This is a genomic window from Polymorphospora sp. NPDC050346, from assembly GCF_040655695.1.
GTDB lineage: Bacteria > Actinomycetota > Actinomycetes > Mycobacteriales > Micromonosporaceae > Polymorphospora > Polymorphospora lycopeni.
This window is the reverse complement of the sequence record NZ_JBFAKM010000008.1, coordinates 56,329-169,428: the sequence shown is the minus strand read 5'-3', so window position 1 is coordinate 169,428 and position 113,100 is coordinate 56,329. Positions and strand designations below refer to the sequence as shown.

The following is a 113,100-nucleotide window of genomic DNA, read 5'->3' as shown; positions in this document are numbered from 1 at the left end:
GCTGAAGATCCGCCCGCCGCTCATCCTCACCCTCGACGAGGCGGACCTGATCTGCGACCGCCTCGACGCCCTGCTGCGCGAGGTCGCCACATGAGGGCGCTGCTCACCGGCACCGCACGGGCGGTGCGCGACGCGCTCGCCGGGATCGTTCCGGCCGGCGGGCGGGCGGTCCTCGGCGACGCGCCGGGCGGCGACGCCCAGTTCGACATCGACAAGGTCGCCGAGCGGGCGGTGTGGGAATACGTGTGCCGGCACGCGCACGTCCCGGTCGCGCTGCACACCGAGGACGAGGGAACCCGGACCACCGGCTCCGGCCCCCGCTACGTCCTCGTCGTCGACCCGATCGACGGCACCCGGCCGGCGTCGGCCGGGCTGGAGATGGGCACCGTCTCGATCGCGGCGGCACCGATCGGCGACGGCCGGCCGACGCTGCGCGACGTGACCGCCGCCCACGTGCTGGAGCTGAAGACCGGTGCGTGGCTGTACGCCGACGACACCACCGGGGTCGAGGCGGCCGGCTACCCGTGGCCGGTGCCCCGGCTCAGCCCGAACACCGACCTGACCCGGATGTTCTGGTCGCTGGAGTTCAACGGGCACCCGATGCGCCTGATGTGCGAGGCGTACGAGCACCTGGTGGACGCGTCGGCGAACACCGGCGGGGTGTTCGTGTTCAACAGCGCCTCGTACTCGATCACCCGGATCGTCACCGGCCAGCTCGACGCGTTCGTCGACGTCGGCAACCGGATCCTGCGCGACCACCCGGGCACCGAGGCCGCGTTCCGCCGGGCCGGCCGGGGCAACATCCTGCACCTCTTCCCGTACGACATCGCCGCCGCCGTCTACCTGGCCCGGCGAGCCGGGGTCACGGTGACCGACGGCTACGGCGCCCCGCTGGACGACATGCCGCTGTTCGCCATCGACCCGGCCGGTCAGCGGTCGTGCGTCGCGGCGGCCAACCCGGCGCTGCACCGCGCCCTGCTCGACAACATCCGCTGGCATTCCGGAGGATTCGCGTGAAGGCCCTCGTCCTGCAACCGGACCGCACCCTGCGGCTGGTCCACCGTCCACGGCCGCGGGTCACCGCCCCCGACGACGTCGTCGTACGCGTCGTGCAGACCGGCTTCTGCGGCACCGACCGCGGGGTGCTGCTGGGGAAGTTCCCGGCCGTGCCCGGTGTGGTCATGGGACACGAGGCGGTCGGCGAGGTCGTCGAGGTCGGTGCCGGCGTGACCACGCTCGCGCCCGGCGACCGGGTGGTGGCGAACCCGACTCTCTACTGTGGCCTGTGCCGGTGGTGCCGGCGCGGCGCCCTGAACTTCTGCCTGCACAAGGCCGGCAACGAGATCGGCATCGACCGCGACGGTGCCTTCGCCGAACACCTGCGGCTGGAGGAGCGGTTCCTCCACCGGCTGCCGGACGGCATGTCCTACGACCGCGCCGTACTGGTCGAACCGCTCGCCTGCGTCATGAACAACCTGGCGGCGGGCCGGCTGCGGACCGGTGACGACGTCGTCGTCCTCGGCGGCGGGCCGATCGGCGTCCTGGTCGCCCTGCTCGCCGACCACGCCGGCGCCCGGGCCCGGCTCGCCGAACCCGACCCCTACCGCCGGGCCGCCGCGCGGACCTACTTCGCCGGCATCCCCGGCAGCGCGGTCACCGTCACCGAACCCGACCTGGTCGCCGCCCGGTCGGCGGCCCTCGTCGTCGACACCGTCGGCCCGCTGCTCGAGCGGGCCTGCGAGATCGCCGACGACGCCGGCCGGATCGTCGTCATGGGCTTCCACGAGCGGGCGGCCGCCACCCTGCGCCCCCTCGACCTGCTAAGGCGCGGGCTGAGCGTCATCGGGGCCGGCGACTACAACAGCCACATCTTCGTCCGCGCCGTCGAACTGGCCCGGGACCTGCCGCTGGAGGGGCTCGTCAGCCACCACGTACGGCTGGACGACTTCGCCGACGCGCTCGACACCCTCGGCATCGCCCCGGGCACGGCCGCGCAGTACAGCGGCATGAAGGTCGTCATCACCACCGGCGGTGGCCGATGAGCCCCCGACCGGTCGTCTACGGCGAGTACCCGTACTACCGCGCCGACCCCGACCGCTGGGGGCCGAACCTGGCGGCGCTGGCCGACGCCGGCATCGACGTCGTCACCTGCTACCTGCCGTGGCGCTTCCACGAGGTCGCCCCGCGCCGGTACGACTTCACCGGCGCCCGCGAACCGCAGCGGGACCTGCTGCGGCTGATCGCCCTCGCGCAGAGCGCCGGCCTGGGCGTGCTGCTCAAGCCGGGGCCGTTCATCCACGCCGAGGTGCAGTTGGGCGGCCTGCCCGACCGGGTCAGCCCCGCCGCCGACCCGGCGTACACCGCCGTCCTCGACGTGACCGGCCGGCCGGTCACGTCGCAGGGGCTGCCGCTGCCGAGCCTGTCCTGCCCCCGGTTCCGGGCCGAGGTCCGGCACTGGCTGGCCGCGGTCGACCGGCAGGTCCTGGCGCGTACGCTCGCCCCGCACGGGCCGGTCGTCGCCGTCCAGATCGGCAACGAGGGCATCTACAGCGACGCGAACCGGCCGGCGACCGCGCACGACTTCGCGGCCCCCGTGCTCGCCGCCTTCGCGCAGCGGCTGCGGGCCGCCGGCTCCGCGCTCGCCGCCACGGTACGCGACACCCGGCCCGCCGACTGGCCACCGCCGCTGCGGGCGGCCTGGGCCTGGTACGGCGGCGAACTGCTGCGCGAGCGGTACCTCGACCTCGCCGCCGACCTGTCCCCGGAAACCCGCCGGGTGGCGACGGTCAACCTGCCCCTGCCGGCGCTGGACGGCCCGGCCGGCGGCGCCGCGGCGTGGCTGCTGCGTACCGCCCGGCTGGACGAGACCGGCCTGCGCGAGGGCTACACCGCCTGGGTCGGCAACCCGGCGAGGTCCCGGGCCGCGTTCGCGTCGCACTGGTTCGGCGTACGGACCCGCCGGTCCAGCAACGTCGAGGACAACTGGGGATTCACCTGGACCGACCCCGCCTTCGCCCGCCCCGGCAACGCGCTGTTCCAGTCGCTGCTGGCACTGGCGCTCGGCTCGCGCAGCTGCAGCGTCTACACCGCCTGCGCCACCGGGCACTGGGGTCCGCTGATCGACCTCGCCCCCGACGGCGTACGCGCCGACGGCCTGGACCCGCTGGACTACGCGCCGCCGTACTGCCCGGGTGCCCCGCTGCGCGAGGACGGCACCGCCGGCGCCAACCTGCACGCCCTGCACGCGCTGCGCGACCTGGTCCGCGCCCCGCACGCCGGACTGGCCGGCGCCCGGTTCGCCGCCGACGCCGTCCTGCTGGTCCCCGAGGCCGTCGCCCGCGCCGAGGCGTGGCCCGGCGACGGCGTCCCGGCCGCGCCCGCGCTGCGGACCGTGGCCGGGCTCGCCGTCGACCTGATGGAGCGGCACCAGTTCCAGCTCGACGTGGTCACCGAGACGAACGCGGCCGACGCCGCTGCCGGTGTGCCCTGGCTCGTACCGGTCGGGCCGGCCGGCCCGGACCCGAGGCTGGCGGAACTGATCCGCGACCACCGCGCCGCCGGCCACCCGGTGGTGCTGCTCGCCGGGGCGGCCGGCGGCCCGCCCGGCCCGCTGCCGGTGTTCCGGCCGGACGCGCCGGACCGCACGCCGCTGCTGCGGCTGCTCCCGCCGCCCCGGCACGCCCACCCCGACACCGACCCGGCCGTGGCGTTCGTCCACGTCGACGCCGCCGGGCAGCCGCTGGCCATGTTCGTGTTCAACCTCGGCCCGCGGCCGGTCACCGTCCGCCGCACGCTGCGCGGCGCCGCCGTCGCCGTCGAGGTGCCGCCGCACGGCGCGGTCTGCCTGCGGCACACCGGCACCGGTTTCACCCCGGCCGCGGTCAGCGCCGACCTGGACCCGGTCACCACCGCATCCGGCCCGACCACCACCCTGGAGGAGACAGCATGACCACCGGCATCACGTTCGACCAGACCGTGCCCCGCGCCCTGGTCGACCGGGGCGACACCACGACCGTACTGATCACCAGCTGGACCAGGACCGCGACGACGGTGACCGCCGGCGCGGTCTGGCCCCGCCTCGGCGGCTACTACAGCCTGCTCGACCCGGCCCGGCACGACCCGCTGCTGGTCCTGGAGACCCTCCGGCAGGGCTCGCTGCTGCTCGCCCACGTCCTCGACGACGTACCGCTGGCCACCATGCAGATCATGCGCTCGGTGCACTACACCGCCGAGCCGGACGGGCTCACGATCACCGACGAGCCGACCGAACTCGTCGTCACCGTCGAGTGCGACCACGAGGAACCCGACGGCCACACGATCATGCAGACGCAGGTGTCGTGCCGGATGTACCGCGACGGCCGCCTGGTCGGCAGCGGCGGCGGACAGGCGGTCGTGCCGCCCGCCGACCGCTACCTCAAGGTCCGTGGCCGCGACCCGCTGGAGGTCGTGGTCGCCGACGTCGTCCCCGGCCCGGCCGTCGCGGCGCGCACCGTCGGCCGGGCCCTCGAACGCGACGTCGTCCTCTCCCCCGGTGACGTCGTCCTCTCCCCCGGCGAGGAGGCCCCCGACGGCACGGCCTACCGGCTGCGGATCGACCCGGGGCACGCCAACTTCTTCGACAACCCCACCGACCACACCCCGGGCATGCTGCTGACCGAGGCGATGCGGCAGGCGGTCGTCGCCGAGTCCGGCGACCCGTACTTCACCCCGATGTCGATGTCGGCCCGGTTCCTCCGGTTCGTCGAACTCGACCACCCGGCGGACGTACTCGTCCGGCGCGTCCCGGCCGGCTTCCGGACCGAGGTGCACCAGTTCGGTCGCCGGGCCGCCCACGCGAAGTGGCCGCTTCCCGGTGGCGGCAATGGATGATCTGCTGCGCCTGAGCGCCGTACGGGTCGTCGAGGCGCTCCGCGACCGGCAGGTGAGCCCGCTCGAACTGCTCGACGCGGTCGAGGTCCGCCTCGCCGAGGCCGAACCGGTCGTCAACGCCCTCACCACCGCCTGCCTGGCCCGCGCCCGGGCCCGGGCGCACCGGCTCTGCGCGGACGCCGCCGAGGCCGGGCACCCGGCCTGGCTCGCCGGCCTGCCGGTGCTGGTGAAGGACGTCGTCGACGTCGCCGGGGTGCCGACGACGTACGGCTCCCCCGCCTACCGCGACAACGTGCCGACCCGCTGCGACCCGCTGGTGGAACGGATCGAGCGGCGCGGCGGGATCGTCGTCGGCAAGACCGCGCTGCCGGAGTTCTGCGCCGGCGCCGACACCGTCAACGAACTGTCCGGGCGTACCGCCAACCCGGTCGACGCCACTGTCTCCTGTGGAGCGTCGAGCGGCGGGGCGGCGGCCGCGGTCGCCGCCGGCGAGATCTGGTGCGGGCACGGCACCGACACCGCCGGCTCGATCCGGATACCGGCCGCCTTCTGCGGCGTCGTCGGCCTGCGCCCCACGCCCGGGCTCGTACCCGCCGGCACCACCGACCCGGTCGGGTTCGAGGTCCACGGCCCGCTGGCCCGCACCGCCGCCGACGCCGGGCTGCTGTTCGCGGCCATGGTCGCCGAACCCGTTCGGGCTCCCACCTGGTCCCGCGAACCACGGGTCGCGTTCAGTGCCGACCTCGGCGGCACCGTCCCCGTCGACCCCGAGGTACGGCGGCTGTGCACCCGCGCCGCCGAGCGGCTGCCCGACGCCGGCTACCGGGTCGAGCCGGACGCGCCGGGCGTCGACGGCGTACACGACGCGTGCCTGACCCTGCTGGCGCACCGGGCCGCGCTGCTGCACGGCGACCGGGTCGACCGGCACCGCACCGCCGTCGGCCCGGTGCTGCGGGCCGAGGTGGCCGCCGGCCGGGGCGTCAGCGCCGACCGCCTCGCCGCCGCCCGGCGGACCCGGGCCGGGTTCCGGCGGACGGCGGCGGCCTTCCTCGGCCGCTACGACATCCTCGCCATCCCCACGTTCGGCGTACCGCCGTGGCCGGTCCCCGACCGCCCGAGCCCGTACCCGGACCGGCCGCACCTGGACCGGGCCGCCGCGGTCTGGCCGCTCGCCACCCTCGCCCCGATGGCCGGCTGCCCGGCCGTCACGGTGCCGTGCGGCCGGACCGCCGCCGGCCATCCCGTCGGCCTGCAACTCGTCGGTGCCCCGGGCAGCGACCACCACCTGCTGCGGGCCGCCGCCGACGTGGAGGCCCTCACCGGAGCCGCCGCATGAACCGCTATCCCGCCGAGCGGTCCTGCCCGCTGCGGCCACCACCGGAGTACGCGCGGTGGCGCGAGGAGGCACCGGTCACCCCGGTCGTGCTCCCCGGCGGCCGCCCCGCCTGGCTCGTCACCCGCTACGACGACGTACGGCGCCTGCTGCGGCACCCCGCGCTCAGCTCCGACTCCACCCACCCCGGCTATCCGGCCTTCGGGTCGGCGGTCGAGGTGCCGCCGCTGAGCCGTTCGCTGATCGGGCTGGACGGCGCCGCGCACGAACGGCTCCGCCGCGTCCTCGGCGCCGAGTTCTCCGTCCCGGCCGTGGCGCGCATGCAACCGGAACTGGACCGCATCGTCGACCGGGCCGTCGACGGCCTGCTGGCCGGGCCGGTACCGGCCGACCTCGTCGAACGGTTCGCGCTGCCGGTCGCCTCGCGCACCATCTGCCACGTGATCGGCCTCGGCTACGAGTCGCACGAGGTCTTCGAACACAACACCCACGTGCTCACCGACGGCACCCGCTCGGCCGGGCAGAAGGCGGCGGCCAGCGCGGCGATCACCGCCCTGGTCGCCGACCTGGTCGGGGACCGGCGCCGCCGGGCCCGCGACGACCTCGCCAGCCGGCTCGTCACCACCGGCGGGCTCACCGACGAGGAGGTGGTGGACAACCTCGTGCTGCTGGTCGCCGCCGGCCACGACACCTCCGCGAACATGCTCGCGCTGAGCGCGTGGACCCTGCTGGACGATCCGGCGGCCGGCGCGGACTTCCTCGCCGCCGGCCCGCAGGGGCAGCAGAACGCGGTCGAGGAACTGCTGCGCTTCCACAGCATCATCCAGCTCGGGCTGGCCCGGGTCGCGACCGCCGACATCGAGGTCGGCGACCGGATCGTCCGGGCCGGCGAGGGCGTCGTCCTGGGCCTACCGGCCGCGAACGCCGACCCGCGGCGGTTCACCGAACCGGACACCCTCGACCTGGCCCGCGCCGACGCCCGCCGGCACCTGGCGTTCGGGTTCGGCCCGCACCAGTGCCTCGGGCACTACCTCGCCCGCACCACGCTGCGTACGGCCCTCGCCGGCCTCCTGGGCAGGCTGCCCGGCCTGCGTCTCGCCGACGAGGCGCGGGCGCCGCAGATCAAGGACTCAATGGACTTCCACGGCCTGCACCGGCTGCCGGTCCACTGGGAAACCCCCGTCGAAGGAAGGAACACCGCATGACCACGCCCGAACACAACAAGGAACTCGTCCGGCGCCTCTACGAGCAGTTCTTCGTCCACCGCGACCTCGACGCCGTCACCGAACTCATCCACGAGCGGTTCCGGCAGCACAGCCCCGACGCGCCGTCGGGCCGCGACGCCTACGTCGACCACCTGCGCGAGGCCGCCTTCGCCGGCGGCAGCTCCGACATCAAGCGGATCCTCGCCGACGGCGACCTGGTCGCCGTACACCACCACATGCGGCTGCGCGACGACGCCGGTCCCGGCCTGGCCGTCGTCGACCTGTGGCGGATCGAGGACGGGCGGCTGATCGAGCACTGGGACGTGGAACAGCCCGTACCGGAAACGGCCCGCGTCCCCAACGGAATGTTCTGACCGCACGGCACGGGCGGCGTGGCCGGCCGCCGTCGCGGCCGGCCACGCGCCCACTCAACACATCAGTACGTAAGGAGAACGTCAGCGTGACGATGGGCCTAGATTTCGCACGAACCTCAAACGACCGGGTCTTCGAGCTTCTCGATGCCCTGGAGTCGCTCGGCCCCGGGCCGCACCGGCTGCGTGACGTGGCCGCCCAGGCCCGGCTGGGCCCGTCGACCGCCCATCGCATCCTCCAGGCGGGCATCCGCGCCGGGACCGTGACCAAGGCCCAGCGCGGCCGGTACGCCCTGATCAGGTGGCGCGACCAGGGCGCCGCGACACAGGAGCCGACCGTGCCGGTGAGCCTGCCGCTCGCCGTCTCCCGCCGGATCCGGCTCGGCCTGGCCGCACTCCAGGAGAGCACCGGCCAGTCCGTCCTGCTCTACGTTCCCCTCGTCCTCGACCCGCCGATGCGGTACTGCCTGGCGTACTTCGCCCCCGAGCACGACGAACTGCTCAGCGACGCCGAACGGCTGCTCGCCACCGACATGGTGTTCTGCGCCCCGCTCACCGTCGACGCGCCCGGCCGGCTGATCCTGGCGCACATGGCGGCCGGCGGCCCGGCCGGCAACGGCCGGCGCGGCGGGGCGGACACCGGGGGGCGGGGCCGGGCCGGCACCGGCCACACCTACGGCCCGTCGCCGGTCGCCGGCTGGAACACCCTCGCCGTGCCGTTGCGTCGCTACGGCCAGATCGCCGGCGCCATCTGTGTGACCGCCCGCGCCGGCTGGCTGGACCAGCACCGGGACCAGACCCTCGACCGGCTGTCGCGGCTGACCGCCGAACTCGGCGACGAGACCCCGGCGTACGGCGACCCGAACCGACCAGTCCTCGAACGGAGATGAGCCATGGCAACCACACCCGCCGTCGTACTCGGCGCCGGGATCGCCGGTCTGCTCGCCGCCGCCGTACTCGCCCGGCACCCGCACATCGGCGAGGTCACCGTCGTCGAACGGGACCGGCTCGAACCCGGACCACGGCCCCGGCGCGGCCTGCCCCAGGGCCAGCACGCCCACGTCCTGATGTCGAGCGGCGCCCGGATCATCGAGTCTCTCCTGCCCGGCACCACCGACCGGTGGCTCGCCGCCGGCGCGCACCGGATCGGGCTGCCGGACGGCTACGTCATGCTGCTTCCCGGCGGCTGGCTGCCCCGCTGGACCAGCGACCACTTCGTGATCAGTTGCAGCCGCGGGCTGCTGGACTGGGTCGTCCGCGAGCAGGTGCTCGCCCTGCCCGGGGTACGCCTGGTGGACCGTACGGAGGCGACCGGGCTGCGCGGCGACCACCGCCGGGTCACCGGCGTACGCGTCGAGGACCTGGCCGACGACACCGGGCGGACGCTGGACGCCGGGCTGGTCGTCGACGCGACCGGCCGGGGTTCCCGCGCCCCGCACTGGCTGCGGTCGCTCGGCGTGCCCGAGGTCGCCGAGGACGTCGTCGACTCCGGACTGCGGTACGCGACCCGCGTCTTCCGGGCCCCGGCCGCGGCGGCGCACCGGTTCCCGATCGTGAACATCCAGGCCGACCCCGGGCAGGACCGGCCCGGCCAGACCGCCGCCCTGATGCCGATCGAGGACGGCCGGTGGCTGGTCACGCTCTCCGGCACCCGCGGTGGCCGGCCGTCGGCCGACGAGCGGGACTTCGTCGCCTTCGCCCGTGGGATGCGGCACCCGGTCGTCGCCGACCTCATCGCCGACGCCGAACCGCTGGGCCCGGTCACGGTCACCAACAGCACCGCCAACCGCCGGCGCCGCTTCGAACGCCTGCCCGCCTGGCCGGACGGCTTCGTGGTCCTCGGCGACGCCGTCGCCAGCTACAACCCGGTGTACGGCCACGGCATGTCGGTCGCCGCGCACGGTGCCGCCGCCCTCGGCGCGGCGCTGGCCGGGGCCGGGCCGCGGACCGGGCTGGCGCGTACGGTCCAGCGCCGGATCGCGGCCACCGCGTCGGCCGCGTGGGAGCACGCCACCGGCACCGACGTCCGGTTTCCCGGGGCGCGTGGCCGCCCACCCGGGCGGGCCGAACGGATGCTGTGGCGCTACCAGACCCGGCTGATGCGGACCGCCCTGGACCGGCCGGACGTGGCCCGCGAACTCGTCGAGGTGCTCACCCTCTCGGCGAAGGCGAACCGGCTCGTCCGGCCGCGGGTCGCCCTGGCGACGCTGCTCGGGCCGCGCCGGCCGGCGCCGGACGGGCCGACGTTCACCGCGGCCGAGCGGGCGATGCTGGGCACGGACTGACGGTGCGCCGGTGCCGCCGGCCGTTCCGGCCGGCGGCACCGTCGCGGGTGGCGCCGTGGTCGTCGGCCCTGTGGCGCCGTCACCGGGCGTCCGGCGCGGTCATCCGTCGCGCAGCGCCGGGGCCGGCAGGCGCCGCTCCAGGGCCAGCAGTGCCACGACCGCGAGACCGTTGAGCGCCGCGAGCGCGAGCCACGGCAGCCCGTGCCGGATCGCGAAGAGCGTGGTGAAGAAGCCGGGGCCGACGATCTCGGCGAGGGTGAACGAGTACTGGAAGGTCGCCAGGTAGCGGCCGCGGGTGGCGAGCGGTGCGGCGGCCGCGGCGAGGCCCGCCGAGACCGGCGCGTGCACGACCGACGCCGCGGTGTAGAGCACGGTCGCGCCGGCCAGAACGGGCACCACCCACCACGACTGTCCGGGCCGCAGGACCGCCAGTGGCACGCTCCACGACGCCCAGAGCAGCGCCGCCACGGCGAGGACGCGGGTGCGCCGGTACGGCCGTAGCCGCAGCACGACCGGCGCCGTCACCAGCGACACCACGACCGTGTTGCCGACCAGGATGCCGGACACCAGCCAGGCCGGCGCGTCGAGTTGGATCACCACCACGGTCGGCAGGGCCAGGGCCAGCATGATCGTCGACAGCGCGAAGACGGCATTGACCCCGATCAGCCCCAGGTAGGGCCGGTCGCGCAGCAACTCACGGTAGCCCGCCAGGGTCGCCGTACCGTGCGCCGTGCCCCCCGGTGCCCGTACGGCGACGGCGATGACCACCGCCGCGACCGCGAAACAGGCGGCCGCCCCGAACGCGATCATCCGGAAGACGTCCGCGTCGGTGCCGGGGCTGGCGATGACGATTCCGGTCAGGACGCCGCCGATGCCCAGGCCGGCGGTCCGTGACATGCTGGCCCAGCCGTACCAGTAGTCCCTGCTCGTCGTGCCGGGCCGGCCGTCGACGTAGTCGGCGATCAGGGTGAAGATCGTCGACCAGAAGAACCGCACGCCGAGCGCGGTCAGCACGGCCGCGACCAGGATGCCGGCCGGGCCGGTCACCAGCCCGGCGGCGAGGTAGCCGGCCGCGTGCAACACCTGGGCCAGCACGACCAGCGGGCGGGCCCCGAACCGGTCGGCCAGCGCCCCGGCGACCAGCGGGACCGGCAACTGCATCAGGTTGGCGACGCTGAGCAGCACGCCGACGAGGGCGAGCGGCACGTCGGTGACCCGGGTGAAGAAGATGAGTCCCAGCGGCAGGAACAACCCGTTGCCGATGGAGTCGACCACCAGGGCGCCGATCAGCACCGCCCCGCCCCGGCTGCGCGGCGGCGTCGTCGTGGTCCGCCCGACTGTCATGCTCCGACGCGCCCCTCGTGAGACGTACTCCAGCCACGCCGTACGGGCGGCTCTGCGCGCGGTGGACGCTACATTCCGTAGTGAGATCCGCAAATCATTATCCGCGCGGCGACCGGCGATCCGCCCCGCGCCGAAGGCCGCACCTGGGCCGGCACCGCGCACCACGGATTGATTCATGTAACGTTATCTATGTATTCTCTCGACACTCACCGTCGTAAATCAGTACGACGTCCGGTTTTTCGGGAGGATAAGTGCCCCCCACGAGGTCCTGGCGCCCACGCCTGCTCGCTCTCACCGCCGCCACCGCCACCACACTGGCCACCGTCGTGGCCCTGCCAGCCCCCGCCCAGGCCGCGGCCGGCGCGACCTACCGCGCGGCGGCGGTCCCGATCACCGCCCCCGCCGTCGACCGCCACACGACCCTGATCCCCGGCTCCTACCTCGTGACGTTCCGCGAGGGCGCCGACCCGTCCGTCGCCCTGCGCGCCCTGAAGGCCAACGCCAGCGTCAACTTCGGCAAGGGGGTCAACGGCTTCGCCGCCGACCTCACCTCCGCCCAGGTCAAGGAGCTGTCGCACAGCTCCGACGTGGTGAGCATCGAGCAGAACGCCTGGCACGAGAACGTGCTCGACGCCACCCAGACCAACCCGCCGTCCTGGGGCATCGACCGCATCGACCAGACGAACCTTCCGCTGTCGGCCAGCTACACCTACAACGCGACCGGCGCCGGCGTGCACGCGTACATCATCGACTCCGGCGTCGACCCCGCCCACCCCAACTTCGGCGGCCGGGCCTCGTTCGACTTCAACTCCGTCGACACCAACAACACCGACTGCAACAACCACGGCACCCATGTCGCCGGCACCATCGGCGCCACCTCGTACGGCGTGGCGAAGTCCGTCCGGCTGCACGGCGTCAAGTGGCTGAACTGCGCCGGCGGCGGCAGCACCGCGGGCGCCGTCGCCGCGGTCAACTGGGTCACCAACAACCACATCAAGCCGGCCGTGGCCAACACCTCGTGGAACATGACGTACAGCGCCACCCTGGCCACCGCGCTGACCAACATGATGAACGCCGGCGTCTTCCTGGCGACCTCGGCCGGCAACACCGGCGGCAACTCCTGCGACCGGCTGCCGCGCAACCTCACCGCCTCGCTCGTCGTGGCGGCGAGCACGTCGACCGACGCCCGCGCCACCTACTCCTCGGTCGGCCCGTGCGTCGACCTCTACGGACCGGGCTCGGCGATCGTCTCCACCCTTCCGGGCAACCGGACCGGCAGCATGAACGGCACCTCGATGGCGACGCCGCACGCGGCCGGCATCGCGGTGCTCTACAAGGCGACGTACGGCGACGCGAGCCAGGCCACCGTGCACGCCTGGATCGTCAACAACGCCACCGTCGGGGTGGTGACCGGCAGCCTGTCGGGCACCCCGAACCGCCTGCTCAACAAGCGCTCGCTGTAGGCACGCCGGCCGGGGTCGGGGCGACCCGACCCCGGCCCGTCGTGTACGGCCGTTGACACCTCTCCGACCCTATGTAAGCCTTTTACTCATGACCGTCAGAGTCACCGTCGCCGTCGCGAGGGTCCTGCGGATCTTCCTGGACGACGTCGCCCAACCCCACCACGGTTACGAGCTGATGCGGCTCACCGGCTTCCCGAGCGGCAAGCTCTACCCCATCCTCGCCCGCCTCCAGAGCGCCGGGTGGCTCATCCGGGAGCCGGAGGACATCGACCCGGTCACCGCCGGCCGACCGGCCCGCCACTTCTACCGGCTCAGCCCACAGGGCACGCACGCCGCCCGCCGCGAACTGGTCACGCTGACCGAACAGCTCCGACCGACGGCCGCGGTATCGGACGCGCCGCCCCACCGGGACGGACGTCCCGCCTGGACCCCGCGTCTCGCCGACGACGTCTGAAACGGAAAACGCCGCGCCACCACGCCCGGCATCCGGTCCGGGCCCGAGCCAAGTCAGGCAATCGCACCCTCGGGAGAAGGGCTGTAGATGAGCGGGCTCCTCGAGCAACTGACCGACGGAATCGACATCGTGTGGGCCCTGCTGGCCGCCGTCATCGTCGCCGTGCTGTGCGACCTGGCCAGCGAGGAGATCCGGGGCCGGCTGGAACAGTTGCCCGAGCTACCCGTCCGCCTCGCCGCCCGGCGCCTGCCCCGGCAGATCCCCAGGGAGATCCGTGACGACCAGGTCGCCGAATGGCTCGCCGTCCTGCACGACATCCTGCACGACACCGAACTCCGTCCGGTCACCCGGCTCTGCCGCGGCCTGCGGCACGGCCTGGGCGTGCTGCGTACCGCCCGGACCATCGGCCGTGAGCTGAGCGTCACCAGTTCTCCCGGCCACCTGATCACGGTCTTTCCCCGGGATCCGCTGGATCCCGCCGACTGGTCGACCTGCACCCCGCTGCTCGGCCGGGTCCAGGCGGTCCTGCGGCAGGTACGCGAGCAGCGTGTCGACACCCGCGAACGCGCCGACCTGCTGCTGGGAACCGCACGCTACCTGCTCCGTACCGGAATCAGCCCCGAGGCGGCCCTCCACCTCCACCGGGAGGCGCTCGGCATCCGCCGGCGGCTCCACCGGGCCGGCCGGCTCAGCCTCGCGGAACTCGCCGACGGCTACCACAACGTCGCCTACAACCTGCGTGAGATGAGGCAGTTCCGCCGGGCCCTCGTCCTCGACGCGCACGTCCTGCGGGTCCGCCGGGACCTGTCCACCGACGGCGACGACAACGCCGCCGAGCACCTGGCCCGTAGCCTCACCAGCCTCGCCAGCGACCACCGGGGATGCGGGGAGGCGGCCCAGGCACACCCGCTGGACCGCGAGGCGCTCGACATCCGGCGCGGGCTCTGCCGCCGCGGACACCTGCCCGACGACCGGGACGTCGCCCGGAGTCTCAACAATCTCGCCGAGGACGAACGCATGCTCGGCGATCTCGAACCGGCCCGCCGGCACGCCGAGGAGGGCCTGGCCATGCGCCTGCGCCTCTTCGACACCGACCACCCCGACCTCGTCAACAGTCTCGACACCCTGGCCGAGGTCTACCGCGAACTCGGCCATGCCGCCGACGCCATCGGATACCGGGCGAGCGCCCGGGCGATGCGGCAGCGCCTGGGTGCCCGGTGGGCCGGACGTACCTGAAGCCCGCACACCCGCAGCCGTGACGAGCGGCAGTCGAAGGAGCCGACCCGGTGTCAGAAGCCATCCGCGCGACCGTCTGGAACGAACACACCGACGAGCAGCGAAGCGGCCCGGTCGCCGGGATCTACCCGCACGGACTGCACACCACGATCGCCGAAGGGCTGCGCGACCTGCTCGGCGACCACACCACCGTCACCACCGCCACGCTGGACCAGCCCGGCCAGGGTCTTCCGCAGCCGCTGCTGGAGAACACCGACGTGCTGCTGTGGTGGGGCCACAAGGCCCACCACCGGGTCACCGACGAAACCGTCGCCCGCGTCCAGGCGCGGGTGCTGGCCGGCATGGGCCTGGTCGTGCTGCACTCGGGCCACCTGTCCAAGATCTTCACGCGGCTGATGGGGACGAGCTGCAACCTGCGCTGGCGCAAGGCCGACGAACGGGAACTGGTCTGGACCGTCAACCCGACCCATCCCATAGCGCAGGGGGTGCCGCACCCCATCCAGATTCCGCAGCAGGAGATGTACGGGGAGTTCTTCGACATCCCCCAACCCGACGAGCTGGTCTTCGTCAGCTCGTTCACCGGCGGAGAGGTCTTCCGCAGCGGTTGTTGCTTCACCCGCGGCAACGGCCGGATCTTCTACTTCTCCCCCGGCGACGAGCTCTACCCGGTCTACCACCATCCGCAGATCCGGCGGGTGCTGGCCAACGCGGTCCGCTGGGCGCACAATCCGGTGCCGTCGCCGAGCGTGCCGACCGGCTCGCCGCAGGTCCGCGGCGACTGGTTCACGGCCTAGCCGCGAATCCGAACAGGACCCACACACGGTGGTGCCGGGTACGGGCCGCCGCCCGTACCCGGCACCCGCCGGTCCGTCAGAGCTTGCGCACCCTGACGTCGCGGAACTCCATCACGTCGTTGTTGCCGTGGTTCTGCAGCCCGACGAAGCCGCTGGTGAACTGGCGCAGATCCGTCGACGGGTCACCGGCCCGCGACGACTGCTTGCCCGGGACGTTGTCGAACACGTTGATCGTCACGCCGTTGCGGATGATCGTGTAGCGCTGTCCGACGACCCGGATCTCGTAGTCGTTCCACTCCCCCTTCGGGGTGGTCCGGGCCTGCTCTAGATTGTTGGGCTGGAAGTTGTAGACCGAGCCGGTCTTCTGGGTCTCGCCGGTCTCCCCGTCGTACAGCTGGATCTCGTGGCCGCAGAAGATCGCCACCCAGGCCGGCGAGGTACGCGCCGAGCCCATGGTTCCGCAGCTGCCCGCCGGTCGTTCCTCCAGCGGCGTACGCGGGTCCGGGAACCGCACGAAGACGCCGCTGTTGGCCCGGACGGTGCCCGGTGAGCTGTCCCGGAACCGCAGCTTGATCGAGTAGTCGGCGAACTCCTCCTTGGCGTACCAGAGCATTCCGAGGCCGCCGGAGGTGCTCATCGTGCCGTCCGGGTGCACCTTGAACGACCCGCCGGGCGCCTGCCGCCAGTCGGCCAGCGAGTACGCCGTACCGTCGAACAGCGGCTTGTAGCCGGCGGTCCGGCCGATCGGCGACGCGGCACCGGCCGCACGCAGCGCGGCCGCCTCCTCGGCGCTGATCACGCGGGTGGAGGTGAGTGCCGCCACCAGCTCGTCGAGGTGGCTGGTGAACGAGCCCTGGTTGGGCCATTCCCGTTCGTCGTCGATCAGATCGTTGATCGTGCAGCCGCCGCCGACTTCCCGGTTCGCCACCTCGGTGTCGCTGTCGAGCAGCCACACCGTTTCGCGGGAGTCGGGTGCGACACAACCGGTGTCGACCTGGACGGTGTGCTCGGCGACCTCGCCGTCGGCGTAGGTGACCTTCACCTTGGCCTGGTAGGTGCCGTACTTGCTGTAGGTGAACGTCGGGTGCGGCTGGTTCGACGTCCGGTTGCCCTCGCCGAAGGTCCACTCCCAGGCGACGCCGCCGACCCGGTGGCTGGAGAACTGCACCGTACGCGGCTGGCTCGGGTCGGTCACCCGGGCCGAGGCGTATTCCGGGCCGGGCGTCTCCGCCCCGCCGTGGTAGGTGATCCGGATCAGCTTCTGGTTGCTGTGCAGGCTGAAGAAGCCGCTCGCGTAGTCGAGCATGTAGAGCGCGCCGTCCGGGCCGAACTTCGCGTCCATCCAGGACTGGAGCTGGGCGCCACCGCTGCCGCCCGGGATGATCGCCCGCAGGTCCTCGGCGAAGGCCGGCGCCCCCTGGCTCGGTACGTTGGCCGGGTCGACGGTGACCGCGACCCGGTTGCCGGAGTTCGACTGGTCACCGATGAACCACTTGTTGTCCCAGTACGCCGGCCAGGCGACCCCGCTGTTGGTGTCGACCTTCGAGCGGTGGTAGGTCGGCCCGTCCATGACGGCCTGGCCGCCGCCCCGCAGGAACGGACGGGTGAACGTCTCCTCGCCGGTGACGTACGACGGCAGTCCGCTGCCGTCGTTGCGGGTCGGGTAGACCGGTCCGCCGCCCTGCGGCGAGTACCAGATCATGTTGTCCCGGGCCGGCGGGATGTTGACCAGGCCGGTGTTGCGCGGCGACTCGTTCTTCAGGTTGTCGCAGTCGTACCAGCCGGTCAGGGTCGTCGCGTCGGTGTTGCTGCGGTCCCGGTACGGCTGCCGGTTGCCCATGCAGTACGGCCAGCCCTGGTTACCGGCGGAGGTGATGATGGTGGCGGTCTCGTACTTCGCCGGACCCAGCTCGGGGCTGGGGGCGGCGGCGTCCGGACCGACCCAGGCGGCGGTCAGCCAGTTGTTGACCGGGTCCCAGGCGAGCCGGGACGGGTTGCGGACCCCCATGACGTAGATCTCCGGGCGGGTCTTGCCCCCGCCTTCCTCCTGCCCGGTGAAGAGGTTGCCCTGCGGGATCGTGTACGTCCCGTCCGCCTCGGGGTGGATGCGCAGGATCTTGCCGTTGAGGTCGTTGGTGTTGCCGGAGGTGCGGCGGGCGTCCTGGAAGGAGATGCCCGCGTACTCCTGCGTCCAGTTGTTGCCGGAGTAGCCGCTGGAGCCGCCGGACGAGTTGCTGTCACCGGTGCCGACGTAGAGGTTGCCGTCGTTGTCGAAGGTCATGCCGCCACCGGCGTGGCAGCAGCTGTGGATCTGGGTGTCCCAGTTCAGCAGGTCCTTGCGGGTGTCCTGGTCGATCGTGGCGGCCGCGCGGTCGTAGGTGAACCGGGAGATGGTCCGCTGACCGATCCGCTTCTCCCGGTCGATCGACTCGTGCGGCATCCAGTAGGCGTAGACCCAGCCGTTCTCGGCGAACTTCGGGTCGAGGGTGATGCCGAGCAGGCCCTCCTCGTTCTTGACCAGTTCGCTGCCGCTGCCCCGGTTGCCCATGACCGCCAGCGTGGTCAGGAGCTTGACCTGCTTGGTCCGCGGGTCCCACTGGTGGATGGTGCCGCAGCCGCGGCCGACGTTCTCGTTCGCCCAGTCGACGATCGGGCCGGACGCGCAGGCGCCCCGACCGATGTAGAAGACCGTGCCGTCCGGGGCGATGGTGAGGCCGTGCGGCTCACCGATCTGGTCCATCTGGCCGGACTGGTTGGTGGTGGTGAGCCGTTCGACCCGGTAGTTGGCGGCGATCGTCGCCTTGCAGTCGCCACGGACCGTGCCGGCGGTCCACTGGATCGCCCCGAGCAGGTGGTCGCGGAACCGGGTGTCGGTGGTCCAGCTCGCCTCGGTGCGGCCCATGCCGGTGTAGAAGGACCGGCCACCGTCGTAGTCGTGGCACCAGGAGATCGGGTGGAACGGGCCGTTGCCGCTCAGGCCGGGGTTGTAGCTGGTCTCGTCGACCTGGGCGATGGTGTGCACGCGGCCGACCGGGCTCGGGTCCCAGTTGATCCACTGGTCGGAGCGGGTCCAGGTGAGCGGGAGTCCGTCGTTGGCCGGGTGGTTCCGGTCGGTGACGTTGACCTTGGCCTCCTGGACCTGGCTCTCCGGTGCCGGCCCGGACTCCGCGCCGATGAGCCACAGCTCGGCGAGCTGGATCATCGGCTCACCGCTGTTGGCGGTGATGTCCAGCCGGTAGTACTGGTAGGCCGTGGTGTTCTCGAAGGAGAACTGCCGGGTCAGGAACCGGGACGGGAACGTCTGCCCGCTGCGGCTGTCCAGGTCGGTCCAGTTCTGCCCGTCGTTCGAGCCACGCAGGGTCCAGTTGCGCGGGTCGCGGCCCGGGGAGTCGTTGGCCGACGTCAGGGCGTACCGGCTGATCACCTTCGGCTCGGCCAGCTTGCCGGTCAGCCAGCCGGTCGTGGTACGGGTCAGCCACTTCGTGCCCGTCGAACCGTCGAAGGCGTGCTGCGCGGTCTCGTTCGGCGGGTTGTTGCCGCTCGCGGTGGCCTCGACGACCTTCTCCGACGGCGGCAGGCTGGGCGCCGGCCGGGTGCCGATCAGGCCGGTGAACCACTCCGAGGTCGGCTGGGCGTACGCGGCGTCGTGGACGCCGACGAACCCGCCGCCGCCCTTGACGTACGCCTGGAAGGCAGCCTCCTGCGCGTCGTTGAGGGTCACCCCGTTGGCGGAGAGGAAGACCACGCTGCGGTAGCGGGCCAGGTTCTCGGGGTTGAAGACGCTCGGGTCGGCGGACTGGTGGACGTAGAAGCCGTGCTCGTTGCCGAGCTTGCGGATGATGTTGGTGGCCCGGTTCACCGGGTCGGCCTGCTCGGCCGCGGGTCCGTGGAACACCAGGACGTTGACCACCCGGTTGCCCCAGGTGGGCGGCGCCGCGGACGCGGCGGGGGTGGCGGCCGGGACGGTCAGCATGCCGGCCAGCAGGGTGGCGGCCGCGGCGACCGCGACGGCGGGACGGATCGGTCTTGTCGGTCGGGGAATCCTGAAATGGCGTCTGTCGGCCATTCCTGCTCCTTACGGGGGTCGGCGGGTCACGCCGGGGGTGGTGGGGACGGACGGATCAGCGGTGGCCGGCGTGCGGGTCGGTGGACTGGTCGCCGCCGGCGGCAGGGGCGTCGCCGGTCGAGCCGCCGTCGGTCAGCGGCAGCCGGTTGGCGGCGTCACGGTGGTGGTGGCCACCCGGCGGCATCTGCCCGTTCTCGTCCAGGACGTGCAGCGTGGTCGCCATGCCCAGGTCGGAGTGGAACTGCATGTGGCAGTGCAGCATCCAGTGCCCCGGACCCACCGAGTCACCGGCGGTGATCGTCACACCGAACGAGTCGCCCGGGCCGAGGGTCTTGTTGTCGATCACCGGGATCGAGTCGACCAGCGCCTTGTTGTCGCCGACCACCACCCCGGTACGGGTGTCCGCCCACGAGTGTCCGTGGACGTGCCAGGTGTGCATGTCGTCGCCCATGCCGATGACGATGAACTCGACCCGCTCGCCGACCTTGGCGACGAAGCAGGCCGGACCCGGCACCGGGTTCTCCAGGTCGCAGTTGTCCGCGGCCGCCCCGCGCCGCAGGTTGATGCTCTGCCGGTCGCCGAAGGCGGTCACGTAGGTGCGGTCCGGGCGTACGTCGCCCTGCCGGCGTACCACCAGGCCGCCGAAGAGGCCGGAGTTGAGCCCCTGGGTGCCGTGGGTGCCGCCGACCACGTGGTCGTGGTACCACCAGTAGCCCGCCGTGCCCGGCGAACCCGTCCGCGAGCTGCGCGGCTTGGCGTACCAGGTGTAGGTCCGCGACTCGCCGGGCGCCACGAACGACCCGCTGTGCACGGTGCCGTCGGAGTCCTGGGTGTACTTCACGCCGTGCACGTGCAGCGAGACGCCGAGCGGGTGTGTGGGGTTGGTGCGCAGCTGGGACAGCGTCTCGGCCGACACCTGGTTGTGCAGGGTGATCGCCAGGCACTCGCCCTCGATCATCTCCATCGTCGGGCCCGGGTACGAGGCCGTCTCCGGGGTCAGGCCGTAGCCGAGCCGGATCTGGTTGGTCACCGGGTCGCGGGGCAGTTCCACCGCGTACATCTGCAACTGGCGGTCCGGCGCGACGCAGCCCTCGGGCCGCTTGCCGTCGTGCGGGCCGGCGGCGACCGGGGTGGCGTTGTTGTTGAGGGCGAAGGCCGTGCCGGCGCCGGCGAACGTCACCAGCAGGACGGCCAGGACCATCGCCGCCCGGCTGGCACTGCTGCCCAGGAAGCCGGCCGGTCTGGACCGTTCTTCGATCGTCTCTGTCGTCAAGGTCGTTTCCAATCCTGAGCCGACCGGGGTCGGCGGGTGGGGCGTGGTCGCGGCCGGTACGGTGCCGGCCGGCGGGTGTTCCGGTCGCCGCCGGTGGTGGTGCGCCGCCGGTGCGGCACGGCGCACCACCACCGGTCGGCTCACGGCGTCAGCGGGGCGACCCGTACGTTGCGGTAGCTGACGATGTCGTTGGCGCCGTGGACCTGCAGGCCGATGTAGCCGTGGGTCCGCTCCCGGCCGGCACCGCCCGGATCGTCCGCCCGGGGCGGGTCGAAGACCGCGCCCGGGGTGTTGACGAACTCGTTGATCAGTTCGCCGTTACGGAAGATCGAGTAGTGCTGGCCGACCACCCGGATCTCGTATTCGTTCCAGGTGCCCTTCGGCGTCACACCCGCGCCGTCGAGGGCCACGCCGTCGAAGCCGTACACCGAACCGGTCTTGTACCGGTCGCCGGTGGGGCTGTCGAAGACCTGGATCTCGTGGCCGTACTTGATCGCGACCCACTCCGGGCGGGGCTCGCTCGGGTGCTGGTGCACGCCGGGGAAGCGGACGAAGACGCCGCTGTTGGCCCGGGCGTCGCCGGGCGCGTCGTCCCGCCACTGCAACTTCAGCGAGAAGTCCCCGTACGTGCGGATCGGGAACCAGAGCATGCCGAGGCCGGCGACCGGACGGCTGGTGATCGAGCCGTCGGCGTTACGGGTGAAGCCGCCCGCCCCGACGTGCTCCCACTGGTCGAACGAGGAGCCCGACCGGTCCAGGATCGACCGGTAGCCGGTGTGCGTTTCCGACTTGCCGACGGCCGATGCGGAGGCGGTCTCGATCAGCTTGACCCGCTCGGCGTTGCTGATCACCCCGAGGTCGCGCAGCCCCTTGGCGACCGCCCGGACGTGCTGCATGAACTCGTTGTGGTTGGACCAGGACCGCTCGCTGGCCATCAGGTTGTTGATGGTGCAGCCGGTACCGACCAGCCGGTTCGCCACCCCGCTGTTGAGCGTGCCGAGCCAGACGGACGGGCGGGTGTCGAGCACCGCGCACTCCGGGTCGCCGCCGCCGATCACCACGATGAAGGTGACCGACCCGGCGTCGGAGGTGTTGCCGGCCTTGTCGGTGGCCCGGTAGCTCAGCGTGTGCGAGCCGGGCCGGTTCACCGTGACGGGTGCGGTGTAGGCGGTGTAGACGCCCGCGTCGAGCGAGTACTCGACGGTGTCGACGCCGGAGTCGTCGTCGGTGGCGGTCACCGTGACGGTGGCCGAGCCGACGTAGGCACCGTTCTCGTCCTGGGTGCCGGCGACCGCGGCGGTCACCGTCGGCGGCGTGGTGTCCGGGTCCGGCGGAGGCGCCACCGTGAACGACACCGAGCCCGGCGTCGAGGTGTTGCCCGCCAGGTCGGTGGCCCGGTAGCGCAGCGTGTGCTGGCCCGGCTCGTTGACCGTCACCGGGGCGGTGTACTCGGCGTACGTGGTGCCGTCGAGGGAGTATTCGACGGTGTCGACGCCGGATTCACCGTCGGTGGCGGTGAGGCTGACGGTGGCCGCCCCGACGTAGGCGCCGCTGGTGTTCTGCTGCCCGGCGACCGAGGCGGTCACCGTCGGCGGCGTGGTGTCCTCACCGCTCTCGTCGGTGACGATCAGCAGGCCGTTCATCAGCCCGTGCCCGGGGATCGCGCAGAAGTAGCGGTAGGTGCCGGGGGTGAGGACCACGTCGACCGTCCACCGCCCGCCGTTGGCGTCGAACGGGTCGGCCAGGATGTCGACGTTCACGTCCCGGTTGTAGGCGGGGTCGCCGGTCTCGAACGTGAGGGTGTGCTGCATCCCGCTGGTGTTGCCGGTCGCGGCGCTGTTCTCGAAGACCAGCGTGGCCGGGCCGGCGACGGCGACGGCGGGTGCCGAGGTGTACGTCGTGACGTCGTTGCCGGCCGTCCAGGTGAGCACCTGGGCCTCGCGCTGCTGCGGCCGGCTGTCGTCGCCGGCCGGGCGGGCGCTCACCGGGGTGGAGGCCAGTGCGGAACTGAGCAGCAGGGCGGTCGCGGCGACGAGGGCGGTCAGCGGGCGGCGCAACCGGCCGGCGGTCGTCCGGCGGGGTGGTGGTCTCAGGCGGCGACCGGGCGCACCGTGGCTGGTGGGTGGGATTGGCATGTCCGGCAAACCTTTCACGTCTGTCCTTTTAGGACTGTGGAGATGGCCGCGCGGGATCGCGGGACGGGAGGTGGGGTGATTCGGGGCGCTCGGCGACCGAGTCGGGATCTGGTTCGCTGTCCGACTCGACACCGTGGATGCCACGCGGTGGCGTGGATGACGGCCGCCGTGACCACCGGGACCCACGGCCACCACGGACGACACGAACGTCACCGTGGTCGGGGTCCCGCCGGACGGGCGGGTGGACGGGCACGACTCGAGGACCGCGGGTCCGGGTCCGATGGGGGTGGACCGGTCACCGCGCGTCGGGACGGGCGGGCAACTGTGGGACGGGGCGCGCGCCGTCGCGCCGGATCGGGTACGGCCGGTGCCCTCCAGGGGTGCCACGCCCCGTGAGGTGCTGTCCCGGAGAGGGTCGAGACCCCCGCCGCAACATCGGTGAGCTAGCCACGCCGTCGGTTTACCTCACCGAAACAACTTACTAGCGCCAGACCTTAACGGACTTAGCATCGACGTGTCCACATCTTTCGCTAACGCGAGCAAGACTTTTATCTCTACCAACGAAAGGGTTTCGTCGATGACGGCGATCTCCTCATCTGAGGGGAACCCTGATGGCAGATTTTGCTCAGCCGTACTAATTTTGGGTTGTGCAAGCAAACAAGAAGCAGACCGTCACCACGACGGCCCGGCGCCAGCAGATCGTCGACGCCGCGATCCGGGTGCTGGCCCGCGACGGCCTCTCCCAGACCTCGCTCGGGCGCATCGCCACCGAGGCCGGCCTGTCCAGCACCGGGCTGATCACCTACCACTTCGCCGACAAGAACGACGTCCTGCTCACCGTCGTGGACCACCTGATCGGCCGGTGCACCGAGACACTGCGGGCCGCCGTCGACCGGGCCGCCGACCCGGCCGAGGCGCTCGCCGCCTACATCGAGGCGTTCGTACGGTTCCAGGACGACAACCGCGACGGCGTACGGGCCCTGTGGCGGCTCGCCGCCGGCTGGAAGGCACCCGGGCGGGATTCCGCCTTCGACGACGAACCCCTCGTCGCGCCGGTACGTGAGGTGCTCGACGACGGCCAGGCCCACGGCGCCTTCCGCGGCCTGGCCAGCCCGGTCGTGGCGCAGAGCATCCTGTGCTCGGTGGAGGGCTTCCACGAGGCGTTCACCGCCGATCCCGACATCGACACCACGGCCTACATCCGCGAGTTGCAGGTGCTCTACCGACACGGAACGGAGCGCGCCGACCATGGCTGAGGGATTCGGCGCGTACGACGCCGCCAAGTCGGCGGCGATCGGCGGGTTACGCGGCACCGTGCTGGAGATCGGCGCCGGCCGCGGCCGGAACTTCGGCCGGCTGCACCCGGGCGTGACGTGGATCGGCTGCGAGCCCGACCGCCGGCGCCGCGCCGAACTGGCGCGCACCGCGCACGGCTTCGGACACACCCGCGAGCCCCTGGCGTCGGCCGCGGAGTCCGTGCCGCTGCCCGACGCGAGCGTCGACGCGGTCCTGGCCACCGTCGTGCTGTGCTCGGTCCGCGACCAGGCCCGCGTCCTCGCCGAGATCGCCCGCCTGCTGCGGCCCGGCGGAGAGTTCGTCTTCGCCGAGCACGTCGGCGCACCGGAACGCACCTGGAAACGCGCGCTGCAACGGGTGATCGCACCGGCGACGCGGCTGCTCGACCACGGCTGCGACCCGAGCCGGGAAACCGAACTGTCCCTGCGCCGCTCCCCGCTGGACCTCGTCCAGGTCGAACACTTCGAACTGCCGGCCCTGGGCGCCATCACCGTGCCGTACGTCGTCGGCCGCGCGGTGCGGACCTGACGCCACCGCCGCCGCCCCGTCCGGATAATGGTTTTCGTACCCTTCGCCCCGGGAACCTGTTCCTCCGGCAAGCGGCCGCCCGGCCCCGAACACGACGACAGGTGAACCTGATGCCACCCACACCCGACAAACCGCTGATCGCCGAAGACCTGTTGCTGCTGCTGTTCGACCCGGCCTCGGGATCGATCGCCGGCGAGGGCACCCTCTTCTACGTTCTCGGCGGCGCCCTCCTCACCGAACTCGCGCTCGACAGGCAGATCGACATCGACGAGCGGACCGGGCTGCGGGGCCGCCTCGTCCACGTCGTCGGCAGCACCGTCCCCACGGACCCGTTGCTGAGGTCGGCGCGGGACCACGTCGCACAGAAGCCACGTGACGTACAGGCCATCCTGGCGGCGATCGGTCCCCGCCTGCGTGCGCCCGTACTCGACCGGCTGGTCCGCGGCGGACACGTCCGCCGGGAGCGCCGGAAGGTGCTCGGCCTGTTCACCAGGACCGCGCTACGCGACGGCGGTACCCCGCACCGGCCGGAACTGCTGGCCCGGGTGCGCGCCGTACTCGTCGACGGGGCGGCCCCCGACCCCCGGACCGCCGCGATCTGTGCGCTGATCTCGGCGAGCGGAACCCTGCCGACCTTTCACCGCGACATCCCCTGGTCGACGCCGGTCATCACCCGCGCCAAGGAACTCGAGCGGGGCGACTGGGGCGCCGAGGCCGCCGCGGCGGCCGTCGCCCGCACCATGGCGGCGACCGTCGCCAACGCGCTCGTCGCCGCGAACGTCCTGCCGAAGAACTGACCGTCAGCGGCGTACGGTGAACCGGAGGGCGCAGCCGTCGCCGGCCGGTCCCGGCGAGGTCAGGGTGAGGTCAGGGTGAGGTTTCCGCCGTGGGCCAGGGCGATCTGCCGGGCGATGGCGAGGCCGGTGCCGGGCGGGTCGGACCGGCCACGCCAGAAGCGGTCGAAGACGCGGTCCCGGTCAGCTGCGGCGATCCCGGGCACCGTGTCGATCGTGTTCGGTGTGTGGGTGGCGTCGTTCGCCGAGCCGTACGCGGCCAGGCAGTCGAGGCGGCCACCGGTCGAGATCGCGATCGAGCCGCTGAATCCGGCCCGCGCCCAGGCGGTGAACGCACCGTCGAGCCGCGGATCACACCGCGCGGCCGGGCCACCGGTGGTGGCCTGCGCCCCGGGGACGTCCTGGTTTCCGGTACAGCCGGCCACACCGGCCACCATGACAACGGCCGCCACTGTCGCAACGAATCTGGTCATGCGACGCAACGTACGAGCCGGCCCGCGAACCTGATGTAAACGGAAATCCGGCCTGTCTCACCCCCGCACGGGGACGAAAGGGTGCGCGGCCCGTCGATACGGCGCGGGCCGCGCACTGCCTGTCCCGTGGTCTAGCGGCGCTCGTTGGAGCCCCGCCAGGCGCTACCGGCCTTGGCCAGGCCGCGGCTGACCACGTATCCGATGGTCAACAGGGTGATGTAAAGCCAGGCCCGATCGGCCCGGAACACGTCCACCCCCGCGCTGTCCGCTCCGACCCGGTCGGATGCGATCAGCACGGCGGCCACCGCGGCCAGGAACACCCAGAATTCCGTGCTCAGGAAGGACCACTTGGTCTCGGTCCCAGGTGCCACGGCACGGGTGGGTTCCATCTGCCGGCCGGCAGTGGCCTGCATACTCCGGTCACCCTGCGGCATGTTCCTGGTGTCCGGCATCTGCTGCGGTGCCGTCATGGTAGGGCTCTGCGCACTCATCTCTCCTCCAATGCGGTGAGATTCGTCCGGTACGCCGCTGGCGCACCGGACCATGGTGAGCCACACCTGGCGTACCCGGCGGGCTTCGGTGAAAACGGCCCGGCACCCGGGCCGGTCCGCCGGCCCGGTCCGCCGGCACCGCCAGCCCGTACCCGGTCGCGTCGCGCCCCGTGGACGCCCGTTGCTGTCGGTACGTGACATCCGGGGCCCATGCGACGGTCGCCGGGGTGTCCCGCGTCCCGGACGAAACCAGATGGCCGACGAACGCACCGACCCGCCTGGAACGGATAAGTCGCAGCCATCGGACTGATCACTACCAGTTGGACAAAGGCTCGTTGTCGGACCATTCACCAGGATGTCCGCACGTCGGCCTCCGGCTTCCAGCGCGGATCCGCGCGGCTCCGGCCGACATGCGAGCCCTGCTCTCGCGCCCGACCGGCGGGGTCGCCCGCCAGGATTCGTCCGGCCCAGGGGCACGGCCCGTCTCACGTCCAACCGACACGTAAATCAGACCTTTGACATGGGAAAAATGGATCACAAATTGCGCGGAACAGAGACAAACAACGGACAACAAAGGCGAGCGGGAAAGCGATCTCGAATGGAGATCTGAACCGAACGAATGCAATTGATGGTCAACATTTCGAAATGCCTTCGCAGCGTTGACTCCCCGGCGACGCGGCGATTACGCTCGCCCAAGCGCCTTTCATAGCATTCGATCAAATGCGAGCCAGCGACCGCCACATTGGAGAGTTCCTTGGCCAGCGTCGAATTCAAGCACCCCCAGATCGCACCCGTCTTCACTGGGGCGTTCGCCGCACACGCAACCGTCCTCGCCGACGATCTCGGACTATTCCGCGCGTTGGCCGACACCACACTGACAGACCACGATCTCGACCGGCCACCATGGGTGGAGAACAGAATCAGAATCGAGGGCGTCTTGAACGCCCTTTGCCGGATCGATGCCGTACGACGCACCGCGGACGCGTACCGTCTCACCGACTTCGGGCTGGAACTCGGTCGCCAGGCCCCCGTCTTCCGGCTCTGGCTCGGCGGATACGCCTCCGTTCTCGCCGACCAGATCAGCGGCGCCGTCGACCCCCGGTCAGGAGTCCGCGGTGGCGTCGTCGCCGAATCGTCCAGCCAGATCGGCAGTCGCTACATCGACGAGACGTTCATCCAACTCGTCGATTCGCTCCAACCAGCGGGACGCATCTGCGACCTCGGCTGCGGGACCGGACGACGACTTCTCAAGATCTGCCGCGAGACCGGGCAGCCGGGCCTCGGGTACGACATCTCCGCCGATGCGATCCGGGCCGCCCAGGCCACCGTCGCCGAGGCTCGCGGCCTCGGCATCGATCTCGAGATCAACCAGGGAGACGCGACGACCCTGCCCCGGAACGTGTCGGACGTGGACATCGTCACGCAGGCGTTCATGACCCACCACATCGCTCCCGACGACTACTGCACCGCGGTCCTCGCCTCCTACCGGGTGCGATTCCCCGGCGCCAGATACCTGGTCGTCTTCGACACCGTGTCGTCATCGGATCCGGAACACCCCGAACTGTTCGCCCCGGGCTTCGACTACATCCACGCGCTGCAGAACATGGAACCGCGAAGCCGCGCGGACGCTCTACGGATCTTCGACGAGGCCGGCTATTCATGCCAGCAGGAACTGGAACTCGCCGTACCCAACAGTTACGCCTGGGTGCTGAAGTTCGGCAGTGATGGTCCATGATCGGCTCCCTGCGCGGAACGAGCGTCCTGGTCATCGGAGCGGGAGAGGTGGGCACCAGCATCGGCACCGCGCTCCTGCGAAGGGGCGACATAGCCAGGCTCACCGTGCACACCGCCCGCCGGGAGACCATGGAGCGCAGGCTCCGCCAACTGTCACAGGTCGGCGACTCGACGGTCGACCTGGTCGGGTCCTGGGGAGACGTGTTCGCCCCGGCGGACCTCGCCCAGCGGTCCCGCACCGGCTCGGCGGACCCCGAGTTACGGCTGGCCTTGGCGAACTTCTTCCTGGGCACGCCGGAGCCGGGTCAATCGCGCCGGATGAAGGTCTACCGCCTGATCGACGAGCACCGTCCCGACATCGTCGTCGACGCGCTGGGGTCGGCGACGTCGTGTTCCTACGCCAGCGACACGCAACAGGCACAGCACGATCTTCTCGAACTCGCCAACGCCGCGGCGGGACGTGGCCGCGTCGACCACGACGAGGGGTCGGGCAAGGCGCGGACCGAGGTTCTCGTCGAGGCCGCCCTGTCGCTACAGATTCCGATCATCCATCGGTACGTCGAAGCCCTGGGTATGGCGATCAGGGATTTCGGGGTGGCTCGCGTGATCAAGGTGTCGACCACGGGCCTCGGTGGCATGGGCTACAACTGTCCGTACACCCATGGCTCGGTCACCGAGACGGGCCTGTCCGGAGCCTTGGTGGAGAAGCTGGCCGCCGCGGGCGTGCTGCATCAACTGCTCTGGAACCTCCACCACACGGCGGGATGCGAGATCAGCCTGGTCGTTCCGTCCGCGTTGATCGGCTGGGAAGCCGTACAACACGGGCCCTACGTCTCACGCGGCCGCCCGGTGGTGGCACAGGATTGTCCGACGCCGGTCAAGATACGTTACGACCTGCCTCTCGGCGAGCAGGAACTGCCGCGATCGGACGCCGACGACGATCAAACCGAGATGGTGTTCGTCCCCTCCGGCGACAGTTCGACCTACAGCCGGGCCGAGATGTCCCTCAGCACCGCCCTCGGCCAGTTCGAGAGCGTCACCCGCGAAGAGGTCGCCGCGGCCGTACTCGAGACGATGCGGGGCAGCACCCGGTTCGACCTTCTCACCGCGATGGACTCGGCGGCGATGCAGCCCTCCTACCTCGCCGCCCACATGCGGTTCTCCGTCCTCACGTCGATGAGAGACCTGGAGGCCGTCACCCGGCAGCCGAGCATCGTCAGCGGAAATCTCGGCCCGGCGATATCGAAGGACCTGCTGGAACTGCACCTGATCTGTTCGGCGGCCGGCACGCTCCAGGATGCCGGCACCATGTCCCCGGACCTGCTCGCGGACGCCGCCGTCGAGAGGTTGCGCACCGACGGATACCTGCGCCGCCAGATCCTGTCCATCGGTCTCGCCGTGCTTCTGCCGGGAGACATGTGGATGGCCGGCCGACGGCTGTCCGTCCCCCGCCAGATCCACGCGGGGATGCGGCTCACCCGTCGGCGGATAGAGGACTGGACCCGGCAGGGCTGGATCGACCTACGCCCGCGGAACGTCGCCCGCTGGCAGACCCACATCCGCGGCATCGAACGCCACGGGTCGGCGCTGAAGTCGCTCCTCGCGATCGACGGTCGGCAGTTCGACGTGGGCGAGGTGCTGGCATACCACTACACACTCACCGGACGCGCTCGTCGGTGGACCTTGAACGGGATCGGGGCAGACAATGAAGGAATTCTCGAAGGCCCAGCTCCACACGCTTCAGGAAGAGGCGCCGACGATCTGTCGGGAACTGCGCCGCAACCAGTTCCTCAGTCGATCAGCGATCCAGAGAAATCAGGATGAGGCTGTCGTCAGAATGGTTCGGCACGCCTACCACAACGTGCCGATGTACCGCAAGAAGTACGACGAGGCGGGTGTCGACATCGACTCGATCCGACGCGCCTCGGACATCGCCCGACTTCCGATCCTCGAAAAAGAGGAACTCATCGAGGCCTTCCCGCACACCTGCATAGCGGACGGCTACTCGCCGGACGACCTGACCACGGCGGTGACCGGCGGCTCGAGCGGAAAGACGGTCCGTATCGCGTACTCGGAGCAGACGATGCGCAAGCGCGTCGTGACCGCGTACCGGATCTACGACATGATGATGGGCGGGTATCGGCCCGAGCACGTCCAGACCTACGTCTACACCGGCAAATACCCGCTCGACGGGCTGCCGGACGGCAGCTATCGACTCGTCCACATCTGGACCCTCGACGCGCTGCAGGACGCGAAGCGCAAGCTGCTGGACAGCCGGCCGCACATGCTGACGCTCTACCCCTCGAGGCTGGAGGACATACGTCGCCTCCTGGGACCGCAGGACGTGCGGCTGCTCCGGCAGAACCTCATCGTGATCAACGTCAAGTCGGAGATGTCGACCCAGGCCCAGCGCGACGCCTGGGCCGAGTTCTTCGGCGTGCCGGTTCTCGACGAGTACGGATCCGAGGAACTGGCGGGCACCGTCGCCGCGCAATGCCCGGAGAAGGGCTACCACATCTGGGAGGACATCGCACTCGTCGAGGTCGTGGACGAAGAGGGACGCCCCCTGCCGGACGGAGAGACCGGCGACCTGGTCGCGAGCTGTCTCTACAACTGGGCGATGCCGATCATCCGGTACCGGCAGGGTGACCTGGCGGCACTGCATCCGGCCGACCACCCCTGTCCCTGTGGCCGGAAGTTCCGGCAACTCAAGTCGTTCGAGGGCCGGCGCAACTCTTCCTTCGTCCTGCCCAGCGGAAGGTTCCTCTCCTCCGGTTACCTGCTCGATGTCGGCTACACCCGCCTGATGGCGTACTCGGACGCGCTGAACTCGTGGAGCCTCGTCCAGCGGGCCCCGGACCTGGTGGTGTTCGAGTGCCTTCCCGGCCCCGCCATGACGGACGTCGTCCGGGAACGGATCCGACATGAGATCAGCGAACTTCTCCACCACGAGACGCGGGTCGAAGTGGAGTTCGTGGAATCGCTCCGGGTCACCAATCGCGGAAAGCGGAACCAGATCATCAGCCTCGTCCCGTAAGCCGGACAAGAAATTGGAGAACCGGAGAGATGTACGAGCGCTACACAAACCTGACCCGATACGAAAACGTCGGAATCAACCGGAGGTTCAATCTGGCCGACGGCCACGCACACCAGGGGCAGAACAGCACGCAGCAGGAGATCGTCACCGATCTACCGAAGATCTTCTACGCGGCCGAGGCCACCCTGCAACGCGAGTCGGAAGAAGAGTTCCAGCAGGTGTTCTACCGGCTGGCCGGGCAACACTCGGCGATCCACAGCCCGCGCACCATGCTCTGCTACTCCGCGTCACTGGCGACCGATCTGGTCGCGACCTACCTGTCCAGCAGGAGCTTGTCGGTCGGTCTGCTGCAACCCTGCTTCGACAACCTCGCGACCATCCTGCGCCGGCGACAGGTGGAACTCGTACCGCTCGGTGAAGCCCAACTCGGACCGGACTCGATCGACGACACCTTCGCCGGCATGACGACGGATGCCGTCTTCCTGACGCTGCCGAACAACCCCACCGGGTTCACCTACGACGAGGCGCAGTTCAAACACCTGGTGGAACTGTGTGTCACCCACCGGAAGATTCTCATCCTCGACTGCACGTTCCGGTTCTTCGTCACCACCCCGTTCTGGGATCAATACGCCGTGCTCGAGGACTCGGGAGTCAGCTACCTCGTCGTCGAGGACACCGGAAAGACCTGGCCCACGCAGGATCTCAAATGCAGCATCCTCGCCAGCAGCGCCGATCTGTACGAACAGGTTCTCGAACTGCACAACGACATCCTCCTGAACGTGAGCCCGTTCATACTGCGGCTGCTGTCCGCGTACGTGAACGACACCGCACGCTCCGGGCTCGAGAAGAGCATCTGGCGTACGATCAGCCAGAACCGCGACCACCTCCGCGAGTCCCTGCGTGGGACGATCCTGGTCCCCGAATTCCCGGACAGCACCATCAGCGTGGAGTGGATACGCATCAGCCACCCCACCGTACGCAGCGAGGAAATCGTCGAACTGCTCGGGAAAGCCCAGGTCGGCATCCTTCCCGGCAACCACTTCTACTGGGCGGACCACGACACCGGCTCGAACTTCGTGCGCTTCGCCCTTGCCAGGCGTTCGGACTGGTTCGCCGACTCGTGCAGATACCTGCGGACCGTGCTGCTGTCGAACTCGGTCCTCATGCCGTGAGCACCACGCCGACCCCCCGGATCGTCTACCTGGACGAGCCGACCTATCTCACGACGGGCTTCCTACGGCAACTGTCCCGGCTGGGGACGGTGACGGTCCACTACGACCGACCGGGACGGCAGGAGACCATCCGCCGGCTGTCCGCCGCCGACATCGCCCTCGTCGAGTGGACCACCCTGTCGGCCGACGTGTTGCGGCAGGCCCGCCAGCTACGGCACGTCTCGACACTGCTCTCCGCGACCGACCAGATAGACCTGGTCGCCGCCCGCCAACTCGGTATCGGTGTGTCCCACTGCCCCGACTATTCCGTGGACGCGGTAGCCGACTACGTCATCACCTCCGTCGGGGCGCTGTCCCGCCAACTGCTTCCCGCCAGCCGGATGGGGGTGGCCGGTGTGCGGCACCGCTATCCCCCGTTCCTCGGCCGCTCCCTGTCCGGGGCCGTGATCGGCCTCGTCGGCACCGGGCGCATCGGACAGGCAGTCGCCCAGCGTGCCCGCGCCTTCGGTATGGAGGTGCTGGGACACAACCGTTCCGGCCGCCCGGTGCCGGGCATCGAACTCGTCGGCCTGCCGGAACTGGTGCGCCGCAGCGACGTGGTGTCGGTGCAGGTTCCCGCGTCGGAAGAGACCGCCGAACTCCTGTCCGCGGAACTCGTCGGTGCCCTTCGACCGGGCTGCATCGTCGTCAGCGTCTCGCGCGCCGAGACGATCGCGATGAGGGCTCTCGCCGACCGCCATGCCGCGGGCCGACTCGGCGGCGTCGCGCTGGACGACGTACCCGACGGCCTCGCTCCGGTCTTCGCCCGCAAGCAGAACACCCAGATCACACCGGGCATCGCCTGGTACACGCGGGCATCGCGACAGGACAACCTCACCGAGGTCCTGGCAAACGTACGGGGATTCCTGAATGGAGAACCGGTCAATGTCGTCGCCTGACGAAGACGAAGAACTCACCGTCGCACTGGAATGGCTACGGGATCGGGTACGGCACCTGCCGGGCGCGACGAGCACGCTGAGTCCGGATCTGCCGGGTGCCATCGAGGTTCGGGTCCAATCCGACGAGCCGCCGAGGTTCTGTCTGCTGTCCTGCTGGCACGAGCCGTGGACGGCGGAGCGTCTGGGCGTGACGTCGGCGGTTTCGATGTCCGCGCTGCACGCCCTCGAACTGCTCGACCACGCCACCCGGCTTCCCGACGGCTCGATGACGGCGGTCTTCATCGCCGACGACGACGAGAAGTCGCGGAGGTTCGCCTTCAACACGGCGAGAAGCCACCTCGCCGGTACGACGACGTCTCTCGTCGTCGTCATGGCGCTCGGCTGCACACCCGGTGGCGGGCTCTTCGCGCTCGACGATCCGCGGCGGTGGCAGCCGATCGCGGTCGCCGCGGCGGTGCCATTCGTCGGCGCCGACGGTATCGACCCGGACGTGTTGGAGGAACTGGCCGCCTGTGCCGGGCAAGGGCTGCTCGCCTGCGTGTTGGATCCGTCCGGAAACGCCGACGACACCGGTCCCTCCGTCGACTCCCTTTACGCGGCGCTGAACGAGGCCGCCGATTCCGGAAAGGTCATCGCCGATGCACACTAGCTGGGAGACCTCGGAGTCGGCCGAGGCCTACTCGCGGGAAACCGCCGCCGCGCAGTGGAAGCCGATGGGATATCCGGAAGTCTTCCGGAGCCTCGACCTCACCGGCGGCGACGACCGCCCGCTACTGGACTTCGGCTGCGGCCCGGGCTTCGTCGCCCATTACGCGGCCGAGGAGTACGGCAGAAACGTCATCGCCGTCGATGTTTCCGGGTCGATGATCGAGTACGCCACCGCACATTACGATCACCCGCTGGTGTCGTACCGCGAGGTACCGATCTCCGGCGGTCTCGACTTCCTCGCGTCCGAGGAGATCGGCGCGTGCATGAGCTGCTTCGTGTTCATGCAGATGCCCAGCACCGAACTACAGGTCGATGCCTGCCGGCAGATCCGGCGGGTCCTGACGCCTGGCGGACGGTTCGCCATGCTGAACACCCATCCGGGAAGCGTCGGCGTCCAGTTCTCGACCCTGCGCAACGGAGAAGCGGGACGCGCCTACCTGCCCGGCGACCCGATGGTGACCTCTCTGCGCACCGCGAACGGCTCACTGACCCTGCGCGACTTCTTCTGGCGGGTGGAGGACTACGCCCACGCGATGGAGGCGGGCGGATTCCGTGACGTGGCGATCGAACACCTCCCACCGCCACCTTCCGATCCCACTCCGCACCCCCAGTTCCTGCTGCTGTCCGGGCGGGCCTAGCAATTGGGGCCGCTCCTCCAGTCCGCGTTTCCGAACGAGAAGGAAGTCGATGGTACGCCTCATGTCGTCACCTCCCCTGCCCGGCGCACACCGACTCGGCGACTTCTCCGCCTACCGCTCGCACGAGGCGCCGAGGAGCGATGCCACCGGCACGGAGTGGGACCTGTCCAACAACGAGTTGACGTTGCCGCCGCTGCCGGAGGTGGCGGCGGCGGTACGGGTCTGCGGCCTCGACCCGAACAGGTACCCCGCCCCACTCCCCCACCTCCTGGTCGAGAGGCTCGCCAAGCAGTTCGGCGTGGCCCGGACCCAGATCGTGGTCGGCCCCGGGAGCGCGGGAGTCCTGCAGCAGTTGCTGCTCGTCCTCTGCACCGAGCGGGACGAGGTCCTCTACGCCTGGCCGGCCTTCGATGCGTATCCGCTGCTGATCGCCGTGGCGGGAGCCACCGGGGTTCGGGTCCCGCTCACCGCGACCGGCGCGCACGACCTGTCGGGCTTCCTGGCCAGGGTCACGCCCCGCACCCGGGTCGTAATACTGTGCACGCCGCACAATCCGACCGGGCGTCGCATATCCCGTGACGAGCTGCGCTGGTTCCTCAATGAGCTTCCGCCCCAGGTCGTCACCATCGTCGACCAGGCCTACGTCGAATTCGACGAGTTGGACGAGAACGACGACCTGGACCTCGTCCACCAGCGTTCGAGAGCGGTCCTGCTGCGCACCTTCTCGAAGGCGTACGGCCTGGCTGGACTGCGGGTGGGATATGCGCTGGCGGACTCCGAGATCTCCGAGACCGCGAGAAAGGCGACCCTGCCCTTCGCGGTCACGAGGGCGGCCGAGGCCGCGGCGGTGGCCTCGCTCGACCAGGAGACGGTGATGAAGGAGAGAATCGCGATGGTACGGCGACTCCGCACCGAACTCGGCGAATCCCTCGGCGATCTGGGACTCGCCTGCCCGCCATCGCACGGCAACTTCCTGTGGCTCCCCCTCGGCCGGTCGGCGACCGGGTTCGGCGAATCGGTCGCGCGCGACGGGATCAAGGTCAGGGTCTATCCGGACCACGGCGTACGGATCTCGGTGGGCAGCCGGGCCGCCCATCGCCGCCTGCTCGCCGCCGCCCGGGGCACCGGGCCCGCGGCTGGCTGACGGTCATCCGTCGTCTGTCGAGGGACCGGGTCCGGCGGCTGCCGGTGATACCCTCATCGGCATGTGCAGCAGGAATCGATTCTGGCGGGCCACCATGAGGTGGCTCTGACCTGCTGTAAAAGCAGACACCAGTCGGTCACCCACAGGGTGGCCGACGACGCCGGTCGGTTCACCCTGGGGTCGCGGACGACTCACGAGGGAGTACGGAATGATCAGGCTGTCGGGAATCACGCCGTCCGGAGAGATGCACTTAGGCAACTATCTCGGCGCGGTGCGCCGGTGGGCTGCCGAGTCAGGCCCGGAAGACCTCTACTTCGTAAGCAATCTGCACGCCATGACCACGCACCATGAGCCGGCGGCGCTACGCCGGCTGACGAGGCACCAACTCGCCGTCATGATCGCCGCGGGCGTACCCGGGGACGCCGTGTTCGTCCAGTCCGATCTGATCAACGAGCACATGGCGCTCACCTGGTTGCTCGAGTGCACCTGCACCTTCGGCGAGGCACGGCGCATGGTCCAGTTCAAGGAGAAATCCGACGGCCGGGAATCCGTCCGGCTGGGCCTGCTCACCTATCCGGTGTTGATGGCCTCCGACATCCTGCTGCACGGCGCCGCCGAGGTTCCGGTCGGCAACGACCAGAATCAGCACGTCGAACTGGCCCGCACCCTCGCCCGGCGTTTCAACGCGAACTACGGCGAGGCTTTCGTCGTACCCCGCGGTGTTCTTCCCGAGACGGCGGCGCGGATTCGGGACCTCACCGTGCCGGAGAAGAAGATGTCGAAGTCGGCGTCGGATGTCGGCGGGATCATCTACGTACTCGACGAGCCGGACACCATCCGACGGAAGCTGCGGCGCGCGGTCACCGACGGAATGGCGGACGTCCGGTACGCACCGGACGAGCAGCCCGGGGTGGCGAATCTCCTCGAGATCGTCGCCGCCTGCAAGGACACCTCGCCCACGGCCGTCGCGGACGGCATCGACAGCTACCGCGACCTCAAGGAGGCGGCGGCGGAAGCCGTGATCGCCGAACTCGGTCCGGTCCGGGAACGGGCGCTGGACCTCCTGGCCGGTGGCGGCGAACTCGACAAGATCCGCTCAGCCGGCGCCGAACGCGCCCGGGATCGTTCTCGCGACCGGCTGGCCAACGCGCTTCACCTGGCCGGCGTGGACTGAAGCGACGTGCTTCGCGAGGGATGGGCGATCCCACCCGCACATCCCTCGCGACAAACCCACGTGCCACCCGGCTGGTCTCCCACCGCGGCGGGTACGGGGGGCGTTCTACCTGCCCGCGCCCCGGGCATCGCGGCGGCTCGACGTCGCGGGCAACCGCCCGACGCCCGGCCAGAACCGGCCGACCACGGCGGCGTACCGCCGGTAGTCCGTGCCGTGGCTGCGCAGCAGGTACGGCTCCTCCACCGCACGTACCTGCATCTGAATCGATGTGATCAGCACCGCGGTCGCGGCGAGGCTGACCGGGTTGGGCACCATCGCGGCCAGGCCGGCGCTGGTGGCGGCCATCGCCGTGAAGATCGGATTGCGGGCCAGCGCGAACGCGCCGGTGGTGACCAGCGCGGTGCGCTCGTGCGGGTCGACGCCGACCCGCCAGGAGGCACCCATCTGTAGTTGCGCGGCCAGCGTCGCGGCGACCCCGGCGACGGCCACGACCAGTCCGGCGGCTTGCAGCCAGCCGATGTCGAGGATGCCGACCACGGGCAGGCCGGCGAGCCCGGCGGCCGGGCCGGCCGCACCGAGCAGCAGCGCGGCGACGAACAGCAGCTTCGCCCACCAGGCTGTCGACCCGACGGGGCCGGCGTCGAGGCGCAGTCCGGTGTCGCCGGTGGCCCGCCACTGTGCCAGGCTGCGCCAGCCGAACGCCAGTACCAGCCCCAGCAGGTAGAGGACCAGCGCCAGACTGGCGATCACCGCGCGTCCCCGGAGCCGCAGCAGCCGTCCGCGCAGGTGCTCACCGGACCGGCCGGGGCGAGGCCGGCCGCCGGGGTGCAGCAGGTGTCGCCGCGCCAGGCCTCGCGGCCTTCCTTGACGGCGACGGCGGCGATGACCAGCGCGGCGAGCGGGTCGGCCCAGGACCAGCCGAACAGGCTGTTGAGCCCGAGTCCGACGAGCAGGACGGCGGACAGGTAGGTGCACAGCAGGGTCTGCTTGGAGTCGGCGACCGCCGACCGGGACCCCAGCTCACGGCCGGCGCGGCGCTGCGCGTACGACAGGAAGGGCATGATCAGCAGCGACAGGGCGGCCAGGATCAGGCCGATGCTGGAGTGCTCGGCTTCGGCGCCGCCGATCAGGGCGCGCACCGACTCCACCGTGACGTAGGCGGCCAGCGCGAAGAAGGAGACGGCGATGACGCGTAGCGCCACCTTCTCCCGGGCCTCGGGGTCACGGCCGGCGAACTGCCACGCCACGGCCGCGGCGGACGACACCTCGATGACCGAGTCCAGGCCGAACCCGATCAGCGCGGTGGACGAGGCGATCGTTCCGGCGGTGATCGCCACGACCGCCTCGACGACGTTGTAGGCGATGGTGGCGGCGACGAGCAGCCGTACCCGCCTGGCGAGCACCGCCCGCCGCGCGGGCGCCGGCCGGACCGGCGCCGGCTGGACCAGGGGCAGGTGCATCAGCAGCAGCCGTTCTCGTCGCTGTCCGGGCACGCGGCCGGGTCCACCGCGAGCACCAGCCCGAGCAGGTCACCGAGGGCGTGCGCCAGCCTCGGGTCGGCCAGTTCGTAACGGGTACGCCGGCCCTGCGGCACCGCCACGACCAGCCCGCACCCCCGCAGGCAGGCGAGGTGGTTGGACAGGTTCTGCCGGGTGGTGCCCAGCAACTCGGCCAGCTCCGCCGGATATCCGGGCCCGTCGCGCAGCGCCAGCAGCAGCCGCGCCCGCGTCGGATCCGACAGGGCATGACCGAAGCGGGCCAGCACCTGGCCGTACGTCAACGTCTCCACACCAGCACAGTACATCGCTCGCTGTACTATCGGGAAGGGTCGCCCGGCCGGGCTTCGCAGGTAACTCTCAGCCGCGACCCAGCCGCTCAGTAAAGCGGCGACTGTACCCTCACCGGTGTTCCGGATGGCCGCGGGTGGCGGCACCGGACCGGTCCGGGACGCGGCCCGAGCGGAGAGATTCCGCCGACAAAGGAGTGCTCATGGCGACGAACAACGCCAAGGCTCGCAAGCGCACCGCCAAACCAGCGACCGGTGCCGGCCGCACCCAGCCCGCACGGCCGACACCGACGGGCACCGGCGCGGCCCGGACGGCGGCCCGAAAGACGGCGACGGCAACCAAGGCGACCCGCAAGATCCGCAAGACGGGCATGAGCACAAACCTCAAGGTGACCCTGGGCGTGCTGGCCGTCGCGCTCGCCGTGGTGGTCGGCATCGTCGTGGTCAACCGGAGCATCGACATCGCCCCGGTGGCCGCCTCGGAGGCGCTGGTGCGCGCCGACAGCCACCGGTTGTCCACCGCGGCGGACGGCAAGACGACCGTGGTGGAGTTCCTCGACTTCGAGTGCGAGTCCTGCCTGGCCGCCTATCCCGGTGTCGAACAGCTGCGCGCCGAGTACGGCGACCGCATCACCTACGTGGTCCGCTACTTTCCGATCGCCAGCCACCCGAACGCCTACAACGCGGCGCACGCCGCCGAAGCGGCTGCCCGGCAGGGCGCGTTCGAGCAGATGTACAAGAAGCTGTTCGACACCCAGACCATCTGGGGCCACAACCAACAGTCCCAAGCCCCCGTCTTCGAGGGGTACGCGCAGGAAATGGGACTGGACATGGCCCGGTTCAGGGCCGACGTAGCCAGCGCCGAGGTTGTTGCCCGGGTCAAGGCCGACGCCGCCGACGGCCAGGCACTCGGCGTGCGGGGCACCCCGACGTTCTTCATCAACGGCCAGAGGTTCGACGGCCGCCCCGACTACAACGGGCTCAAGACGGCCATCGACAGGTCACTGAACTCGTGACGCGCCCCCTTGCCGGCGACGCCGGCACCCACCACGACGCCGACACCGGCATGGCCCTGACCGACCGGATCATCGGCTGGACACTCACCATCGGCGGGCTCGTCGGCGCCCTCGCCGCGTTCGTGCTCACCGTCGAGAAGATCGCCCTACTCCAAGACCCCGCCTACACACCCACCTGCTCCATCAACCCCATCCTGTCCTGCGGGTCCATCATGACCACCGGCCAGGCCGAGGTGTTCGGCTTCCCGAACCCGCTCATCGGCCTGGCCACCTTCCCCGTCGTCGCCGCCACCGGCGCCGCGATGCTCGCCGGCACCCGACTGCCCCGCTGGTGGTGGCTCGCACTCCAGGCCGGCACCCTGTTCGGCGTCGGGTTCGTGCACTGGCTCTTCTTCCAGAGCCTCTACCGCATCGGCGCCCTCTGCCCCTACTGCATGGTCGTCTGGGTCGCCATGATCGTCCTGTTCACCTACACCACCCTGCACAACCTCGACCGCGGCCACCTACCCGCACCCCGCCGGCTCACCGACACCCTCCTACGCGTACACAGCGCCATCCCCACCACCTGGCTACTGATCCTCGCCGCGCTGATCGGCGTGCGGTTCTGGGACTACTGGCGCACCCTTCTCTGACCCCGTACGCACACACATCAACCCCAACCAGCGGTCCTCGGCACCTCATGGACACCGAACCGGCGGCGGTAGGTGGCCGGGGTGACACCGGCAACCCTCAGGAAGGCGCGGCGCATGGTCTCTGCCGAGCCGAAGCCGCAGGTACGGGCGATGGACGTGAGGCCACCGCGCCCGGCGTCGAGCATGGTCTGAGCGGTGTGCACCCGGACCCGTTCCACATACCGGGCAGGGGTGGTGCCGGTCTCACGGCGGAACAGGCGGGTCAGGTGACGCTCGCTGACCGCGGCGCGGGCCGCCATGGCGGCGAGGCTGTGTTCACCCGACGGCTGCGCCGCGACCGCGTCGAGTACCCGGCGCAGGACCGGGTCTCGCGTCGCTGGCCGGACACCGGCCATGTCGAACTGCGCCTGACCACCGGGCCGCCGGAGGAAGACGACCAAATACTTGGCCACCGTCCGTGCCCGGTCGGCGCCGAGGTCCTCGGCCACGAGGGCGAGCGCGAGGTCGATGCCCGCGGTCACCCCGGCCGAGGTCAGCACCGGGCCGTCCCGTACACAGATGGCGTCGGGTCGCACCGCGACGCGGGGAAAACGCGCGGCCAGTTCGTCGCAGGCCGCCCAGTGGGTGGTGGCCCGACGTCCCTCCAACAGGCCGGCTTCGGCCAGCACCAACGCGCCCGTGCAGACCGACGCCACCCGCCGCGCCCGGCGGCCGATGCGCCGTACCAGCTCGACAAGGGTGGTGGGCGGGCGGCTACCGGCCGCTGTCGGATAGCCGGCGACCAGCAGCGTGTCGACCGGACCGTGGACCTCCGGCAGCGCGACGTCGACGTCCATCCGAACCCCGACATCGGTACGCACCGACCGGCCGTCCGGTGACGCGAGCCGGATCCGGTAGCCGCCGGCGCCGTTGAGGACCTGAAGCGGTCCCGCCACATCCATGACAACGGCGCCGTCGTACACGACGAGGACGACCTCACGTCGATTGTCTACCGCCATACCCTACTGGTCCGTTGAGGTGCCCGGTCCGGTTCCCGCGGCGGTGTCCGGTCGACGTCCGGCGGAACGACACACAGCCGATGCGGACCCGATTCCCTCGGATCCGGACCGGCCCCACCGGTCCGGGAACCAGGACGGCGATGCGGCTGACCACCGAGGTATGCACATCCGAAGAACCGCTCCGACCTGCCGGATGGCACTCCCCCGGCAGCCACGGCAGACCGGAAACCAATGAGCGATCTGATCCCGAGCAACAGGAGGCACTCCATGTTCACTGTGGACGTCAACCGGCGGACGGTGCTGCGGGCCGCGGCCGCCGGTGGGGTCGGTGCGGGCCTGGCCGCCACCGGCGTCGCCGCTCCGGCCGGCGCTGACCGGCGCACCGGTACGGGCGGGCCGGCCCGCCGACCGCGCATCGCGATCCTGCTCTTCGACGGGGTCACGCCGATCGACGCGATCGGCCCGTACGAGGTGCTGTGCCGGGTACCGGGCGCGTCGGTGCTCACCGTCGGCAAGCGGACCGGCCCGGTGCGCTCGGACAACGGGGTACTCACCCTCGGCGTCGACCACACCCTGCGTGAGGTGCGCTGGGCCGACGTGCTGCTGGTGCCAGGGGGGAACGTTCGCGGCGTCCAGGCGGATCCCGCGATGATCGAGTGGATCCAACAGCTGCACCGGCGAACCACGTGGACCGTCTCGGTATGCACCGGGGCCCTCGTTCTGGGCACGGCCGGCCTACTGCGCGGGCTGCGGGCCACGACGTACTGGGGGGTCCAGGCGCAGCTTGCCCAGTTCGGCGCGACCTATGTGCCGCACCGCTTCGTCGAGACCGGTCGGATCATCACCGCCGCCGGCATGTCCGCGGGAATCGACATGGCCCTGCATCTCGCCGCGAAGCTCGCCGATGACCAGATCGCCCAGGCGCTGCAACTGACCGTCGAGTACGACCCGCAGCCGCCCTTCGACACGGGCAGCCCCGACAAGGCCGGCCCGGAACTCCAGCGCCTGGCGCTGGAACTACTCAATCCCGGCGGTCGTTGAGAGCGCAGTCCTCGTCATGTGGTGGGCCACCCGGTCGGCTCCCGTATTACCTCGGCGGTAATCGACACATCCCGAATCGCACAGCATCGTGAGTGGTGCAAGGGGGGCTGAAAGGCAACCGGACATCACTCCGAAGGAGGTCGCCGTCGTGTCGACGACCGGACTGCGCGTACAACCGAGGACAGAAACGAACTCCGTTGTGTGGCTGCGTCGATTTCTCGCGCTGGATGCCGCTGTCACGGGCGCGAACGGGCTCGTCTACCTCGTGGCCTCCGGGCCGGTGGGGCGGCTGCTCGGCGTTGAAGGGAACCTGCTGTTGGGCGTCGGAGTCTTCCTGACGCTGTACGGCGCCGGGGTGGCCTATCTGGCCGGCCGACCTCGGCCGGCGGTGCCGGCGGTCCAGGCGGTGATCGCGACCAATGCGCTCTGGGTGATTCTCAGCGTTGTCGCGCTGACCGTGTGGTTCGGTGACCTCCGTGTCGTGGGCTCGATCTGGATCCCGATGCAGGCGGTCGTGGTCGGCGGATTCGCGCTCCTGCAGTACCAGACACTGCGCCGGGTACGCGCCGGAGCCAGTCGCCGCTGACTCACGCTCCGCGGGAAGGGGCGGAATCGACGACGTCAGCGGTCGATCTGGATGCGGGGAACTCAGCCGCGTCGACGAGCCGCCGGAGAGCGTTGGCCGTCTCCGGGTCGGTGGGGAGGAATGCCTCCACCGCCAACTCGGAGACGGTCACGTCCATGGGGGTGTTGAACGTCGTGGCCGTCGAGATGAACGAGAGCACCTGGCCGTCGACCTCGACCTGGAGCGGCAGCGCGAAAGCGTGGCCCTCGTGGGAGTGGCCGCCGCTGCCGCCATCCACATCGGTGCCGTGACCGTCCGGGGCCGGATAGCGGATCAGTTCCGCGTGAAGTTCGCGCAGCTCATCCGAGCCGCGCAGCGCGATCTGACGTTCGATCCGCTCGAGGAGATGCGTCCGCCACTCGTGGAGATTGCGGATGCGGGAAGCGAGCCCCTGCGGATGCAGAACGAGCCGCATCGCGTTCAGCGGCGGGGCCAGTATGTGCGACGGCAAACCGTGCAGCAGGGCCCGCACACCGCGGTTGGCGGCCACCACATCGTAGGTGCCGTCCATCACCAGGGCAGGGTTCGGTTCATACGCGGCCAGCAGGCTGTCGAGACCGGAGCGCAGGGCCTTCATCGCCGGGGCCGCCAGCGGGGTCTCGGGATAGACCGGCGCATAGCCGGCGGCGACCAGCAGCGCGTTTCGCTCCCGTATCGGAACCTCGAGACCTTCTGCGAGACGCAGGACCATGGTCTGACTGGGTTTGGCGCGTCCGGTCTCGATGAAGCTGATGTGGCGCGCCGAGGTTTCGACGCTCAGCGCCAGCTCGAGCTGGGTGACCCGGCGCCGTCCACGCCAGCCCTTGAGCAGGGCTCCTACGGTCGGGCCGTGGTCGGCCCTCGCGGCGACAGTCGTCACGGCTCCGACGATAATTCATCGAAGCTCTGCCCGGCTCTCCTCCCCGGCTGTGCCCGCGGGGCCGGGTTGACGATCCGTGTCGCGACCAGCAGCGTCCGGCACCACCGGTCCGGCGCGGTCACGCCGGACCGGTGGCCGGATCACCCAAGGGCGACCGTCGCACGGACCGCCGGGCGAGCGCACCGGCGCGCGGGACCGTTGCCCTCGACGGAGCCCTGTCCGTGCTGTCCCCGGCCGGGTCAGCCGCAGCGACGGAAGGCGTCCGTGGTGCCGGCGGTGGTGACCACGCCGGAGCCCTGGTCGAGGACGACGACGATGGCCGGCTGCGTCTGTCCGGAGCGGCAGCGGATGTCGGCGACGTACTGCCAGCCGGAGATCGCGCCGGCGCTGTTCGCGGTCAGCGACCCGAGCGAGTACGGGCCGACCGTGTTGATCCGCACCGCGTAGAAGCGCACCGGCCGGTTGGGGGACAGCCCGCTGCCGGTGGCGTACAGGTAGCCGCCGAGTTGGTGGTTCGTGGTGCTGACGGAGACTCCGCCGCGTGGCGTCGCACCCGGGTCGGCCAGCCGCCAGGGCGCGTTGGCGTTGTCGGTGTACGCCCGGTCGCGGCTGGACGGGAACACGCAGACAAGGTCCGAGGGGCGCGTCTCGCGCCACACGAAACCCGACTTGCAGAAGCCGTTGGGCTCTCGGCGCGACGGCCCCAGGGCGTTCTCGGTCTGGGTCTCGGACCGCGTCTGCGTGGCCACGCAGACCTGGTCACCCGGCACCGCCTCCCGCCAGACGTAGCCGGTCGCGCAGGTGTACGGCCCCCAGGGCAGGTCCGCCGCCTGTGCCGGTGGGGCAACGGTCAGCAGGCCGGCCAGCAGCACCACCGCCGCGAGCGTCTGGGCGAGCCAACGCTGCCTGGTGCCGCGACCGGCGTCCGTCGCCATCTTTCCGATGCCGTGCATCTGCCCTCCTCTGTGGTCGGTCCGTCGGCCCGGGACGGGTGGGTCTCTTCTGCCGACAGGGACATTCGACCGCGGTCCCCGACTTCGGGAGGGTGCTCCGGTTGGTTCCCGACACTGTCGGGAATTGATGGGAGCGCATCATTGCCTTCTTCACCGGGAAGATTCAGGAGCCGTTGACGCCACCGCCGCGGCCGCGACGCGCGCGAGCGCCGCGTCGACGAGAGCGATCACGGCGATGATGGTCTGGCGGATGTCCGGAGCGAACGTTCAGATCAGCAGCTCCCACGCCAGCAGCGCACCGGGGATGAGCCCGGACAGGGCGAACAGGGCGACCACCATGCAGCCGGAATTCGGATTGGAGACAGATCCGGTGTCCACGTTACGCCGCAAATTCGAGTTGGGAACGCGGACATCTCGTTTTCCGGCGTGATAGTCCGCTCCCGCCTCCCGGCCCCAGCAGTACATGCATTCGCCTGAGTAGTCCTTGCTCCTGCCGCACTTCGGACATTGACTCACATTTACCTCCCCGGTCCGTCCACTGTAACAGTCCCATCGCTTGCCATGAGTACGAGCGCTGCGGCGACGACCGGCTGGCCGGCGGCCACGAAGTAGTGCGCGACGCGGTCGATCACGGCGGCGACGCGGCCGGTGTTCGGTTGCGACCGCTGGACTTCCGCGTGCTGAAGTCCTCCCGATGGCGGACGCACTGTCAACGTCCGCCCCGGGAGGGCTTGTCAGCGGAGGTGGTGGTTCAGGTGATGACGGAGCCGGGGGAGGCGAACGTTCCGAAGATCGTTGGATAGCCGTCGTTCCACGTCACCGTGGCCTCCACCACACTCTGAACGTGCCCGGAGACTCCGTTGAAGGGCACCCGGTGGCTGCAGGTCCCGGACGGGCCGAATGCCGGCGGACAGGTCTTGACCGGGGCGAGGATATTACCGTGCTGGGCAATGCCGATCCTCATGTAGATGGCGCGGGTTTCGGTCGCCAACTCGCCGTCGTCGGTCCACCGGCAAGCAACGGACCAGGTGACGTTGAGGAAGCCGTCGTACACGGTCACGTCATTGCCATAGTTGACGTGGCAGACGATCGGTGCGCCGGGTCCCTGCACAACGATGTCGGCCGACTTGGCAGAAGGACCGCTGAACGCGGCACGTGGGCCGGGCGCTTGCGCGCCGGCCGGCGTGACGCCGAGGGTGAGGCCCATCAGCGAGGCGGTGAACACTACGACGAGCAGACGGAGAGATCGTGCGTGTCGCGGTTTCATGAGGCTCCTTGTAGATCGTGAGTCAGTCGTAGCCGCGGTGCGTGGGACCGACATCCGTCGACATTTCGCGATGGCGCAGGAACGCGTACGAACCTCCTTCCGGCGGTTGCTGTCCCTGTGGCACCACGTGGTCGGGTGCCCTGGTCGGTACGACGGGGCCGATACCGATCACGCAGCCGACAGTTGCGACTACGGAAGGGCTACCGGTGATGGTGCGGGCACCGACTGGATTCCGACTGGACGCCGAGTGGACACCAGGAGCCGACCGGCTAGCACGCGCCCCCGCGCCACGGATCGGTTCCGCCGATTCGGCCGTCGAGGCCCACGTACGCCGCCAGGATGGGCGGGATGGCAGTTGCCGCGATCGGCGCTGCGGTATGGGTAGCGGAGGTGGATGTGCGGGGCGGTGCTGTCGCATCGGCGGATGTCGGGACGGTACTGCGGGGCCTGGCGGAGCAGGTGTGGATCAACGCCGCGGAGGCTCCGCAGGCAGTGCAGTTCGTACGGCCGGCCCCCATGTCGCGGGCGTGGCCGGCGCGGCGGCAGGTACGGGAAGCCGGCGACCTGTCGGTGACGTGCGGGCAGTTCCGTGACGACGTCCTGGCCATCGCTCGCGGATTCCTCGCCGCGGGGGTGCGGCACGGTGACCGGGTCGCACTGCTGAGCCGCACCCGATACGAGTGGACCCTGGTCGACTACGCCCTGTGGGCGATCGGGGCGGTGACCGTGCCGATCTACGACACCGCCAGTTCTGATCAGGTGGCGTGGATCCTTTCGGACTCCGCGGCTGTGGGCTGCGTCGTGGAGACACCCGCGCACGCCGAGATGGTCGCGGGGCTGCGGCTGGACCTACCGGCCCTGCATGAGGTGTGGCAGATCGAATCGGGTGACCTGATCGCCCTGGCCGGCCTGGGTCGTACGGTCGATGACGCGCAGGTCGACGACCGTCGCGCGCGGGTGGCCGGCGGTGACGTGGCCACGATCGTGTACACCAGCGGCACGACCGGCCGTCCCAAGGGTTGCGTGCTGACCCACCGCAACATCCACTGCGACGTGACCAGCGCCGTCGCGGTGCTGCCGGAACTGCTGCACCCGCGGGCGTCGACGGTGCTGTTCCTGCCGCTCGCGCATGCGTTCGCCCGGCTGATCCAGGTAGGGATCGTGCAGACCCGGGCCACGATGGTGCACATCGGCGACATGTCGGAGGTGCTGGACCAGCTACCCAGGTACCGGCCCACCTTCATCCTGGCGGTGCCGCGGGTCTTCGAGAAGCTGCACGCCCAGGCCCGCCAGAAGGCCGACGACGACCGCCGCGGACGCCTGTTCGCCGCCGCCGACCGGGTGGCGGTGCGCTACAGCCGCGCCCTCGACGAGCCGGGCGGGCCAGGCGTGCTGCTCCGGCTCGCCCGCAGCGGGTACGACCTGCTGGCGTACCGGAAACTGCGGGCGGCGCTGGGTGGGCGATGCCGCACGGCGATCGTCGGCGGGGCGCCCCTCGGCGAGCGGCTGGGACACTTCTTCCGCGGCGCCGGCATCGTGGTGCTGGAGGGGTACGGCCTCACCGAGACCTCGCCGACCCTGACGGCGAACCTTCCCTCGGCGCAGCGGATCGGCACGGTCGGCCGCCCCCTGCCCGGGGTGGACATCCGCATCGCCGACGACGGCGAGATCCTCGCCCACGGCGACGTCGTCTTTCCGGGCTACTGGAACAACCCGGACGCCACCCGGGCGACCTTCACCGCGGACGGCTGGCTGCGCACCGGTGATCTCGGCAATATCGACAACGACGGCTTCCTACGGCTCACCGGCCGGAAGAAGGAGATCATCGTCACCGCGGGCGGCACGAACATCGCACCCGCGCCGATCGAGGACGCCGTCCGCGCCCATCCGCTGATCAGCCAGTGCATGCTCGTCGGGACCGGCCGCCCCCACGTGGCCGCACTGGTCACCATCGACCCGCACGCATGGCTACGCTGGCGCTCCGCACACGGCCGGCCCGACGCCTCCGTCGCCACGATGCGCGACGATCCGCAGTTGCGCGGCGAAGTGCAGTCCGCCGTCGACCAGGCCAACGGAACACTGTCAAAGACGGAGCAGGTCAAGACCTTCCGGATCCTGCCCCACGATTTCACCGAGGCCGACGGGGAGATCACCCCCACCCTGAAGATCAAACGCGAGGTGATCGAAGCGCACCACGGCTCCGACATCGACGCCCTGTACCACAGCCACTGACCTCGAATACCGCATGTGCTGTCGCGAGCTCTGACCGGCCCGACCCTCTGCATCGTCCCCGACCCTCTGCACCGTCGTCCCGCCACCAACCCGGCGACGACGTCCTGGCGACCGCCACCGGTCAGGGACTCACAGGCGGCGGGCCGTCGTCGAGTTCGGGGCTGGAACAGGCCCTCAGGAAGGCTGGTAACTCCCGAACGACCAGTGGTTGCCCTCCGGGTCCGCCACGCTCCCACCGCGACCGCCGTAATCCTGGTCGACCATCTCGCGGAGCACCGTCGCCCCGGCGTCGACGGCACGCCTGAAGACGGCGTCGGGGTCATCGGTGACCAGGTACGCCGCGGAGCCGCCCACGTTGGTGACCGCCCCGTCGGCGCGCTGGCTGCCGAACATGACGCCCCCGCCGCCACCGGGCCACACCCACTCGGCGTGCACGACAACCGAAGGGTCGGCCTCGTCGCGGTAGGTCGCGTGCTCGACGAACCCGATCGCACCCAGCCAGGCGATCATCGCGTCGGCGTCGCGGAAGGACATGGTGTGCCAGAGCTTGATCTCTGCTGCGCTACTCATGCCCCCGACTCTCCCCCACCGTCGGCATGCAGGTCTTGAAGGAATGGGAACTCCTCGCGCAACCACGTCGTCGGCGGGCACCCCGCGAGCCGCACCCACTCGCGCGTCAGGTGGGCCTGGTCGGCGTACCCGCACCGCTGCGCGACCTCGGCCAGTGGCACCCGGCCCAGCACGGCACGGGTCCGCTCGAAGCGGCCCAGGCGGCGTACCTCCTGCGGCGTCATCCCGCACTCGCGGCGGACCAGCGTGCCAAGGTGACGGCGGCTGTAGCCGACGTCGTCGGCGACGTCCTGGACGGTCGCGCCCCGGGTCAGCCGCGCGAGCGCACGACCGACCTCGGCTCGCGGTTCGTCGTGGTCGGTCAGCCGCTCCAGCAGTACGTCGGCGACGAGCGCCGCCCGAGCCTCGGGCGCGCAGTCCGCGAGCTGCTCCGGAAGGTGCCGCAGGGACGGGACGACGACGTCGAGCTCGACCAGCGATCCGGCCAGCTCGGCCGCCGGCATCCCGAGCAGTGCCCGCGCCCCGGCCGTGGTCAGCCCAAGCTGCACCCCGACCTGCTTCCCGTCATGGTGGATCTCGGCCGGATGGGCGTGCAGCCCCGACAGCGTCGTCCACCGGCGCCCGCGACTCGCGTCATCACCGCGCCAGCCGACATCGAGCGGCTCCCCCACCGGCAACACGAACGTCAGCGTCGTACCCGGCAGCCCGCGGTGCACCCCGGGCGCGCCCAGGTCGACGTCGTACGCCGACAACGAGGCGACGTACGGCGCCAGCGCCGGAGGGATCGCCACACCCACCGCCCCACCGTAACCGGTGGCTGACCCAGCAGGCCTCGGATCGTCCCGGCGTACGTGTTCGGGACTGTTCGGGACCGTCCCGAACAGGGCAGACCATTGCGCGGGAAAATCCGCCCCACCACTCTTGAGTCATCCGGCCAATCAAGCGGGATGCCACCGATGAATCGACGCCGCCTGAATCTCGTCGACATCTGATGCGTGGCCGAACTGCTATCAGGAGGATTCGAAGTGAAGCAACGAATCGGAGCCGTCGTCCTTGCCACAATCATGCTGCTGACCGTGGGCGCGACCGCCGCCTACGCAAACCCCGCCAAGGCCGGTTCGACCGCCGCCCTCATGTTCGAGGTCGTGGTCGAAACCACCAACGACTCGGCGGAAGCATTCCTGAGCGTTTACAACGCTTGGGAACTTTCGGTCTGTGACAACGCGAAGGATGGCATGCGCGCACGGGCCGAGCTTCGGAATCTCACCACGGGCCGTGTCATCGCCACCGCGGAAGACGCCAACGGCTCATTCAACACCTGCGACGAAGGTAACCACGCCTACCCCACTCCCGAGCTGAACGACACCGTTCGGGTGACCGTATGGGTCCAGGACGGTGCGAGTGGCAGTCGCCGGTACAGCGCCTCCCAGATCTACTAGGTTCCGCGGAAGAGCGGAATCACGGTGCCCGGCCAGACGGTCGGGCACCGGCACGTGGCCCATCGCGTTTGGGATTGGGCCCACGCCCGCGTGGACGGCAGCCGCCCTCGCCTGGGGTGATCCCCTCGTGGGCTTCGCGGACGTGTGGCGGTCCGAAGCGGTCTCCCGCCAGGGCACGACCCTTGTCGATGCCTTCGGTCAGCCGCTGGGCGGGTGAAATTGGATGGGCCCGCCCGGGTTCGCCATTATGGTTGGTCGATGGACGTTGTCAGCACTGCCGACGTCTCGCCGGGCGACCGGTTCGCCTTCTGGCGCGAGGTCAGCGCGAAGCTCTGGGTACCCCGTACGACCTGACCCGGGAACGGCAGGCGGAAGCCGGATTCGAGGCGCGGGTCGGCATCAGCGGGTTCGGCCCGGTGCAGGCGACCTTGATGACGACGATGGCGCACTCGGTGCGCCGCACACCCCGGCTGATCCGGCAGGCCGACCCGGAAGTGTTCAAAGTGAGCTGCATGATCAGTGGCAGCGGCACGCTGACGCAGGACGGTAGACGCGCGGAGTTCGGCGCCGGCGATCTCGTGCTCTACGACACCTCGCGTCCGTACCTGGCCGAACTCCGGCCGGACGATTCGGCGAGCCGGATGCTGCTCCTGCGGTTCCCACGGGCCCTGCTGCCGTTTCCTCCCCAGCAAGTGCGTGAACTGAGCGCCGTCCGCATTTCCGGCGCCCACGGCATCGGCGCCTTGTCGTCGCGTTTCCTCCTGCAGCTCGCCGCCCAGATGGACGAACTGACCCCGGCCGAGACCGCGCGGCTGGCCGCCCTGACGCTCGACGTGCTGATCACGGCACTGGCCGACGCGCTGGACGCCCAGAAGGTCATCCCCGCGGACACCCGCCGACGGGCGCTGACCGCCCGCATCCACGCCTTCATCCGCGACCATCTCGGCAACCCGGACCTGACCCCGAACGTGATCGCCGCGGCGCACCACATCTCCGTGCGCTACCTCCACAAGCTGTTCCAGCAGGAGGAGCACACCGTCGCCGGCTGGATCCGCGAACAGCGCCTCGAACGGTGCCGAAACGACCTCGCCGAACCCCGGCTCGCCGCCCGCACGGTCAACGTGATCGCCGCCCGGTGGGGATTCACCAGCGCCGCGCATTTCAGCCAGGCGTTCCGCGCCCGTTACCGCCAATCGCCCACCGAGTTTCGCCAGCAGCTGCCGACCGTGCACGGAAACTAGACACCTGTGGACCCAGCCACAACGACAGACGTGGATGCGACGGGCAGTCTCGTCTCAGGAGAGTCGGCTTATCCGGCCTCGTGCGGCATCTGAGCCCAGCCGCGCACCGGCATCAGATCCAAGCCGTCCGGGACCGGCGCATCCCGCCCCGACCCGAGCCACGGGCCGCGGTGGTCGGTGCCGCAGGGGGCGATCCATGTCAAGGGCTCCAGCCGACCGCCGGACAACCGGCCAGGTCTCCCTCGGCGGACCGTAGCCGGACATCGGGAGGATTCCGTGGCGGGAACGCCCGGTGGCGCCACCATCGACTCCACGGGTGGGGTTGCCAGCGCGCTTCGCGGTGCGAGCGCCGGCGGTCGCACCGACAGAGACGCCGTGGATCAGGCGCCCAGGGCACCGGCCTGGCGGGCGATCTCGGCGAAGCCGTACTCCTGGGCCAGGTACAGCGCCTGCTCGGCGCGGTCCCGGCCGGACCGTTCACCGTCGCACGCCGCCTCGGCCTCGGCCAGGGACAGCAGGGCGTGCGCGGTGACGTACGCGTTGGCGCCGTCGGCCGCGAGCCGCACCGCCTCCGCCGCGTCGGCTCGGGCGCCTGCCGGGTCGGTTCCGACCAGGATGGCGGCCCGCCCCGCGAGCGCGACCGACTTGATGTCCGCGTCGGGCAGGTGCCCGGCGAGCGCGACGGCCTGTCGGGCATGCTCGGCGGCGGCATCGGTGTCGCCGCGGTCGCGGTGCACCAGGGCGATCTCGTTGAGGACCAGAACCTCCTGGGCCTCGTCGCCGAGATCGCGGCAGATCGTCAGAGCCCGCTGGAGCTGGTCGGCGGCGATGTCCAGGTTGCCGAGGTGGCGGTGTGCCTGGGCGCAACCGGCGAGGTGAACGCCGTCGTGTGGACCGCCGCCGAGCTCGGCGTACAGATCGAGGCTGCGTTGCAGGTGGCCGGCGGCGGCGGCGAACGTGCCCAGCCGCAGCTCGAGCAGGCCGAGGTTGCCGAGGTTGTTGGCCTGGTTGCCGACGCGGCCGAGCTGCAGGTTGAGGTCGTAGGCTTGCCGGTAGTGCTCGGCCGCCTCGACGAGGTGTCCGAGTTCGCTGAGCGCGATGCCCAGGTTGCCGACAGCACTTGCCTCGCCCGCCGTCCACCCGCCGGTTTGGCTGATCTTGGCGGCTTCGCGCAGGTGACCGACGGCTTCGGCGTACTTACCGAAGTTGATGTCCGCCATGCCCAGCCCGAAGGAGCCGGCGGCGACCGCGTGCTGCGCGCCCACGGCGATGGCGGCGTCACGGGCGGCGATCTCGGTGGCGCGCCACTGCACGGTGGACCGGCGGAGCCAGAAGTAGGGCCGCAGCGCCTGGGCCAACCGCCAGGCCGCATCGGGCAGGCCGTCCGCGGCGGCGGCCGCGGTCGCGGACACGAGTACGGCGCGCTCGGCGTCGAACCATTCCAGCGCCGTGGTGCGGTCCGGGAATCTGTCGGGCTGCGGCGGCTCGCCGCCGGGCAGGCGCAGCGCGGTCGGGAACGCCACCGCCGACGCCGCGTCGGCGCCACTGCGGTAGTGGTCGTAGAACCGGCGGATCGCGGCCGCCGTGTCGGGTTCGTGTAGGCGGCACTGTTCGTCGGCGTACTCGCGCAACAGGTCGTGCAGGGCGTACCGCCCGGCTCCGACGCGTTCGACGAGGTGGGCGGCGGCGAGCTGATCGAGCAGCTCAGCGGCGTGCCAGGTGGTGGTGTCGCTGACGGCGGCCGCGGCGTCGGCCGCGATGTCGGGGGCCGGTACCGCGCCGCAGAGCCGGAACAGGCGGGCCGCGGCGGCGGAGAGCCGATCGCTGGAGCGGTCGAACGCGGCCCGGACGGCGGCGAGTTCGTCGACGGGGACCTGCAGGACGTCGAGACGGGCGGCGCGGCGTAGTTCGGCGACATAGTCGGCGAGGGTGCGACCTGCCTGGTCGCGCAGGTGCGCGCCCGCGATCCGCAGCGCCAGCGGCAGGTACGCGCACGCCGCCGCGAGTTCGGCCGCGGCGGCCTCGTCGGCGCTGACCGGGCCGTCGCCCAGCATCCGGCGCAGCAGTCCGACCGCGTCGGCGGAGTCCAGCCTGGACAGTGGCACGCGCCGCGCCCCGTCGATGGCGACCAGCGCGGTGAGGTTGTCCCGGCTGGTGACGACGACCATCGTGCCCGGCTGGGCGGGGAGCAGGGGCCGGACCTGTTCGGCGGTGGCGGCGTTGTCGGCGACGACGAGGATGCGCCGGCCGGCGAGGGCCGCAAGGTAGGCGTTCCCGGCGGCGTCCTCGTCGGTCGGGATCTCCTCGGGTGCGACCCCGAGTGCCTGGAGCAGGACCGCGAGCGCGGCGAGCGGCGCAAGCTCCGCGCCCGGGCCGTGCCCACGCAGATTGACGTAGACCTGGCCGTCGGGGAACAGGGTGCGCCGGCGGTGTCCCCAGTGCAGGGCGAGGGCGGTCTTGCCGACGCCGGCCGTACCGGTGACGGCGGCGACGACGGGCTCGTGCGCGACCTCACCGGCCAGGACGTCCAGCGCCGCGACGTCAGCGGCGCGGCCGGTGAAGTCGGGCACCGCACGGGGCAGCCGGCACACGGCGGCGTCGGCGGCCGGGGCGGGCGGTGGCGGTGCCGGGGCGGCGAGCGACCGGTCCTCGCGCAGGATCAGGTCCCGGGTACGCAGCAGGTCGGGGCCGGGGTCGACGCCGAGTTCGTCGGCGAGCCGCGTCCGGATCTGGTCGAAGGCGGCGAGCGCGTCGGCCTGGCGGCCGCAGCGGTAGAGGGCGATCATGAGCTGGCTGTGCAGCCGCTCCCGCCACGGATTCTCGGCGAGGACGGTGGACAGGGTGAACAGCGCGGCCCGGTACTCGCCGAGGGCGAGCCGGGCGTCGATCAGCTGCTCGGTCGCGTCGACACGGGCCTGGTCGAGTCGCTGCGCGGCGGCGGTCATCCGGGGCGTGGTCAGGCCGTCCAGGGCGGGACCGCGGAAAAGTGCGAGCGCCGTCTCCAGTGCGCGTACGCCGCCGCCGAGGTCGCCGGCGCCGATGCTGTCGGTGCCCGACCGCAGGTACCGGTCGAACTCGTCGGTGTCGAGGTCGATGCCGTCGAGCCGGATGAGGTAGCTGCTACCGGTGGATTCGATGATCTGGCGACCGAGGGCCGCGTGCAGCGTGTGGCGCAGCGTGGAGATCCGGTTCTGGGCCTGTGTGCGGGCCTTCGCGGGCGGGTCGTCGCCCCAGGCGGCCTCGACCAACCGGTCGACCTGGACGTACCGGTCGGCCTCCAGCAGCAGGGCGGCGAGCACCGCCTGGGAAACCCGTCCACTGATTGGCACCGGGGTGTCTTCGCACCGCAGGTCGACGGGTCCCAGCAGCCGGAACATCGCTGCCCTGGGCATGTGCCCCCCATCCGCGTGACCACGCGTGGACGCCAAGCAGCGGCGCCCGTACGGCCATGAGCGTGACGAGTATGGCACAGTTCGTGGTCGCCCGGACACAGTGAAGATCACCACTATGGTCGCTACGGCGCCGGGGCGACCTCCCCATCGGCCGTGCGCAGGCGGCGGACGACGACGCCGAGGAGCCGGTCACCGCGGACCGGCCCGACGTGGCGGGAGTCGTAGCTCACCGCCACGTTGTCGCCGGCCACCGCGAGACAACCGGCCGGCACCGGCCGGTTCGCGCCGTCGATGCCGGCGGTGACGTCGCCCGGAAGGCCGACGACCCGCTTCACCGACCACCGGTCGGCCCCGTCGGGCGCGGCCGGTGCGTCGGGCGCGGCGGCCTGCGGCGGCAGTTCGAGCACGACCACGACGCCGTGACGCAGACCGCCGACCCGGGTACGCCGCACGAGCAGCGAATCGCCGTGGCGCAGCGTGGGAAGCATGCTCGGACCGGTGACCGTGACGACGACGAACCTACGGCGCAGCCACCAGATCGCCAGCAGGGCCGTCGAGATCAGCACCAGCGTGACCGGCATCCCCATCCTCCTTGGTCGCTTCCCGGTAGCCTCGTGCCTGGAGGGTGAACAGCCGGGCGTAGACGCCCCCGCCGCGCATCAGTTCGGCATGCGACCCGCGTTCGACGACGGTGCCCGCGGCGAGCACGACGATCTCGTCCGCCTCCCGGATGGCGCTGAGCCGGTGCGAGATCAGCAGACTGGTACGCCCACGCCGGTGCTCGCGAAGTCGGGAGTGGATCTCGTACTCGGCGTCGGCGTCCAGGCCGGAACTGGGTTCGTCGAGCACCAGCAGGTCCGGGTCCTGCCGCAGCAGCGTACGGGCGAGCGCGACCCGCTGCCACTGGCCCCCGGAGAGCACGACACCGCCGTCCGGGTCACCCGGGTCGTTGTCGTTGACATAGGTACGCGACAGCAGCGTGTCGTAGCCGCGGGGCAGCCCCGCGAGCGTCGCGTCGATCCCGGCGAGCCGCGCGGCGTCGGCCACCCGCTCGGGGTCGGCACCGGTCAGGTCGCCGAGGGCGATGTTGTGTGCGGCGGTGAGGTCGTAGCGCATGAAGTCCTGGAACAACACACCGACCCGGGCCCGCAGGTCGTCCACGTCCATCTCACGGACGTCGACCCCGTCCCACAGGATCGCCCCGCGTACCGGGTCACGTAACCGGCACAGCAGTTTCACCAGCGTCGTCTTGCCGGAACCGTTGATTCCGACGAGGGCGCAAGCCCGGTTGGCCGGCAGTGTCAGGCTGACACCGCGCAGCACCCACGGCTGCTCGTCGCCGTAGCGGAACCACACGTCGCGGACCTCGATGCCCTCGCGCAGCCGCGGCACCGCCCTGGGCAGCGCCGGCACCGGTAGGCCGGGCGGTTCGGCGACGACCGACCGGTAGTGTCCCAGCAGCATCACCGCCTCGTGCCCGCCCGCGATCGCCTCGACCGCGGACGTCAACGCCGCCTGCGTACCGGCGACGGCGGCGACGAGCAGCAGGACGTCGCCCGCGGACATTGCGTTCCGGCCGGCCGCGACCACCGCCCACACGAGTACGCCGCCGGAGATGACGGCGGCGAGCCCCGCCAGACCCACCTGGACCCGCAGTTGTGTGAGATCGACCGCACGCTGTCGGGCGATGGCGGCCCGCTGCTGGTCCTGCATCAGCCGGCGCAGGTGCTCGCCCGCGCCGAACAGCCGGATCTCCTGCGCGGCCTGGATCGTGGTGAGCAGGCCGGCGAAGAAGCCCTGGCGTCGTTGGATCGGCGTGATCAGCGCGAGCATCGCCACCCGGCCCCGGCTCAGCGCGAGCTGCGCCAGCAGGGCGGGCACCGCCGCGACGAGGACGACCGCGGCCACCGCGACGTTGACGGTCGCGAGCGAGACCACCAGGGACGAGGCGGTGACCACGGAACGGGCGATCACAAAGACGCTCTGCACGATCTGACCGGGAGCGAAGTCGCCGGCCTGCCGGGCGAGTTCCAGGCGGTTGAGAAAGGCCGGCGACTCGAACACGGCGGTACCGCGCTGGGCGTTGACGGCGCCGAAGAGTTCCCCGTGGGCGACCACGGTGATCCGCCGGTACAGCTCCTGCATCGCATAGGTGGACCACAGGGGCACGACGGCGGTCGCGAGACCGACGGCGGCAAGCGCGGCGACGATCCCGACGACGGCGGTGCCACCGGTGAGCCCGTCCACCATCGCGCGGGTGAGCAGCGCCGCGGCCGCCGGGATCGCACCCGACAGCAGCGTGACCACCGCGTACCCCGCCAGCAGGGCGGGCCCGCCGTGCGCGGCCAGGCGCAGTGCCGCCCAGACGCAGGCCGCTGTTGTCCGCAGGGTGGTCATCGCACCGGCCCGGGAATCGCGGAGAGGACGGCCGGCAGGTCACGGATGTCGTTGCCCACCGCCGTGACCACGCCGCCGGCGACGGCGACGAGCGCCGGGTACTCGCGTACGCCGAGGGCCCGCTGCACGGAGCCGATGACGACCGGTTCGACGACGACGGGTGCGTGACGACCGAGCGCGCCCGTCATCGGCTCCGCCGCCGACGGGTCGGCGGCGACCACGACGAGGGCGGCGGGCCGTCCGGGTTCGGCGAGCGCCGTCGCGAGCCCGGCGACGGCCTCCTCGCAGGCGCCGCAGCCCGGGCTGAGGACCGCGACCAGGCCACCCGCGGCGAGGTCCGCCCCGGACGCCGTCGTCCCGTCCACGGTCGGGACCGAGAAGTCGGCGACCGGGTCGCCGGCCCGCAACCCCAACGGGGTGTGCTCGACCACCCGGCCCAGGATGCGCGCGTGTGCGCGCATCCTGCGCACCACGGCGAGCGTGAGCAGCAGGTTCGTCAGGCAGAAGGCGGCCAGGGCGGCCTCCACGGTGGTCATCGGAATCGGCTCCTTCGCGGTGTGGCCGGAGCGAGCAGGTCGTGCAGATCGTCGAGGCGGAGCAGCAGCGCCGCGGCGAACGCTGCGGCGGCCCAGGCCACCAGCGACGGCCGGGCGCCGGCCGCGCCCGCCCAGCCGACGGCCGCGCACGCCAGCAGGACCAGGTTGCGTCCCAACTGGGCCACGCCGATCGGGCCGCCGCCGCTGCCGAAGCAACTGCACGACAACGGGACCCGCCGCCGCAGCGCCACGGCCAGCCCGGCGGTCAGCACCACGAGGAGCAGCCCGGCGGCGGCCAGGCCGAACCGTACGGTCGCGGGGTGAGCGAGGCAGGCGGCGGTGACGGCCTCGGCCGCGATCAACACCACGGCCGCGGGAGCCGCCCGGGCCGCCGGCAGCAGCCGCGCCGCCCGCAGCAGTGTCACCAGTTCCCGGAACCCGGCCGGGCGTGCCTTGGCGGCCGCGGCGACGGCGAAGACGATCGCGAGCATCGGCCCGACGATCGACGCCAGTGCTGACATGGACCCGTCCTCGTCTTGTCGGCTGGATGAGGGCCGGCCCGCCCCATGGTCGGGCCGGCCCCGCGGTCATCAGGCCTGGATGCAGCCGCTGACCTGGGTCCAGGGGCCACGCGTGACACTGCAACTGGCCTGGATCGTGACGGTGCGCCGCCACCTGGTCTGGCCGCCGGGGCAGGCGCGGTACTCGTACTCGTAGTAGGAGTAGACCTCACAGGCCGCCGCGGCCGTGGTCGTGGGCAGCACGAGGCGCAGAGCCCGGTCGACGGCATGGATGATGCGCATGTCGATCCCCTTCCGGTTCGGTCCGGCGGGTGCCGGACCGTGATGACGACACGCTAGGCAGCCCCGTCCCAGATCCGTCACAGATCCATCACAGGCGACGACGCTCTGCCGCATCCTGGCCGAGGCGTACGCGGCGGTTCAGCCGAGGACCGAGGATGACCACCCGGAATCCTCCGACGGGCAGGCAGCACGACGCTGGTCGCCGGCCGCGACGACGGCCCGGCCGCAGGTGATGCCGGCGGCATCGGCCAGCGGCGACCGTTCCCAGCCGGCGAACGAACGGTGATCTTGTTCAACGATGCGCTGCGACCAGAGCCTCACGACTGTTCCGGTCGTTGCTGGTAGATGTCGGGGATGCCGTCGTGGTTGGCGTCGATGGTCTCGGCCTCGTGGATGCGTCGGTAGGCGCGGTTGCGGATGCGTAGGACGACGGTGGCCAGCAGGGCGGCGCCGAGGCTGCCGGTCAGTACGGCGATCTTGACGTTGTCGTCCTGGGGAGTGCCGGCGCCGAACGCGAGTTCGCCGATGAGCAGGGAGACGGTGAAGCCGATGCCTGCCAGCATCGACAGGCCGACGACGTCGGTCCAGGTCAGGCCGGAGTCGAGGGAGGCGCGGGTGTAGCGGGAGACCAGCCAGGTGGCCAGGGTGATGCCGATGGTCTTGCCGGCGATGAGGCCGACCACGATGCCGACGGCGACCGGGTTGGTCAGTGACGAGGTCAGGCCGGTGATGCCGCCGATGGTGACGCCGGCCGCCATGAGGGCGAAGACGGGTACGGCGAATCCGGCCGAGATCGGCCGGAAGCGGTGCTCGAACGCTTCGGCGAGGCACTTGTCGGTGGCCGGTTGCCCGTCGGGTCCGGGGCGGGCGACGGGTACGGCGAAGGCGAGCAGGACGCCGGCGACGGTGGCGTGTACGCCGGACTCGTGGACGAGGGTCCAGGTGATGGCGGCCAGTGGGAGCAGCAACCACCAGGACCGGACCCGGCGTTGGACCAGGAGCGTGAACAGTGCGAGCGGCAGCAGCGCTCCGAGCAGCGGCAGGATGGCGAGGTTGGCGGTGTAGAAGACCGCGATGATGACGATCGCGATCAGGTCGTCGACGACGGCGAGGGTCAGCAGGAAGGTCCGTAGCGCGATCGGCAGGTGCCGGCCGATGACCGCGAGCACGGCCAGCGCGAAGGCGATGTCGGTGGCGGTGGGGATCGCCCAGCCCTTGAGGGCATCGCCGCCGGTGCCCAGGTTGATCAGCACGAACAGCAGCGCGGGTACGACGACGCCCCCGACCGCGGCCATGATCGGGACTGCGGCGCGCAGCGGATCGCGCAGGTCGCCGGCGACGAACTCGCGTTTGAGCTCCAGCCCAGCGACGAAGAAGAAGATCGCCAGTAGGCCGTCGGCGGCCCAGGTGGCCAGCGACAGGTCCAGGTGGATCGCGGCCGGCCCGATCGTGTACGAGCGCACCGACTCGTATGCGCCGGACCAGGGTGAGTTGGCCCAGACGAGGGCGACGACCGCGCCGGCGAGCAGTAGCGCGCCGCCGACGGTCTCCTGGCGCAGGATGTCGGCGATACGGCTGGCCTCGGGCCACGATCCGCGGCTGAACAGGCGGAACCCGCGCGGGGAGGGGCGTGTCATGGATGCTCCGGGAGTCGACGTGATCATGCATCGCCGACCAGGCTTCCCGGCACACCGGAGATCACTCTAGCCGGCGGGGCTCGCGCCGGCATGTCGAGGCCCCCTGGACCAGCAGAATGTTAGTGACTAACATTCTTGCCATGATGTCGGAGCCACCAGGAAAGCGGGCACGCACCCGCGACCGTCTGGTCGCCAACGCGTTGGACCTGTTCGAGGCGCAGGGGTTCGACGAGACGACGGTTGCCCAGATCGCCGCGCGGGCGCGGGTGTCGGAGATGACGTTCTTCCGCCACTTCACCAGCAAGGAGATGGTGGTCCTCGACGACCCGTACGACCCGGTGATCGCCGAGGCGGTCGCCGCCCAGCCGGCCACCCTGCCGCCGCTGCTCCAGGTGACCCGCGGCCTGCGGACCGCGTTCACGGGGCTGGACGAACCGGCGGACCTGACGACCCGGCGCCGGATCCGGGTTGTGGCGGCCAGCCCGGTGCTGCGGGCCGGCATGGTCCGCACCAACGCGGCGACCGAGGCCGCCATCGCCGACGCGCTGATCGCCGACGGTGTCGCGCCGCTGCCGGCCCGGGTCGCCGCGGCCAGTGTGCTCGCGGCCCTGACCTGCGCGCTGCTGGAGTGGGCGACGACCCAGGACGGCACCACTCTCGCCGACGCCGTCACCACCGCGCTGGACACCGTCGAGGCGGGCCGGCATGGCTGAACGGCTCGCGGTGCACGGCCTGGTCCGGGACTTCGGGGCCGGCGCAGGCGTCTTCGGCATCGACCTGACCGTGCACCCCGGCGAGATCCACGCCCTGGTCGGTCTCAACGGTGCCGGCAAGACGACCCTGATGCGGCTGGTCCTCGGCATGCTGCGTCCCACCGCCGGCACCTGCCGGATCAACGGCCGGCACCTGGCCGACCTCACCGCCGCCGACTGGGGCCGGGTCGGGCACCTGGTCGAGCACCCGCTCGCCTACCCCGAACTCGACGTACGGACCAACCTGGTGCTGGCCGCCCGGCTGCGCCGCGTCCCGGCGGCCGAGGCAACCGGACTGGCCGAGCGGGCCCTCGCCGAACTCGACCTCGGCCGCTACGCCCGGATCACAGCCCGCCGGCTGTCGCAGGGCAACCGGCAACGACTCGGCCTGGCCGCCGTGATCCAGCACCACCCCGACCTGATCGTGGTCGACGAACCCACCAACGCCCTCGACCCGGCCGGAGTGATCGTGCTCCGCGACGCGTTGTCCCGGCGGGCCGAGGCGGGCGCCGGCATCCTGGTCTCCAGCCACCACCTCGACGAGGTCGCCCGGATCGCGCACCGGATCTCGGTCGTCAACCGCGGCCGGATCATCGGCACCCTCGACCCCGACGCCACCGACCTCGAACGGGCGTTCTTCACCCTGGTCTACGACGACGAACGGGAACACCCCCGATGACCCCCGCCCTGACCGCCGCCCTGCACGTCGAACTGCGCAAACTGGTGGCGTCTCGGGTGATGCGGGCGACCACCGTCCTGATCGTCGCCGGCATCGCCGTCCTGTCGACGGCCCTCACCGCGGCGGCGGCCGCCGGCAACGAACAGGTCATCGCCCAGCTCGGCCCGCACGCCGCCGCCGGCGGCTGGGACCTGTTGACCGGGGTGGTCGCCCAGATCACCGCCGCCGGTGGCCTGCTCGGCTTCGGGGTCGCCCTGAGCTGGCTGGTCGGCCGCGAGTTCGCCGACGGTACGATCACCGGCCTGTTCGCGTTGCCCGTGTCCCGGCGGGTCCTCGTCGTGTCCAAGCTGCTGTCCCACCTGCTGTGGGCCGTCCTGGTCGCCGTCGTCCTGACCGTCGTGGTCGCGGTCGCCGGAACGCTTCTCGGGCTCGGTGGCTGGAACAGTGATGTCGTCGCCGCCTTGGGCCGGCAGTTCGTGCTGACCGTCCTTTCGGCGCTCGTCGCGGCCCCGGCCGGCTGGGCAGCGACCCTCGGCAGGGGGCCGCTGCCCGGTATCGCGACCACGATCTGCCTGATCGTCGTCGCCCAGGTCGCCGTCGTCGCCGGTGCCGGGGCGTGGCTACCGGTCGCCGCGCCCGCGCTGTGGGCGTTGCAGCCCGGCACCGTCGCCCCGGCGCAACTCGCGCTGGTCGCCGTCGTACCGGTCGGCTTCGCCGCGCTGACCGTCGCCGCCTGGAGCCGGTTGCAGCTCGACCGCTGACGGGTTTCCTGGTCAGGTGGCGACGATGTCCCGCTGGCGGAAGCCGGCGAGTGCGGCCGCGCCGACCGCCGCCGCCAACCCGGTCAGCAGCAGCACCGCGACCGGCGCAATCGGCTCCAGCGGGTACTCGCCGACGTGCTCGAACGGCGACACGGCCACCGCCAGGTCGGGAATGTCGAGCAGCGGGGCGAAGAAGCCGACCACCACGCCGTACCCGACGACCAGCCAGACGGCGGGCAGCGCCCGTGGCACGACCCCGTACAGCAGCACCGCGACGGCCAGAACCAGCCAGACCGCCGGGGTGTGAGCGACGGTCCCGAGGACCATCTCACCGACCAGCGCCCCGTCGCCGGTGCTCGCGGCCGCGCCGATCCCGGACGCCAGACCGGACACCAGCAGCAGCCACAACACCCCGAGCGCGGTGACAGCCAGATAACCACCCGCCCAGCCGACCCGGCTGACCGCGGTGGCCAGGACCGGTTCGGTACGCCCCTCGGTCTCCTCGTTCCGCAGCGCCTGCACCGCCAGGACCGCGAAGACGGCCACCACCAGTGCCATCATCAGCCCGATCAGGCCGAGGAAGCCAGCACGCAGATCCTGTTCGCCGCCCATGACGGCCAGCAGGTCGGCGGGCGCGTCGGAGAACCCGTCGAGCAGCGGCTGGGTGAACGCCCCGTACAGCGCCGCACCGCAGGACAGCGCGACGGTCCACCCGACCAGGCCGGCGCGCTGCAGCCGGAACGCGAGCGCGGTCGGGCCGGCCAGCCAGCCCGGCGCGGTCGCTGAACCGCGCCGGGGCGCGATGAGCCCGGCCGTCAGGTCCCGCCGGGCCGACAGGGCATAGCCGGCCGCTGCGGTGGCGCCGGCCGCCAGCAGCGACAGCAGCAGCGGCCACCACCGGTCCAGCGTGTACGGCGCGGTCTGCTGCGACCAGCCGATCGGCGACAGCCAGGACAGCCAACTGCCGTGGGCCTGCGCCATGTCACCCAGGCCACGGAGCACGAACGCGGCACCGAGCACGGTGCCGGCCAGCGACGACGCCGCACGCGGATACTCCGAAAGCTGCACGGTGACCGCCGCGACGCCGGCGAAGACCAGGCCGGTGGCACCGACCGAAGCGCCGAACAGCAGCGCCCCGGCGACGCCGGACGCGGCCATCACCGCGGTGACGAAGACCGCGACCAGCAGGTTCATCAGCACCGTCAGCAGCAGTGCGGCGGTGAGCTGGGCATGCCGGCCGACGACATTGGCCCGTACCAGTTCCGCCCGGCCCGACCGCTCCTCGGCCCGGGTGTGTCGCACGACGGTGAGCAGGCTCATCAGCCCGGCACCGACGATGACGTACAGGCCGTACTGGCCGACGAGGAAACGCTCCATGGTCAGGTCGTCGTAGCCGTACCCGGGGCCGCCGAGCAACGCCCCCATCGGGCTCGCGGCGAACGTCGCGATGCCGGCAAGATCCTCGGGCGTGGCGAACACGGTCCGCAGGGCGGTGCTGAAGTAGCCCATCAGCAGGGCCAGGCCGATCGTCCAGCCGGGAAGCCGGATCCGGTCGCGGCGCAGCATCAACCGCAGCAGGGTACCGGTTCCGGACAGCGTCCCGCTGATCTGACCGGTGCCCGCCAGCCCGAGGCGGTCCAGGGTCGCGGCGGTCATCGCGTCACCGCGCCGTTGTCGTCGAGGGTCACCCCGTCGCGGCGCAGTTCGTCGCCGTAGTGTCGCAACAGCAACTGCTCCAGCGTCGGCGGATGGGCGGTCAGGGCGCGGACCCCGAGCCCACCGAGGACGGGTACGACCTGCGCGAGGTGGCCGCCGTCGACGTCGAACCGCACCTGGCCGCCCTCGACACGTAGATCGTGGACGCCGGGCAGGGCGGACAGTCCGTCGACCGGCCGGTCGACGGTGGCGACGATCGACGTACGAGTCAGGTGCCGCAAATCGGCGAGGCTGCCGGACTCGACGACCCGGCCGTGCCGGACGATCGAGATCCGGTCGGCGAGCACCTCGACCTGGGCCAGGATGTGACTGGACAGCAGCACCGTCCGACCGGCCGCCTTCGCCTCCCGGATACACGTCTGGAAGACCGCCTCCATGAGCGGATCAAGACCAGCGGTCGGCTCGTCGAGCAGCAGCAGTTCGACGTCACTGGCCAGGGCGGCGATGAGGGCCACCTTCTGCCGGTTGCCCTTGGAGTAGGTGCGGCCCTTCTTGGTCGGATCGAGGTCGAACCGCTGGCACAACTCGTCGCGGCGGGCCCGGTCGACACCGCCGCGCAGCCGGACGAACAGGTCGATCGCCTCACCACCGGTCAGGTTCGGCCACAGTTCCACATCGCCAGGTACATAGGCGAGACGGCGGTGCAACGCGACCGCGTCGCGCCACGGGTCTCCACCGAGCAGGGCGACCCGGCCGGCGTCGGCACGAAGCAGGCCCAGCAGGACCCGGATGGTGGTGGACTTGCCGGCGCCGTTCGGGCCGAGCAGACCGTGCACCTCGCCCGGCGCGACCAGCAGGTCGAGCCCGTCGAGCGCGGTGACATGGCCGTAGGTCTTACGTAGGTCGTGGATCTCGATCGCGGGTGGGGTGGAGGTCGGCATGATCGCTCTCCTGATCGGTCGAAGCGGCCGGGGTTCGGGCCGGACGGCCCTCGGTGTCCCCCGGCGGATCGCCGATGTAGAGCAGGTACGTGTCGAGCATCCGGCGGTCGGTCAGGAACCCCTCGGTGAACAACTCCAACGCCGGCAACGCGACCCGGTCGAAGTACGAGGTGAGAAACCCGCCGAGATCCGCCGGATCCACCGGCGGGTTCAACGACAACTCCAGCAGCAACGGCCCCAACGACGCGCCCAGCAGGTAACGGGCCCGCGCCTGCTCGTCCCGGCTCGGCACGATCGTGCCCGCCGCGACGCCCTCGGCAACATACCCGGCCGCGTCGGCCACCATGTGCTCCACGAACGCACGAGCGCGGTCACCACCCGCCTGGAGGCTACGCACGACATAGCCGACCAGCGGCGCGTACTCCTCGATCTTCGCCATCTGCACCAGGAAACTGGCCGGGCCCGCCGAGTCGGCGACCACACCCCGCTTCGTGTCACGCACAACGGTGAAGACGTACTCGTCACACTCCGCCCGCAGCCCCTCCTTCGACCCGAACAGGTGAACCACCAGGCCGGCACTGAAGCCGGCGTCACCAGCGATCGACCGCAGGCTGGCCCCGAACCCCTCCCGCGCGAACCGCAGGATCGCCGCGTCACGCAACCGGGCCCGGGTGGAAAGGTCCCCAGGGTCGACCCTCGAAGGCATTGAACGCATGTTCGAAAGCCTAAATGCCCATTTAGGCGTCGTCAACGGTGACCGACTCAGGTTCACAGACGCGGTAGCTGCCACCGACGCCGATGCCGCCAGGGCCTCGGCGCCACCAGACGTGCGACGCCATGCAGGCGGGTGCCAAACACAGCGTCGACGACGGGGCGAATCCCGACAACGGGTGGTATCGCCGGAGATCAGCAAAAGGCCGGTCAAGAGATATCTTGACCGGCCTTTTGCCTAGCTAAATACATGGTGGGCGATACTGGGTTTGAACCAGTGACCTCTTCCGTGTCAAGGAAGCGCGCTCCCACTGCGCCAATCGCCCTCGCTCTTGCCGAGGTGGAGACGGGATTTGAACCCGTGTACACGGCTTTGCAGGCCGTTGCCTCGCCTCTCGGCCACTCCACCGAGGTAGCCCCCGACTGTGGCGGCATATCTCCGAGCGGACGACGGGATTCGAACCCGCGACCCTCACCTTGGCAAGGTGATGCGCTACCAGCTGCGCTACGTCCGCGTACTGCAGGTCTTGCTGACTTCCGGTCTTGCTTGTCTCCGCTGTTTCCTGGTGACGGATGAGAACTTTAGCCGAGCCTGCCGGCAAGTGCCAACTCGGGTCCCCCTTGGCGCGCCGCCGCCTCCGTGATCCACAAAACCACAGGTCACGGGCTCGGCGTTTCAGTCGGGCCGAGCACACCCCGCAGGCATCCTAGGAACCTGGGTTGAGAGATGGAAGGAAAAAATCCGGCGCGGGCGGGCTCCGGCTTACTGTTCCCTCAACCAAGTGAAGATGATGTGACACAACATGGTGACATCCATGGATTAACGTGACCGCGTGACGAGACGTTCGGCGGAGTTACGCCTCGAATCGCTGCTAAGCGTCGCCTGCGATGTGATCGCCGAACGCGGCCTGGCCAACACCCGGACCGCCGACGTCGCCAAGGCGGCCGGCGTCAGCCAGGCGCTGGTCTTCTACCACTTCGCGACCAAGGAGCGGCTGCTCTCCCAGGCGTTCGCGTACGCGGCCGAGCAGGACCTGGCCCGGGTCGACGCGCTGCTGCGCTCCGGCACCGGCCCGCTCGAGAAGCTGAAGAAGCTGCTGCGGTTCTACACACCGTCCGGCGGCCGGTCCAAGAGCTGGACGCTGTGGATCGACGGCTGGGCCGAGGCCCTGCGCAGCCCCGAGTTGGAAAAGGTGTCCCGCCGGCTCGACCTGCGCTGGAAGGAAGCGCTGACCGAGGTGATCGCGGCCGGAGCGGCCGACGGGACCTTCACCTGCCCCGACCCCGGCGGCGCGGCATGGCGGATCATCGCGCTGGTCGACGGCCTGGCCGTGCAGGTCACCGTGCACGAGCGGGTGGTCGCCCGGCGGCAGGTCACCGAATGGGTGCGGCTGTCGGCCGCCCGCGAGCTGGGCATCGACCCGGGCCAGCTCGCCTGAGCCGGGCCGCCGGCCGGTAAGCCCCGAAAGCGCCTCAGCCGGCTTCAGGCCCGCCTGGCGGTGTCTCAGCCGCCCCAGGCCGCCTGAGACGGCAGGCTCAGCCAACCAGGCCCAGCCTGACGACGGCTCAGCCAATTAGGCCGCCTGACGGCAGGCTCGGCCAATTTGGCCGCCTGACGGCGGCTCAGCCCATCAGCGCGGCCACCGCGTCCGGCACCGGCACGTCCCCGGGTACATCCTCGGCCCGTACCACCGCGTCGACCGGCAGCGGCGCGTACAGGTGCGGGAAGAGCGCCCCGCCGCGGGACGGCTCCCAGCGCAGGTCGGCACCGAGCCGCCCGGGATCGACGGTCAGCAGGACGAGCCCACGCTGGCCGGCGAAGTGCCGGGCGGCCGTCTCGACGACCTGGTCCCGGCCGGAGAGGTGGACGTACCCGTCCCGCCGGTCCACCGCCGACCCCGGGTAACTCCCCCGCGCGCGGGCCTCGGCCCATTCGGCGGCGGCGAGCAGCTTGTAGATCACCCCGCGACACTAACCCGCCCGCTGCCCGCCCCCGGCCCCGCCGGCGCTCGCGCTGATCAAGGAGAACTAAAGCGACAACCCGAACGAACCGGGCACGCCTTCTCCTTGATCGGCGCGCACCCGGCGCGCCCGACGCGCTCGACCGACGCGCCGCCCGGCGCGCCCGATCGACGCGCCGGGCGACGTGGCGATCAGCGTGACGACGGGGTCAGGGGGAGGTCGTGCACCTGGTCACGGGTCAGGGTGCCGTCGGCGACCAGGATCCGGTGGTGGCGGCTGACCGCGCCGCCGGCCGGGACCGGCAGCGTGCTCTCGAAGGCCAGCGCGACACACACCCCCGGGTAGATCCCGGTCCGCACGAACCAGTGGTCGCCGTCGCCGAGCCCGGCGAAGACCAGGCTGTACGGCGCACCGTCGGCCCCCCGCCCGGTGAGCGCGAGCCACGGTTCGGTGCTGCCGTTGACGGTCTCCTCCCCGTCGGCGCCGGCGGTGAAGGTCTGCGGGGTGCCGGGGGCGATCCGCCAGAAGAAGCCGCCGTAGCCGGCGCCGCCGGGGCGGCCGTTGGTGGCCGGGCTGCCCAGCGAGATGTCCCGGCCGGCGGGGGCGGTCAGCGTGTAGGCGATGTCGAGGGCGTACGTGCCGGCGTGGCCGATCTCGCTGACGGCGACGGTGCGTTCCTCGACGAGAAGGGTGTCGCCGGCCGGGTCGAGCCAGCGCAGCCGCTGCGCGAACCCGTCGGGGCGGCGCTCGTGCCAGGTGTCGTGGACGATCCGGCCGTGGTCGTCGAGCCAGGTGTAGCCGGCGTCGCGGACGTAGGTGCGCCCGCCCCACAGGTTGGTGCCGGAGACGTCCTGCATGGCGACGCTGACCCCGAGGTGCCAGCGGTGGTCCTCGGGCAGCGTGTCGGTGACCGGGACGCCGGCGAGGGTACGGACCGGGTGCAGGTGCGGCCGGGGCGACCAGCGCGGGTCGATGTCCGGGGCGAGGACGTAGTCGGCGACGGTGCTGCCGCGCACCTGAAGGCGTACCGGGTCGGGGTGGTCGGTCATCGTGCCTCCGCTCGGGTGGGCGGGCCGGGAAAGCCCTTGCCCCACGGGTTTGCGACAGCGTATCGAGCTTCGTCGGTCGGCGGGAGCCGCCCGTTCGGCCCTCCGCCCCACGGCGTCGTCGGCGGTCGGGCAGAATCGCCGCGTGTCCGACAACCCGGCGGCGTTCGTCCGCGCCTACGCCCGGCTGGCCCCCGTGCCGTTCGTACCCGAGATCAGCCTGCACCAGGCCGACGAGCCGATCGGGTTGTGGGAGCTGACCGAGGGCGAGTTCCGCAGCGCGCAGCCGCCGCCGTTCTGGGCGTTCGCCTGGGCCGGCGGGCAGGCGCTGGCCCGCTACGTACTCGACCATCCCGAGGTGGTGGCGGGCCGGCGGGTGCTGGACCTGGCCTCCGGGTCCGGCCTGGTCGCGGTGGTCGCGGCCCGGGCCGGGGCGGCCCACGTACGGTCGGTCGACGTCGACCCGTTCGCCGGGGCGGCGGCGACGCTCAACGCGGCGGCCAACGGCGTGACCGTCGCCGCCGAGACCGCCGACCTGCTCGACGGCGACGCCGGGGACGCCGAGGTGGTGCTGGTCGGCGACGCGTTCTACAGCCAGGCGATGGCGGACCGGATGTTCGGCTTCCTGCGCCGGGCGGTGAAGGTCGGGGCGCGGGTGCTGGTCGGTGACCCGGACCGGGCGTTCCTGCCCCGCCGGCTGCTGCGGCCGCTGGCCGCGTACGACGTGCCGGTGCCGCCGGCGCTGGAGAGCGTACGGGTCAAGCACACGACGATCTGGGAACTGCCCGGCCCGGCGGGCGGCGGCAGACCGGCCGGCTAGCCTGTCCGACGTGCTGTTCCGCAGTTGGGAGGCGCCCCCGGGGACCGGTGCCGACGTCACGACGGTCGCCGACCACGCCGGCGTGACGCATCTCGTGGTGACCCGGCACGCGCTGGTCCGGCAGGTTCTCGCCGACCCCGGCACGTTCCGCCCCGACAACGCCCTGGACGCGGTCACGCCGGTGCCGGTGGCGGCGCTGCGGGTGCTGGCCCGGCACCGGTTCCGGCTGCCGCCGACGCTGGCAAACAACGGCGGCCCCAGCCATCCGGCGATCCGGGCGATCGTCGCCGACGCGCTGCACCCGACCCGGGTCGACGCCCAGCGGGCGTGGCTGACCGCCGTCGTACGCGGCCGGGTCGGCCGGCTCGCGACCGCGCTCGACCGGGGCGACCCCGTCGACCTGTACGCCGGTCTCGCCGCCGACCTGCCGTTGCTGGTGCTCGCCCGGCTCGTCGACCTGCCGGCCGGCGGCGACGCGAATGGTGACGGAACCGAGGTCGCCGCGGTCAAGGAATTCGCCCGCTGCGCGCTGGAACTCTTCTGGGCGCCGGTCGACCCGGACCGGCAGCTCGCGCTGGCGTCGACGGTGGGCCGGTTCCACGCCGTGCTGCGGGAGTTCGCGGCGACCGGCGGCGGGCTCGCCGCCGACCTGCGGGCCGCCGGCCACCCGCCGGACGTGGTCGTCGGGGCGCTGTTCTTCCTGCTGGTCGCCGGTCAGGAGACGACGTCGCAGTTCCTGACCCTGCTGCTGCACCGGCTGGCCGGCGAACCGGCCGTCCTCGACGGCCTGCGCGACGGCACCGTCGACGTCGCGGCCGTCGTCGAGGAGGGACTGCGCCTCGACCCGCCGATCGTCACCTGGCGCCGGGTCGCCGCCCGGGACACGACCCTCGGCGGGGTCGCGGTGCCGGCCGGTACGAGCGTCGTGCTGTGGCTGGCCCGCGCCGGCCGGGACTCGGCCGTGGTCGCCGAACCGGACACGTTCCGGCCCGGGCAGCGGGGCTCCCGCCGGCACCTGGCGTTCGGGGCGGGCGCGCACCGGTGCGTCGGCGCGCAACTGGCCCGGATGGAGGCGGCGGTGGTCGTCGCCGAGGCCAGCGGCCTGCTACGCGACGTGACCGTCGTACGGGCGCCCTGGTGCCCGGACAACCTGTCGTTCCGGATGCCGGACAGCTTCGTGGTCCGCCGTACCGCGGCCGCCGCCCGGGCCGCCTGACCTACTGTTCGTCGGCCCAGGTGCGCCAGTCGTCGAGCACGCCGTAAAGGGCCGGGGTGAGCCAGCCGGGCGCCGACCGCTGGAACACGCCCGGGTCCATCGTCCCGGCACCGTCCGGCAGCGCCCCGAGCAGGTGCGGGACCAGTTCGGTGAAGTTCGCCCAGTGCACGAGCTGCGGCTCGGCCGGCCAGGCGCCGACCACCACGCCGGCCGGGATGCCGCGCCGCTCCAGCGCCTCCAGGGTCAGCGCGGTGTGGTTGAGCGTGCCCAGACCGGCCCGGGTCACCACGACCGCGGGCGCGCCGAGCGACACCGCCAGGTCGGCGACCGTCCACGCCTCGCCCGACGGGCGCAGACCCATCGGTACGAGCAGGCCGCCGGCCCCCTCGACGAGCACCAGGTCGTGCTCCTTGGCGATATCGCGTACGGCGTCGACGGCCGTGTACAGCTCCAGCGGTTCGAGCGAGGCGACCCGGGCGGCGGCCAGCGGGGCCAGCGGGTCGGGATAGTTCGCCAGGGTACGGGTCGTCGTCGGGGCGCCGAGCCGGGCGACGGTGTCCTCGTCGGCCGGTGCGCCGGTGGCCGTACCGGTCTGGCCGGGCTTGACCATGGCAACGGAGAGGCCCGCGGCGCGGGCGCAGGCGGCGATCGCCGCGGTGACGACCGTCTTGCCGACGTCGGTGTCGGTGCCGGTGACCAGGACCGGCCCCCGCCAGCCGAGCTCGCTCTCACTACCTTCGGTCACGGCGTCACCTCGCTCCGCTCGGCACCGCCGTGAAAACCCCTGCACCAAACGGCTCGCTCACTACGTTCACTCACAGCGCCACCTCCCTCCGCTCGGCACCGCCGCGAAAACCCCTGCACCAAACGGCTCGCTCACTACGTTCACTCACAGCGCCACCTCCCTCCGCTCGGCACCGCCGCGAAAACCGCTGAACCAAACGGCTCGCTCACTACGTTCGCTCACGGTGCGCACTCCACGACGATGTCGAGGGCCCGGTCGAAGTCGGCGCGGGGCACGCCCGCGTTGACGGTCAGCCGCAGCCGCGACCGGGTGTCCGGTGTGGATGGTGGACGGAAGCAGCCGACCGCGACGTCGCGGTCGAGGCAGGCGGCGGCCCAGGCGACCGCCGCCTCCGGGCCGGGTGCGGTGATCGAGAGGACGCCGCCGGCGGGGTCGGAGACGACCAGGCCGGCGGCCCGCAGCCGGCGTACGGCGGTGGCGGCCCGGTCGGCGAGTTCGGCGCGCAGGCCGTCGCCGGCCCGGGCCAGCCGGGCGGCGGCGAGCACCCCGGCGGCGACCGCGGGCGGCAGCGCGGTGTCGTAGACGAAGGTGCGGCCGGTGTCGACCAGGTGCCGGATCAGCGGTTGCGGGCCGGCGACCACACCGCCGGCACCGCCGAGCGCCTTCGACAGGGTGGCCGTGATCACGACGTCGGGCCGGCCGGCGAGTCCGGCGGCGGCGACGGCCCCGGCGCCGGCCGGTCCGGTGACGCCGAGGGCGTGGGCGTCGTCGACGAGCAGCAGCGCCTCGTGCCGGCTGGTCACCGCGTACAGGTCGCGCAGCGGGGCCAGGTCGCCGTCGACGGAGAAGACCGACTCGGTGACGACGACGGCGGGCCGGCCGGGTGCGGCGGCCAGCGCGGCGTCGACGGCGGCCGGGTCGGCGTGCGGGGTCACCACGGTCTGCGCGCCGGACAGGCGGGCACCGTCGATCAGCGAGGCGTGGTTGTGGGCGTCGCAGACGAGCAGGGTGCGCGGGCGGACCAGGGCCCGGATCGCGCCGAGGTTGGCCAGGTAGCCCGACGAGTAGACCAGGGCGGCCCCGGTGCCGAGCCAGTCGGCGAGCGTCGCCTCGAGGATGGCGTGCAGGTCGGTGGAGCCGCGGACCAGCCGGGAGCCGGTCGCGCCGAGGCCGTACCCGGTCAGGGCGGCGCCGGCGGCGGCGGTGACGGTCGGGTGGCGGGCGAATCCGAGGTAGTCGTTTCCGGCGAGGTCGACCACGGAGTCGGTGCCGGAGCGCGGGCGCAGCCGGCGGGTCAGTCCGGCCTTGGCGCGCAGCTCGGCGCGGCGGTCGAGCGCCGCCAGCCAGCCGCTCACTGATCACTCCCCACGTGGTGTCCGGGCAGAAGGACGCCTTGTAGGGTACGACCATGCCAGAGATCCTCGACCGCGCCCGCACCCAGGTGCTCGACGGCGGTGTAGGCCTCGACGAGGCCGGCATCCTCGAAATCCTGCGGCTGCCCGACGAGCACCTGTCGGCGACCCTGCAACTGGCACACGACGTACGGATGCGCTGGTGCGGTCCGGAGGTCGAGGTCGAGGGGATCGTGTCGCTGAAGACCGGCGGCTGCCCCGAGGACTGCCACTTCTGCTCCCAGTCCGGGCTGTTCGCGTCGCCGGTGCGCTCGGTGTGGCTGGACATCCCGTCGCTGGTGGAGGCGGCACGGCAGACGGCGGCGACGGGGGCGACCGAGTTCTGCATCGTGGCGGCCGTACGCGGCCCGGACGCGCGGCTGATGAAGCAGATGCGCGAGGGGGTCGCGGCGATCCGCGAGGCGGTCGACATCCAGGTCGCGGCGTCGCTGGGGATGCTCACCAAGGACCAGGTCGACGAGCTGGTCGAGATGGGTGTGCACCGCTACAACCACAACCTGGAGACCTGCCGGTCGTACTTCCCCAACGTCGTCACCACCCACTCCTGGGAGGAGCGGTGGGAGACCTTGACCATGGTGCGCGCCTCCGGCATGGAGGTGTGCTGCGGCGGCATCCTGGGGCTCGGCGAGTCGGTCGAGCAGCGGGCCGAGTTCGCGGCGCAGCTGGCCGAACTCGACCCGCACGAGGTGCCGCTGAACTTCCTCAACCCGCGTCCCGGCACTCCGCTGGGTGACCGGCCGGTGGTCGAGGCCCGCGACGCGCTGCGCGCGATCGCCGCGTTCCGGCTGGCGATGCCGCGCACGATCCTGCGGTACGCCGGCGGCCGAGAGATCACCCTCGGTGACCTGGGTACGCGGGACGGCCTGCTGGGCGGCATCAACGCGGTGATCGTCGGCAACTATCTGACGACGCTGGGCCGGCCGGCGACCGCCGACCTGGCGTTGCTCGACGACCTGAAGATGCCGGTCAAGGCGCTCTCCCAGACGCTGTGACGACGACGGTGGCGACCTGGTGCGACCGCTGCGGCGAGGTGGCGGGCGAGGGCGACCACGCGGCGTGCGTGGCGGCCCGCGAACTGGAACCGCCGCGTTACTGCCCGGCGTGCCGCCGGCGGATGAAGGTCCAGATCCTCCCGGCCGGCTGGTCGGCCGTCTGCGTCGAGCACGGCCGCCGCACCCCACCCTCGTAGTCCGCGCGCGCCCCTCATGATCCGCGTGATCAGGGACTGAATCGCGCGTGTCGCCGGAGTGGCGACCGGGGTGACGCTGGCGCGATCAAGGGGAAAGCGTGCCCGCCTTGCCCCGCTTCGTCGGACGACTTGTCCTTGATCGACGCTCGATGCCGGGCGGACGGGCGGACGGGCAGCGCGGCGCGCCCCCGGGGTGCCCCGCCCGCCGCCCCGTTGGGCGGCGCGGCGGGCGGGGCGGGTGGCACGGTGTCCGCCGGGCCGGCTCCGGGTGGGTGGGAACGGCCGCCCGGAGCCGGCGCGCGATCAGGACACCGTGCAGGCGGTGCCGTTGAGGGTGAAGGCGGACGGCTTCGGGTTGCTGCCGCCGTGCTCGGCGTTGAAGCCGAAGGAGGTCGAGCCGCCCGGGGCGAGGGTGCCGTTCCAGCCCACGTTGGTGGCGGTCACCTGCGCGCCGGACTGGGTCACCGTCGCCGACCAGGACTGGGTGACCCGCTGCGCCGCGGTCGGGAACGTCCACCGCAGCGTCCAGCCGCTGATCGTCGTACCGCCGGTGTTGCGCACGGTGACGGTGCCGGTGAACCCGCTGTTCCAGTCGTTGGTGCCGTAGCTGACGTCGCACGAGCCGGCCGGCGGCGGCGTGGTGGGTGGCGGGGTCGTGGGTGGCGGGGTCGTGGGTGGCGGGGTCGTCGGGGGCGGAGTCGTGGGCGGCGGAGTCGTGGGTGGCGGGGTCGTCGGGGGCGGCGTGGTGGGCGGCGGGGTGGTGCCGGGTTCGTCGCCCCAGATCCGGGTACCGGCCTCGTAGAGGGTCACCCTGCGGTTCGGCCCGGCCGCCGGCTGGTACGACGGGTCGTTGGCCGGGTTCCAGGTGCCACCCTCCGGTACGCCGATCTTGAACTGGACCTCCATCCGGTGCGCCGACTGGCCGGCCGGCGCGATGGTGTAACCGGTGCAGTCGATCTCGACGTACCAGACGTCGCCGCTGAACTGGCGGGCGGTGGTCGGGGACGGGCAGCCCTGGGTGTAGCCGGGCGTGACGGTGACCGGTCCGGTGCCGTCGGGCCGGAAGTAGTAGCGGAACTTCGAGGTCTTCAGAGCGCGGGCCGGGTACGCCGACTTGTTGTAGACGATCGCCTTGATCCCGGTCGCCCGCGGCTCGGCCTGCATGACCGTGGTCTCGACGGTGGTCTCGTCGATGTCCGGGCTCTCCGGTTGCGGGAAGTTCGGCAGCGGGGTGCCGCCGTACTGGGACGTCAGCCGGGCCAGTGCGGACGTGAAGCCGGCGTTGTAGTCGGTGGCGACCTCGTTCATGACGTAGTCGCCGCGGTCGTCGCGGTAGGCGTCGTCGGGCGAGGACGGCCCGCCGACCAGTGCCCCGTAGAGGACGTGCCGGGTCTCGACCGGCACCGTCTGGCTGTCCCACCAGGAGCCGTGGGCGGTGCGGTGGTGCGGGTTCTTCGGCGGGTTGGCGCCGAAGCCGATCACGTAGCTGGAGTTGCGCGGGTTGGCGCCGAGCGCGTAGTTGATCTGCCGGACGGCGAAGTCGTGGTAGCGGGTCTTGCGGGTCGCGTCGGTGGTCTTGTCGCTGTAGACCAGCGCCGCGAACGCGGTGTTGGCGGCGTAGCGCAGGGCGCCCCAGGTGTCCAGGACGGCCATGCCGCCGGGCGAGGTGCGGACCTTCTCGCCGTTCACACCGACGGTCCAGTAGTCGAGCCAGCGGTTGGCGTCGTCGACGTACTTCTGCCGGCCGGTCAGGTTGGCCAGCAGGACGTACGCCCCGAACTGCTTGTTGTCCCAGGCCAGCGTCCACTTGTAGGAGCGGGTGCTGGTCTGCGGCTCGGTGCCGAGGCGGTCGTACTCGGTCTCGGCCCTGGTCAGGTAGGCGGCCTCACCGGTGGCCCGGTGCAGCCAGATCGCGCCCCAGACGAGTTCGTCCTGGTAACCGCTCCACGACCGGTAGAAGCTCGTCGCGTCGGTGATGCACTCGTGGTAGGACTTCCGGACCGTGTCGGCGAAGGTGTAGAGCTGGCGGGCGTGGCCGACCAGGGTGTTGGCGTACGCGGCGTCGGTGGGCCGGAAGACCATGGAGCTGGCCGCCATCGCGGCGGCGGTCTCGGCGGCCAGTTCGGCGCCGCCGCAGCTCGCGTCGATCTTGTACGCCGGGCGGGCCATCGGCATCACCTCGGCCGGTCCCCACCACTTGTGGTCGTCGTCGCCCTTGCCGACCTGCCCGTAGAGCACGTTCGGGGCGGGGTGCGCCTTGATGAAGTAGTCGTTGACGAAGCGCAGGTTGTTGAGCAGGTGCGGGAGCTGGCCGGAGGCGACGTAGCCGGCGCGGTACTCCACCGCGCCCCAGGCGAGCATGGTGGCGCTGAACGCCATCGGGAAGCCGAACTTGACGTGGTCGCCGGCGTCGTACCAGCCGCCGGTGAGGTCGAGTCCGGCGTCGGCGCCGTCGGTGAGCGCCGAGTCGCCGCGCCAGGAGACCCGGTTCCAGTCCGGCAGCGGGCCGGACTGCTGGGCCTCGTAGAACAGCAGGGACTTCTGCAGGGCCTCGGCGTAGTTGTAGGCCGGGGCGGCGGTGGCCGGTGCCGGGTTGGTCGCCGTGACGACGAGGGCGGCCGCCACGGCCACGGCGGCCGCCGTGGCGACGGCGACCCCGGCGGTCGGTCGCGGCAGGGTGCCGCGGGCGGGGACGGTGGCCGGCGGGTCGTGCCGGTGGCGGGACCGCCACCGGCCGAGGGGCCGTTCACCTCGGCCTTTCAGCCAGGCCGGCCCGAAGGTTGGGCGCACTAGACTTGCTCCTGTCCGTGGAGCCGCACGCGGCGACGCGCAGCGGAGGACACCTGGGGCGGATGTGGGCGCATCCGCCCCTTTTCCGTGGCACGACCGGGTGGCGGTGGCGGGTGGGGGTGCTCCCGGCCGGCCGCCGCCCGTCATCCGTTCGGGCGACGGAGGTCCGTTCGACTGGCTCATGGTCGGGGACCAGGACCGGCCGGGAGCGCTCCCATGGATCCTGGACAATGTAACCGGGAGATTGTGGGTTTGTGAAGAACCCCCGGTGGCGGGACGGGATTACGGTGCCGGAGTGGACCGAACACCTCCCCCGGAACGCCGCGCCCCCACCGGCCCGGACCGGCCACGATGGGCGGTCGTCGCGCTCGTCGCGCTGGTCGCGGCCGTCGCCACGCTGGCCGGCACCGTGCTGGTGGTCCGGCTCCACGCCCGTAGCCCGCTGGACCGCTCCGACCGGGCGGTGGCCGCCGACGCGCTGCCCCGCCTGGAGTTCCTACGCCGGGCCATCGACGACGGGGCCGCGCAGCGGATGCAGCAACTCTTCCCGGAGGGTTACTTCTTCCTATACGTCCTCTACGGACTGTCCTGGCTCGACGTCGGCGACCGCGATCCGGCCCGGCGCGACGAGGCACTGCGGGAGGCGCGGCGGGCCCTGGACGCGCTCGACTCCGACGCCGGGCGGGCTCCGTTCAGCCCCACCCTCGACCCGCCGTACGGCGTCTTCCACGCCGGCTGGAGCGGCTGGCTGCGTGGCGGCGTGGTACGGCTGGCCGGCGGCCCGACGGCAGCGCCGTACGACGCCGAGCGGCTCGCCGCCGACGTCGGCGCGCTGGCCGGGGCGTTCGAGACGCGGCTGGCCGCCACCGGTTCGCCGTTCCTGACCGCCTATCCGGGGCAGGCGTGGCCGGTCGACAGCGCGGTCGGGATCGCCGTCGTACGGCTGGCCGACCATCTGGCCGGCACCGACACGTACGGCGGGCTGCTGGCCCGCTGGCGTACCGCCGCCGACGCCCGGCGCGATCCGGCGACCGGGCTGCTGGCCCACCGGGTCGACCCGGAGACCGGCTTCCCGGTGGAGGGCGCGCGGGCGACCTCGCAGACCGTGGCGCTGCGGTTCCTGCGGGAGGTCTATCCCCAGGACGCGACCCGCGACTGGGTCCGCTTCCGCGACCTGTTCGCCTCGACCACCTTCTGGGCCCCGGGGGTACGTGAGCACCCGCGCGGCACCGACCTGCCCGGTGACGTCGACTCCGGGCCGCTGATCCTGGGCATGTCGGCGTCGGCGAGCGTGGTGGCGCTGGGCGACGCGGTGCTGTTCGGCGACCGGCGTACCGCGGCGGCGCTGTCCGGGCTGGCCGAGACCACCGGGTTCGCGGTCGAGAGCGGTGGGCAGCGACGCTATCTGGGTGGCCTGCTGCCGGTCGGCGACGCGTTCCTGGTGTGGTCGCTGACCGCCGGCGGCTGGATCGTGCCGGCGGCGGAGACGACCGCGCCGCAGGGCGGGCCGGGACCGTGGTGGCGGCTGCCGTGGCTCGTCGGGTTGCTCGCCGTGGTGCCGCCGTGGTGGTTGCTGCTCGTAGTGACACTGCGCCCGATCCTCGTCAAGGGAAAGCGCTTTCCAGTTTAGTGAGATGCATCGCATCATCTATGATCTTGGATCTATTTTCCGCATCATCCCAGCTCAGGGAGCATGAGCGGCGATCCATTCCCCATGATCGAGAGTTGGCATCGGCCAATCCGTCCTGGTATACGGGCGTACGGTTGCCGCTGCTCTTCGTGACCGGCACAGTACGGCCTAGATCAGCGGTGCCATCGAAGCCGCCGCCAACTCTGGTCACACCTCACGAGGAGACTGCGATGGCCTTGCGCCTTGCCGACGGCACCGCATGGGCGGACACCCTCGCCCGTGCCGCTGCCGCCGCCCCCGAGGCATTCGACGGCGACACCCTGCGCAACCTGGTCGAGGGGTCCTGGAAGTCGTCCGGCACCCCGACCCCGGTCCGCACCCCGATCGACAACACCGTTCTGGTCAACCTGCCCCGGCTCGACGGCGAGTCGGCCCGGGCCGCCGTGGCGTTCGCCGCCGCCGAGCACCGTGACTGGGCCGCCACCCCGCTCGCCGAGCGCAAGGCCCGGGTCACCGAGGCCCTCGACGAGCTGACCGTCAACCGCGACCTGCTCGCCATGCTGCTGGTCTGGGAGATCGGCAAGCCGTGGCGGCTGGCCTGCGCCGACGTCGACCGGGCGCTCGACGGCGTCCGCTGGTACGTCGAGGAGATCGACCGGATGCTCGCCGACGGCCGCGAACCGCTGCCCGGCCCGGTCAGCAACATCGCCAGCTGGAACTACCCGATGAGCGTGCTCGTCCACGCCGAACTCGTGCAACTGCTGGCCGGCAACGCCGTCATCGCCAAGACCCCGTCGCAGGGCGGCGCGGTCTGCCTGTCCGTCGCCCACGCCCTGATGCGGCGCGCCGGGCTGCCCGCCACCCTGCTCTCCGGCAGTGGCGAGGAACTGTCCGAGGTGCTGGTCCGGGCCCCCGAGATCGGCGCGGTCGCGTTCGTCGGCGGCCGCTCCAACGGCGGCAAGGTCGCCGCGGCACTGCTCGACTCCGACAAGCGGCACTTCATCGAGCAGGAGGGCCTCAACGCCTGGGGCATCTGGGAGTTCTCCCAGTGGGACATGCTGGCCAAGCACCTGAAGAAGGGCTTCGAGTACGGCAAGCAGCGGTGCACCGCCTACCCGCGCTTCGTCGTACAGCGGGAACTGGTCGACCAGTTCCTCGACATGTACCTGCCGGTCGTCCGGTCGGTCCGCTTCGGCCACCCGCTCGCCGTCGGCGACGACTGGACGGCCGGCGACCCGCTGCCGGAACTCGACTTCGGACCGCTGATCAGCGGCGCCAAGGCCGAGGAGCTGCGCCGCAAGGTCGACGAGGCCGTCAAGGGCGGTGCGGTGCCGCTCTACCGGGGCCGGCTCGACGGGGCGCCGTTCCTGGACGGGCAGGACACCTCCGCGTACGTGGCACCGGCGGTGCTGCTCGCCCCGCCCGGCCGGTCGCGGCTGATGCACGCCGAGCCGTTCGGCCCCGTCGACACGATCGTCGTCGTGGACACCGAGGACGAACTGCTCGCCGCCATGAACGCCTCCAACGGTGCTTTGGTCGCCAGCCTCGCCTGCGACGACGAGGACAAGGCGGCGAAGCTCGCCGTCGACCTCCAGGCGTTCAAGGTCGGGATCAACAAGCCGCGCTCGCGCGGCGACCGCGAGGAGCCGTTCGGCGGCCGGGGCGCGTCGTGGAAGGGCGCGTTCGTCGGCGGCGACCTGCTGGTCGAGGCGGTGACCGTGGGCGCGGGCGACCGGCTCTACGGCAACTTCCCCGAATACAGCCGCTACCCGACGACCTGAGAAAACAGGGGGTTCCCTCCTTCCCGCCGTCCCACGGGAAGGAGGGAACCCCCTTTTCTTACACACCCCAGAAAGGTCCACCGGTGGCCCGGCCCTGCACCAGAAACCGGGCCACCGAGTCGTGCCCCGCTAGGCCGCCCCGGCGGCAGCGGGAGTCGTGGTCCGCCCGGTGGCCGCCCGGGCCACCAGCGGCATCGTGACGCTCACCAGGTCGCCGTCGCGGTCGACCGGCCCCGGCCGGCCCATCCGGGCCACCGTGCGCAGCAGCGCGACGTTGTCGGCGTGGCCGTACGCGACCAGCGCCGCGAACCCGGCCCGGCCCGCGTTCGTCACCAGCCGGCGCAGCAGCGCCGTGCCCAGGCCGCGCCGCTGCCAGGCGTCCTCGACCAGGACCGCCACCTCGCCGACGCGGCCCTCGGCGACCATGCTCGCCATGGCCACGACCCGCTCCCCCTCGCCGCCGGCCGCACCGCGGGTGGTCGCCACCAGGGTCACGCCGTGCGCCGGGTCGAGCAGCCGGCCCAGCCGGGCCGGTGACGGGGCGCCGCCGGTCAGGTAGCGGCGGTGCAGGGCGCCGGCCGAGCAGCGGTCGTGCATCGCCGCCAGCGCACCGGCGTCGTCCGGCGCGGCCGGTCGGACCGTCACCTCCGATCCGTCGACCAGGACCACGGTGACCAGTTCGTCGGTGCGCCGGGTGATCGACGACGCCAGCTCGACCAGGGCCTGCGCCCGGGCGTACTCGGCCGGGGTGAACACCGGCGCGTCCCGCCGGATCTCGTAGCAGCCGCCGGCCGGGTCGGGCAGGCCCAACACCGTGTCGGTGAAGCCGGCGCGGGCCCGGCCGGGCGTCGGCCGCCAGGTGACGGCGGTCGCGCCGAGCAGAGTCCGCAGCAGATCGCCGAGGCATTCCGGGTCGCGGACCAGCCGGGCCGCCAGCCCGAGCGCCCGGGTCGGCTGGTCGGCCAGCCCCTGCGCCTCGGCCCGGGTCACCCAGGCGTCCCGGCCCCGGCCCCGCTCGACGGCGGCGAGCAGGTCGGCCTCGTCGAGGGTGTCCGGAGCGTCGACGAGGAAATCGTCGACCGCGCCCGCCTCGGTCGTGTGCACCTGGACGGCGAGGATGTTGACCGACCGCAGGGCGAGACTCGCGGCCAGCACGGACAGGTATCCCGGCCGGTCGTCGACCGTCGCCCGGATCCGCCACAGCGCCATGATCTGCTCCTTCCGCCGGGGTTGCCGCCGGGACCACCGGTCCCGCCGCCCGCACCTCCTACAGTGCGGGCCGGCTGTTTCCCTCAGATTGCCCGGCGGTGACTTCTCCCGACCGGAAAACTCACGACTGTGCGACGGCCGGTGGCGCGGTCACCAGGTCGAGGCGGTCGCCGAGGATGACCGCGGCCGCCCGGACGAGCTGGGCGATCCGGTCGACCTCGGTGACGTGGAACGCCGCCGCCGGCAGGCCTTCGTCGTCGACCCGGGTCAGCATCAGCACCAGGCCGGCACGACCGAACGGGGCGACCGCGTAACGGGTGCCGACCGGACCGTCCATCGACCGGGCCCGCAGCGGGGTCACCTCCGGCAACACCAGCGGCACGGGAGCCCGCCAGCTCGCGTACGCGACGGCGGGCTCGCCGCCGCCCGTCCCGTTCCCCTCGGTCGGGCGCGGCCCGGAGCCGCTGCGGGCGGCCCAGTCCGCCGGTACGACCGCCGCGGCCGCCCAGTCGGCGGCCAGCAGCCCGGGTACGGCGTCGACCAGGGTGGCGAGCCCGTCGGCGGGGTTCGCGGCGACCTGGGCCAGCAGTTCGGCGTCCTGGCCGCCGGTGGTCGGCGCGCCGATCGCCCGCCACACCCCGTCGACCTGCACGCCGGGGATCGCGGCGAGGCCGGCGAGCAGCCGGTCGACGCGGGAGGCACCCGGCCAGACGACGGTGAAGTCGTCGACGGCCCGGCCGCCCAGCCGCTCCAGCACCACGACCTGGACGATGTCGGCGCCGGCGACGCCCAGCGTGCGCGCCACCTGACCGAGCGCTCCCGGCCGGTCCGGCAGGGTGACCCGAACCCTCAGCAACATCTCAGCCCTTCCTCTCGGCGGTGCCGGCGCAGGACGACGCCGGTACTCGCGATCCAAAGCCTGCCGGGTGGGCGTTTCGCCCCTGTTGCCGTGCCATGACCCGGCAGCAACAGCCCAACTCTGACGCGACGGCCGATCCGGTATCACCCGTTCAGGGGAGCACGACACGGTGTCGCCGCGCCCCCCACTCTGCCCCGCACACCCCCCGTTCGCCCCGGGTTCCTCGGAACCGCACACGTCCCCGTCCCCGCCGGCCCTCCCGCCCCTCCCGGCCCGTTGATCAAGGAGAAGGCGTGCCTGCTTCAGGTCGATTCGCCGGAACACTTGTCCTTGATCGACGCGCGCCTCCGGTGCGGGCGCGGCGGGGCGCTCGCGCGGCGCGGCGGGGCGGGGTCAGGCGGAGGCGCGGGGGATGAGGTGGGCGTCGAGGAGGACGTACGGCTGTGCCAGCTCCTCGCGGCGGATCCGCGCGACCAGCAGCCGGGCCATCTGCCGGCCCATCTCCTCCACCGGCTGGTGCACAGTGGTCAGCGGCGGGTCGGACTGGCGCGCGATCGGCGCGTCCTCGAACCCGACGACGGCGACGTCCTCGGGAACGCGCCGGCCGGCCTCGCGCAGCGCCCGCAGCGCCCCGCAGGCCATCAGGTCCGACGCCACGAACACCGCGTCGATGTCGGCGTCCAACTCCAGCAGCCGGCGCATCGCCGCCGCCCCGCTGGCCTCGCTGAAGTCGCCGTACGCGATCAGGGTGTCGTCGACCCGGCGGCCGCCGGCCTCGACGGCCGTGCGGTAGCCGGTGAGCCGGGCCACGCCGACGCCCATGTCCTGTGGGCCGGCGATGGTGGCGACCCGGGTCCGGCCGTCGGCGAAGAGGTATTCGACGGCCTGCCGGGCGCCGCCGGCGTTGTCGACGTCGACGAAGTACGACCCCTGGGCGCCCGGCTGGAGCATCCGCGCCGGCCGGCCGCCGAGCACGGTCGGCAGTCCACGCTGCTCCAGCAGGGTCGGCAGCGGGTCGGAGTCGTGCAGCGACAGCAGCAGCACGCCGTCGACGTGCTGGTTGGTCAGGTGGTGCTCGACCCGTTCCCGCTCGGCCGGCGACTGGGCCATCGCCAGCCAGAGCTGCATCGGGGTCTCCAGCAGCCCGGAACTGATTCCGCGCACGATCCCGGCGAAGAACGGCTCGCCGAAGACGCGTTCCTCGGACTCGGAGACGACCAGCGCCACCGAGTCGGTCCGCTGGGTGACCAGGGCGCGGGCGGCCCGGTTGGGCACGTAGCCGAGTTCGGCGATGGCCTGCTGCACCGCGGCCCGGGCCTCCGGGCTGACCTGCGGCGAGCCGTTGACGACCCGGGAGACCGTGCCCCGGCCGACCCCGGCGCGGGCGGCGACCGCATCAAGGGTTGGCCGCCCGAGCGAGCGGGTGCGCTGGGTTGTCATCGTCTGCTCCTCCGACGTCCGACGGGCCGGCGCCGCCCCGGGTGGGGGCGGGCGCCGGTCGCCTCTGGTGCTGGCCGATCTCGCCCTATTGTGCGGCCAGCCCGTTACGTCGGATCACTTCGGCGTACCACCTGGCGCTCGACTTGGGAATCCGCAACTGGCTGTCGTAGTCGACGTGGATCATGCCGAACCGCTTCGTGTATCCCCAGGCCCATTCGAAATTATCCATCAGCGACCAGGCGAAGTAGCCGCGAAGCGGCACACCGGCCTCGATCGCCTCGTGGCAGGCGCGCAGGTGGGCGTCGAAGTAGGCGAGCCGTTCCGGGTCGTCGACCCGGCCGTCGACCACCCGGTCGACGAACGCGGAGCCGTTCTCGGTGACGTACAGCGGCACCTCGGGGTATTCGTCGTGGACCCGGCGCAGGATCTCGACCAGGCCGGGCGCGTCGATCTCCCAGTCCATGTCGGTGACCGGGTAGCCACGGGTGACGAAGCGCACGTCCTCGCTGCCCGGCCAGGACGACGGCGCCCGCCAGTACGGCTCGGGCTCGGCGCCCTCGACCGGGGCGGCGACCACGTGCCGGCTGTAGTAGTTGATGCCGAGCACCGACAGCGGGGTGCCGATGACGGCGAGGTCGCCGTCGTGCACGTGCTCGAACCCGGTGACGTCCCGCAGGTCCTCGATCAAGTCGGCGGGGTACTCGCCGCGCAGGATCGGGTCCAGGAAGATCCGGTTGGCGAGGCCGTCGATCCGGCGGGCGGCGTCCAGGTCGCCGGGCGTGTCGGTCTGCGGCGTGACCGGGTAGAGGTTGACCGTCACCCCGAGGTCGTGGTCGGGCCGGGCGGCCCGGATCGCCTGTACGGCGAGCCCGTGCCCGAGCATCAGGTGGTGTGCGGCGCGTACGGCGTCGCCGCCGTCGCTGCGGCCCGGGGCGTGCGCGCCGGAGCCGTACCCGAGGAAGGCCGAGCACCACGGCTCGTTGAGCGTGGTCCAGTAGCGGACCCGGTCGCCGAGGGCGGCGTGGGTGAGCGCGGCGTAGTCGGCGAACCGGGCCGCGGTGTCGCGGACCGGCCAGCCGCCGGCGTCCTCCAGCGGTTGCGGCAGGTCCCAGTGGTAGAGGGTCAGCCACGGCTCGATCTCGTTCTCCAGCAGCTCGTCGACGAGCCGCCGGTAGAAGTCCAGCCCCTCCTGGTTGGCCGGGCCGCTGCCGCCCGGCTGGACCCGCGGCCAGGCGACCGAGAACCGGTACGACTTCAGCCCGAGGTCGGCCATCAGCCGTACGTCGTCGCGGAACCGGTGGTAGTGGTCGCAGGCGACGTCGCCGGTGTGCCCGTGCAGCACCTTGCCCGGGGTGCGGCTGAAGGTGTCCCAGATCGACGGGGTGCGGCCGCCCTCGGCCGCCGCGCCCTCGATCTGGAAGGCCGCGGTGGCGGCCCCCCAGAGGAAGTCGGGCGGGAAGGTCACCCGCTCGTCGAGCAGCGGGATGGTCTGCGGGTCAGCGGGCTTGGTCACGACTTGACGGCGCCTTCCATGATGCCGCCGATGATCTGGCGGCCGAAGAGGATGAACACGATGAAGAGCGGGAGCGTCGCGATCAACGTACCCGCGAAGATCTGCGAGTTGTCGGCGAAGTACGCCGAGTTCAGCGTGCGGAGCGAGATCTGCACCGTCGGGTTGGCCGGGTCGGCGAGCACCACGAACGGCCAGAAGAACTGGTTCCACTGCTCCATGAAGGTGAGCAGGCCGAGTACGGCGGCGGCCGGCCGCAGCGCCGGTGCCACGACGTGCCAGTAGATCCGCCAGGTGGAGCAGCCGTCGACCCGGGCCGCCTCGATCAGCTCGTTGGGTACGGCCTGTTCGGCGTACTGGCGCATCATGAAGATGCCGAAGCCGCCGATCAGGAACGGCACGATGACCGAGGGCATCCGGTTGAGCCACTCCAGTTCGGCCATCAGGATGTAGAGCGGCAGCACGCCGAGCTGGATCGGCACCATCATCGAGGCCAGGATGACCAGCAGCATCGCGTTCTTGCCGCGGAACTTCAGCTTGGCGAAGGCGAACCCGGCCAGCGAGCCGAAGAAGACGGTGGCGACGGTGATGGTGCCGGACACCAGGAACGAGTTGAGCAGACCGGTGAGGATGTTGGCGTCGGTGTTGGACAGCACCCGTTCGACGTTCTCGCCGAGCTTGCCGCCGGGCAGGAACGGCGGTGGCCAGGCGTTCGCGGCGTCGTTCGTCCGGGACGCGATGACGATCATCCAGTAGAACGGGAACAGCGACAGGATCACACCGGCGACCAGGCCGATCCAGGTCAGCGGGGTGGCTCTGAAGAGCTTCTCGCCGGCGGAGCCGTGGTCGGCGGGCTTCTTGCGGCGGTTGGATACGGGCGGGCGCACCATGGTCGTGGTCATCGCGGATGCCTCACTTGTCCGAGCTGATTCGACGGGCGAGCAGGTAGTTGACGACCGACATGAACGCGATGAGCAGGAAGAGGACGAGCGCGACCGCGCCGGCGTACCCCCAGCGGAAGCGCTGGTTCATCACGTCGAGCAGATACATGGTGATCGTCTGGAACTGGCCCTGGGAGCCGCCCGAAAGGCCGCCCGAACCGCTGGTGAACAGCAGCGGCTCGGTGAAGAGCTGCAGGCCGCCGATGGTCGAGATGATCAGCGTGAAGATGATCGTCGGACGTAGCTGCGGGATCGTGATCGACCAGAACTGCCGGATCCGGGACGCGCCGTCGAGCGAGGCCGCCTCGTACATGTCCTTGGAGATCGACTGCATGGCGGCCAGGTAGATCAGCGCGTTGTAGCCGATCCACCGCCAGTCGACCATCGTGGAGATCGCGAACCAGGAGGCGAAGCGGTTCGCGCGCCAGTCGATCGGATCGATGCCGACCAGGTCGAGCGCCCAGTTGACCAGGCCGAAGTCCCGGGAGTAGATCATCGAGAAGATGAGGGCCACGACGGCGGTGGACGTGATGATCGGCATGGCGATCGCCATCCGGAAGAAGGTCTGGCCCTTGATCCGGCGGTTGAGGGCGTTGGCCAGCATCAGCGCGAGCAGAAGCTGCGGGACGGTCGACATGATGAACATGCCGAACGTGTTGAGGACCGCGTTCCAGAACTGGGGGTCGTTCGTGAGCAGCTCGACGAAGTTGTCCAGGCCGACGAACGAGATCGTGGTGTTCAGCGGCGACCGGTCGGTCAGCGCGATCCAGACCGTGTAGACGATCGGGTAGGCGCCGAAGATCGCGAAGATCACGAAGAACGGCAGTACGTAGAGGTACGGCGAATACTTCAGGTCCAGCCGGGTCAGCGAGCGACGGCGCTCGCGGTCCGGCTTCGGCTCTGCCCGGCGGCCGCGCGACCGGGCCGGGGAAGCCGTGTCGAAATCCAGGCTCATGGATCCTCCAACTGGGAGTGGACGCGGCGTCGGGGCGACGCCGACGGCGTCGCCCCGACCTCCTGCGGCCGGTTACTTACCGGCGGCCGCACCGTTCTTGACCGCGTCCTGCCAGGCCGCGTCGGGCGCCTGGCCCTGCTCGACGGCGCGCAGCGCGTTCTCCACCGCGGTCCGCACGGCCTGGTTCTTCGGGCCGAGGTAGACCGGCTTCAGCTCGGTGGCACCGGCGGCGAAGATGGTGCCGGTCGGCGCGTTGTTGAAGTAGTCGTTGGTCGCGGAGGCGACCGCCGCGTCCGTCAGCGCCTGCGGCGACGACGGCAGGTTGCCGACCTTCTTGAACGCCTCGACCTGGCCCTTGGCGCTGCTCAGGAACTTGGCCAGCTCGACGGCCTCCTTCTGGTGCTTGCTCGACTTCGGCACGCCGAGGAACGAGCCGCCCCAGTTGCCGCCGTTGCCGGGGGCCTTGGCGATGTCCCACTTGCCGGCCGCGGCGTCACCGGCCTGGCCCTTGATGACACCGGTCATCCAGGCGGGGCAGGCGATGGTGGCGAAGGTCGCGTTCTTGAAGCCGGCGTTCCACTCGTTGGAGAACGACTGGAGGTTGTTGGACAGCCCGGCCTGGATCATCTTGGTGGTCAGGTTGAACGAGGTCCGGACGTCGGGGTTGCTTTCCAGGACCAGGTTGTTGCTCTTGTCGTAGTAGGTGTAGCCGGTGCCGGCGCCGGCGACCTGGCTCAGCACCACGTTGAAGAAGTTGGTCGCGGCGTCGACGAACTTGTTCTTCTTGTCGGCGGCGGCGAACTTCGTGCCGGTCGCGATGAACTCGTCCCAGGTCGGCCAGAGCTTGGCGACCTCTTCGCGGTCGGTCGGCAGGCCGGCGGCCTGGAACAGGTCGGTGCGGTAGCAGATCGCCATCGAGCCGACGTCGGTGCCGAGGCCGAGCACCTTGCCGTCGGGGGTGCTGCCCTGCTCCCACTTCCACGGCAGGAAGTTGGCCTTGAGGTCGTTCGCGCCGTGGTCGGCCAGGTTCACGAACTTGTCGGCCTGGGCGTAGAACTGCACGATCGTGCCCTCTTCGATGGCGACCACGTCGCCCGCGCCGGCACCGGCGGTGATCTGCTGGGTCAGGCGGGTGTTGTAGTCGCCCAGGCCCAGGCCCTTGCCGCGCTCCTGGATCTTGATGTTGGGGTTGTCGGCCTGGTACTGCTCGTACAGGGCCTCGTATCCGAATCCCTGGTCGCCGAAGACGTCGACGATCAGCGTGATGGGCTCGTTCGGGTCGGCCGAGTCCGAGTCGCTGCCGCAGGCGGTCGCGGCGAAGACCGCGACGGACGCGAGTGCGGCAGCCGCGATCCGCCGGCGGCGGGGCGTGACGATCATCCTGACCCCTCTCAGGTCGTGATGTCTTTCTTGGTGGTGGGGGATCTCTCCGCACACGGAACTCGGTGTCGTGGCGTGGACCACACACCGCCGGGAGCGCTCCCATGAGATTGCCGACACGTTTCCTGAGTGTCAATAGACCCTTGGGAGCGTTCCCATTTCGTTACCGCCGCCCTCTCGTCGGACAGCCGGACCGGGCTCGGCCGTCCGCCGATCGCGGTGGTCGGGCGCGGCGTGACGGGTTCCCTGATCACCGTGATCAGGGACCGGACGGCACGGCACGCCGACGACCCGCCCGACCTACTCCCTGATCACGCGGATCTCGGGGCGGGGCCGGGCAGGGCGGGCGACCGGGAAGGGAGCCGGGAAGAGGGCTACGCCAGGCGGCGGAGGAGGGTGGTCACCCGGTCGGGGGCGAAGGTCCACGGGTCGAACGGGCGGCCGATCCACATCTGCAGCTCGGCGTAGCGGGGGTGGGCCGGATCCGAGACCGCGGCCAGGAACTGCTCGTAGCCGAACGCGCCACCGACATCCTCCGGCGGGCAGGCCCGGCCGCCGTCGACGCACACCGGGTAACGCTCCCCCGGCTCGGCGCCGAAGACGTCCTCCACCACGATCTCGTGCTCCCACCAGTCGCCGAAGTCGTACGTGTAGAGGAACCGGGTCCCCTTCGCCCCCACCGTGTCGAGGCGTACGTCCAACTCGTCGCGCAGGGTCAGCTCGCCGTCCGGATCCGGCTCGCCGTACTGTTGGCCGCCGATGTCGAACGAGTGCAGGTGACAGTCCTGCCAGCCCATCGCGTGCTGGACCACCCGGTGCAGGCGGTCGAGCGTGTAACCGCCCGGCACCAGCACCCGCCGCCACACCGGCGGGGACACGTCGGACAGCGAAACCTTGAGCTGGAAGATCTGACGCGGCATGGCCTGGCATCCTTCGGGCTAGGCTTCCCCCATGATCTGCCGCGCGTGCCGGGAACGCCGACACGACGACTGTCGGGGTCGCAACTGGTGCGACTGCCAGCACCGTACCGCCGTACCGACCCCTCCCGTGACCGGACCGGCCGGCGAATGACCGCCATCCGCCGCCTGTCACCCGATCCGGCCACCGCCGGCATCGACGACGACACGATCGCCGACCTGTACGGCCGCCCCGCCGAAGCCACCCTGCGGGTCAACTTCGTCACCAGCGCCGACGGGGCGGTGGAGATCGAGGGACACTCCGAGGGGCTGTCCGGCGGGCCGGACAAACGCGTGTTCGGCGTCCTGCGGATGCTCTGCGACGCCCTCGTCGTCGGCGCCGGAACCCTGCGCCACGAGGGCTACCGGGCGCTGCGCCTCGACGAGCGCCGCCGGGCCTGGCGGGTGGCGCGCGGGCTCCCGGCGTACCCGACGCTCGTCGTGGTCTCCGGCGCCCTCGACCTCGACCCCCGGCAGGCGGCGTTCGCCGACGCGCCGGTACGGCCGGTGATCCTCACCCACGGACGGGCGCCGCACCGGCCCGACCTGGCCGAGGTCGCCGACCTGGTGACCGTCGGCGACGACGCGGTCGACCTCCGGGCCGCCGTCGACCTGCTGCACCGGCGCGGGCACCGGCAACTGCTGTGCGAGGGCGGCCCGCACCTCTTCGGCGGGCTGACCGCCGCCGACCTGGTCGACGAGGTCTGCCTGACCGTGTCGCCGCTGCTCACCGGTGCCGGCGCCGGCCGGATCACCGCCGGGCCGGCGAGCCCGCCCCGCACGATGCGGTTGCGGCACGCGCTCGCCGCCGACGACGTCCTGATCCTGCGCTACACCCGCTGACCGTCCCGCCCGGTCCGCGCCCGAGCCGCCCGGGCCCACGCTGATCAAGGAGTTGTCGCGCGACAAAACGCACGGACCGGGCACGGTTTCTCCTTGATCAGCGCGGCTGCCTGATCAGCGCGGCGGGCTGCCTGATCAGCGCGGTGGCGGCGCGACGGCGGCGGCGAGTTTGCCGACCGCCGCCACCTCCAGGGCGTACGCCTCGGCCAGGGCCCGGCCGGTCGTGGCGAACAGGTCGGCGATCCCGGCCGAATCCAGCGGCGGCACCTCGGAGTACTCGCGGCTCAGCCCGGCCAGTCCCGCCGCGGCGGCGGCCGCGGTGTCCCGGCCGGCGTCGCCGTCGGCGACGACCGCCCCGCCGAGTTCGGCGGTCAGCTCACGCATCCGCGCGAACGCCGGCACCGCCGCCGGCAACGCCGCCTCGGCCACCTCGTGCCAGGCCCCGGCGGCAGCGTCGAACGCCTCGGCGACCGGGACCAGGTCCGGGGCGTCGAGCAGGGTCGCCGCCTCGCGCAGGAACGTGGCGTACAGCCCGCGCAGGTTTCCGCCGGTGATCCCGGCCGGCGACACGGCCTCCCAGATCGACAGCAGCGCATCGGTCAGCCCGACGCCGTCGGCGAACACCGTCGGCCAGCCCTTGGCGTTGCGGCCGTCGGTCATCAGCCGCGACCACTTGCGCCAGGCCGGCAGCGAGAACGACGTCGACGGCGCCGACAGGTGCGCGGCGCAGTCGGCCAGCCCGGCGACGACCGCGCCGCGCACGGTCGCGTCGTCGAGTTCGAGGCCGGCCGCCGGCCGGGCCTCGATGAGCAGGTTCTTGTACGACACCACCCGCCCCCGCGCCCGGTCCAGGTCGGCGCGGTCGACGGTGAGCGGCCGGAGGTTGCGGTCGTCGACGCGGATGCCGCCGCCGGCGCGGGCGTACGCGACGACCGGGTGCCCGCCGTGCCCGTCGTAGTGGGCCGGCAGGTGCCAGTAGCCGACGAGTTGCCGGTCCGGCAGCACGATCGCCGGTCGGCCGGCGTCGAGGGCGGCGTCCAGGGCGGCGGCCGCTCCCCTGGCCCCGGCGGTACGGTGCACCTCGGCCGGGATCCCGAGCCGGGCCAGGGTGTCCGGCGTCCAGGTCTGGTACTGCCAGCGGTTGCGGAACCCGAGCGTCACCCAGCAGGTGCGGTGGGCGGCGAACTCCCACAGGATGTAGCCGGCGCCGAGCCCGCCACCGATCCCGAAGAGCATCGCCTCGGACAGTGGGGCGCCGTCGTGCCGTACCCGGTGGTGGGCCAGGACGTTGGCGAGGTTGGCGGACTCGGGGTGGACGCCGCCCCGCAGCGTCCAGCCGTGGTCGACGGCCGGGGCGGGCTGGTCGGTCACCACGTGCCGCCGGGCGGTGAGGTAACGCTCGCCGGTGGCGGCCATCCGGGCCCGGATACGTTCCTTGAGCTGCTTCTTGCCGGTCATGTCGTGCTCCGTACGGCCGTACGCGCGCCCGTTTCCCACGCCCGGTCACGGTCGGCCGGATGAAGAGTGGACCTGACCTGTCACACAGTCCCGAGGCACCTGCGTCCCCTTTGCCTCCGCGTCGCCGGGCGGCGTGGGCGCCTGGTCAGGAGGTATGGCGTAGGACCCGCCGCGCACAGCATAGCGCCACCGTGGCGCCGGGGGCTGCCCGGGACGCGTGGCTGTCCCTTGCGTTTCCGACACCCCCAACGCAATCATCCACGTCAATACTTAGCGGGTGCCCCCGCGGGTGGAAACCGGAGGAGACCGCCATGATCCGTCGTGCCCTGCTGGCCATCGCCCTCGCCGCCGCGACCGTCGTCGCCCTGCCCGCGGCGCCCGCCCAGGCCCGGTACTGCCAGATGAACCACTGGTGCACCACCCTCTACTACACCGACGGCAGCCTCACGACGGCGGTCGGCGGGGTCTATGTGGAGTGCGACGGCTACCAGTTCCAGTGGGGCGAGTGGACCCCGTTCGTGACCTTCGAGGAGCACCCCTGCTCGCCGCAGCGGTGACGGACGCCGGCGGTCACCGCGGCGACGACGCTCCAGCACCCGGCGACCCGTCGTCCGGCCCCACCCCGGGTGGCCGGGCGGTCGCCGACGGTCCCGGGCGGGGGACGTCGCGCACCTTTTCCGGATTCAACACGTGGTAGAGGGCCACGATCGCGCCGTCGGCCACGACCGGCGCGACGACCACGAGAAGGTCCCTGGCCTCGACAACATAGCCGAGGCGGCCGTTGACCAGCACCGTCTCCCAGCGCGGATCGCGCCGCTTCGCCTGCCGGAACAACCCGGCGACCAGCCTGGCCACCTCCTGCGCCCCGACCACCGGCCGGCGGACCGATGGCGCCAGCCCGCCGCCGTCGCCGACGAACTCCACGTCCGGCGCGAGCACCCGGACCAGCGCGGCCAGGTCGCCGCGCTCGGCCGCGGCGAGGAACGCGGCCAGCACCCGGCGCTGTTCGGCCGGGTCGGCACCGCCGGACAGCCGCGCCGGCGGCACGGCGTCCACCGCCCGCCGGCCGCGTGAGGCGAGTTGGCGGGCGCCGGCCGGGCTGACGGACAGGACCGCCGCGATGTCGGCGAACGGCACGCCGAACACGTCGTGCAGGACGAACGCCACCCGCTGCTCGGGGGTGAGCCGTTCCAGCACCACCAGCAGCGCGAGGCTGACCTGTTCGGCGCGTACGGCGGTCTCGGCCGGGTCGTCGTCGGCCGGCAGCCGGGACACCAGCGGTTCGGGCAGCCACGGCCCGACGTACGCGGCGCGCCGGACCCGGGCCGAGCGCAGCACGTCCAGGCAGATCCGGGCGACCACGGTGGTCAGCCAGGCCCGCAGGTCGGCCACGTCGGGGCGGGCGGCGGCGTAGCGCAGCCACGTCTCCTGCACCGCGTCCTCCGCCTCGGCCCGGATTCCCAGCATCCGGTAGGCCACCCCGAACAGGTGGGACCGATGGGCTTCGAAGGCTTCGTGCATGGCCGGTCGACCATAACCGACCCGGTTCCGTCGCACCGGTCCCGCCGTACCGGCCATCGCCGTTCAGGCGAGGTCGGCCAGCCGGCCGATCGCCACCGCCAGTGCCAGCGCGAACAGCAGCGCGTTGGCCGCGACCGCGCGCGGTTCACCGAGCCGGGCGTGCGACCAGGCCGCCCCGACCATCACCACGCACAGGCCGGCGGCGGCCAGCGGGGTCAGCACCGGGGCGATTCCGGTGGCCCAGGGCAGCACGAGCCCGACCGCCGCCAGGATCTCGCAGCCGGCGACGAACCGCACGAGTGGCATCGGGAACAGCGCGGTCCCGGTCTGCCCGGTCGCGATCAGCCGGTTCCGGCCCATCGTGCTCTTGGCCGCTCCGGAACCGGCGAAGACGACCGCCAACAGGAGCTGCGCGATCCACAGAAATGTGTCCATGCCGGTGGGACGAGACAGCGTCGACCGACGTGACGCGGCCCGACTTGCCCTAATTAAGTTGCAGCTTACGTAAGGCTTGACTTAAGCTCTGCCCCGTGGAGGTTCTGGATGTTCTCGGTGACCCCGTGCGGCGCCGGATCGTGGAGGCACTGTCCTCGGGCAGCCTGACGTCGGGCGCCATCGCCGCCCGCTTCGAGATCAGCCGGCCCGCCATCTCGCAGCACCTGCGCGCGCTTCTGGCGGCCGGCGTCGTGACCGTGCGCCCGGAAGGCACCCGGCGCGTCTACACGTTGAACCCCGACGCCCTCGACACCGCGACCGACTGGCTCGAACAGCAACGCGTGCGGTGGAACCGCGGCCTCGACGCCCTCGAACACGCGCTCGACACCGGACAGATCTGATACGGAGAAAGACATGCCCATCGAACAAGCCCGCTTCGGCACGCTCGGGATCGGGTCCGGCGGAGACTTCCGGATCCGGTTCGAACGCGAACTCGCCCATCCGCTCGACCGGGTGTGGAACGCGCTCGTGGACCCCGGAAAACTCCGGGTCTGGATGCCGGGCTGCGTGATCGAGCCGTACGTCGGCGGCCGGGTGCACTACGACTTCGGCGACGAGGGCGCCGCCACCGGGGTCGTCACCAGGCTGGAGGCGCCGGGCGAGCGGGGCCTGCTCGAACACACCTGGGTGTGGCCGGGCGTGCCCGACTCCGCGGTGCTCTGGCAGCTGGCACCGGCGGTCGCCGGGACCACGCTCACCCTCACCCACCGCGAACTGGTCGCCGAACCGGCCCGCGACTTCGCCATCGGCTGGCACCTCATCCTCGACACCCTCGAGCGCTACGCCGCCGGCCTGGAGTGGGAGGACGTGTGGGACGGGTACGAGGAGATCTCCGCCGGCTACGCCAGCCGGACCGTCGGCTGAGGGCGGGCGCCCCGGCCGCCCACTGTCAGGCCGGGAACCGTCGGCGGGTCGGGGCGAACCCGTCGTCGCCGGTCGGCATGGCGAACGCCTCACCGGCACGATCTCGAAGCGGAGACGTACAGCGCCGTGCCCGACCAGACGGCGAGCGGCGGCACCTCGGTCAGCAGGTGGAGTGGAAGAGGCCGGCGACCGGGGTGCTGTCGACCAGGTCGTTGTAGACGGTCACGGCCTCCTCGGTCGGCAGGACGTGCACGGTGACACCCCGCTCCTCCAGCAGGTCCAGCGCCTGCGGGGTGACGTGCATCCGCAGTTCCATCCCGCGTGACAGCACGACGGTGGTCGCGCCGGCGGCGAGCAGTTCCTCGACGTCGGCCGGCTGGATGCCGGGCTGGTGCTGGGTGCCGGTCTCGGTCCAGTCCCACGGCCGGCCGCCACCGGGATAGAGCTTGAAGTCCTTGCCCGCTTCCAGGCCCTCGACCTCCATCCGCCCCCACGAGACGGAGAGGATCCTCGGCGATCGCGCGTCCGTACCCATTCGTGCCTCCTTCGGCGGTCAGCGGCAAAGGCTACCCACCCACCACCCCGTCACACAGGGACGCCGAGAAGTGACGCAATGTACGGACACGCCGGGTACGCCGTCGAGGTTTCGGCCGTGTCGGTGGGGTGGGGCAGGATACCTGTCGTGACTGACGGAGAAATCGGGACCGAGGGAGCCGGCGAGCCGGTCGGGCGGGTGCTCGGCACCGCCGACGCGACCCCGCTCTCGTTCTGGACCGCCGTCGCACCGGACAGCTTCCTGCAACTCGACGACGTGGTGGTGACCCGCCGGGAACTTCCCGACCGCGAGCCGGTGACGATCGCCGGGGTGGTGACCCAGGTCCGGGCCCGGCACGAGGGCGCCCAGTTCGACTCCGACGTGTTCGCCATCGCCGACGGCACGCTCCCCGCCCAGGTGCAGGAGGCGGCCGAGATCACCACGACCCGGGTCGACCCGGAGGTCTACGTGCCGCCGGCGCCGGGTGCGCCGGTGCACCGCGCCGAGGGCGACGCGCGGGCACGGGCGCTGCACTTCGACCGGATGGAGCGGCGGATCCCGATGGGGACCGGCCGCGACGGCGTACCCGTCTATCTCAACGCCGACTTCCTCGACGGGCAGCGCGGTGCGCACGTGTCGATCTCCGGCATCTCCGGGGTCGCGACCAAGACCAGTTTCGCCACGTTCCTGCTCTACTCGGTGTTCCGGTCCGGCCAGCTGGGCGGCGACGCGGTCAACGCCAAGGCGCTGATCTTCAATGTCAAGGGCGAGGACCTGCTCTTCCTCGACCACCCCAACGCCCGGCTCGACGAGGCGACGGTGGCCGCGTACGCGAAGCTGGGCCTGCCGGCCGGACCGTTCCCGGACGTACGGGTCTACGCCCCGCCCCGGGTCGGCGACCCGAACGGCACCCCGGACGTGACCAGCCGGACGGCCGGCGTCGACAGCTTCTACTGGACGCTTTCCGAGTTCTGCGCCGACGGCCTGCTGCCCTACGTGTTCGCCGACGCCGACGACGAGCGCCAGCAGTACACGATGGTGGTCCACTCGGTCGCCGCGCACCTGGCCCGGCACGCCCGGCCGGCCGACGGCGGGATCAGCCTCGACGGGGTGCGGATCGGCTCGTACGGCGATCTGGTCGACCACGTCGTGGAGCAGGTCAACGACGAGGAGACCCGCCGCGAGTGGGCCGGCAGCGCGGTCGGGCTGGGCACCGTCAACGCGTTCGCCCGCCGGCTGATCGGCAGCAAGAAGGACCTGGCCCGGCTGATCCGCGGCGACCTGGCGACCCGCCGGCCGCACACCATCAACACCGCCGACAGCGCCCAGGTGACCGTGGTCGACCTGCACAACCTGCCGGACCGGGCGCAGCGGTTCGTGGTCGGTGTGACGCTGAAGAACGAGTTCACCCGCAAGGAGAAGGCCGGCACCGCCAAGCCGCTGCTGTTCGTGGTCCTCGACGAGCTGAACAAGTACGCCCCGCGCGAGGGCTCCTCGCCGATCAAGGAGGTGCTGCTCGACATCGCCGAGCGGGGCCGCTCCCTCGGCGTGATCCTGGTCGGCGCGCAGCAGACCGCGAGCGAGGTCGAGCGGCGGATCGTCACCAACTCGGCGATCCGGGTCGTCGGCCGGCTCGACCCGGCCGAGGCGTCCCGCCCCGAATACGGCTTCCTGCCACCGGCCCAGCGGCAGCGGGCGCTGCTCGCCAAGCCCGGCACGATGTTCGTCAACCAGCCCGACATCCCGGTGCCGCTCTGCCTGGAGTTCCCGTTCCCGGCCTGGGCGACCCGCAAGTCCGAGGCGGGCAACGCCCCGTCGGAGACGCTGCGGTCGCTGACCCAGGCCGCCGACCCGTTCGCCGTCGTCGGTGCCCGCGCCGACGACGACATCCCGTTCTGACCCCGGAGGCGGCCGTGAAGATCCTGCACACCTCCGACTGGCACGTCGGCAAGGTCCTCAAGGGACGGTCCCGGACCGAGGAGCACATCGCGGTCCTCGCCCAGGTCGTCGCGATCGCCCGCGAGGAGCGGCCCGACCTGGTGATCGTCGCCGGGGACCTCTACGACACCGCCGCCCCGACCCCGGAGGCGACCCGGCTGGTCACCCGGGCGCTGTCGGCGCTGCGCGGCACCGGCGCCGCCGTGGTCGCGATCGGCGGCAACCACGACAACGGCGCCGCCCTGGACGCGCTGCGGCCGTGGGCCGAAGCCGCCGGCATCACCCTGCGCGGCTCGGTCCGCGACAGCGCCGCCGAACACGTGCTGACCGGCACCACCGAGCACGGCGAGCGGTGGCGGCTGGTCGCGCTGCCGTTCCTGTCCCAGCGATACGCCGTACGCGCCGTCGAGATGTACGAACTGAGCGCCGCCGAGGCGGTGCAGACGTACGCCGACCACATGGGACGGCTGTTCGCCAAACTCACCGAGGACTTCGGCGAGCCCGGCGTGGTCAACCTGATCACCGCGCACCTGACGGTCGTCGGCGCCCGCACCGGCGGCGGCGAACGCGACGCGCACACCGTCATGAACTACGCCGTCCCGGCCAGCGTCTTCCCGACCGGCACCCACTACGTCGCCCTCGGCCACCTGCACCGCGCGCAGCAGGTGCTCGGCCCCTGCCACGTCCGCTACAGCGGCAGCCCGCTCGCCATCGACTTCGGCGAGGAGGAGAACAGCCCGTCGGTCGCGGTCGTCACGGTCGGCGCCGACCAGGCGGCCCGGGTACGCGACGTGCCCGTCACCGCCGCGGTCGGGCTACGCACCGTACGTGGCACGCTGGAGCAACTGGCGGCGCTGCCGGCGACCGACGACTGGCTGCGGGTGTACGTCCGCGAGACGCCGCGCGCCGGCCTGCGCGAGGAGGTGCAGGACCTGCTCCCCCGCGCCCTGGAGGTCCGCGTCGACCCGGAGATGCTGCCGACCGCCGACGCCCGCAAACGCGCCGCCCAGCGGGCCGGCCGCTCGCCACGCGAACTCTTCGGCGACTATCTCGACAGCGTCGGGCACGCCGACGACGGCGTACGGGACTTGTTCGACGAACTGATGGAGGAGGCGAGTCGTTGAATTGGGCCAGCCACCGGAAACCGGCGACCGCCCGATCCACCCGGTGACCGACGAGGGAGGCGATTAGACAATGCGGCCGTTGCGGCTGGACCTGGCCGGCTTCACCGTCTTCCGCGAGGAGACGACCGTCGACTTCACCGACGCCGACTTCTTCGCCCTGATCGGGCCGACCGGCTCGGGCAAGTCGACGATCCTCGACGCGATCTGCTTCGCCCTCTACGGCACCGTTCCGCGCTGGGGCGGCACCCGCGGCATCGCGAACGCGCTCGCCCCTTCGGCGAACGAGGCCCGGGTCCGGCTCGTCTTCGACGCGGCCGGGTCCCGCTACGTCGCCAGCCGGGTCGTCCGCCGCGACGGCCGGGGCAACGTCAAGACCGGCAACGCCGGACTGCAGCGGATGCCACCGGGCTTCGACGTCAGCAAACTCGACACCGGAATGAGCCCGGAGGACCTCGGCGAGGTGCTGGCCGGCACCCCGAAGGAGATGGACGAGGCGGTCGTGGCGGCGGTCGGGCTGCCGTACGACCAGTTCACCAGCTGCGTGGTGCTGCCGCAGGGGCAGTTCGCCGACTTCCTGCACGCCAAGCCCGCCGCCCGCCAGGAGATCCTGGTCAACCTGCTCGACCTCGGCGTCTACGACCGGGTGCAGAAGTCCGCGTCGGCGCGGGCGTCGGCGGCCGAGGCCCGGCTCGCCGCCGTCGACCAGCTGCTCGACGGGCTCGCCGACACCGACGACGACACCCTGGCCGCCACCGGGGAACGGGTCACCGCGATGCGCCGGCTGGCCGGCGACGTCGAGGCGGCCGTACCCGGTCTGGTCGACGCCGAGCGGGCCACGGCCGGGGCGGCGGACGCGCTGGCCGCCCTCGACGCCGAGATCGCCCACCTCGACGCGGTCCGGGCCCCCGCCGACCTGGGCGCGGTCACCGGCGCGGTCGCCACGGCGCGGGCCGGTGCGGACGAGGCGGCGGCGGACGTCGCCGCCGCCGAGGAACGCGAGGAGAAGCTGCGCGGCGAACTCGCCGCGGCCGGTGACGAGGCGGCGCTGCGCCTGCTGCTGACGGCGCACGCCGACCGGGACCGGCTCGCCGCCGAGGCCAGGACGCTGACCGCCGGACTGGCCGGCGCCCAGGCCGAGCACGACGCCGCCGGCGCCGCGCTGGAGGCGGCGCGGGACGCCGCGCGGCGGGCGACCGCCGACCTGGAGGCGGCCCGCCACGCCTACCAGGAGGCACAGACCGTCGACCGGGCCGCCGCGTTGCGCGCCCACCTCACCGCCGGTGGCCCCTGCCCGGTCTGCGAACAGCCGGTCACGGCCGTACCACCGGTCCCGGCGGGTTCGGCGGTCGCCGCCGCCGAGGCCGCCGGCCACGCCGCCCGCAAGGCCGCCGACCGGGCCGAGCAGGTCGTCGCCGAACGCGACCGGACCGCCCGCGACCTGGAACGGACCCTGGACCGGGCGCGGGCCCGGCACGAGCGGCTCACCGCCGACCTCGCCGGCCTCGACGGCCGGCTCGCCGACTCCCCCGGCCCGGACGCCCTGCGCCGGGAACTGGACGCGGTCGCCGCGCTGCGGGCCGCGCTCGACGACGCGGGTACGGCGGTCCGCGCCGCCCGGGAGACCGGCCGGCGGGCCACCGCCGCCGTGGTCGCCGCACAGGACCGGATCCGGTCCGCGTGGCGCGCCTTCGACCAGGTACGCGACGGGCTGGCCCGCCTCGGCCCGCCGGCCGCCGACCGCGACGACCTCGCCGCCGCCTGGGACACGTTGTGTTCGTGGGCGGGCGGCGAACTCGACCGGCGCCGGACCGACCGGGTCGCCGCCGCGGGCGCGGTCGACGCCGCGCACGCCGCCCGGGACGAGGCCGCGGCGGCCGTCGTCGCGCTGTTCGCGGCGGCCGGCGTCGACGTGCCGCCGGCCGGGGCCGGCCGCAGCGGAGCCGACCCGGCGCGTGACCTCACCCGGGCCGCCGCGGTCGCCGTCGAACGCGCCGAGGCCGACCTGCGCCGGCTCACCGAACGCCGCGAGCAGGCGGCCGAGCTACGCGGGCAGCGGGCCGGGCACGAACGCGACCACCGGCTCGCCAAGGCCCTCTCCGGCCACCTGCGGGCCAACAACTTCGAACGGTGGCTGCTCGCCGAGGCCCTCGACCAGCTCGTGGACGGCGCCTCCGGAATCCTGCGCGAGCTGACGTCCGGGCAGTACGAGCTGGTGCACGACAAGGGCGAGTTCTACGTCGTCGACCACCACGACGCCGGCCTGCGCCGGGTGGTGCGGACGCTGTCCGGCGGCGAGACGTTCCAGGCGTCGCTGGCGCTGGCCCTCGCCCTGTCCGAGCGGCTGGCCGGCATGTCGGCCACCGCCGCCAGCCTCGAGTCGATCGTGCTCGACGAGGGCTTCGGCACCCTCGACGCGGCCACCCTGGACACCGTCGCGGCGACGCTGGAGAACCTGGCCGCCCGCGGCGACCGGATGGTCGGCGTCGTCACCCACGTGCCCGGGCTCGCCGAACGGGTCCCGGTCCGGTTCGAGGTGCACCGGGACGCGCGTACCGCCCGGGTGGAACGGACCGGGCTGTGACCGGCTGGCACGTCGACGCGTGGGACCCGTCGTACGGGACGTCGTTCGAGGCGCCGGCCGGACCGGCCGCGCCCAGCAGCGCCCAGGTCGACCCGGGCATCGAGGTGCCGGCCGGTGCCTGGGCGCCCCGGCCCGCGCCCGCCGGCCTGGCCGCCCCCGACATGGTCCTGCTCGTCGACGGCGTACGTCGCAACGACGCCAGCCTGTGGAGCCGCGAGGACGACGGCGCGTCGTACCCGGGGCTCGCCGCCTCCTACGCCGCCGGCGTGGTCCGCTGCGACCTGCGCCGGGGCGCCGCCGAACTCGCCGGGTTCGCGGTCCGGCGCGGGCTGTTCACCGCCAGCCCGACCGGCGCCGACGTCGTCGCCGGGCAGATCCGCTACGCCCTGCACCGGGTCAGCCCGCCCGGCGAACTCGCCAAGCTGCCGGTCGCCGTACAGCCGCAGCTGACGGCACTGGAGGTCGACGTCTCCAACGCCGCCCGCGTCGACGGCGACCTGCTGATCGTCGACGGGCCGCTGCGCAACCGCCGGCAACTGCCACGCGCCCTCGGCTACATCAAGACCCAGCACAGCCAGTACCTCGACGCCCGCGAGCAGGCGGTCGTCACCTCGTTGCGGGCGACGGAGCGGTCGCCGGTGTTCCGCCTCGGCACCGCCTGGGGCGGCTGGTCCTGGTATCTGCGGCTGCCCGGCCCGACCGGCGCCCCGTGGGCCGGGATCGTCCGGGTCGAATGCTCCGCCGAACTGTCCGATGTGGAGGCTGTGGAGCTGGCGGACCTGTCGCAGGTGACGCTGCCCCGGTTCGCGTCGACGCCGTACAAGGACCCCCGGGCGCCACAGAACCTGATCCCGATCGCCGGGCTGGAACGGCGGCTGCGGGCGATGCTCGGCGACGCCCGCCTGCTGCACCGCGCCCTGACGATGGCCGCCGCCCGCCGTACGGCCAACCGACCCCGCTAGCAGGTCAGGCGTACCGCCCGGCAGTTTCGCTCAGGCCGCCGAGGCGGTCTCCCCGGGAGGCACTCCGTCCGGGCCGGCACCACCACGGGGGTGGAACACGAAAGCCGAGCCGTTCTCGTCCAGGTCGATGGTCAGCGACGCGTCCAGCGCCTTGGCCAGCCGGGTGAGTAGCGGCAGGGTCGGCAGCGAGTCGCCGCCCTCGATATTGGAGATCTGCGGCTGGGTCATGCCGGCGCGCCGGGCAAGCTCCGCCTGAGACAGGCCGAGCTTCGCACGGCGGTCGTAGACGGCCTGCCCGAGCGCGAACGCGTACCCGGCCTCGACGTAGGCGGGGGACGGCTCGACCGGCTCGCCCAGGAGTTTTCTGGTTCGACGGGTCTTCCACCCACTGTGGTTCACAACCCCTCCCCTCTGGTCCGGTCGTAGTCGTGCTCGGCCGGAGCATGCTCCGCCTCGCACAGTTTCTGTGCCTGCCGTGCCCGTTCGACCTCGACCCGCTCGTGCTGCCTGGTCTTGCGGAACACTGTCAGCAGTACGACCCGTCGACCGTCCGCAAGCCAGTAGGTAATCCGGACAGCACTGCCGTCCATGGTGAAACGCAACTCGCGAAGCTTGCCGCCGAGATGCCGGGAGTACGGTTCTCCGAGGGTGGTCGGCCGAACCGCAAGCATGTCGGCAGCCCGCTCAACCTTGTCGTACTGCCGGTCCGGAAGCAGTTCCAGCCACTGCCGGACCTCCGGCTCGATCTCGAGCCGCCAGAGGTCGTCCACGACATGGATTATACAGAAATCTGTATGACTTCCCTGGTTGCGGAGGCACGGCTGCCGTCCCGGCATACTCGACGGCGTGGGGCGGAAGCGGGGTGGGCAGCGGCTCGGGGTACGGATCGACTCCGGGCTGGCCGAACTCGCCCCCGACCCGGACCGCCCCGCCAGCTTCACGCTGCTGGTCGACGGCACCCCGCAGTCGCACGTCGACCTCGACGACCCCACCCACCTGGAGTTCGAGTACGTCCGCCGGATCGCCATGGTCGTCGACCTGATGGCGCCCGCCGGCCGGCCGCTGCGGGTGCTGCACCTCGGCGGCGGCGCGCTCACCCTGCCCCGCTACGTGTCCCGTACCCGCCCCGGCTCCACCCAGCGGGTCGTCGAGATCGACGCCGCCCTGGTCGACCTGGTCCGGGAGCACCTGCCCTGGCCGCCCGACCGCAACCTGCGGGTCCGGGTCGGCGACGCCCGCGACGCGGTCACCACCGGCCGGGACGGGTCGTACGACCTGGTCATCGCGGACGTGTTCGCCGGTGCCCGTACCCCGGCCCGGCTGACCTCGGTCGAGTTCGCGGGTGAGGTGGCCCGGGTGCTGGCGCCCGGCGGTCTCTACGTCGCCAACCTCGCCGACGGCGGCGCGCTGAAGTACGCCCGCGGCCAGGTCGCCACGGTCGGTGCCGTGCTCCCCCACGCCTGCCTGGTCGCCGACACGGCGGTGCTGCGCGGCCGGCGGTACGGCAACCTGGTGCTGGTCGCCGGGCGGGTGGAGCCGCCGGTGGCCGGGCTGACCCGGCGGGCGGCCGGCGACTGGTTCCCGGGCCGGGTGGTGCACGGCGACGAGCTGGAGCGGTTCACCGGCGGTGCCGCCGTCGTGCTCGACGCGACCGCCCGCCCGTCGGATCCGCCACCGGTGGGTTTCTTCTAGCCGGACAGGACCGTGACGTCCGGTGCGCCGTTCGCCGCGAACCACTCCGCGAGGGCCGCGCCGTCGATCAGGTCGGGCCCGGTGTCGGAGCCGACGTCGACCGGGCCGGCGACGTGGCCGCGAGCCCCGGTCACGAAGCTGCCGGCCAGCCGGGCGCCGGCCAACCGGGCCGGCCCGTCGTCGGGACCGAACCCGCAGTGCCGCAGCGATGCCCCGCGCAGGTCTGCCCGCCGCAGGTCTGCCGCCAGGAAGACGGCCGAGTTGAGGAAGGCGTCCCGGAGGTCGGCGTCCGACAGCACGGCACGGTCGAATTCGGCGGCGAACAGGTGGGCGGCGCGCATCGCCGCGCCTTCGGCGGCGATCTCGCTCGCCTCGATCTTGGTGAGGTCGGCTCCGGAAAGGTTGGCTCGGTTGAGGTCGGCGCCGATCAGGGTGGCGCCGCGCAGGTCGGCGTGGACGAGTCGGACATCGTCGAGGCAGGCACCGAACAGGTACGCCCCGGCGAGGTCCAGTCCGGTGAGGTCGGCGCCCCGGAAGTCGTACTGGTCGCCGACGAGATCGGGGCCGTCGGATGCGGAACGGGCGTCCAGGTATTTCTCCAGAGCCGCCCGAGCGTCGGCCTCGACCGGCCACGCGGTGACGGAATGCCGATTCTTGCCATAGCCGATCATGGGTAGAACACCACTTTTCCATCCCATTCTCTCCGGGCGGCAACCCGCGCCTTGAGATCATCGCTCGATTCGCGGGTCAACAACCAGGTATCGACGATCACGTTCTTCCCGTCACCGATCTCGTCCTTGATGGTGAGTTCGAAGGCGGCCGGCTCGTAGCGCCCCTTCTGCCCATCCGGCATCAACTCCCCCGGCCGCCTGGCGTATGGCGGAAAGAACTCGGCCGGCCCCTTCACGTCCCAGTACCGCCCACCCGAGTCGACGAAATCACCCTGATCCTTGACGGCGTCGGGCCTGCTCTGATCCAACTCGGCCCGCCGGATCGGCCCCGGAAGGTCACCGCGCCGCTCGCATTCGAGCCCGACCTCCGCCTCCCGGGGCGTCTTCCTGGTAACGCGACCTCCCTGCGCGGGGTCACGGGCGAGTTCCGTCATCCGTCCCTGGTATTCCGGCGTACCGGCCTCAGGAGTGACGTGGGACTCCGTCTCCGCGGGCCCGCCGAGCCGCCGGTCGTTCTCGGCAACGGCCCGGCGGACATCGGCCCGCGACGGCCCGTCGGCGACGGCCTCCATTCGGGGCGACTGTCGGTCATCGGCAGCCGGGCTCCCACTGTCGACCGGGGCGTCGACCGTGACCCGGCTCCGCTCGACGGTCATGAACCCCTTTCCCACCAACCGGGGGCCGACATCGGAATGCCGCGAAAGATGGCCGCCATCCATCGAACTGGATACATACGGAGAGTAGCCACAGCACTCCGTGACAGCCCATCGACCGCTCGATCATTGGCGCCATTTGACAGACATGGGTCAATGCCACAAGGGACCCGATGCTTGGGATAAGGGCTCGGAATGTCATTTTCCGCCCACATTGGTCGATCGACCTCATGGGAGCACCGGCACGGCCGGCACCGTGATGCACCCGCTCCTCGGAAACGTCGGGCGCGTGGCACAGTGTCCGGGTGGACGGGACCGGGCCGGCGGTGAGCCGGGTGCTGCGGCCGCCGGCCGGCTACCACCTGGCCGGTTCGGTCGGCGCGCTCGCGATGGGCCACCACGACCCGTGCGCCCGGTTCGTCGACGGCACCTTCTGGTGGACGGCCCGGACCCCGGACGGGCCGGGCACCCTCGCGCTTCGCCGCAGCGGCACCGAACTGGTCGCCGAGGGCTTCGGGCCGGGCGCCGACCGGGTCGTCGACCGGGCCGACGCGGTCGCCGGCCTGCGTGACGACCTGACCGGGTTCGCCGAGGTCGCCGCCACGCATCCGGTGGTGGAGCGGCTCGCGCGCGCCCACCGTGGGCTGCGACTGCCGGCCACCGGGCAGGTCTTCCCCCGGCTGCTGCGGGCCGTACTCGAACAGAAGGTCACCGGCAAGGAGGCGTACCGGGCGTACGCGGCGACCGTGCGCCGGTTCGGAACGCCGGCGCCCGGGCCGGTCGCCAACCTGTGGATTCCGCCCGAGCCGGCGGCGATCGCGGCGCAGCCGTACTGGGTGTTCCACCCGTTCGGGGTCGAGCAGCGCCGGGCCGACACCCTGCGCCGGGCCGCCGCCGCGGCCGACCGGCTCGAACGGTGCGCCGACCCGGCCGAGGCGACCGCCCGGCTTACCGCGATCCCCGGCATCGGGCCGTGGACGGCGGCCGAGGTGGTCCGGATCGCGTACGGCGACGCCGACGCGGTCAGTGTCGGCGACTACCACATCCCGAACACGGTCGCCTGGGCGCTGGCCGGCGAGCCGCGCGGCGACGACGCGCGGATGCTGGCCCTGCTGGCGCAGTTCACCGGGCACCGGGGACGGGTGTGCGCGCTGCTGGACGCCGCCGGCCTCCACGCACCCCGGTTCGGCCCCCGGATGCCCCTCCGCTCCTTCGCCCGCTACTGACCGCGCCCCCGCCCGCGCACCGTGCGCGTGGGCGGGCGCGCGGCGCACGCCGATCAAGGGCTTGTCGTGGCCGAGCCGGTCCGGAATGCCCGCAACATCCCCAAGATCGCGCAGGCGGGGCGAGGTGGGGCGAGGCAGGGAGCGGAGCGGGAGCGCGGTGGGCGCGGGTGGACGCGAATGCGTCCGACCAGCCATGGACACGCTCCCATGGGACGTGGGAACATCGCGACATGTCCACCGACGTCGATACCCGACCTCGCCGCCGGCACCTGTGGATCGCCGCCGCGCTGGCCGGCACGCTGGTCGCCGTACTCGCCACGCAGTGGATCACCAGGGCGGGCGGCTCGGACTCCGGCGACCTTCGTACGCAGATCGCCGCCCGCATGGTGACCGTGCTCGAGAGCACCCCGGCCGAGCAGCACGGCGGCCACGGCGCGCACGCCGCCGGATACTCCGGCTCGACCACCGTCTGCGGCGTACGGATCTTCGGGTTCGAGCCGCCCGGGGCCACCAGCCTCGACATGGTCGACGTCGTCTACGGCCACCACCTGTGCGGCATCGCCGAGGGCAGGCGGCACTGGGACGGCGCCGTCAAGCTGGTCGGCCCGGTCGTGATGCGGCTGTCGACCGATCCGCCGACGATCCAGGTGGCCGAGGCGACGCAGACCGCGACGTTCCGGGAGCGGGTGCTCGAGCTGATCCCGGCGCAATACCAGGCCGTGGCGTTCGAGGAGTCGCTCGACCCGTCGACCATGGCCGAGCTGCGCCGCCGCTACGACGACGCTGCCGGGTTCTGACACACCCGGGTGGTTGACTGGGCGGATGGAGCTGCCAGTCAACCCACCGGTCGAGCCGATGCTCGCCAAGAGTGTGCCCGACATCCCCGTCGGCGACGGCATGACCTACGAGCCGAAGTGGGACGGCTTCCGCTGCATCGTCTTCCGTGACGGCGACGAGGTCGAGCTGGCCAGCCGGGGCGGCAAGACCCTGACCCGTTACTTTCCCGAGGTCGTCGAGCAGGCCCGGACGCAACTCCCGGCCCGGTGCGCCGTCGACGCCGAGCTGATCGTGATCCGCCGTGACGGCGACGGCCGGCCCCGGCTCGACTTCGAACTGCTCTCCCAGCGCATCCACCCGGCCGCGTCCCGGGTCCGGATGCTGGCCGAGACCACCCCGGCCGACCTGGTCGCCTTCGACCTGCTCGCCATCGGTGACGAGGCCCTGGTCGACCGGCCGTACAGCGAGCGCCGGGCCCGGCTCGAGCGGGCGCTGCGCGGTGTCGAGCCGCCGGTGCACGTCACACCGACGACCACCGACCTGGCCACCGCCCGCCGCTGGTTCGAGATCTTCGAGGGCGCCGGCCTCGACGGGATCATCGCCAAGCCGGCCGACATCGCCTACGAGCCGGGCAAGCGGCTGATGTTCAAGGTCAAGCACGCCCGTACGGCGGACGTGGTGGTCGCCGGCTTCCGCTGGCACAAGTCCGGCCCGGTGGTCGGCTCGCTGCTGCTCGGCCTCTACGACGACACCGGCACCCTGCACCACGTCGGGGTGTCCGCCTCGTTCACGATGGCCCGCCGCAAGGAACTGCTCGACGAGCTGGCGCCGTACCGGGAAGGGGTGACCGGGCACCCGTGGCTGCACGGTGACCACGAGCTGGGCCAGCGGATCCCGGGCGGGCCGAGCCGGTGGACCGGCACGAAGACCCTGGAGTGGGAGCCGCTGCGGCCGGAGCTGGTCGTCGAGGTGGCATACGACGCGATGGAGGGCGACCGGTTCCGGCACACCGCCCGGTTCGTACGCTGGCGGCCGGACCGCGATGCGCGGTCGTGCGGCTACGACCAGTTGGACCGGCCGGTACGCTTCGACGTCGACCAGGTCCTCGCGGGCGATCCCGACCCGACCGGCTGACCGGGCGGCATAGGCTGGGCACGGCGGCAGCACGATCTTGGAGGGTGCCCGTGGCCCGCGACCACCGGACGATCCTGGCCGGCCTGCTGGCCGCGACCCTGGCCCTCGCCGGCTGCACGCTGCCCGGCCGCGGCGACCGCGGCACCGCCCCGCAGGACACCCCGACGGAATCGTCCGGTGCCGCGGCGACGGTGTGGCGGCCCTGCCCCGAGGTGGCCGAGGACCTGGTGGGCCGGGGCGCGGCCGGCGTCACCTACGAGTGCGCGACCATCCAGGTCCCCCGGGACTGGGCGGCACCCGACGGCGGCACGTTCGACCTCGCGCTGCTGCGGGCCCGGGCGGCCGACCAGCGTGACCGGATCGGGTCACTGGTGCTCAACCCCGGCGGGCCGGGCGGTTCCGGCGTCGACACCGCCGTATACCTGTCGTTCGGCTCCGCCTTCGGCGGCCTGCCGGCCGAGGTGCTCCAACGGTTCGACCTGGTCGGCTTCGACCCGCGCGGGGTGAGCCGATCGAGCCCGGTCAAGTGCATCCCGGACGCCGACCTCGACGCGACCTTCGGCGCCGAACCCGACCCCGACCAGGCCGAATTCGACGCGCTGGTCGCCCTGAACCAGCGCATCGGCGAGGGCTGCGGCACCCAGTACGGCGACCGGCTGCGACTGTTCGCCACCGAGCAGGCGGCCCGGGACATGGACGCCGTACGCGCCGCCGTCGGCGACGAGAAGCTCACCTACCTCGGCTACTCGTACGGCACCCTGCTCGGTGCGACGTACGCCCAGCTCTTTCCGCGGAACATCCGGGCGCTGGTGCTCGACGGCGCGATCGACCCGCGGCAGGGCATCGTCGAAAGCTCCGAGGGCCAGGCCAAGGGATTCGAGCTGGCGTTCGGCAACTTCACCCGGTGGTGTGCGCAGACCCCGGACCGGTGCCCGATCGCCCCGGACGCGGGGGCCGCGGTGACCGACGCGCTGGAGAAGGCGCGGGTGTCGCCGGCGGTCGGTGAGGGCGGCCGGGAGGCGACCCCCGGCTGGATCCTCTACGCGGTGATCTCCTCGCTCTACACCGAGGCCGGCTGGGAGGAACTGGCCGGGGCGATCGACGACATCGAGCGCGGCGACCCGGCCAAGGTCTTCGAGCTGGCCGACCGGTACGCCGAGCGCGGCCCCGACGGGCACTACAGCAACCTGTTCGACGCCAACCTCGCGGTCAACTGCGCCGACGAGGAGTCCGGCCCGAGCGTCGAGCAGATCCGCGACCTGCAGTTGGAATGGCGCGAGCGGTATCCGCTGTTCGGGGCGCCGCTCGCGGTGTCGATGCTGTCCTGCGCCTCGTGGCCGGCACAGCGCGACGGCTACCCGACCGGGCCGGCCACCGGCGCCCCGCCGATCCTGGTCGTCGGCACCGTCGGCGACCCGGCGACGCCGTACGAGCAGACGCCCCGGCTGGCCGAGATGCTCGGCGTCGGCGTGGTGCTGACCTGGGAGGGCGAGGGCCACACCGCCTACCCGCAGACCGGCTGCGTCAACGAGGTCGTCGACGCGTACCTGATCGACCTGACCGTGCCGGCCACCGGGCGGCGCTGCCCGGCCCGCTGAGCCGGCTGGCAGACTGGCACCCGTGACCGAGGTGATCTTCCGCGCGGCCCGCCGCGCCGACGTACCGGCGATCGTCGCCCTGCTCGCCGACGACCCGCTCGGCGCCGGCCGGGAGGCGGCGGGCGGGGACGCCGGCGGCACGGTCGTCGGCGAGGAGGTCGACGCCGCCTACTGGCGGGCGTTCGACGACATCGACGCGGACCCGCGCAACGCGCTCGTCGTCGCCGACCTGGCCGGTGAGGTGGTCGGCACGATGCAGCTCACGTTCATCCCCGGCCTGAGCCGCCTCGGCGCGGAACGCGCCCAGATCGAGGCGGTCCGGGTACGCGCCGACCAGCGCGGTGCCGGCCTCGGTCGCCGGATGATCTCCTGGGCGGTCGACGAGGCGCGGGCCCGCGGCTGCCGCCTCGTCCAGCTCACCACCGACAAGCGGCGGGCCGACGCGCACCGCTTCTACGCCGGGCTAGGGTTCGAGGCCAGCCACGAGGGCATGAAGCTCGCGCTCTGACCGGGTCGGCGTCAGCCCTTGCGGTCACGGTCCTTCGACGGCTGCACCCGCTTCGGCTCGCCGGGCATCTTCGGATGGTCCGGCGGGTACGGCAGGTCGCCCTGGCCCTCCTTGTCGTCCCGGTCGGCCCACTCCAACAGTGGCGTGATGTCCCACCCGGCGTCGTCGATCGCCGCGTGCGGGTCGCCGATCCGGGCAAACCGCTCCGGTACGGTCCGCAGGTCGAAGTCGTTCGGCTCCACCTCGGTCAACTCGTCCCAGGTGACCGGGGTGGAGACGGTGGCCCGGGCGTTGGCCCGCAGCGAGTAGGCGCAGGCGATCGTGCGGTCGCGGGCCATCTGGTTGTAGTCGATGAAGACCTTCTCGCCGCGCTGCTCCTTCCACCAGGCGGTGGTGACCAGGTCGGGCCGGCGCCGCTCGATCTCCCGGGCGAACGCGATCGCCGCCCGGCGCACCTGCGTGAACGTCCACCGCGGCGCGATCCGCAGATAGACGTGCACGCCCCGGCCGCCGGAGGTCTTCGGGAAGCCGGTGCCGCCGAGTTCGTCGAGCAGCGCGCGGACCTCACCGGCGACCGCGACCGCGTCGGCGAAGTCGGTGCCCGGCTGCGGGTCGAGGTCGATGCGCAACTCGTCGGGGCGGTCGACGTCGTCGGCGCGTACCGGCCACGGGTGGAAGACCACGGTGCCCATCTGGGCCGCCCAGGCGACGTGCGCCAGGTCGACCGGGCACAGCTCGTCGGCCGTACGCCCGCTCGGGAAGCTGATCGTCGTGGTCTCGATCCACGGCGGTACGCCCCGGGTCGGCACCCGCTTCTGGAAGAACATCTCGCCCTCGATGCCCTGCGGGAACCGCTGCAGCATCGTCGGCCGCCGGTGCAGGGCCCGCATGATGCCGTCGCCGACGGAGAGGTAGTAGTTGAACAGGTCGAGCTTGGTGTAGCCGGGGCCGGGGAAGTAGACCCGGTCCGGGCTGCTCAGTCGCACCGTACGGCCGGCGACCTCGACCTCGACGGCCGGCGCCTTCGCGCTCGCCCGCGACTTCTTCGCCGGCGCCTTCGCGCCGGTTTCGGCGCTGTCCGCCGGTGTTCCGGAGCTGTCCGCCGGTGTTCCGGTGCTGGTCCCGGAGCTGTCCGCCGGCGCCCCGGCGCCGGTCCCGGAGCTGTCTGCCGGCGCCCCGGCGCTGGTCCTGGAGCTGTCGGTGCCCGCGCTGCCGCCCATGCCGCGACGATAGACCACCGGCGCTGCGGCCGGTGCCCACACGCGCGGTCCGACCTGGTACGCCCCCTGCTGTCCGGTCCGGTGTGAGTGGGTCGGCGGGCGGCCCGGAGTCGTACCGTTGGGGTATGGCTGTTGACAAGAGCACGCTGCCGACCACCGAGGACGAGTGGCGGGTCCGTCTTTCCCCCGAGGAGTTCCGGGTGCTGCGCCAGGCCGGCACCGAGGCGCCCTTCACCGGCGAGTACGTCGACACGAAGACGCCCGGGCTCTACCACTGCCGGGCCTGCGGCGCCGAACTGTTCTCCAGCGACACGAAGTTCGACTCGCACTGCGGCTGGCCGAGCTTCGACGAGGCGCTGCCCGGTGCCATCAAGTACGTCGAGGACCGCTCGCACGGCATGGTCCGGGTCGAGGTGCGGTGCGCGGTCTGCGACTCGCACCTGGGACACCGCTTCGACGGTGAGCATTACACCCCGAAGAACGCCCGGTACTGCATCAACTCGGTGTCGATGACGCTGGAGCCGCGCGCGGGCGCGTGACGGCGTGCGGGGCGGGGCCGTCTTCGACCCCGCCCCGGCACCGGTTCAGCCGAGCAGTAGCCGGCCGCCCTGGTGGTCGACCAGGTCGGCCTGCTCGTCGTCGAGCCACACCCCGCCGGTGGCCAGGTAGCGGAAGTGGTAGTCGCCGGCCCTGAGGTTGACGGTGACGGTGCGGACGCCGTTGCGCCGCAGCACCAACTCGTGCCGCCCCGGCTCCCAGTCGTTGAAGCAACCCACCACGCTGACCGCGCCGGTCGGTGCGTCCTTGGGCAGGCAGAACGTTACCCGGGTCTTGTTGCCGAACAATTTACTGCGCTTGATCACGCCGCTCCTCCGGGATAAGGATCCAACCGTCTGAGCTTCCCCGCGGTGGCACGCCGACGCCACCGACACACCGCGCGTTACACGTAATTCACCGGTTCTACCCGTTCCGGATACGCGCCGGTCCGCAGGTCAGCCCCGGTGATGGTCATACCGGGCGACTAGGGCAATCGGCCGATTTTCCCGCTTTCCGGCCGCCGGCCGCCCCGCCTTCACGCACGCTGGCCGGGAGACGAAACGGGAGGTTGTGCCATGGGGACCTGCGAGGTCTGCGGCAACGAATACTGGATGACGTTCGAGGTGCGGACGGTGAGCGGCGACGTGCACACGTTCGACTCGTTCGAGTGCGCGGCCCACCGCCTCGCGCCCATCTGCGAGCACTGCGGCTGCAAGATCATCGGGCACGGGGTGGAGGTGTCCGGCCGGTTCTTCTGCTGTGCCCACTGCGCCCGCTCGGTGGATCGCGAGCACGGCGCCGGCCTGCGGGACACCGTGGGCACCCACCCGGGCTGACCACCCGGGCGACCACCCCCGTCGCGCCTTCCCAGCGGCGCCTTCCCCGCCGCACGGCGCGACGCCTTCCCCGCCCCGCCGCACAGAGCGCCGTACCGCGCACCGTGCACCGCGCGCCGCCTTCCCCGGCGCGTCGCACCGCGCGCCGTACCATGCGACGCGGCGGTCGCGCCCACCGTGCTCCGGGCGCGACACGGCGGGGCACCA

At 71.9% G+C, this 113,100-nt stretch carries 107 protein-coding genes and 3 tRNA genes (1 of these 110 only partly in view); 59 read left to right on the top strand and 51 right to left on the bottom strand.

Annotated features, from left to right (window positions below; genetic code table 11):
* The 10 genes from AB0I42_RS11215 to AB0I42_RS11170 all read left to right on the top strand — a co-directional run.
* Positions 1 to 94 carry the end of an aspartate aminotransferase family protein gene (locus AB0I42_RS11215; protein ID WP_357536306.1) on the top strand. 1,118 nt of this gene lie to the left of the window's left edge, so 94 of the gene's 1,212 nt are visible here — the last part of the coding sequence; its start codon lies off the left edge, out of view; its stop codon occupies positions 92 to 94.
* Positions 91 to 1,017 (top strand): inositol monophosphatase family protein, encoded by a 927-nt coding sequence (locus tag AB0I42_RS11210; protein ID WP_357536304.1) that lies wholly within the window; start codon positions 91 to 93, stop codon positions 1,015 to 1,017. The genes AB0I42_RS11215 and AB0I42_RS11210 overlap by 4 nt, the downstream gene beginning before the upstream one ends.
* Positions 1,014 to 2,042 carry an alcohol dehydrogenase catalytic domain-containing protein gene (locus AB0I42_RS11205; protein WP_357536302.1) on the top strand — a complete coding sequence of 343 codons (1,029 nt, stop codon included), beginning with the start codon at positions 1,014 to 1,016 and terminating at the stop codon, positions 2,040 to 2,042. Before AB0I42_RS11210 ends, AB0I42_RS11205 begins: the two co-directional genes overlap by 4 nt.
* Positions 2,039 to 3,949, top strand: a complete 1,911-nt coding sequence (locus AB0I42_RS11200) for a beta-galactosidase (RefSeq protein WP_357536300.1) — start codon at positions 2,039 to 2,041, stop codon at positions 3,947 to 3,949. The genes AB0I42_RS11205 and AB0I42_RS11200 overlap by 4 nt, the downstream gene beginning before the upstream one ends.
* Entirely contained in the window at positions 3,946 to 4,869 is a 924-nt protein-coding gene (locus AB0I42_RS11195; RefSeq protein WP_357536299.1) for a ScbA/BarX family gamma-butyrolactone biosynthesis protein, read from the top strand. The genes AB0I42_RS11200 and AB0I42_RS11195 overlap by 4 nt, the downstream gene beginning before the upstream one ends.
* A complete protein-coding gene (locus AB0I42_RS11190) occupies positions 4,862 to 6,205 on the top strand; it encodes an amidase (protein ID WP_357536298.1) in 1,344 nt (447 codons plus the stop codon). The genes AB0I42_RS11195 and AB0I42_RS11190 overlap by 8 nt, the downstream gene beginning before the upstream one ends.
* On the top strand, positions 6,202 to 7,407 hold the full coding sequence (locus tag AB0I42_RS11185; protein ID WP_357536296.1) for a cytochrome P450: 1,206 nt from the start codon (positions 6,202 to 6,204) through the stop codon (positions 7,405 to 7,407). The genes AB0I42_RS11190 and AB0I42_RS11185 overlap by 4 nt, the downstream gene beginning before the upstream one ends.
* Positions 7,404 to 7,781, top strand: a complete 378-nt coding sequence (locus tag AB0I42_RS11180; RefSeq protein ID WP_357536294.1) for a nuclear transport factor 2 family protein — start codon at positions 7,404 to 7,406, stop codon at positions 7,779 to 7,781. The genes AB0I42_RS11185 and AB0I42_RS11180 overlap by 4 nt, the downstream gene beginning before the upstream one ends.
* A gap of 92 nt (positions 7,782 to 7,873) precedes the next feature.
* The gene (locus AB0I42_RS11175) at positions 7,874 to 8,668 is read left to right on the top strand and encodes a helix-turn-helix domain-containing protein (protein ID WP_357536442.1); all 795 of its coding nucleotides are present in this window, start codon (positions 7,874 to 7,876) and stop codon (positions 8,666 to 8,668) included.
* A 3-nt stretch (positions 8,669 to 8,671) separates the two neighbouring features.
* The gene (locus tag AB0I42_RS11170; protein ID WP_357536292.1) at positions 8,672 to 10,063 is read left to right on the top strand and encodes an FAD-dependent monooxygenase; all 1,392 of its coding nucleotides are present in this window, start codon (positions 8,672 to 8,674) and stop codon (positions 10,061 to 10,063) included.
* A 99-nt stretch (positions 10,064 to 10,162) separates the two neighbouring features.
* Here AB0I42_RS11170 and AB0I42_RS11165 read toward each other — a convergent pair whose 3' ends face one another.
* Entirely contained in the window at positions 10,163 to 11,407 is a 1,245-nt protein-coding gene (locus AB0I42_RS11165) for an MFS transporter (protein WP_357536290.1), read from the bottom strand.
* Positions 11,408 to 11,658: 251 nt separating this feature from the next.
* Here AB0I42_RS11165 and AB0I42_RS11160 point away from each other — a divergent pair, with 251 nt between their 5' ends.
* From AB0I42_RS11160 to AB0I42_RS11145, 4 genes are all read left to right on the top strand, one after another.
* A complete protein-coding gene (locus tag AB0I42_RS11160) occupies positions 11,659 to 12,870 on the top strand; it encodes a S8 family peptidase (protein WP_357536289.1) in 1,212 nt (403 codons plus the stop codon).
* Positions 12,871 to 12,958: 88 nt separating this feature from the next.
* Positions 12,959 to 13,324, top strand: coding sequence for a PadR family transcriptional regulator (locus AB0I42_RS11155; protein ID WP_357536287.1), 366 nt, complete (start codon positions 12,959 to 12,961; stop codon positions 13,322 to 13,324).
* Positions 13,325 to 13,411: 87 nt separating this feature from the next.
* Positions 13,412 to 14,560, top strand: a complete 1,149-nt coding sequence (locus AB0I42_RS11150; protein ID WP_357536286.1) for a tetratricopeptide repeat protein — start codon at positions 13,412 to 13,414, stop codon at positions 14,558 to 14,560.
* Positions 14,561 to 14,610: 50 nt separating this feature from the next.
* Positions 14,611 to 15,354, top strand: a complete 744-nt coding sequence (locus tag AB0I42_RS11145; RefSeq protein ID WP_357536284.1) for a ThuA domain-containing protein — start codon at positions 14,611 to 14,613, stop codon at positions 15,352 to 15,354.
* Between the two features lie 76 nt (positions 15,355 to 15,430).
* On the opposite strand, the gene AB0I42_RS11140 is transcribed toward AB0I42_RS11145, so the two are convergent.
* The 3 genes from AB0I42_RS11140 to AB0I42_RS11130 form a co-directional block, all read right to left on the bottom strand.
* Positions 15,431 to 19,420 (bottom strand): ThuA domain-containing protein, encoded by a 3,990-nt coding sequence (locus tag AB0I42_RS11140; RefSeq protein WP_357536283.1) that lies wholly within the window; start codon positions 19,418 to 19,420, stop codon positions 15,431 to 15,433.
* Positions 19,421 to 19,475: 55 nt separating this feature from the next.
* Positions 19,476 to 20,693: a multicopper oxidase domain-containing protein gene (locus tag AB0I42_RS11135; protein ID WP_357536281.1), complete on the bottom strand. Its 1,218-nt coding sequence runs from the start codon at positions 20,691 to 20,693 to the stop codon at positions 19,476 to 19,478.
* A 140-nt stretch (positions 20,694 to 20,833) separates the two neighbouring features.
* Positions 20,834 to 22,828: a family 16 glycoside hydrolase gene (locus AB0I42_RS11130; protein WP_357536280.1), complete on the bottom strand. Its 1,995-nt coding sequence runs from the start codon at positions 22,826 to 22,828 to the stop codon at positions 20,834 to 20,836.
* Between the two features lie 647 nt (positions 22,829 to 23,475).
* Here AB0I42_RS11130 and AB0I42_RS11125 point away from each other — a divergent pair.
* The 3 genes from AB0I42_RS11125 (at position 23,476) to AB0I42_RS11115 (ending at position 25,449) form a co-directional block, all read left to right on the top strand.
* Positions 23,476 to 24,084 (top strand): TetR/AcrR family transcriptional regulator, encoded by a 609-nt coding sequence (locus AB0I42_RS11125; protein ID WP_357536278.1) that lies wholly within the window; start codon positions 23,476 to 23,478, stop codon positions 24,082 to 24,084.
* Positions 24,077 to 24,652: a class I SAM-dependent methyltransferase gene (locus tag AB0I42_RS11120; protein WP_357536276.1), complete on the top strand. Its 576-nt coding sequence runs from the start codon at positions 24,077 to 24,079 to the stop codon at positions 24,650 to 24,652. Before AB0I42_RS11125 ends, AB0I42_RS11120 begins: the two co-directional genes overlap by 8 nt.
* Positions 24,653 to 24,762: 110 nt before the next feature.
* The gene (locus AB0I42_RS11115; protein ID WP_357536274.1) at positions 24,763 to 25,449 is read left to right on the top strand and encodes a GPP34 family phosphoprotein; all 687 of its coding nucleotides are present in this window, start codon (positions 24,763 to 24,765) and stop codon (positions 25,447 to 25,449) included.
* Positions 25,450 to 25,508: 59 nt separating this feature from the next.
* On the opposite strand, the gene AB0I42_RS11110 is transcribed toward AB0I42_RS11115, so the two are convergent.
* On the bottom strand, positions 25,509 to 25,919 hold the full coding sequence (locus AB0I42_RS11110; RefSeq protein WP_357536272.1) for an ATP-binding protein: 411 nt from the start codon (positions 25,917 to 25,919) through the stop codon (positions 25,509 to 25,511).
* A gap of 131 nt (positions 25,920 to 26,050) precedes the next feature.
* Complete coding sequence (locus AB0I42_RS11105) at positions 26,051 to 26,332, bottom strand: hypothetical protein (RefSeq protein ID WP_357536270.1); 282 nt, start codon at positions 26,330 to 26,332, stop codon at positions 26,051 to 26,053.
* 832 nt (positions 26,333 to 27,164) lie between these two features.
* Between AB0I42_RS11105 and AB0I42_RS11100 the strand changes: the two genes are divergently transcribed.
* The 9 genes from AB0I42_RS11100 to trpS all read left to right on the top strand — a co-directional run bounded on the left by AB0I42_RS11100 (position 27,165) and on the right by trpS (position 36,955).
* Positions 27,165 to 28,145 (top strand): class I SAM-dependent methyltransferase, encoded by a 981-nt coding sequence (locus AB0I42_RS11100; RefSeq protein WP_357536268.1) that lies wholly within the window; start codon positions 27,165 to 27,167, stop codon positions 28,143 to 28,145.
* A gap of 269 nt (positions 28,146 to 28,414) precedes the next feature.
* Positions 28,415 to 29,968, top strand: coding sequence for a hypothetical protein (locus AB0I42_RS11095; RefSeq protein ID WP_357536267.1), 1,554 nt, complete (start codon positions 28,415 to 28,417; stop codon positions 29,966 to 29,968).
* 13 nt (positions 29,969 to 29,981) lie between these two features.
* The gene (locus tag AB0I42_RS11090) at positions 29,982 to 31,181 is read left to right on the top strand and encodes a hypothetical protein (protein WP_357536265.1); all 1,200 of its coding nucleotides are present in this window, start codon (positions 29,982 to 29,984) and stop codon (positions 31,179 to 31,181) included.
* A 29-nt stretch (positions 31,182 to 31,210) separates the two neighbouring features.
* On the top strand, positions 31,211 to 32,353 hold the full coding sequence (locus AB0I42_RS11085; RefSeq protein WP_357536263.1) for a pyridoxal phosphate-dependent aminotransferase: 1,143 nt from the start codon (positions 31,211 to 31,213) through the stop codon (positions 32,351 to 32,353).
* Positions 32,350 to 33,291, top strand: a complete 942-nt coding sequence (locus AB0I42_RS11080; RefSeq protein ID WP_357536262.1) for an NAD(P)-dependent oxidoreductase — start codon at positions 32,350 to 32,352, stop codon at positions 33,289 to 33,291. The genes AB0I42_RS11085 and AB0I42_RS11080 overlap by 4 nt, the downstream gene beginning before the upstream one ends.
* Entirely contained in the window at positions 33,278 to 33,940 is a 663-nt protein-coding gene (locus AB0I42_RS11075; RefSeq protein WP_357536260.1) for a hypothetical protein, read from the top strand. The genes AB0I42_RS11080 and AB0I42_RS11075 overlap by 14 nt, the downstream gene beginning before the upstream one ends.
* Positions 33,930 to 34,637, top strand: coding sequence for a class I SAM-dependent methyltransferase (locus tag AB0I42_RS11070; RefSeq protein ID WP_357536258.1), 708 nt, complete (start codon positions 33,930 to 33,932; stop codon positions 34,635 to 34,637). The genes AB0I42_RS11075 and AB0I42_RS11070 overlap by 11 nt, the downstream gene beginning before the upstream one ends.
* 61 nt (positions 34,638 to 34,698) lie before the next feature.
* The gene (locus AB0I42_RS11065) at positions 34,699 to 35,781 is read left to right on the top strand and encodes an aminotransferase class I/II-fold pyridoxal phosphate-dependent enzyme (protein WP_357536256.1); all 1,083 of its coding nucleotides are present in this window, start codon (positions 34,699 to 34,701) and stop codon (positions 35,779 to 35,781) included.
* A 208-nt stretch (positions 35,782 to 35,989) separates the two neighbouring features.
* A complete protein-coding gene (gene trpS / locus AB0I42_RS11060) occupies positions 35,990 to 36,955 on the top strand; it encodes a tryptophan--tRNA ligase (RefSeq protein ID WP_357536255.1) in 966 nt (321 codons plus the stop codon).
* A gap of 105 nt (positions 36,956 to 37,060) precedes the next feature.
* On the opposite strand, the gene AB0I42_RS11055 is transcribed toward trpS, so the two are convergent.
* The 3 genes from AB0I42_RS11055 to AB0I42_RS11045 are packed head-to-tail and all read right to left on the bottom strand — an operon-like array spanning position 37,061 to position 38,759.
* Complete coding sequence (locus AB0I42_RS11055; RefSeq protein WP_357536440.1) at positions 37,061 to 37,702, bottom strand: isoprenylcysteine carboxylmethyltransferase family protein; 642 nt, start codon at positions 37,700 to 37,702, stop codon at positions 37,061 to 37,063.
* On the bottom strand, positions 37,702 to 38,415 hold the full coding sequence (locus AB0I42_RS11050) for a cation transporter (protein WP_357536438.1): 714 nt from the start codon (positions 38,413 to 38,415) through the stop codon (positions 37,702 to 37,704). Before AB0I42_RS11050 ends, AB0I42_RS11055 begins: the two co-directional genes overlap by 1 nt.
* The gene (locus tag AB0I42_RS11045; protein ID WP_357536253.1) at positions 38,415 to 38,759 is read right to left on the bottom strand and encodes a metalloregulator ArsR/SmtB family transcription factor; all 345 of its coding nucleotides are present in this window, start codon (positions 38,757 to 38,759) and stop codon (positions 38,415 to 38,417) included. Before AB0I42_RS11045 ends, AB0I42_RS11050 begins: the two co-directional genes overlap by 1 nt.
* A gap of 185 nt (positions 38,760 to 38,944) precedes the next feature.
* Between AB0I42_RS11045 and AB0I42_RS11040 the strand changes: the two genes are divergently transcribed.
* Together AB0I42_RS11040 and AB0I42_RS11035 are read left to right on the top strand one after the other, a co-directional pair.
* A complete protein-coding gene (locus tag AB0I42_RS11040) occupies positions 38,945 to 39,757 on the top strand; it encodes a thioredoxin domain-containing protein (protein WP_357536251.1) in 813 nt (270 codons plus the stop codon).
* 50 nt (positions 39,758 to 39,807) lie between these two features.
* Positions 39,808 to 40,389, top strand: coding sequence for a vitamin K epoxide reductase family protein (locus tag AB0I42_RS11035; RefSeq protein ID WP_357536436.1), 582 nt, complete (start codon positions 39,808 to 39,810; stop codon positions 40,387 to 40,389).
* Positions 40,390 to 40,406: 17 nt separating this feature from the next.
* Here AB0I42_RS11035 and AB0I42_RS11030 read toward each other — a convergent pair whose 3' ends face one another.
* On the bottom strand, positions 40,407 to 41,387 hold the full coding sequence (locus AB0I42_RS11030) for a DJ-1/PfpI family protein (RefSeq protein ID WP_357536249.1): 981 nt from the start codon (positions 41,385 to 41,387) through the stop codon (positions 40,407 to 40,409).
* A 267-nt stretch (positions 41,388 to 41,654) separates the two neighbouring features.
* Here AB0I42_RS11030 and AB0I42_RS11025 point away from each other — a divergent pair, with 267 nt between their 5' ends.
* On the top strand, positions 41,655 to 42,428 hold the full coding sequence (locus tag AB0I42_RS11025) for a DJ-1/PfpI family protein (protein ID WP_357536248.1): 774 nt from the start codon (positions 41,655 to 41,657) through the stop codon (positions 42,426 to 42,428).
* 148 nt (positions 42,429 to 42,576) lie between these two features.
* Positions 42,577 to 43,014, top strand: coding sequence for a hypothetical protein (locus tag AB0I42_RS11020; RefSeq protein WP_357536246.1), 438 nt, complete (start codon positions 42,577 to 42,579; stop codon positions 43,012 to 43,014).
* Between the two features lies 1 nt (position 43,015).
* Here AB0I42_RS11020 and AB0I42_RS11015 read toward each other — a convergent pair whose 3' ends face one another.
* From AB0I42_RS11015 to AB0I42_RS11005, 3 genes are all read right to left on the bottom strand, one after another.
* A complete protein-coding gene (locus AB0I42_RS11015) occupies positions 43,016 to 43,912 on the bottom strand; it encodes a helix-turn-helix transcriptional regulator (RefSeq protein ID WP_357536245.1) in 897 nt (298 codons plus the stop codon).
* A 239-nt stretch (positions 43,913 to 44,151) separates the two neighbouring features.
* On the bottom strand, positions 44,152 to 44,865 hold the full coding sequence (locus AB0I42_RS11010) for a hypothetical protein (RefSeq protein ID WP_357536244.1): 714 nt from the start codon (positions 44,863 to 44,865) through the stop codon (positions 44,152 to 44,154).
* 751 nt (positions 44,866 to 45,616) lie between these two features.
* Positions 45,617 to 46,090 (bottom strand): hypothetical protein, encoded by a 474-nt coding sequence (locus AB0I42_RS11005; protein WP_357536242.1) that lies wholly within the window; start codon positions 46,088 to 46,090, stop codon positions 45,617 to 45,619.
* 438 nt (positions 46,091 to 46,528) lie between these two features.
* Between AB0I42_RS11005 and AB0I42_RS11000 the strand changes: the two genes are divergently transcribed.
* The gene (locus AB0I42_RS11000) at positions 46,529 to 48,364 is read left to right on the top strand and encodes a long-chain fatty acid--CoA ligase (RefSeq protein WP_357536241.1); all 1,836 of its coding nucleotides are present in this window, start codon (positions 46,529 to 46,531) and stop codon (positions 48,362 to 48,364) included.
* A gap of 174 nt (positions 48,365 to 48,538) precedes the next feature.
* Here the strand turns inward: AB0I42_RS11000 and AB0I42_RS10995 are convergent, their stop codons facing one another.
* Entirely contained in the window at positions 48,539 to 48,934 is a 396-nt protein-coding gene (locus AB0I42_RS10995; RefSeq protein ID WP_357536239.1) for a VOC family protein, read from the bottom strand.
* Complete coding sequence (locus AB0I42_RS10990) at positions 48,931 to 49,731, bottom strand: AraC family transcriptional regulator (protein WP_357536238.1); 801 nt, start codon at positions 49,729 to 49,731, stop codon at positions 48,931 to 48,933. The genes AB0I42_RS10995 and AB0I42_RS10990 overlap by 4 nt, the downstream gene beginning before the upstream one ends.
* A gap of 228 nt (positions 49,732 to 49,959) precedes the next feature.
* On the opposite strand from AB0I42_RS10990, the gene AB0I42_RS10985 reads away from it, so the two are divergent.
* Together AB0I42_RS10985 and AB0I42_RS10980 are read left to right on the top strand one after the other, a co-directional pair.
* Positions 49,960 to 50,373 carry a hypothetical protein gene (locus AB0I42_RS10985; RefSeq protein WP_357536236.1) on the top strand — a complete coding sequence of 138 codons (414 nt, stop codon included), beginning with the start codon at positions 49,960 to 49,962 and terminating at the stop codon, positions 50,371 to 50,373.
* A 188-nt stretch (positions 50,374 to 50,561) separates the two neighbouring features.
* Entirely contained in the window at positions 50,562 to 51,614 is a 1,053-nt protein-coding gene (locus tag AB0I42_RS10980) for a helix-turn-helix domain-containing protein (RefSeq protein ID WP_357536234.1), read from the top strand.
* Positions 51,615 to 51,994: 380 nt separating this feature from the next.
* Here the strand turns inward: AB0I42_RS10980 and AB0I42_RS10975 are convergent, their stop codons facing one another.
* The 7 genes from AB0I42_RS10975 to nhaA form a co-directional block, all read right to left on the bottom strand.
* Positions 51,995 to 55,006, bottom strand: a complete 3,012-nt coding sequence (locus tag AB0I42_RS10975; protein WP_357536233.1) for a BTAD domain-containing putative transcriptional regulator — start codon at positions 55,004 to 55,006, stop codon at positions 51,995 to 51,997.
* Between the two features lie 122 nt (positions 55,007 to 55,128).
* Complete coding sequence (locus tag AB0I42_RS10970; protein ID WP_357536232.1) at positions 55,129 to 55,587, bottom strand: S26 family signal peptidase; 459 nt, start codon at positions 55,585 to 55,587, stop codon at positions 55,129 to 55,131.
* Positions 55,526 to 57,403: an ABC transporter ATP-binding protein gene (locus AB0I42_RS10965; protein WP_357536231.1), complete on the bottom strand. Its 1,878-nt coding sequence runs from the start codon at positions 57,401 to 57,403 to the stop codon at positions 55,526 to 55,528. Before AB0I42_RS10965 ends, AB0I42_RS10970 begins: the two co-directional genes overlap by 62 nt.
* Complete coding sequence (locus AB0I42_RS10960) at positions 57,400 to 57,939, bottom strand: hypothetical protein (RefSeq protein WP_357536230.1); 540 nt, start codon at positions 57,937 to 57,939, stop codon at positions 57,400 to 57,402. Before AB0I42_RS10960 ends, AB0I42_RS10965 begins: the two co-directional genes overlap by 4 nt.
* The gene (locus tag AB0I42_RS10955; RefSeq protein WP_357536228.1) at positions 57,936 to 58,460 is read right to left on the bottom strand and encodes a MauE/DoxX family redox-associated membrane protein; all 525 of its coding nucleotides are present in this window, start codon (positions 58,458 to 58,460) and stop codon (positions 57,936 to 57,938) included. Before AB0I42_RS10955 ends, AB0I42_RS10960 begins: the two co-directional genes overlap by 4 nt.
* A 69-nt stretch (positions 58,461 to 58,529) precedes the next feature.
* A complete protein-coding gene (locus AB0I42_RS10950; RefSeq protein ID WP_357536226.1) occupies positions 58,530 to 58,742 on the bottom strand; it encodes a hypothetical protein in 213 nt (70 codons plus the stop codon).
* A 317-nt stretch (positions 58,743 to 59,059) separates the two neighbouring features.
* Positions 59,060 to 60,379, bottom strand: coding sequence for a Na+/H+ antiporter NhaA (gene nhaA / locus AB0I42_RS10945; RefSeq protein ID WP_357536224.1), 1,320 nt, complete (start codon positions 60,377 to 60,379; stop codon positions 59,060 to 59,062).
* Positions 60,380 to 60,522: 143 nt separating this feature from the next.
* Here nhaA and AB0I42_RS10940 point away from each other — a divergent pair, with 143 nt between their 5' ends.
* The 3 genes from AB0I42_RS10940 to AB0I42_RS10930 are packed head-to-tail and all read left to right on the top strand — an operon-like array spanning position 60,523 to position 62,571.
* Positions 60,523 to 61,092 carry a TetR family transcriptional regulator gene (locus tag AB0I42_RS10940; RefSeq protein ID WP_357536223.1) on the top strand — a complete coding sequence of 190 codons (570 nt, stop codon included), beginning with the start codon at positions 60,523 to 60,525 and terminating at the stop codon, positions 61,090 to 61,092.
* The gene (locus AB0I42_RS10935) at positions 61,085 to 61,810 is read left to right on the top strand and encodes an ABC transporter ATP-binding protein (RefSeq protein WP_357536221.1); all 726 of its coding nucleotides are present in this window, start codon (positions 61,085 to 61,087) and stop codon (positions 61,808 to 61,810) included. The genes AB0I42_RS10940 and AB0I42_RS10935 overlap by 8 nt, the downstream gene beginning before the upstream one ends.
* Positions 61,807 to 62,571 (top strand): ABC transporter permease, encoded by a 765-nt coding sequence (locus AB0I42_RS10930; RefSeq protein WP_357536219.1) that lies wholly within the window; start codon positions 61,807 to 61,809, stop codon positions 62,569 to 62,571. The genes AB0I42_RS10935 and AB0I42_RS10930 overlap by 4 nt, the downstream gene beginning before the upstream one ends.
* Before the next feature lie 12 nt (positions 62,572 to 62,583).
* Here AB0I42_RS10930 and AB0I42_RS10925 read toward each other — a convergent pair whose 3' ends face one another.
* The 6 genes from AB0I42_RS10925 to AB0I42_RS10900 all read right to left on the bottom strand — a co-directional run bounded on the left by AB0I42_RS10925 (position 62,584) and on the right by AB0I42_RS10900 (position 66,394).
* A complete protein-coding gene (locus AB0I42_RS10925; protein ID WP_357536218.1) occupies positions 62,584 to 64,227 on the bottom strand; it encodes an ABC transporter permease in 1,644 nt (547 codons plus the stop codon).
* Positions 64,224 to 65,168, bottom strand: coding sequence for an ABC transporter ATP-binding protein (locus AB0I42_RS10920; RefSeq protein WP_357536216.1), 945 nt, complete (start codon positions 65,166 to 65,168; stop codon positions 64,224 to 64,226). The genes AB0I42_RS10925 and AB0I42_RS10920 overlap by 4 nt, the downstream gene beginning before the upstream one ends.
* Positions 65,122 to 65,883, bottom strand: coding sequence for a TetR family transcriptional regulator (locus AB0I42_RS10915; protein WP_357536215.1), 762 nt, complete (start codon positions 65,881 to 65,883; stop codon positions 65,122 to 65,124). The genes AB0I42_RS10920 and AB0I42_RS10915 overlap by 47 nt, the downstream gene beginning before the upstream one ends.
* A 247-nt stretch (positions 65,884 to 66,130) precedes the next feature.
* Positions 66,131 to 66,205 (bottom strand) — tRNA-Val (locus AB0I42_RS10910).
* A 12-nt stretch (positions 66,206 to 66,217) separates the two neighbouring features.
* Positions 66,218 to 66,288 (bottom strand) — tRNA-Cys (locus AB0I42_RS10905).
* 33 nt (positions 66,289 to 66,321) lie between these two features.
* Positions 66,322 to 66,394 (bottom strand) — tRNA-Gly (locus AB0I42_RS10900).
* A gap of 318 nt (positions 66,395 to 66,712) precedes the next feature.
* On the opposite strand from AB0I42_RS10900, the gene AB0I42_RS10895 reads away from it, so the two are divergent.
* Positions 66,713 to 67,318 (top strand): TetR/AcrR family transcriptional regulator, encoded by a 606-nt coding sequence (locus AB0I42_RS10895; protein WP_357536213.1) that lies wholly within the window; start codon positions 66,713 to 66,715, stop codon positions 67,316 to 67,318.
* Positions 67,319 to 67,502: 184 nt separating this feature from the next.
* Here the strand turns inward: AB0I42_RS10895 and AB0I42_RS10890 are convergent, their stop codons facing one another.
* Together AB0I42_RS10890 and AB0I42_RS10885 are read right to left on the bottom strand one after the other, a co-directional pair.
* Positions 67,503 to 67,841 carry a DUF952 domain-containing protein gene (locus tag AB0I42_RS10890; protein ID WP_357536211.1) on the bottom strand — a complete coding sequence of 113 codons (339 nt, stop codon included), beginning with the start codon at positions 67,839 to 67,841 and terminating at the stop codon, positions 67,503 to 67,505.
* Between the two features lie 191 nt (positions 67,842 to 68,032).
* Complete coding sequence (locus AB0I42_RS10885; protein ID WP_357536210.1) at positions 68,033 to 68,890, bottom strand: PmoA family protein; 858 nt, start codon at positions 68,888 to 68,890, stop codon at positions 68,033 to 68,035.
* Between the two features lie 142 nt (positions 68,891 to 69,032).
* Between AB0I42_RS10885 and AB0I42_RS10880 the strand changes: the two genes are divergently transcribed.
* Positions 69,033 to 69,707, top strand: coding sequence for a 50S ribosomal protein L11 methyltransferase (locus AB0I42_RS10880; RefSeq protein WP_357536208.1), 675 nt, complete (start codon positions 69,033 to 69,035; stop codon positions 69,705 to 69,707).
* 1 nt (position 69,708) lies between these two features.
* Complete coding sequence (locus AB0I42_RS10875; RefSeq protein ID WP_357536435.1) at positions 69,709 to 70,923, top strand: cytochrome P450; 1,215 nt, start codon at positions 69,709 to 69,711, stop codon at positions 70,921 to 70,923.
* A 1-nt stretch (position 70,924) separates the two neighbouring features.
* Here the strand turns inward: AB0I42_RS10875 and bioD are convergent, their stop codons facing one another.
* Complete coding sequence (gene bioD, locus AB0I42_RS10870; RefSeq protein ID WP_357536207.1) at positions 70,925 to 71,668, bottom strand: dethiobiotin synthase; 744 nt, start codon at positions 71,666 to 71,668, stop codon at positions 70,925 to 70,927.
* A 218-nt stretch (positions 71,669 to 71,886) separates the two neighbouring features.
* Positions 71,887 to 73,023 carry an aminotransferase class I/II-fold pyridoxal phosphate-dependent enzyme gene (locus tag AB0I42_RS10865; RefSeq protein ID WP_357536205.1) on the bottom strand — a complete coding sequence of 379 codons (1,137 nt, stop codon included), beginning with the start codon at positions 73,021 to 73,023 and terminating at the stop codon, positions 71,887 to 71,889.
* A gap of 53 nt (positions 73,024 to 73,076) precedes the next feature.
* On the opposite strand from AB0I42_RS10865, the gene bioB reads away from it, so the two are divergent.
* Positions 73,077 to 74,072: a biotin synthase BioB gene (gene bioB / locus AB0I42_RS10860; RefSeq protein ID WP_357536203.1), complete on the top strand. Its 996-nt coding sequence runs from the start codon at positions 73,077 to 73,079 to the stop codon at positions 74,070 to 74,072.
* Complete coding sequence (locus AB0I42_RS10855; RefSeq protein WP_357536202.1) at positions 74,069 to 74,269, top strand: hypothetical protein; 201 nt, start codon at positions 74,069 to 74,071, stop codon at positions 74,267 to 74,269. Before bioB ends, AB0I42_RS10855 begins: the two co-directional genes overlap by 4 nt.
* A 303-nt stretch (positions 74,270 to 74,572) precedes the next feature.
* On the opposite strand, the gene AB0I42_RS10850 is transcribed toward AB0I42_RS10855, so the two are convergent.
* Positions 74,573 to 76,900, bottom strand: a complete 2,328-nt coding sequence (locus tag AB0I42_RS10850; protein ID WP_357536433.1) for a glycoside hydrolase family 9 protein — start codon at positions 76,898 to 76,900, stop codon at positions 74,573 to 74,575.
* Between the two features lie 454 nt (positions 76,901 to 77,354).
* Between AB0I42_RS10850 and AB0I42_RS10845 the strand changes: the two genes are divergently transcribed.
* Positions 77,355 to 78,689: a hypothetical protein gene (locus AB0I42_RS10845; protein ID WP_357536200.1), complete on the top strand. Its 1,335-nt coding sequence runs from the start codon at positions 77,355 to 77,357 to the stop codon at positions 78,687 to 78,689.
* Positions 78,690 to 78,919: 230 nt separating this feature from the next.
* Complete coding sequence (locus tag AB0I42_RS10840) at positions 78,920 to 80,470, top strand: aldehyde dehydrogenase family protein (protein ID WP_357536198.1); 1,551 nt, start codon at positions 78,920 to 78,922, stop codon at positions 80,468 to 80,470.
* 129 nt (positions 80,471 to 80,599) lie between these two features.
* Here the strand turns inward: AB0I42_RS10840 and AB0I42_RS10835 are convergent, their stop codons facing one another.
* From AB0I42_RS10835 to AB0I42_RS10800, 8 genes are all read right to left on the bottom strand, one after another.
* Positions 80,600 to 81,679, bottom strand: a complete 1,080-nt coding sequence (locus tag AB0I42_RS10835; RefSeq protein ID WP_357536196.1) for a GNAT family N-acetyltransferase — start codon at positions 81,677 to 81,679, stop codon at positions 80,600 to 80,602.
* A 121-nt stretch (positions 81,680 to 81,800) separates the two neighbouring features.
* Entirely contained in the window at positions 81,801 to 82,538 is a 738-nt protein-coding gene (locus AB0I42_RS10830) for an amino acid-binding protein (protein ID WP_357536194.1), read from the bottom strand.
* 393 nt (positions 82,539 to 82,931) lie between these two features.
* A complete protein-coding gene (locus AB0I42_RS10825) occupies positions 82,932 to 83,978 on the bottom strand; it encodes a LacI family DNA-binding transcriptional regulator (RefSeq protein WP_357536193.1) in 1,047 nt (348 codons plus the stop codon).
* 85 nt (positions 83,979 to 84,063) lie between these two features.
* Positions 84,064 to 85,491, bottom strand: a complete 1,428-nt coding sequence (locus tag AB0I42_RS10820; RefSeq protein ID WP_357536192.1) for a GH1 family beta-glucosidase — start codon at positions 85,489 to 85,491, stop codon at positions 84,064 to 84,066.
* Positions 85,488 to 86,390, bottom strand: coding sequence for a carbohydrate ABC transporter permease (locus tag AB0I42_RS10815; protein ID WP_357536190.1), 903 nt, complete (start codon positions 86,388 to 86,390; stop codon positions 85,488 to 85,490). The genes AB0I42_RS10820 and AB0I42_RS10815 overlap by 4 nt, the downstream gene beginning before the upstream one ends.
* Positions 86,391 to 86,400: 10 nt before the next feature.
* The gene (locus AB0I42_RS10810) at positions 86,401 to 87,384 is read right to left on the bottom strand and encodes a sugar ABC transporter permease (protein WP_357536188.1); all 984 of its coding nucleotides are present in this window, start codon (positions 87,382 to 87,384) and stop codon (positions 86,401 to 86,403) included.
* Between the two features lie 72 nt (positions 87,385 to 87,456).
* Positions 87,457 to 88,764, bottom strand: coding sequence for an extracellular solute-binding protein (locus AB0I42_RS10805; RefSeq protein ID WP_357536186.1), 1,308 nt, complete (start codon positions 88,762 to 88,764; stop codon positions 87,457 to 87,459).
* 374 nt (positions 88,765 to 89,138) lie between these two features.
* Complete coding sequence (locus AB0I42_RS10800) at positions 89,139 to 89,684, bottom strand: plasmid pRiA4b ORF-3 family protein (protein WP_357536184.1); 546 nt, start codon at positions 89,682 to 89,684, stop codon at positions 89,139 to 89,141.
* 147 nt (positions 89,685 to 89,831) lie between these two features.
* On the opposite strand from AB0I42_RS10800, the gene AB0I42_RS10795 reads away from it, so the two are divergent.
* Positions 89,832 to 90,563 (top strand): pyrimidine reductase family protein, encoded by a 732-nt coding sequence (locus AB0I42_RS10795; protein ID WP_357536183.1) that lies wholly within the window; start codon positions 89,832 to 89,834, stop codon positions 90,561 to 90,563.
* Between the two features lie 135 nt (positions 90,564 to 90,698).
* Here the strand turns inward: AB0I42_RS10795 and AB0I42_RS10790 are convergent, their stop codons facing one another.
* Complete coding sequence (locus AB0I42_RS10790; protein WP_357536181.1) at positions 90,699 to 92,060, bottom strand: BtrH N-terminal domain-containing protein; 1,362 nt, start codon at positions 92,058 to 92,060, stop codon at positions 90,699 to 90,701.
* Positions 92,061 to 92,332: 272 nt separating this feature from the next.
* Between AB0I42_RS10790 and AB0I42_RS10785 the strand changes: the two genes are divergently transcribed.
* A complete protein-coding gene (locus AB0I42_RS10785) occupies positions 92,333 to 92,578 on the top strand; it encodes a DUF6289 family protein (RefSeq protein ID WP_357536180.1) in 246 nt (81 codons plus the stop codon).
* Positions 92,579 to 92,591: 13 nt separating this feature from the next.
* Here the strand turns inward: AB0I42_RS10785 and sigJ are convergent, their stop codons facing one another.
* Both sigJ and AB0I42_RS10775 read right to left on the bottom strand, forming a co-directional pair.
* Positions 92,592 to 93,542, bottom strand: coding sequence for an RNA polymerase sigma factor SigJ (gene sigJ, locus AB0I42_RS10780; protein WP_357536178.1), 951 nt, complete (start codon positions 93,540 to 93,542; stop codon positions 92,592 to 92,594).
* A gap of 63 nt (positions 93,543 to 93,605) precedes the next feature.
* Complete coding sequence (locus tag AB0I42_RS10775) at positions 93,606 to 93,977, bottom strand: DoxX family protein (RefSeq protein WP_357536176.1); 372 nt, start codon at positions 93,975 to 93,977, stop codon at positions 93,606 to 93,608.
* Positions 93,978 to 94,072: 95 nt separating this feature from the next.
* Here AB0I42_RS10775 and AB0I42_RS10770 point away from each other — a divergent pair, with 95 nt between their 5' ends.
* Together AB0I42_RS10770 and AB0I42_RS10765 are read left to right on the top strand one after the other, a co-directional pair.
* A complete protein-coding gene (locus AB0I42_RS10770) occupies positions 94,073 to 94,378 on the top strand; it encodes a metalloregulator ArsR/SmtB family transcription factor (protein ID WP_357536174.1) in 306 nt (101 codons plus the stop codon).
* A 13-nt stretch (positions 94,379 to 94,391) separates the two neighbouring features.
* Entirely contained in the window at positions 94,392 to 94,901 is a 510-nt protein-coding gene (locus AB0I42_RS10765; protein ID WP_357536172.1) for an SRPBCC domain-containing protein, read from the top strand.
* Positions 94,902 to 95,061: 160 nt separating this feature from the next.
* Here the strand turns inward: AB0I42_RS10765 and AB0I42_RS10760 are convergent, their stop codons facing one another.
* A complete protein-coding gene (locus AB0I42_RS10760) occupies positions 95,062 to 95,436 on the bottom strand; it encodes an Mth938-like domain-containing protein (RefSeq protein ID WP_357536170.1) in 375 nt (124 codons plus the stop codon).
* 147 nt (positions 95,437 to 95,583) lie between these two features.
* Here AB0I42_RS10760 and AB0I42_RS10755 point away from each other — a divergent pair, with 147 nt between their 5' ends.
* The 4 genes from AB0I42_RS10755 (at position 95,584) to AB0I42_RS10740 (ending at position 102,041) form a co-directional block, all read left to right on the top strand.
* Entirely contained in the window at positions 95,584 to 97,335 is a 1,752-nt protein-coding gene (locus tag AB0I42_RS10755) for an ATP-binding protein (protein ID WP_357536168.1), read from the top strand.
* Between the two features lie 14 nt (positions 97,336 to 97,349).
* Positions 97,350 to 98,498: an exonuclease SbcCD subunit D gene (locus tag AB0I42_RS10750; RefSeq protein WP_357536166.1), complete on the top strand. Its 1,149-nt coding sequence runs from the start codon at positions 97,350 to 97,352 to the stop codon at positions 98,496 to 98,498.
* 70 nt (positions 98,499 to 98,568) lie between these two features.
* Positions 98,569 to 101,079: an SMC family ATPase gene (locus AB0I42_RS10745; RefSeq protein WP_357536164.1), complete on the top strand. Its 2,511-nt coding sequence runs from the start codon at positions 98,569 to 98,571 to the stop codon at positions 101,077 to 101,079.
* Complete coding sequence (locus AB0I42_RS10740; RefSeq protein WP_357536163.1) at positions 101,076 to 102,041, top strand: hypothetical protein; 966 nt, start codon at positions 101,076 to 101,078, stop codon at positions 102,039 to 102,041. The genes AB0I42_RS10745 and AB0I42_RS10740 overlap by 4 nt, the downstream gene beginning before the upstream one ends.
* Positions 102,042 to 102,071: 30 nt before the next feature.
* Here the strand turns inward: AB0I42_RS10740 and AB0I42_RS10735 are convergent, their stop codons facing one another.
* Complete coding sequence (locus AB0I42_RS10735) at positions 102,072 to 102,440, bottom strand: helix-turn-helix domain-containing protein (protein ID WP_357536161.1); 369 nt, start codon at positions 102,438 to 102,440, stop codon at positions 102,072 to 102,074.
* Entirely contained in the window at positions 102,437 to 102,811 is a 375-nt protein-coding gene (locus AB0I42_RS10730) for a type II toxin-antitoxin system RelE/ParE family toxin (protein WP_357536159.1), read from the bottom strand. Before AB0I42_RS10730 ends, AB0I42_RS10735 begins: the two co-directional genes overlap by 4 nt.
* A gap of 76 nt (positions 102,812 to 102,887) precedes the next feature.
* On the opposite strand from AB0I42_RS10730, the gene AB0I42_RS10725 reads away from it, so the two are divergent.
* Positions 102,888 to 103,733 carry a fused MFS/spermidine synthase gene (locus AB0I42_RS10725; protein WP_357536157.1) on the top strand — a complete coding sequence of 282 codons (846 nt, stop codon included), beginning with the start codon at positions 102,888 to 102,890 and terminating at the stop codon, positions 103,731 to 103,733.
* On the opposite strand, the gene AB0I42_RS10720 is transcribed toward AB0I42_RS10725, so the two are convergent.
* Positions 103,730 to 104,404, bottom strand: coding sequence for a pentapeptide repeat-containing protein (locus AB0I42_RS10720; RefSeq protein WP_357536155.1), 675 nt, complete (start codon positions 104,402 to 104,404; stop codon positions 103,730 to 103,732). The two genes, AB0I42_RS10725 and AB0I42_RS10720, sit on opposite strands and share 4 nt — an antisense overlap.
* Positions 104,401 to 105,060, bottom strand: coding sequence for a hypothetical protein (locus AB0I42_RS10715; RefSeq protein WP_357536154.1), 660 nt, complete (start codon positions 105,058 to 105,060; stop codon positions 104,401 to 104,403). Before AB0I42_RS10715 ends, AB0I42_RS10720 begins: the two co-directional genes overlap by 4 nt.
* 302 nt (positions 105,061 to 105,362) lie before the next feature.
* Between AB0I42_RS10715 and AB0I42_RS10710 the strand changes: the two genes are divergently transcribed.
* The 5 genes from AB0I42_RS10710 (at position 105,363) to AB0I42_RS10690 (ending at position 110,300) form a co-directional block, all read left to right on the top strand.
* Complete coding sequence (locus AB0I42_RS10710; RefSeq protein WP_357536152.1) at positions 105,363 to 106,283, top strand: DNA-3-methyladenine glycosylase 2 family protein; 921 nt, start codon at positions 105,363 to 105,365, stop codon at positions 106,281 to 106,283.
* Between the two features lie 230 nt (positions 106,284 to 106,513).
* Positions 106,514 to 107,080 carry a hypothetical protein gene (locus AB0I42_RS10705; RefSeq protein ID WP_357536150.1) on the top strand — a complete coding sequence of 189 codons (567 nt, stop codon included), beginning with the start codon at positions 106,514 to 106,516 and terminating at the stop codon, positions 107,078 to 107,080.
* A 25-nt stretch (positions 107,081 to 107,105) separates the two neighbouring features.
* Entirely contained in the window at positions 107,106 to 108,194 is a 1,089-nt protein-coding gene (locus AB0I42_RS10700; RefSeq protein WP_357536149.1) for an ATP-dependent DNA ligase, read from the top strand.
* Positions 108,195 to 108,238: 44 nt separating this feature from the next.
* Positions 108,239 to 109,792, top strand: a complete 1,554-nt coding sequence (locus AB0I42_RS10695; RefSeq protein ID WP_357536147.1) for an alpha/beta hydrolase — start codon at positions 108,239 to 108,241, stop codon at positions 109,790 to 109,792.
* Between the two features lie 22 nt (positions 109,793 to 109,814).
* Positions 109,815 to 110,300 (top strand): GNAT family N-acetyltransferase, encoded by a 486-nt coding sequence (locus tag AB0I42_RS10690; RefSeq protein WP_357536146.1) that lies wholly within the window; start codon positions 109,815 to 109,817, stop codon positions 110,298 to 110,300.
* Between the two features lie 11 nt (positions 110,301 to 110,311).
* Here the strand turns inward: AB0I42_RS10690 and ligD are convergent, their stop codons facing one another.
* Positions 110,312 to 111,520: a non-homologous end-joining DNA ligase gene (gene ligD, locus AB0I42_RS10685; protein ID WP_357536144.1), complete on the bottom strand. Its 1,209-nt coding sequence runs from the start codon at positions 111,518 to 111,520 to the stop codon at positions 110,312 to 110,314.
* 125 nt (positions 111,521 to 111,645) lie between these two features.
* On the opposite strand from ligD, the gene msrB reads away from it, so the two are divergent.
* Positions 111,646 to 112,059 (top strand): peptide-methionine (R)-S-oxide reductase MsrB, encoded by a 414-nt coding sequence (gene msrB, locus AB0I42_RS10680; RefSeq protein WP_357536143.1) that lies wholly within the window; start codon positions 111,646 to 111,648, stop codon positions 112,057 to 112,059.
* A gap of 45 nt (positions 112,060 to 112,104) precedes the next feature.
* On the opposite strand, the gene AB0I42_RS10675 is transcribed toward msrB, so the two are convergent.
* A complete protein-coding gene (locus tag AB0I42_RS10675) occupies positions 112,105 to 112,383 on the bottom strand; it encodes an isoamylase early set domain-containing protein (RefSeq protein ID WP_357536142.1) in 279 nt (92 codons plus the stop codon).
* Between the two features lie 249 nt (positions 112,384 to 112,632).
* On the opposite strand from AB0I42_RS10675, the gene AB0I42_RS10670 reads away from it, so the two are divergent.
* On the top strand, positions 112,633 to 112,893 hold the full coding sequence (locus AB0I42_RS10670; protein WP_357536140.1) for a Prokaryotic metallothionein: 261 nt from the start codon (positions 112,633 to 112,635) through the stop codon (positions 112,891 to 112,893).
* Positions 112,894 to 113,100 lie beyond the last annotated feature (207 nt).

Bases quoted from the DNA above. Each gene is read 5' to 3' on its own strand.
- AB0I42_RS11210 (WP_357536304.1), top strand. From the start codon at position 91: ATGAGGGCGCTGCTCACCGGCACCGCACGGGCGGTGCGCGACGCGCTC.
- AB0I42_RS11200 (WP_357536300.1), top strand. From the start codon at position 2,039: ATGAGCCCCCGACCGGTCGTCTACGGCGAGTACCCGTACTACCGCGCC.
- AB0I42_RS11195 (WP_357536299.1), top strand. From the start codon at position 3,946: ATGACCACCGGCATCACGTTCGACCAGACCGTGCCCCGCGCCCTGGTC.
- AB0I42_RS11190 (WP_357536298.1), top strand. From the start codon at position 4,862: ATGGATGATCTGCTGCGCCTGAGCGCCGTACGGGTCGTCGAGGCGCTC.
- AB0I42_RS11185 (WP_357536296.1), top strand. From the start codon at position 6,202: ATGAACCGCTATCCCGCCGAGCGGTCCTGCCCGCTGCGGCCACCACCG.
- AB0I42_RS11180 (WP_357536294.1), top strand. From the start codon at position 7,404: ATGACCACGCCCGAACACAACAAGGAACTCGTCCGGCGCCTCTACGAG.
- AB0I42_RS11175 (WP_357536442.1), top strand. From the start codon at position 7,874: ATGGGCCTAGATTTCGCACGAACCTCAAACGACCGGGTCTTCGAGCTT.
- AB0I42_RS11170 (WP_357536292.1), top strand. From the start codon at position 8,672: ATGGCAACCACACCCGCCGTCGTACTCGGCGCCGGGATCGCCGGTCTG.
- AB0I42_RS11165 (WP_357536290.1), bottom strand. From the start codon at position 11,407: ATGACAGTCGGGCGGACCACGACGACGCCGCCGCGCAGCCGGGGCGGG.
- AB0I42_RS11155 (WP_357536287.1), top strand. From the start codon at position 12,959: ATGACCGTCAGAGTCACCGTCGCCGTCGCGAGGGTCCTGCGGATCTTC.
- AB0I42_RS11150 (WP_357536286.1), top strand. From the start codon at position 13,412: ATGAGCGGGCTCCTCGAGCAACTGACCGACGGAATCGACATCGTGTGG.
- AB0I42_RS11140 (WP_357536283.1), bottom strand. From the start codon at position 19,420: ATGGCCGACAGACGCCATTTCAGGATTCCCCGACCGACAAGACCGATC.
- AB0I42_RS11130 (WP_357536280.1), bottom strand. From the start codon at position 22,828: ATGCCAATCCCACCCACCAGCCACGGTGCGCCCGGTCGCCGCCTGAGA.
- AB0I42_RS11120 (WP_357536276.1), top strand. From the start codon at position 24,077: ATGGCTGAGGGATTCGGCGCGTACGACGCCGCCAAGTCGGCGGCGATC.
- AB0I42_RS11115 (WP_357536274.1), top strand. From the start codon at position 24,763: ATGCCACCCACACCCGACAAACCGCTGATCGCCGAAGACCTGTTGCTG.
- AB0I42_RS11110 (WP_357536272.1), bottom strand. From the start codon at position 25,919: ATGACCAGATTCGTTGCGACAGTGGCGGCCGTTGTCATGGTGGCCGGT.
- AB0I42_RS11105 (WP_357536270.1), bottom strand. From the start codon at position 26,332: ATGCAGGCCACTGCCGGCCGGCAGATGGAACCCACCCGTGCCGTGGCA.
- AB0I42_RS11090 (WP_357536265.1), top strand. From the start codon at position 29,982: ATGGTTCGGCACGCCTACCACAACGTGCCGATGTACCGCAAGAAGTAC.
- AB0I42_RS11085 (WP_357536263.1), top strand. From the start codon at position 31,211: ATGTACGAGCGCTACACAAACCTGACCCGATACGAAAACGTCGGAATC.
- AB0I42_RS11075 (WP_357536260.1), top strand. From the start codon at position 33,278: ATGTCGTCGCCTGACGAAGACGAAGAACTCACCGTCGCACTGGAATGG.
- AB0I42_RS11070 (WP_357536258.1), top strand. From the start codon at position 33,930: ATGCACACTAGCTGGGAGACCTCGGAGTCGGCCGAGGCCTACTCGCGG.
- AB0I42_RS11065 (WP_357536256.1), top strand. From the start codon at position 34,699: ATGTCGTCACCTCCCCTGCCCGGCGCACACCGACTCGGCGACTTCTCC.
- trpS (WP_357536255.1), top strand. From the start codon at position 35,990: ATGATCAGGCTGTCGGGAATCACGCCGTCCGGAGAGATGCACTTAGGC.
- AB0I42_RS11050 (WP_357536438.1), bottom strand. From the start codon at position 38,415: ATGCACCTGCCCCTGGTCCAGCCGGCGCCGGTCCGGCCGGCGCCCGCG.
- AB0I42_RS11045 (WP_357536253.1), bottom strand. From the start codon at position 38,759: ATGTACTGTGCTGGTGTGGAGACGTTGACGTACGGCCAGGTGCTGGCC.
- AB0I42_RS11040 (WP_357536251.1), top strand. From the start codon at position 38,945: ATGGCGACGAACAACGCCAAGGCTCGCAAGCGCACCGCCAAACCAGCG.
- AB0I42_RS11035 (WP_357536436.1), top strand. From the start codon at position 39,808: ATGGCCCTGACCGACCGGATCATCGGCTGGACACTCACCATCGGCGGG.
- AB0I42_RS11030 (WP_357536249.1), bottom strand. From the start codon at position 41,387: ATGGCGGTAGACAATCGACGTGAGGTCGTCCTCGTCGTGTACGACGGC.
- AB0I42_RS11025 (WP_357536248.1), top strand. From the start codon at position 41,655: ATGTTCACTGTGGACGTCAACCGGCGGACGGTGCTGCGGGCCGCGGCC.
- AB0I42_RS11010 (WP_357536244.1), bottom strand. From the start codon at position 44,865: ATGCACGGCATCGGAAAGATGGCGACGGACGCCGGTCGCGGCACCAGG.
- AB0I42_RS10995 (WP_357536239.1), bottom strand. From the start codon at position 48,934: ATGAGTAGCGCAGCAGAGATCAAGCTCTGGCACACCATGTCCTTCCGC.
- AB0I42_RS10980 (WP_357536234.1), top strand. From the start codon at position 50,562: ATGCCTTCGGTCAGCCGCTGGGCGGGTGAAATTGGATGGGCCCGCCCG.
- AB0I42_RS10975 (WP_357536233.1), bottom strand. From the start codon at position 55,006: ATGCCCAGGGCAGCGATGTTCCGGCTGCTGGGACCCGTCGACCTGCGG.
- AB0I42_RS10970 (WP_357536232.1), bottom strand. From the start codon at position 55,587: ATGCCGGTCACGCTGGTGCTGATCTCGACGGCCCTGCTGGCGATCTGG.
- AB0I42_RS10965 (WP_357536231.1), bottom strand. From the start codon at position 57,403: ATGACCACCCTGCGGACAACAGCGGCCTGCGTCTGGGCGGCACTGCGC.
- AB0I42_RS10960 (WP_357536230.1), bottom strand. From the start codon at position 57,939: ATGACCACCGTGGAGGCCGCCCTGGCCGCCTTCTGCCTGACGAACCTG.
- AB0I42_RS10955 (WP_357536228.1), bottom strand. From the start codon at position 58,460: ATGTCAGCACTGGCGTCGATCGTCGGGCCGATGCTCGCGATCGTCTTC.
- AB0I42_RS10950 (WP_357536226.1), bottom strand. From the start codon at position 58,742: ATGCGCATCATCCATGCCGTCGACCGGGCTCTGCGCCTCGTGCTGCCC.
- nhaA (WP_357536224.1), bottom strand. From the start codon at position 60,379: ATGACACGCCCCTCCCCGCGCGGGTTCCGCCTGTTCAGCCGCGGATCG.
- AB0I42_RS10940 (WP_357536223.1), top strand. From the start codon at position 60,523: ATGTCGGAGCCACCAGGAAAGCGGGCACGCACCCGCGACCGTCTGGTC.
- AB0I42_RS10935 (WP_357536221.1), top strand. From the start codon at position 61,085: ATGGCTGAACGGCTCGCGGTGCACGGCCTGGTCCGGGACTTCGGGGCC.
- AB0I42_RS10930 (WP_357536219.1), top strand. From the start codon at position 61,807: ATGACCCCCGCCCTGACCGCCGCCCTGCACGTCGAACTGCGCAAACTG.
- AB0I42_RS10925 (WP_357536218.1), bottom strand. From the start codon at position 64,227: ATGACCGCCGCGACCCTGGACCGCCTCGGGCTGGCGGGCACCGGTCAG.
- AB0I42_RS10920 (WP_357536216.1), bottom strand. From the start codon at position 65,168: ATGCCGACCTCCACCCCACCCGCGATCGAGATCCACGACCTACGTAAG.
- AB0I42_RS10915 (WP_357536215.1), bottom strand. From the start codon at position 65,883: ATGCGTTCAATGCCTTCGAGGGTCGACCCTGGGGACCTTTCCACCCGG.
- AB0I42_RS10885 (WP_357536210.1), bottom strand. From the start codon at position 68,890: ATGACCGACCACCCCGACCCGGTACGCCTTCAGGTGCGCGGCAGCACC.
- bioB (WP_357536203.1), top strand. From the start codon at position 73,077: ATGCCAGAGATCCTCGACCGCGCCCGCACCCAGGTGCTCGACGGCGGT.
- AB0I42_RS10840 (WP_357536198.1), top strand. From the start codon at position 78,920: ATGGCCTTGCGCCTTGCCGACGGCACCGCATGGGCGGACACCCTCGCC.
- AB0I42_RS10835 (WP_357536196.1), bottom strand. From the start codon at position 81,679: ATGGCGCTGTGGCGGATCCGGGCGACGGTCGACGACCGGCCGGGATAC.
- AB0I42_RS10830 (WP_357536194.1), bottom strand. From the start codon at position 82,538: ATGTTGCTGAGGGTTCGGGTCACCCTGCCGGACCGGCCGGGAGCGCTC.
- AB0I42_RS10825 (WP_357536193.1), bottom strand. From the start codon at position 83,978: ATGACAACCCAGCGCACCCGCTCGCTCGGGCGGCCAACCCTTGATGCG.
- AB0I42_RS10815 (WP_357536190.1), bottom strand. From the start codon at position 86,390: ATGACCACGACCATGGTGCGCCCGCCCGTATCCAACCGCCGCAAGAAG.
- AB0I42_RS10810 (WP_357536188.1), bottom strand. From the start codon at position 87,384: ATGAGCCTGGATTTCGACACGGCTTCCCCGGCCCGGTCGCGCGGCCGC.
- AB0I42_RS10805 (WP_357536186.1), bottom strand. From the start codon at position 88,764: ATGATCGTCACGCCCCGCCGCCGGCGGATCGCGGCTGCCGCACTCGCG.
- AB0I42_RS10800 (WP_357536184.1), bottom strand. From the start codon at position 89,684: ATGCCGCGTCAGATCTTCCAGCTCAAGGTTTCGCTGTCCGACGTGTCC.
- AB0I42_RS10795 (WP_357536183.1), top strand. From the start codon at position 89,832: ATGACCGCCATCCGCCGCCTGTCACCCGATCCGGCCACCGCCGGCATC.
- AB0I42_RS10785 (WP_357536180.1), top strand. From the start codon at position 92,333: ATGATCCGTCGTGCCCTGCTGGCCATCGCCCTCGCCGCCGCGACCGTC.
- sigJ (WP_357536178.1), bottom strand. From the start codon at position 93,542: ATGCACGAAGCCTTCGAAGCCCATCGGTCCCACCTGTTCGGGGTGGCC.
- AB0I42_RS10775 (WP_357536176.1), bottom strand. From the start codon at position 93,977: ATGGACACATTTCTGTGGATCGCGCAGCTCCTGTTGGCGGTCGTCTTC.
- AB0I42_RS10765 (WP_357536172.1), top strand. From the start codon at position 94,392: ATGCCCATCGAACAAGCCCGCTTCGGCACGCTCGGGATCGGGTCCGGC.
- AB0I42_RS10760 (WP_357536170.1), bottom strand. From the start codon at position 95,436: ATGGGTACGGACGCGCGATCGCCGAGGATCCTCTCCGTCTCGTGGGGG.
- AB0I42_RS10745 (WP_357536164.1), top strand. From the start codon at position 98,569: ATGCGGCCGTTGCGGCTGGACCTGGCCGGCTTCACCGTCTTCCGCGAG.
- AB0I42_RS10720 (WP_357536155.1), bottom strand. From the start codon at position 104,404: ATGATCGGCTATGGCAAGAATCGGCATTCCGTCACCGCGTGGCCGGTC.
- AB0I42_RS10715 (WP_357536154.1), bottom strand. From the start codon at position 105,060: ATGACCGTCGAGCGGAGCCGGGTCACGGTCGACGCCCCGGTCGACAGT.
- AB0I42_RS10705 (WP_357536150.1), top strand. From the start codon at position 106,514: ATGTCCACCGACGTCGATACCCGACCTCGCCGCCGGCACCTGTGGATC.
- AB0I42_RS10700 (WP_357536149.1), top strand. From the start codon at position 107,106: ATGGAGCTGCCAGTCAACCCACCGGTCGAGCCGATGCTCGCCAAGAGT.
- ligD (WP_357536144.1), bottom strand. From the start codon at position 111,520: ATGGGCGGCAGCGCGGGCACCGACAGCTCCAGGACCAGCGCCGGGGCG.
- msrB (WP_357536143.1), top strand. From the start codon at position 111,646: ATGGCTGTTGACAAGAGCACGCTGCCGACCACCGAGGACGAGTGGCGG.
- AB0I42_RS10670 (WP_357536140.1), top strand. From the start codon at position 112,633: ATGGGGACCTGCGAGGTCTGCGGCAACGAATACTGGATGACGTTCGAG.